The sequence below is a fragment of the Cyclobacteriaceae bacterium genome, from assembly GCA_030584025.1.
In the GTDB taxonomy this organism is placed as follows: domain Bacteria; phylum Bacteroidota; class Bacteroidia; order Cytophagales; family Cyclobacteriaceae; genus UBA2336.
The window spans coordinates 519,044-634,386 of sequence record CP129487.1 but is presented as its reverse complement, the minus strand read 5'-3'; the positions used below and the strand labels follow the sequence as shown (position 1 = coordinate 634,386).

General features: G+C 44.2%; 100 protein-coding genes, 3 tRNA genes and 4 pseudogenes (2 of these 107 running past the window's edge). 37 read left to right on the top strand and 70 right to left on the bottom strand.

What is annotated here, in order from left to right; genetic code table 11:
* Both QY309_03035 and QY309_03030 read left to right on the top strand, forming a co-directional pair.
* Nucleotides 1–347: the 3' portion of a response regulator transcription factor gene (locus QY309_03035; GenBank protein WKZ60452.1), read on the top strand. The gene continues 271 nt to the left of window position 1, outside the view; the window shows 347 of its 618 coding nt (coding positions 272–618); its start codon lies off the left edge, out of view; the stop codon is at nt 345–347.
* A gap of 111 nt (nt 348–458) precedes the next feature.
* Entirely contained in the window at nt 459–2,348 is a 1,890-nt protein-coding gene (locus tag QY309_03030; GenBank protein ID WKZ60451.1) for a PQQ-binding-like beta-propeller repeat protein, read from the top strand.
* Nucleotides 2,349–2,456: 108 nt separating this feature from the next.
* Here QY309_03030 and QY309_03025 read toward each other — a convergent pair whose 3' ends face one another.
* The 3 genes from QY309_03025 to QY309_03015 form a co-directional block, all read right to left on the bottom strand.
* Nucleotides 2,457–3,272, bottom strand: coding sequence for a hypothetical protein (locus QY309_03025; GenBank protein ID WKZ60450.1), 816 nt, complete (start codon nt 3,270–3,272; stop codon nt 2,457–2,459).
* A gap of 142 nt (nt 3,273–3,414) precedes the next feature.
* Nucleotides 3,415–4,182, bottom strand: coding sequence for a hypothetical protein (locus QY309_03020; GenBank protein WKZ60449.1), 768 nt, complete (start codon nt 4,180–4,182; stop codon nt 3,415–3,417).
* Nucleotides 4,183–4,286: 104 nt separating this feature from the next.
* Complete coding sequence (locus QY309_03015; protein ID WKZ60448.1) at nt 4,287–4,652, bottom strand: hypothetical protein; 366 nt, start codon at nt 4,650–4,652, stop codon at nt 4,287–4,289.
* Nucleotides 4,653–4,810: 158 nt separating this feature from the next.
* Here QY309_03015 and QY309_03010 point away from each other — a divergent pair, with 158 nt between their 5' ends.
* The 3 genes from QY309_03010 (at nt 4,811) to QY309_03000 (ending at nt 7,852) form a co-directional block, all read left to right on the top strand.
* The gene (locus tag QY309_03010; GenBank protein ID WKZ60447.1) at nt 4,811–5,233 is read left to right on the top strand and encodes a CHY zinc finger protein; all 423 of its coding nucleotides are present in this window, start codon (nt 4,811–4,813) and stop codon (nt 5,231–5,233) included.
* A 64-nt stretch (nt 5,234–5,297) separates the two neighbouring features.
* A complete protein-coding gene (locus tag QY309_03005; protein WKZ60446.1) occupies nt 5,298–7,217 on the top strand; it encodes an AAA domain-containing protein in 1,920 nt (639 codons plus the stop codon).
* Between the two features lie 38 nt (nt 7,218–7,255).
* Complete coding sequence (locus tag QY309_03000; GenBank protein WKZ60445.1) at nt 7,256–7,852, top strand: Uma2 family endonuclease; 597 nt, start codon at nt 7,256–7,258, stop codon at nt 7,850–7,852.
* A gap of 50 nt (nt 7,853–7,902) precedes the next feature.
* Here QY309_03000 and QY309_02995 read toward each other — a convergent pair whose 3' ends face one another.
* A complete protein-coding gene (locus QY309_02995) occupies nt 7,903–8,169 on the bottom strand; it encodes a hypothetical protein (protein WKZ60444.1) in 267 nt (88 codons plus the stop codon).
* Between the two features lie 44 nt (nt 8,170–8,213).
* A complete protein-coding gene (locus tag QY309_02990; GenBank protein ID WKZ60443.1) occupies nt 8,214–9,413 on the bottom strand; it encodes a Gfo/Idh/MocA family oxidoreductase in 1,200 nt (399 codons plus the stop codon).
* Nucleotides 9,414–9,653: 240 nt separating this feature from the next.
* On the opposite strand from QY309_02990, the gene QY309_02985 reads away from it, so the two are divergent.
* Entirely contained in the window at nt 9,654–11,312 is a 1,659-nt protein-coding gene (locus QY309_02985; GenBank protein ID WKZ60442.1) for a M28 family metallopeptidase, read from the top strand.
* 264 nt (nt 11,313–11,576) lie between these two features.
* On the opposite strand, the gene QY309_02980 is transcribed toward QY309_02985, so the two are convergent.
* Nucleotides 11,577–14,042, bottom strand: a complete 2,466-nt coding sequence (locus tag QY309_02980; protein WKZ60441.1) for an ABC transporter permease — start codon at nt 14,040–14,042, stop codon at nt 11,577–11,579.
* Nucleotides 14,043–14,248: 206 nt separating this feature from the next.
* Between QY309_02980 and QY309_02975 the strand changes: the two genes are divergently transcribed.
* The 4 genes from QY309_02975 (at nt 14,249) to QY309_02960 (ending at nt 20,302) form a co-directional block, all read left to right on the top strand.
* Nucleotides 14,249–17,659 (top strand): methylmalonyl-CoA mutase family protein, encoded by a 3,411-nt coding sequence (locus QY309_02975; GenBank protein ID WKZ61676.1) that lies wholly within the window; start codon nt 14,249–14,251, stop codon nt 17,657–17,659.
* 135 nt (nt 17,660–17,794) lie between these two features.
* Nucleotides 17,795–18,565 (top strand): ABC transporter permease, encoded by a 771-nt coding sequence (locus QY309_02970; GenBank protein ID WKZ60440.1) that lies wholly within the window; start codon nt 17,795–17,797, stop codon nt 18,563–18,565.
* Nucleotides 18,565–19,320: an ATP-binding cassette domain-containing protein gene (locus tag QY309_02965; GenBank protein WKZ60439.1), complete on the top strand. Its 756-nt coding sequence runs from the start codon at nt 18,565–18,567 to the stop codon at nt 19,318–19,320. Before QY309_02970 ends, QY309_02965 begins: the two co-directional genes overlap by 1 nt.
* Before the next feature lie 16 nt (nt 19,321–19,336).
* The gene (locus tag QY309_02960; GenBank protein WKZ60438.1) at nt 19,337–20,302 is read left to right on the top strand and encodes an MlaD family protein; all 966 of its coding nucleotides are present in this window, start codon (nt 19,337–19,339) and stop codon (nt 20,300–20,302) included.
* 48 nt (nt 20,303–20,350) lie between these two features.
* On the opposite strand, the gene QY309_02955 is transcribed toward QY309_02960, so the two are convergent.
* Nucleotides 20,351–20,923 (bottom strand): hypothetical protein, encoded by a 573-nt coding sequence (locus QY309_02955; protein WKZ60437.1) that lies wholly within the window; start codon nt 20,921–20,923, stop codon nt 20,351–20,353.
* A 196-nt stretch (nt 20,924–21,119) separates the two neighbouring features.
* Nucleotides 21,120–21,464, bottom strand: coding sequence for a T9SS type A sorting domain-containing protein (locus QY309_02950; protein WKZ60436.1), 345 nt, complete (start codon nt 21,462–21,464; stop codon nt 21,120–21,122).
* A 319-nt stretch (nt 21,465–21,783) separates the two neighbouring features.
* Between QY309_02950 and QY309_02945 the strand changes: the two genes are divergently transcribed.
* The gene (locus tag QY309_02945) at nt 21,784–24,594 is read left to right on the top strand and encodes a pitrilysin family protein (GenBank protein ID WKZ60435.1); all 2,811 of its coding nucleotides are present in this window, start codon (nt 21,784–21,786) and stop codon (nt 24,592–24,594) included.
* A gap of 47 nt (nt 24,595–24,641) precedes the next feature.
* Here QY309_02945 and QY309_02940 read toward each other — a convergent pair whose 3' ends face one another.
* Both QY309_02940 and QY309_02935 read right to left on the bottom strand, forming a co-directional pair.
* Nucleotides 24,642–25,229, bottom strand: coding sequence for an LON peptidase substrate-binding domain-containing protein (locus QY309_02940; protein WKZ60434.1), 588 nt, complete (start codon nt 25,227–25,229; stop codon nt 24,642–24,644).
* Nucleotides 25,230–25,258: 29 nt separating this feature from the next.
* Nucleotides 25,259–25,792, bottom strand: coding sequence for an adenine phosphoribosyltransferase (locus QY309_02935; GenBank protein ID WKZ60433.1), 534 nt, complete (start codon nt 25,790–25,792; stop codon nt 25,259–25,261).
* Nucleotides 25,793–25,861: 69 nt separating this feature from the next.
* On the opposite strand from QY309_02935, the gene QY309_02930 reads away from it, so the two are divergent.
* Nucleotides 25,862–26,266 carry an OsmC family protein gene (locus QY309_02930; protein ID WKZ60432.1) on the top strand — a complete coding sequence of 135 codons (405 nt, stop codon included), beginning with the start codon at nt 25,862–25,864 and terminating at the stop codon, nt 26,264–26,266.
* A 37-nt stretch (nt 26,267–26,303) separates the two neighbouring features.
* Here the strand turns inward: QY309_02930 and hutI are convergent, their stop codons facing one another.
* From hutI to QY309_02880, 10 genes are all read right to left on the bottom strand, one after another.
* Entirely contained in the window at nt 26,304–27,539 is a 1,236-nt protein-coding gene (gene hutI, locus QY309_02925) for an imidazolonepropionase (protein ID WKZ60431.1), read from the bottom strand.
* Between the two features lie 8 nt (nt 27,540–27,547).
* Nucleotides 27,548–28,561, bottom strand: a complete 1,014-nt coding sequence (locus QY309_02920; protein WKZ60430.1) for a hypothetical protein — start codon at nt 28,559–28,561, stop codon at nt 27,548–27,550.
* A 119-nt stretch (nt 28,562–28,680) separates the two neighbouring features.
* Nucleotides 28,681–29,508 (bottom strand): HAEPLYID family protein, encoded by an 828-nt coding sequence (locus QY309_02915; protein WKZ60429.1) that lies wholly within the window; start codon nt 29,506–29,508, stop codon nt 28,681–28,683.
* A gap of 77 nt (nt 29,509–29,585) precedes the next feature.
* On the bottom strand, nt 29,586–29,954 hold the full coding sequence (locus tag QY309_02910) for a hypothetical protein (GenBank protein ID WKZ60428.1): 369 nt from the start codon (nt 29,952–29,954) through the stop codon (nt 29,586–29,588).
* Entirely contained in the window at nt 29,954–31,708 is a 1,755-nt protein-coding gene (locus tag QY309_02905; GenBank protein WKZ60427.1) for a hypothetical protein, read from the bottom strand. Before QY309_02905 ends, QY309_02910 begins: the two co-directional genes overlap by 1 nt.
* Nucleotides 31,709–31,712: 4 nt before the next feature.
* Nucleotides 31,713–33,239, bottom strand: coding sequence for a glutamine-hydrolyzing GMP synthase (gene guaA, locus QY309_02900; protein ID WKZ60426.1), 1,527 nt, complete (start codon nt 33,237–33,239; stop codon nt 31,713–31,715).
* 58 nt (nt 33,240–33,297) lie between these two features.
* A complete protein-coding gene (locus QY309_02895; protein ID WKZ60425.1) occupies nt 33,298–34,137 on the bottom strand; it encodes a tetratricopeptide repeat protein in 840 nt (279 codons plus the stop codon).
* Nucleotides 34,134–35,954, bottom strand: coding sequence for a translational GTPase TypA (gene typA / locus QY309_02890; protein ID WKZ60424.1), 1,821 nt, complete (start codon nt 35,952–35,954; stop codon nt 34,134–34,136). The genes QY309_02895 and typA overlap by 4 nt, the downstream gene beginning before the upstream one ends.
* A gap of 221 nt (nt 35,955–36,175) precedes the next feature.
* The gene (locus QY309_02885; GenBank protein ID WKZ60423.1) at nt 36,176–36,853 is read right to left on the bottom strand and encodes a carboxypeptidase-like regulatory domain-containing protein; all 678 of its coding nucleotides are present in this window, start codon (nt 36,851–36,853) and stop codon (nt 36,176–36,178) included.
* 48 nt (nt 36,854–36,901) lie between these two features.
* Nucleotides 36,902–37,804, bottom strand: coding sequence for a class I SAM-dependent methyltransferase (locus tag QY309_02880; GenBank protein ID WKZ61675.1), 903 nt, complete (start codon nt 37,802–37,804; stop codon nt 36,902–36,904).
* A 116-nt stretch (nt 37,805–37,920) separates the two neighbouring features.
* Here QY309_02880 and QY309_02875 point away from each other — a divergent pair, with 116 nt between their 5' ends.
* Nucleotides 37,921–38,715, top strand: a complete 795-nt coding sequence (locus tag QY309_02875) for an RNA methyltransferase (protein ID WKZ60422.1) — start codon at nt 37,921–37,923, stop codon at nt 38,713–38,715.
* Nucleotides 38,716–39,003: 288 nt separating this feature from the next.
* On the opposite strand, the gene QY309_02870 is transcribed toward QY309_02875, so the two are convergent.
* The 12 genes from QY309_02870 to QY309_02815 all read right to left on the bottom strand — a co-directional run bounded on the left by QY309_02870 (nt 39,004) and on the right by QY309_02815 (nt 50,748).
* Complete coding sequence (locus tag QY309_02870; protein ID WKZ60421.1) at nt 39,004–39,936, bottom strand: bestrophin family ion channel; 933 nt, start codon at nt 39,934–39,936, stop codon at nt 39,004–39,006.
* A gap of 25 nt (nt 39,937–39,961) precedes the next feature.
* A complete protein-coding gene (locus QY309_02865) occupies nt 39,962–40,567 on the bottom strand; it encodes a hypothetical protein (GenBank protein WKZ60420.1) in 606 nt (201 codons plus the stop codon).
* Between the two features lie 195 nt (nt 40,568–40,762).
* Nucleotides 40,763–42,136, bottom strand: coding sequence for a HAMP domain-containing sensor histidine kinase (locus tag QY309_02860; protein ID WKZ60419.1), 1,374 nt, complete (start codon nt 42,134–42,136; stop codon nt 40,763–40,765).
* Nucleotides 42,120–42,818 carry a response regulator transcription factor gene (locus QY309_02855; protein ID WKZ60418.1) on the bottom strand — a complete coding sequence of 233 codons (699 nt, stop codon included), beginning with the start codon at nt 42,816–42,818 and terminating at the stop codon, nt 42,120–42,122. Before QY309_02855 ends, QY309_02860 begins: the two co-directional genes overlap by 17 nt.
* A 127-nt stretch (nt 42,819–42,945) precedes the next feature.
* The gene (locus QY309_02850) at nt 42,946–43,515 is read right to left on the bottom strand and encodes a dihydrofolate reductase family protein (GenBank protein WKZ60417.1); all 570 of its coding nucleotides are present in this window, start codon (nt 43,513–43,515) and stop codon (nt 42,946–42,948) included.
* A gap of 63 nt (nt 43,516–43,578) precedes the next feature.
* On the bottom strand, nt 43,579–44,109 hold the full coding sequence (locus QY309_02845) for a DUF4199 domain-containing protein (protein ID WKZ60416.1): 531 nt from the start codon (nt 44,107–44,109) through the stop codon (nt 43,579–43,581).
* Nucleotides 44,110–44,218: 109 nt separating this feature from the next.
* Nucleotides 44,219–44,650, bottom strand: a complete 432-nt coding sequence (locus QY309_02840; GenBank protein WKZ60415.1) for a LuxR C-terminal-related transcriptional regulator — start codon at nt 44,648–44,650, stop codon at nt 44,219–44,221.
* Between the two features lie 11 nt (nt 44,651–44,661).
* Entirely contained in the window at nt 44,662–46,200 is a 1,539-nt protein-coding gene (locus QY309_02835) for a YifB family Mg chelatase-like AAA ATPase (GenBank protein WKZ60414.1), read from the bottom strand.
* A 3-nt stretch (nt 46,201–46,203) separates the two neighbouring features.
* Nucleotides 46,204–46,779: a D-sedoheptulose 7-phosphate isomerase gene (lpcA, locus tag QY309_02830; GenBank protein WKZ60413.1), complete on the bottom strand. Its 576-nt coding sequence runs from the start codon at nt 46,777–46,779 to the stop codon at nt 46,204–46,206.
* Between the two features lie 2 nt (nt 46,780–46,781).
* Nucleotides 46,782–47,105, bottom strand: coding sequence for a hypothetical protein (locus QY309_02825; protein ID WKZ60412.1), 324 nt, complete (start codon nt 47,103–47,105; stop codon nt 46,782–46,784).
* A 90-nt stretch (nt 47,106–47,195) separates the two neighbouring features.
* Nucleotides 47,196–49,022 (bottom strand): ABC transporter transmembrane domain-containing protein, encoded by a 1,827-nt coding sequence (locus QY309_02820; GenBank protein ID WKZ60411.1) that lies wholly within the window; start codon nt 49,020–49,022, stop codon nt 47,196–47,198.
* Nucleotides 49,023–49,026: 4 nt separating this feature from the next.
* Complete coding sequence (locus QY309_02815) at nt 49,027–50,748, bottom strand: hypothetical protein (protein ID WKZ60410.1); 1,722 nt, start codon at nt 50,746–50,748, stop codon at nt 49,027–49,029.
* A 132-nt stretch (nt 50,749–50,880) separates the two neighbouring features.
* On the opposite strand from QY309_02815, the gene QY309_02810 reads away from it, so the two are divergent.
* From QY309_02810 to QY309_02785, 6 genes are all read left to right on the top strand, one after another.
* Nucleotides 50,881–51,129, top strand: a complete 249-nt coding sequence (locus tag QY309_02810; protein WKZ60409.1) for a type B 50S ribosomal protein L31 — start codon at nt 50,881–50,883, stop codon at nt 51,127–51,129.
* A 132-nt stretch (nt 51,130–51,261) separates the two neighbouring features.
* Entirely contained in the window at nt 51,262–52,440 is a 1,179-nt protein-coding gene (locus tag QY309_02805; protein WKZ60408.1) for a GlmU family protein, read from the top strand.
* A gap of 212 nt (nt 52,441–52,652) precedes the next feature.
* Nucleotides 52,653–53,774 carry a DNA polymerase III subunit delta gene (locus QY309_02800; GenBank protein ID WKZ60407.1) on the top strand — a complete coding sequence of 374 codons (1,122 nt, stop codon included), beginning with the start codon at nt 52,653–52,655 and terminating at the stop codon, nt 53,772–53,774.
* Nucleotides 53,775–53,832: 58 nt separating this feature from the next.
* Nucleotides 53,833–54,714: a peptidylprolyl isomerase gene (locus QY309_02795; GenBank protein ID WKZ60406.1), complete on the top strand. Its 882-nt coding sequence runs from the start codon at nt 53,833–53,835 to the stop codon at nt 54,712–54,714.
* Between the two features lies 1 nt (nt 54,715).
* Complete coding sequence (rfbD, locus tag QY309_02790; GenBank protein WKZ60405.1) at nt 54,716–55,612, top strand: dTDP-4-dehydrorhamnose reductase; 897 nt, start codon at nt 54,716–54,718, stop codon at nt 55,610–55,612.
* Nucleotides 55,613–55,797: 185 nt separating this feature from the next.
* Nucleotides 55,798–57,198 carry a sodium-dependent transporter gene (locus tag QY309_02785; GenBank protein WKZ60404.1) on the top strand — a complete coding sequence of 467 codons (1,401 nt, stop codon included), beginning with the start codon at nt 55,798–55,800 and terminating at the stop codon, nt 57,196–57,198.
* 8 nt (nt 57,199–57,206) lie between these two features.
* On the opposite strand, the gene QY309_02780 is transcribed toward QY309_02785, so the two are convergent.
* A complete protein-coding gene (locus QY309_02780; protein ID WKZ60403.1) occupies nt 57,207–58,850 on the bottom strand; it encodes an alkaline phosphatase family protein in 1,644 nt (547 codons plus the stop codon).
* 71 nt (nt 58,851–58,921) lie between these two features.
* Nucleotides 58,922–61,504, bottom strand: coding sequence for a WG repeat-containing protein (locus QY309_02775; protein WKZ60402.1), 2,583 nt, complete (start codon nt 61,502–61,504; stop codon nt 58,922–58,924).
* A gap of 161 nt (nt 61,505–61,665) precedes the next feature.
* On the opposite strand from QY309_02775, the gene QY309_02770 reads away from it, so the two are divergent.
* Nucleotides 61,666–63,111, top strand: coding sequence for a hypothetical protein (locus QY309_02770; GenBank protein ID WKZ60401.1), 1,446 nt, complete (start codon nt 61,666–61,668; stop codon nt 63,109–63,111).
* A gap of 2 nt (nt 63,112–63,113) precedes the next feature.
* Here the strand turns inward: QY309_02770 and QY309_02765 are convergent, their stop codons facing one another.
* Both QY309_02765 and QY309_02760 read right to left on the bottom strand, forming a co-directional pair.
* Entirely contained in the window at nt 63,114–63,521 is a 408-nt protein-coding gene (locus QY309_02765; protein ID WKZ60400.1) for a response regulator, read from the bottom strand.
* 59 nt (nt 63,522–63,580) lie between these two features.
* Nucleotides 63,581–65,122 carry an aldehyde dehydrogenase family protein gene (locus QY309_02760; GenBank protein ID WKZ60399.1) on the bottom strand — a complete coding sequence of 514 codons (1,542 nt, stop codon included), beginning with the start codon at nt 65,120–65,122 and terminating at the stop codon, nt 63,581–63,583.
* A gap of 124 nt (nt 65,123–65,246) precedes the next feature.
* On the opposite strand from QY309_02760, the gene QY309_02755 reads away from it, so the two are divergent.
* Nucleotides 65,247–67,535, top strand: a complete 2,289-nt coding sequence (locus QY309_02755) for a helix-turn-helix domain-containing protein (protein WKZ60398.1) — start codon at nt 65,247–65,249, stop codon at nt 67,533–67,535.
* Nucleotides 67,536–67,538: 3 nt separating this feature from the next.
* Here QY309_02755 and QY309_02750 read toward each other — a convergent pair whose 3' ends face one another.
* Nucleotides 67,539–68,975 (bottom strand): trypsin-like peptidase domain-containing protein, encoded by a 1,437-nt coding sequence (locus QY309_02750; GenBank protein ID WKZ60397.1) that lies wholly within the window; start codon nt 68,973–68,975, stop codon nt 67,539–67,541.
* Between the two features lie 176 nt (nt 68,976–69,151).
* The gene (locus tag QY309_02745; protein WKZ60396.1) at nt 69,152–69,592 is read right to left on the bottom strand and encodes an Hsp20/alpha crystallin family protein; all 441 of its coding nucleotides are present in this window, start codon (nt 69,590–69,592) and stop codon (nt 69,152–69,154) included.
* Nucleotides 69,593–69,880: 288 nt separating this feature from the next.
* On the opposite strand from QY309_02745, the gene QY309_02740 reads away from it, so the two are divergent.
* Nucleotides 69,881–71,563 carry a sodium/sugar symporter gene (locus tag QY309_02740; GenBank protein ID WKZ60395.1) on the top strand — a complete coding sequence of 561 codons (1,683 nt, stop codon included), beginning with the start codon at nt 69,881–69,883 and terminating at the stop codon, nt 71,561–71,563.
* A 67-nt stretch (nt 71,564–71,630) separates the two neighbouring features.
* Here QY309_02740 and QY309_02735 read toward each other — a convergent pair whose 3' ends face one another.
* The 9 genes and pseudogenes from QY309_02735 to QY309_02695 form a co-directional block, all read right to left on the bottom strand.
* The gene (locus QY309_02735; GenBank protein ID WKZ60394.1) at nt 71,631–72,302 is read right to left on the bottom strand and encodes a GDSL-type esterase/lipase family protein; all 672 of its coding nucleotides are present in this window, start codon (nt 72,300–72,302) and stop codon (nt 71,631–71,633) included.
* A 32-nt stretch (nt 72,303–72,334) separates the two neighbouring features.
* Nucleotides 72,335–74,617 (bottom strand): beta-glucosidase BglX, encoded by a 2,283-nt coding sequence (bglX, locus tag QY309_02730; protein ID WKZ60393.1) that lies wholly within the window; start codon nt 74,615–74,617, stop codon nt 72,335–72,337.
* 11 nt (nt 74,618–74,628) lie between these two features.
* Nucleotides 74,629–75,924, bottom strand: coding sequence for a glucoamylase family protein (locus QY309_02725; protein WKZ61674.1), 1,296 nt, complete (start codon nt 75,922–75,924; stop codon nt 74,629–74,631).
* A gap of 62 nt (nt 75,925–75,986) precedes the next feature.
* Nucleotides 75,987–77,762, bottom strand: coding sequence for a family 43 glycosylhydrolase (locus tag QY309_02720; GenBank protein ID WKZ60392.1), 1,776 nt, complete (start codon nt 77,760–77,762; stop codon nt 75,987–75,989).
* Nucleotides 77,763–77,771: 9 nt separating this feature from the next.
* Nucleotides 77,772–78,023, bottom strand: a pseudogene (locus QY309_02715) (glucoamylase family protein).
* A gap of 60 nt (nt 78,024–78,083) precedes the next feature.
* Nucleotides 78,084–80,000 (bottom strand): 7TM diverse intracellular signaling domain-containing protein, encoded by a 1,917-nt coding sequence (locus QY309_02710; protein ID WKZ60391.1) that lies wholly within the window; start codon nt 79,998–80,000, stop codon nt 78,084–78,086.
* A gap of 189 nt (nt 80,001–80,189) precedes the next feature.
* Nucleotides 80,190–80,263 (bottom strand) — tRNA-Asn (locus tag QY309_02705).
* Nucleotides 80,264–80,367: 104 nt separating this feature from the next.
* Nucleotides 80,368–81,441 carry a hemolysin family protein gene (locus QY309_02700; protein ID WKZ60390.1) on the bottom strand — a complete coding sequence of 358 codons (1,074 nt, stop codon included), beginning with the start codon at nt 81,439–81,441 and terminating at the stop codon, nt 80,368–80,370.
* Nucleotides 81,442–83,703 (bottom strand): inorganic phosphate transporter, encoded by a 2,262-nt coding sequence (locus QY309_02695; protein WKZ60389.1) that lies wholly within the window; start codon nt 83,701–83,703, stop codon nt 81,442–81,444.
* Between the two features lie 103 nt (nt 83,704–83,806).
* Between QY309_02695 and QY309_02690 the strand changes: the two genes are divergently transcribed.
* Genes QY309_02690 through creD form a run of 3 tightly spaced genes read left to right on the top strand, consistent with a single transcriptional unit; the run spans nt 83,807 to nt 86,285 of the window.
* Complete coding sequence (locus QY309_02690; GenBank protein ID WKZ60388.1) at nt 83,807–84,514, top strand: hypothetical protein; 708 nt, start codon at nt 83,807–83,809, stop codon at nt 84,512–84,514.
* Nucleotides 84,511–84,810, top strand: coding sequence for a transcriptional regulator (locus tag QY309_02685; GenBank protein WKZ60387.1), 300 nt, complete (start codon nt 84,511–84,513; stop codon nt 84,808–84,810). Before QY309_02690 ends, QY309_02685 begins: the two co-directional genes overlap by 4 nt.
* 53 nt (nt 84,811–84,863) lie before the next feature.
* Entirely contained in the window at nt 84,864–86,285 is a 1,422-nt protein-coding gene (gene creD / locus QY309_02680) for a cell envelope integrity protein CreD (protein WKZ60386.1), read from the top strand.
* 135 nt (nt 86,286–86,420) lie between these two features.
* On the opposite strand, the pseudogene pruA reads toward creD, so the two are convergent.
* The 3 genes and pseudogenes from pruA to QY309_02665 form a co-directional block, all read right to left on the bottom strand.
* Nucleotides 86,421–88,051, bottom strand: a pseudogene (gene pruA, locus QY309_02675) (L-glutamate gamma-semialdehyde dehydrogenase).
* Nucleotides 88,052–88,104: 53 nt separating this feature from the next.
* Complete coding sequence (locus tag QY309_02670; GenBank protein ID WKZ60385.1) at nt 88,105–88,800, bottom strand: YjjG family noncanonical pyrimidine nucleotidase; 696 nt, start codon at nt 88,798–88,800, stop codon at nt 88,105–88,107.
* A gap of 24 nt (nt 88,801–88,824) precedes the next feature.
* Nucleotides 88,825–89,213: pseudogene (locus QY309_02665) on the bottom strand (metalloregulator ArsR/SmtB family transcription factor).
* Nucleotides 89,214–89,321: 108 nt separating this feature from the next.
* On the opposite strand from QY309_02665, the gene QY309_02660 reads away from it, so the two are divergent.
* Nucleotides 89,322–89,948: a carboxypeptidase-like regulatory domain-containing protein gene (locus QY309_02660; GenBank protein WKZ60384.1), complete on the top strand. Its 627-nt coding sequence runs from the start codon at nt 89,322–89,324 to the stop codon at nt 89,946–89,948.
* Nucleotides 89,949–89,957: 9 nt separating this feature from the next.
* Here QY309_02660 and QY309_02655 read toward each other — a convergent pair whose 3' ends face one another.
* The 8 genes from QY309_02655 to QY309_02620 all read right to left on the bottom strand — a co-directional run bounded on the left by QY309_02655 (nt 89,958) and on the right by QY309_02620 (nt 96,765).
* Entirely contained in the window at nt 89,958–90,872 is a 915-nt protein-coding gene (locus QY309_02655) for a pirin family protein (protein ID WKZ60383.1), read from the bottom strand.
* A gap of 9 nt (nt 90,873–90,881) precedes the next feature.
* On the bottom strand, nt 90,882–91,547 hold the full coding sequence (locus QY309_02650) for an alpha/beta hydrolase (GenBank protein ID WKZ60382.1): 666 nt from the start codon (nt 91,545–91,547) through the stop codon (nt 90,882–90,884).
* Nucleotides 91,544–92,038 (bottom strand): VOC family protein, encoded by a 495-nt coding sequence (locus tag QY309_02645; protein ID WKZ60381.1) that lies wholly within the window; start codon nt 92,036–92,038, stop codon nt 91,544–91,546. The genes QY309_02650 and QY309_02645 overlap by 4 nt, the downstream gene beginning before the upstream one ends.
* Nucleotides 92,039–92,139: 101 nt before the next feature.
* Nucleotides 92,140–92,214, bottom strand: a tRNA-Pro gene (locus QY309_02640).
* An 84-nt stretch (nt 92,215–92,298) separates the two neighbouring features.
* Entirely contained in the window at nt 92,299–92,505 is a 207-nt protein-coding gene (locus tag QY309_02635; protein ID WKZ60380.1) for a hypothetical protein, read from the bottom strand.
* A 159-nt stretch (nt 92,506–92,664) separates the two neighbouring features.
* Nucleotides 92,665–94,488, bottom strand: coding sequence for a TonB-dependent receptor (locus QY309_02630; GenBank protein ID WKZ60379.1), 1,824 nt, complete (start codon nt 94,486–94,488; stop codon nt 92,665–92,667).
* 59 nt (nt 94,489–94,547) lie between these two features.
* Nucleotides 94,548–95,717, bottom strand: coding sequence for a hypothetical protein (locus tag QY309_02625; GenBank protein WKZ60378.1), 1,170 nt, complete (start codon nt 95,715–95,717; stop codon nt 94,548–94,550).
* On the bottom strand, nt 95,701–96,765 hold the full coding sequence (locus QY309_02620) for a hypothetical protein (protein ID WKZ60377.1): 1,065 nt from the start codon (nt 96,763–96,765) through the stop codon (nt 95,701–95,703). The genes QY309_02625 and QY309_02620 overlap by 17 nt, the downstream gene beginning before the upstream one ends.
* A 92-nt stretch (nt 96,766–96,857) precedes the next feature.
* Here QY309_02620 and QY309_02615 point away from each other — a divergent pair, with 92 nt between their 5' ends.
* On the top strand, nt 96,858–97,628 hold the full coding sequence (locus QY309_02615) for a maleylpyruvate isomerase N-terminal domain-containing protein (protein ID WKZ60376.1): 771 nt from the start codon (nt 96,858–96,860) through the stop codon (nt 97,626–97,628).
* Between the two features lie 126 nt (nt 97,629–97,754).
* On the opposite strand, the gene QY309_02610 is transcribed toward QY309_02615, so the two are convergent.
* The 5 genes from QY309_02610 to QY309_02590 all read right to left on the bottom strand — a co-directional run bounded on the left by QY309_02610 (nt 97,755) and on the right by QY309_02590 (nt 101,380).
* Nucleotides 97,755–98,654, bottom strand: a complete 900-nt coding sequence (locus tag QY309_02610) for a vanadium-dependent haloperoxidase (GenBank protein WKZ60375.1) — start codon at nt 98,652–98,654, stop codon at nt 97,755–97,757.
* 64 nt (nt 98,655–98,718) lie between these two features.
* Nucleotides 98,719–99,240: a hypothetical protein gene (locus tag QY309_02605; protein ID WKZ60374.1), complete on the bottom strand. Its 522-nt coding sequence runs from the start codon at nt 99,238–99,240 to the stop codon at nt 98,719–98,721.
* Between the two features lie 60 nt (nt 99,241–99,300).
* Nucleotides 99,301–100,221 carry a transporter gene (locus tag QY309_02600; GenBank protein WKZ60373.1) on the bottom strand — a complete coding sequence of 307 codons (921 nt, stop codon included), beginning with the start codon at nt 100,219–100,221 and terminating at the stop codon, nt 99,301–99,303.
* 278 nt (nt 100,222–100,499) lie between these two features.
* Complete coding sequence (locus tag QY309_02595; protein ID WKZ60372.1) at nt 100,500–100,889, bottom strand: hypothetical protein; 390 nt, start codon at nt 100,887–100,889, stop codon at nt 100,500–100,502.
* A gap of 74 nt (nt 100,890–100,963) precedes the next feature.
* Complete coding sequence (locus QY309_02590; GenBank protein WKZ60371.1) at nt 100,964–101,380, bottom strand: SRPBCC domain-containing protein; 417 nt, start codon at nt 101,378–101,380, stop codon at nt 100,964–100,966.
* Between the two features lie 103 nt (nt 101,381–101,483).
* Here QY309_02590 and QY309_02585 point away from each other — a divergent pair.
* Nucleotides 101,484–101,557: transfer RNA gene (locus QY309_02585), tRNA-Ala, on the top strand.
* 79 nt (nt 101,558–101,636) lie between these two features.
* Nucleotides 101,637–103,183 (top strand): annotated as a pseudogene (locus QY309_02580) (IS1182 family transposase).
* Nucleotides 103,184–103,380: 197 nt separating this feature from the next.
* Here QY309_02580 and QY309_02575 read toward each other — a convergent pair.
* From QY309_02575 to QY309_02565, 3 genes are read right to left on the bottom strand one after another with little or no spacing between them, the layout of a single operon-like run.
* Complete coding sequence (locus tag QY309_02575) at nt 103,381–104,100, bottom strand: LytTR family DNA-binding domain-containing protein (GenBank protein ID WKZ60370.1); 720 nt, start codon at nt 104,098–104,100, stop codon at nt 103,381–103,383.
* Nucleotides 104,097–104,564 (bottom strand): histidine kinase, encoded by a 468-nt coding sequence (locus QY309_02570; GenBank protein ID WKZ61673.1) that lies wholly within the window; start codon nt 104,562–104,564, stop codon nt 104,097–104,099. Before QY309_02570 ends, QY309_02575 begins: the two co-directional genes overlap by 4 nt.
* Nucleotides 104,524–105,138, bottom strand: a complete 615-nt coding sequence (locus QY309_02565; protein ID WKZ60369.1) for a histidine kinase — start codon at nt 105,136–105,138, stop codon at nt 104,524–104,526. Before QY309_02565 ends, QY309_02570 begins: the two co-directional genes overlap by 41 nt.
* 298 nt (nt 105,139–105,436) lie before the next feature.
* Between QY309_02565 and QY309_02560 the strand changes: the two genes are divergently transcribed.
* Genes QY309_02560 through QY309_02550 form a run of 3 tightly spaced genes read left to right on the top strand, consistent with a single transcriptional unit; the run spans nt 105,437 to nt 108,315 of the window.
* Nucleotides 105,437–105,595: a hypothetical protein gene (locus tag QY309_02560; protein WKZ60368.1), complete on the top strand. Its 159-nt coding sequence runs from the start codon at nt 105,437–105,439 to the stop codon at nt 105,593–105,595.
* Nucleotides 105,579–106,388 carry a carboxypeptidase-like regulatory domain-containing protein gene (locus QY309_02555; GenBank protein WKZ60367.1) on the top strand — a complete coding sequence of 270 codons (810 nt, stop codon included), beginning with the start codon at nt 105,579–105,581 and terminating at the stop codon, nt 106,386–106,388. Before QY309_02560 ends, QY309_02555 begins: the two co-directional genes overlap by 17 nt.
* Nucleotides 106,357–108,315 carry an outer membrane beta-barrel family protein gene (locus tag QY309_02550; GenBank protein WKZ60366.1) on the top strand — a complete coding sequence of 653 codons (1,959 nt, stop codon included), beginning with the start codon at nt 106,357–106,359 and terminating at the stop codon, nt 108,313–108,315. Before QY309_02555 ends, QY309_02550 begins: the two co-directional genes overlap by 32 nt.
* A gap of 182 nt (nt 108,316–108,497) precedes the next feature.
* On the opposite strand, the gene QY309_02545 is transcribed toward QY309_02550, so the two are convergent.
* From QY309_02545 to QY309_02535, 3 genes are all read right to left on the bottom strand, one after another.
* On the bottom strand, nt 108,498–109,229 hold the full coding sequence (locus QY309_02545; protein WKZ60365.1) for a copper homeostasis protein CutC: 732 nt from the start codon (nt 109,227–109,229) through the stop codon (nt 108,498–108,500).
* 66 nt (nt 109,230–109,295) lie between these two features.
* On the bottom strand, nt 109,296–110,276 hold the full coding sequence (locus tag QY309_02540) for a N(4)-(beta-N-acetylglucosaminyl)-L-asparaginase (protein ID WKZ60364.1): 981 nt from the start codon (nt 110,274–110,276) through the stop codon (nt 109,296–109,298).
* 54 nt (nt 110,277–110,330) lie between these two features.
* On the bottom strand, nt 110,331–110,828 hold the full coding sequence (locus QY309_02535) for a C40 family peptidase (protein WKZ60363.1): 498 nt from the start codon (nt 110,826–110,828) through the stop codon (nt 110,331–110,333).
* A gap of 43 nt (nt 110,829–110,871) precedes the next feature.
* Between QY309_02535 and QY309_02530 the strand changes: the two genes are divergently transcribed.
* The gene (locus QY309_02530) at nt 110,872–111,387 is read left to right on the top strand and encodes an FAD-binding oxidoreductase (GenBank protein ID WKZ60362.1); all 516 of its coding nucleotides are present in this window, start codon (nt 110,872–110,874) and stop codon (nt 111,385–111,387) included.
* Nucleotides 111,305–112,288, top strand: a complete 984-nt coding sequence (locus QY309_02525; protein WKZ60361.1) for an FAD-linked oxidase C-terminal domain-containing protein — start codon at nt 111,305–111,307, stop codon at nt 112,286–112,288. Before QY309_02530 ends, QY309_02525 begins: the two co-directional genes overlap by 83 nt.
* Nucleotides 112,289–112,459: 171 nt before the next feature.
* Here the strand turns inward: QY309_02525 and QY309_02520 are convergent, their stop codons facing one another.
* A complete protein-coding gene (locus tag QY309_02520; GenBank protein ID WKZ60360.1) occupies nt 112,460–113,266 on the bottom strand; it encodes an outer membrane beta-barrel protein in 807 nt (268 codons plus the stop codon).
* Nucleotides 113,267–113,385: 119 nt separating this feature from the next.
* Here QY309_02520 and QY309_02515 point away from each other — a divergent pair, with 119 nt between their 5' ends.
* The 3 genes in view from QY309_02515 to QY309_02505 are tightly spaced (at most 30 nt apart) and all read left to right on the top strand, a layout consistent with a single transcriptional unit that may run on beyond the window.
* The gene (locus tag QY309_02515) at nt 113,386–114,093 is read left to right on the top strand and encodes a DUF1080 domain-containing protein (GenBank protein WKZ60359.1); all 708 of its coding nucleotides are present in this window, start codon (nt 113,386–113,388) and stop codon (nt 114,091–114,093) included.
* Between the two features lie 30 nt (nt 114,094–114,123).
* Nucleotides 114,124–114,867: a DUF1080 domain-containing protein gene (locus QY309_02510; protein WKZ60358.1), complete on the top strand. Its 744-nt coding sequence runs from the start codon at nt 114,124–114,126 to the stop codon at nt 114,865–114,867.
* A 14-nt stretch (nt 114,868–114,881) separates the two neighbouring features.
* Nucleotides 114,882–115,343, top strand: partial view of a hypothetical protein gene (locus QY309_02505; GenBank protein ID WKZ60357.1) — the 5' portion only. The gene runs 117 nt beyond the window's last position; only the first 462 of its 579 coding nucleotides appear in the window; the start codon lies at nt 114,882–114,884; its stop codon lies off the right edge, out of view.

Sequence of the window (115,343 nt, the reverse complement as noted above, 5' to 3'; positions counted from 1 at the left end):
AAATTCTGAAAGAAGGCGTAAATGCCTATCTACTTAAAAAAGATTCGCATAAGGAATTGTTGGAAGCATTGCGACAAGTGCATAACGGCAAAGTGTTCCTGAGTGATGAAATCAACAAAATGCTGATCAGGAGTCTGAATAACCCTGATGAAAACAGGCTGCTCACCGATCGGGAACGCGAAATTCTGAAACTCATCGCCAAAGAATATTCCAACAAGCAGATTGCCGAAGAGCTTTTCATTTCTGAACGAACGGTAGAAACGCATCGCAAAAACATTTTTCGGAAAACCGGAACCAACTCGCTGGTGGGCCTCATCAAATTCGCCTACGCCAATAACCTGATCTGACGCATATCCGTGCTGGTGGGTATATGAAAATACCCCCTTGCGGGAATACTCCGGGGCCAATAGCCTGGGCATGTTTGTGTAGAGAAAATTATCTACCTAAAACACACAAACATGATGAAAAACACAATCACCTTATTGCTGCTGTTGGTTTCCCTTACCCTCGCGGCTCAAAAAACCGACAAGCCCGACTTCACGTATCAACTGAACGGCAAGTTTGAAATTATGAAGCTCACCGATGCAGGCGTACTGCTGGTAGCCGGCAGCGGTGGCCTGGCAGGCATCAAGCCCGAAGCCGACAAACCACATTTTGAATTCACCGAATACGGTGGCGTGAAAGAAGAAGAAATTGAACTGGTGCCCATGTCGCCTTACGTGATCATTTCACAAGGCGGAAAATCACAAATGCCGGGAACCATCTTTGCCAATAGTAAGCGCTCCGTTATCGACATTGTTACCGGAAAAAAACTTTTTGCTACGGAAGACAAAGGCTGGAAGCAAATCGCACAACTGAAAGTATTCCTTCCGGAAAATAAATTGGTGGTGGTTGGAAACCGCGCCAAATCAGAAAAGGAAGTATTGGCCGTAGGCATTTACGATTTGGCCACGGGGAACCAGGATGGTTTTGCTTCGCTTGATCCAAACGCAGGTAAAACCCGCAGTGCGGCAGCCATTCCCATGAGCTCTGGTGCACCTTTTATGGTGGGCTCCATTGTGCTGGTGCCAACAACAAAATCGTTGGTGTGCGCTGATTTTAAAAACGGAAACATTTTGTGGGAAGCCGATGTAAACAAAATTACGTGGATGGTAGCCGATGAAACCGGCAAAGAAATTTACGGATTTGAAGAAAGACCCAACGGTGACACACGCATTCATAAGGTAAGCGACAAAGGTCAGCTGTTGTGGAAAGACGAGCGCAAGATTAAAGGCACCGTTACGCGCTTTGAAATTCTGGCAAACGGATTGGCTGTAGTGGCCGATGTAAACAAAAATGCCTCCAGCGCCACACTCAACCGGTTGATGGCCGGTGCATCTGAATCGAAAATTTCCTTTTTGAGCGCAACTACCGGTGAAGACCTGTGGGAAAAAGCACCCAAGACAAAAGATTTTGTTCAGCACTTCTACATCATGGAAGATGGCATTCTTTTCGGATTGGTTTCCGGTGGCATTAATAAAATTTCCTTTGATGGACAGCCGCTCTTCAAGAAGCCGCTCACCACAGGTGAAAACATCCACACCATGGCCAGAACACCGAAGGGACTTATCTACATTACCGATACCGATGCAAACATTGTAAACCTGCAAACCGGTGAATCGGTGTGGTCGAAACCCATTAAGTATGCTAAAGCCAAATCGGTTACCAGCACCTACGATGCGCAAAACAAGCGTTACCTCATCAGTACAGGTACAGAAATTTTAGCCATTGACGAAAACAGTGGTGACCTGAGCACATTGGCGAAATACGAATTCAACGAAAAAGAATATCCAACCGGTTTTTCCACACGCACAGGTGGGTTGTTGTTAACTGCCGATCAAAATGTAATGCTGCTGGATTTTAAAGGCTCGGAAATTTTTCACGCCTATCATAAATCACCCGGCCAAAGCGGCATTATGAAAGTGGCGATGGGAACACTGGGTGCGGCAGCCGTTGTGGTGGCCGCCTCTTCTGCTGTGAAAGCGGGTGCCAACAAAAACTCGTTGGGCGACTACAACAGTGCGGGCTATCAAGCCAAGCTTGCGCAAGATGCCTTTTCTGACATTGCCTCCGTATCGTTTAACGAAATGAACAAGCGCTTCAAGGCAACTGCCGCAACCGAAAATGCACAGTTCATTCTAACCAATTTAGATGGTGGCGTTGGACTGGTTAAAGTAAACAAGGATACCGGGAAGGTTGAAAAAGAGATTGTACTGAAAGACAAAAAACCGGAATACCAGGTTGACGAGTGGGGCGGCATGCTGTACTACAAATCGAAGCCTAACGAAATATTGGCTTTTAAACTTTAAACTTTTAATTAGGTGGGGCACAGATAGGTGCCACTTTTCTCCGGGGCTTGAGGTTTCTCAAGCCCTTTTTTTAAAACTCTTAACAGTAATGATTACAGATTAAATTATCTACGTATTTCGTATTCTATTTTCTAACCAATTTGCCATTCGGGTCACAAATTCCCATTCTTTGTCTTGATCTTCGGTCAATACGTAATTTATCATTTCACCAATTTGTCCTTCAGAGGTGAAATATTCAATTCTGAAACCATAATCTCTATAGTCATTCAGGATACGATAATTTTCATTTGTGTCAGGATTGGAATAAATAATTTCACAAGTACAGGATTGCTTATATAGGGGAAGTAAGTTTGTGTCTTCAATCAATTTATAACCATAGTTTTCGAGGAACTTGAATTCAGTCTTGATTTTCTCAAGTAGCTCATCTCTATGAAACCCAGATTTTACTCCCCACTTGTTGAATGAAACCTTGTCAATCTGTGCTCTATCTATCCATTGGGACCCCTCTAGAACTCCCAACCAATGTCTTTTGATCAGTTCAATCATTTTCAAAACATACTGTCGCTTTTTCTCCTCTGAGAATACAGCATGTTGCATAGAATCATACGTGGTGGGATGAGTCAGTAAGTCCAAACCAGGAATATCTATTATATTTACATTGTCATAATAGTCAGGAATTGCGGAACCCTTCATCCTCTTAATTAGCCAAAGTCGGTAATCACTGTTTCTATGAAGGATGATCTCCATTTGTCTTTGTCGATGGTAGTTAGTGTACCTCAAAAAATAGAATTTCGCTCCTACATACTCATCAAACTCCATTTCCAAACTTCGTGTATAGCCAAGATCGTCAAGAAGAAATTTCAAGTTACTCTCAAAGAATTCAATCAACGCTAATCTTGCTGTTTCTAGTCGGGATTTCTTCATTCGATACCAGTTCTTTTCTTCTAAGCAGTGTCTCTCATATAGCTCGCCTATTGCAAGCAGGGACTGCGATGTGTTACTTTTTAAAAAATATACTACTTAACGCAGAGTGCCTTGCAGGACGCTCTGCGGAGAATAAAGTGTTTTACTTCAACTCATAAAGCCTGTTACGAAAGTCTTCATATAAAAATACTTTGTCAAATTTTGTATCTATTTCGAGGTCAGAATTACTATCAATTTCGTACGAACTCTCCCCAAGTCCTCCGATTACAAGAACCAGCCATTGAATTGGACAAGAGTTGCTTATATAAGTATCAATTTTATCATCCTTCTTTTTAAGGAATTCAAGAATTATATTCTTATCAATAAACCTTTGTATATAGGCCCCATAATTTGCACTTATACTTTTTCTAGAGTGCTTCATGGAGCGCGCACTAACTATATAATCGTTTTCCTTCAGTTCTCCGGTAAAAAGAAAATCCCTAAGTATGTCAACAAGTTGATTAATGATTAAGTCCTTATTATTAACTGTCAAGTCTGCATCTCCTTTAATAATTACATTCAGTAAAAAATTTGGAATTGCATCATCTTGGATTAGTTTACGCTCAACTTTGTCAAAGATATTACTGTAGAAACCTTCCTTTGACTTTGTTTCTGGGTCGAGAATGAGTTGATGTTCTAGCCCTACTGTCAATTGTCCATTAGAAATCACAAAGTCAGGCTTCTCAGATACTTTCATAATCTCGAAGTCATCAAAGTATGATGAAATAAGTTTACCAACTTGACATAACTCAAGTATTTTTTGTTTGTCCTCATTCTTAGCATCATCAAGCCCTATCAGGTGACTATTGATTTTTTGTCCCAGACTATGCCAGATGTCTTCAAAGGTTTTGCTAGTAGATAATTGTCTCATTAATATTTCGCTAATATTTCAGCGGGTAACGTTATAGCGAATATAATACCTTACACACAACACATCACCACGCCATTGACCAAGCCTGGTGATGGGCACCGTTTTTATTTACTCTGCTTCAATTTCCATTCCTTCATCCAGAACTGATATCCAAGCGCTAAGACATCGTCACCTGATGCTACTTTTTCAATTATGCTTAATGCTTTCTTCTCCGTCTCATTGTCCAATGGAACTTTTTCGAGTAAGTGAGTCGCAATCCACAAATTCGTCTGGAAGTCGGTAATATCAAGTAGAGGTTTTAATTTTCCAATTCCTTCAGCCCCAAATTTATTTTTGATAATCTCAACTATCTGGTACATTCTTGTCACCGAGTAATTGTTTTTCTTCAGAGCTTTCTTATCACTGTAATCAACATTATAGCAGCTTCTCGGTAGAGTCTTGTATTCTTCAATTAATTCATCAGCCGTCATTGTCCTATAAAAATGGTGCCCAACTCTTGAATATACTTATTAACCTTATTTCAATAATGAATATGAACATCCTCCTAAAGTTAAAAATTAACAGCTAAAAATATTACCTCAGGAAACCATACCTTTGAACCCGTGTTTTATTGAATAAAAAAATAACTATGCAAACCTGTACCCTATTGGCCTTTCTGCTGCTTTCGTCAGGTGTTTGGTACCTCCAGGCACAACCCAGCGCCATTCCGCTAAGCCAGGCTGCGGTAAAGGGTATTCCCGTTTTCGGCAAACCCGTGGATAACCAAACGCGGTGTGTTCACTGGCACTCCCCGCTGGATATCATTGCCATCAAATTCAACTGCTGCAACCAGTACTATCCATGCTTCTCCTGCCATGAAGAAACTGCAGACCATGCGGCCACCGTATGGCCCAAAAAAGAATTTGATACAAAAGGCATCCTCTGTGGCGTATGCGGTCACGAACTCACCATCAATGAGTACATGCAATGCAACAACACCTGCCCGAAATGCACCGCGCCCTTCAACCCCGGTTGTAAAAATCATTATCACCTGTATTTCGAAACGGAATAGTAGGTCAGGTCTAAAGCTTAAAGCCATAAAATCCGAATTCTAAAATCCCACTTCCAAAATCCCCTTGACCTCCACCGAAGCCCTATACAAAACCCTTGAACTATTGCGCGAAGAGCGTAATGCCGACCTGGAGCAATACAAGCATAAGGTGATGCTGCTTCCGCTCAGTCGCAAAACAAAAGAAGGCAAGAGCTGGTACCCGGTAAAACTCAGGCGGCACTACATCGGCACAGGCGAACGGTTAATCATTGAAATTGAACGCACGCAACACCTCAACCAGGCGCATGTGTTTCAATCGGGCAAAGTGGTAAACGTATTTTGCAATGCACGCAACACACCCGAGAAGGAACACGTGGGCGGGGTAATCAACTACGTACGCGACAACACGATGGTGATCACCCTCAACAGCGATGACCTGCCCGACTGGATGGACGATCCGTTACTTGGCGTAGACGTGATGTTCGATGAAATGACCTACCGCGAAATGGAGTTCGCGCTGAAGGAAGTGATTAAGGCGGATACGAGTCGGGTAGCAGAACTGAGAGAGATATTGCTAGGTTACCGGTTGCCGGCAACCAGTCGCCTGTTACCGGTGACCGGTGACCGACAACTGGTAACCGCTTTAAACATAAGTCAGCAGGAAGCTCTGCAAAAAATAGTAAGCAGCGAAGACGTAGCCATCATTCACGGTCCGCCCGGTACGGGAAAAACCACTACGCTGGTGGAAGCCATAAAAGTTACTGTGCAGGAAGAAAAGCAAGTGTTGGTTACAGCACCCAGCAATGCAGCGGTTGATTTATTGGTGGATAAACTCAGCGAAGCCGGACTGAATGTGCTGCGCATCGGGCACCCGGCACGCGTTACCGAACAAACCTTAAGTAAAACCCTGGATGTGCGCATTGCCATGCACGAACACTTTCGGGAGTTGCGCAACATGCGCAGGCGCATGGAACAATTGAAAGACATGGCGTTTAAGTACAAACGCGAGTTCGGTTACTCCGAACGCCAGCAACGAAAACTGCTGATGCAGGAAGCGAAAGCCTTGAAAGCTGATGCAGATGTGCTGGAATTTTACATTGTGAATGATCTGTTGCAAACCAGCGAAATCATTGCGTGTACGTTGGTGGGTGCTTCGCATCCTACCCTTCGCGGCAAGCGTTACAAAACTGTTTTTATTGACGAAGCCGCACAGGCGCTTGAGCCCGCGTGTTGGATACCCATTCTGCGGGCAGAACGTGTGGTACTCGCGGGTGATCACCATCAACTGCCACCAACGGTGAAATCGTTTGAGGCGGGCAAAGCGGGCTTATCTAAAACACTTTTTGAGAAATGCATTCAGCACCATCCGCAAACTGCGGTGATGTTGCAAACCCAGTACCGTATGCACAAAGACATCATGCGGTTTTCTGCCACGTATTTTTATGAAAATAAATTACTTGCCGATGCTTCTGTTGCCTCTGCCCTGCTGGAACCAGGCATGTCTCCCTTCGATTTTATTGACACAGCCGGTTGCGGGTTTACCGAAGCGCAAGATCCGGAAACGCTAAGTCGCTACAACGAAGAAGAAGCGCAGTTTTTAATCCGGCAAGTAGAGAAACTGATTTTGCATGTTGGTGTTGACCAGTGGAATTTCTCCATCGGCATCATTACACCCTATAGTGCACAAGTTGAGCGGTTAATCAAGCTGGCTGAACAATCCGAAGAACTCTCCACATTGGCTTCGCGCATCACCATCAACACAGTTGATGCCTTTCAAGGGCAAGAGCGCGATGTAATCGCCATTAGTTTGGTGCGCTCCAACGAAAAAAGTGAAGTAGGATTTTTAGGCGACATCAGGCGCGTGAACGTAGCCATGACCCGGGCTAAGAAAAAACTAATCATGCTGGGCGACAGCGCCACACTGGGTTCGCATCCATTCTATCTTGAATTGCTGACTTACGTTCAGGAAAAAGGATTTTATAAGAGTGCGTACGAGCTGATGTAAACCTTTTACCAGAAGGTACCTTTTCGTATTTTTAACGTATGATCGAAGTTCGTGATCCGATAGCGCTTTACAACAAGACCAGGTTTACAGTTGAAGAATACCTGACGTTTGAAAAAGAAAATCCGGAGAAACACGAGTTTTTCAAGGGAGAAATATTTGCCATGTCGGGGGCCAGTCCGCGGCACAACGTAATTTTTTCCAATCTCTTCGGAGAATTGGTTACTAAACTAAAGGGCAGTCTGTGTAAACCATACGGAAGCGATCTGCGCATTCATATACCTGAAAACACATTGTTTACGTATCCGGATATTTCCGTCATCTGTGGCGATATTGTTACCAGTGAAGCCGATCAGGATACAGCGATTCTTCCAACGGTGTTGATTGAGATTCTTCCCCCTTCAACACGCAACTACGATCGGGGCGATAAATTCAAATTGTATCGCGATATTCCTTCGCTGAAAGAATATGTACTCGTTGATTCAGAAAGCATGCTCGTTGAGGTATACAGCATCAATGAAAGAGGACATTGGGAGTTGACGGAGTACAAATCGTCAGCCGATACGTATGTTCTTCATTCGCTAAAGTTGAGCATTTCGTTAATGGATATTTACGAAGGCACAAAACTACAGAACTGATATTGTACATAACTTGTACCCTGAACCTGTCGAAGGGTATAGTGAAATATTTAATCTTCAACTAGTTTCCACATCGCCCCAACCAGTGTTTTCTTCTCTCCTGAAAAACCCGCACGCCATTCACCTGCATCACTAATCAAATCCTGTTCGTCAACTTTTTCCATTTCAACTGATCCGGTTACTTCTACCTGTTGGTTGAGCAAACCTTCATTCCACGCTGACAAGCCATCAATATAAAAGACACCATCAGTTGTTTGGAGTAACGCGCCTCCTTTTCCGTTTCGGGCTATGCCAGTTAGAGTAATTTTTTCAGTCATGTTTAAAAACTTTCACGCTAAGTCGCAAAGCCGCAAAGAATGCGCTAAGATTCATTAACTACCTGCTCTGATATTTTTCCTGTCTTCTTATTCTTCAAAATCAACTTCTTCGCTCCGTAGTGCGTTACTTCTTCCTTTACCAAGTAATGTTCGGCATCATACTCCTGCAGGTGACTATCTTTGCTAACGCCTGTTTTACCGCGCCATACATCGAGCTTTACCGGTTCCCACAATTTACTTTTGGCTGATCGGTACGCAGCATCCAGAATGGCATTCACCACATAGCCATCGTAAAAGGTTTCTTTCGGCTGTGTGCCTTGCTCAAAAGCATTCAGCATATCGGTAAACATGTGGTTGTAGCCTAACTCGTTCAGCTCATCGCCTACCGGGAAAAGCCAACCCGTATTGCTCTCAGCTTTCTCGGCCACATAATCTGCCCCCTTTCCTGTAGTGAACATTTCAAAACCGGTGCGCAAAAATCCATTTGTCCAGATGGTACCTTCCGAGCCCATCACTTCATCGCGCAAATCCAACCCACCGCGAAACGTCCAGCTTACTTCAAACTGTCCGATGGCTCCGTTTTCATATTTCACCAACCCGATGGCATGATCTTCCGCATCAATCGGTTTCACCTGCGTATCGGCCCAGCACATCACTTCAATCGGCTTGATGTCTTTACCGATGTAGGTACGCGCAATCTCCACACAATGGCAACCGAGGTCGAGAATACATCCGCCTCCGGCTTGCTCCATATCCCAAAACCATTCGCTATGCGGACCGGGATGTGTCTCGCGTGATTTGGCCCACAGAATTCTTCCTAATGCTCCGCTCAAAATACTTTCATGCGCTTTTAAAAACTTGGGCGTGTACACCAGGTCTTCGAGGTAGCCATTGAAAATACCAGCTTTCTCCACCGCTTCCAGCATACGCTTTCCTTCTTCGGCATTTCGGCCGAGCGGCTTGGTAACCATCACCGCCTTTTTATGTTTGCAACACAACATCACCGCCTCTTCATGCAGGTTGTTGGGCAACGAAACGCAAACCACCTCCACATCGGGTCGGTTAATAGCTTCTTCCATATTGGTGGTTCCGAACGGCACATCGTAATCGGCCATAAACTTTTTCACACTTTCATCTCTGCGTGAATACACCGATACAATTTTATCCTTGCTTCTGTATCCGTGAAGCGAATCGGTGTAAAACCGGCCGATAAAACCGGTACCCAACATGGCAATGCGTGTCATAGCTTAGTTCAATGTTTAGTATCTAATATTAAAAGTCATCATCAGGATGTCGAAACGTAAACACTTAAATCATACCAAATAGGCTTCGACAAGCTCAGCCTGACAAGGTCTGTCTTAATTGATGTCTTCAATGTTCGGTTTCAAGTTATGGGTTATCCGCAATTCATCCAACCCTTTGTAAAAATGTTCGGGCACAAAACGCAATAAATGCGTAACATTGATACGCTTAAAAACTCAACTATGAAAAAACTGCCTTTCACACTTGTCATTCTTGCGTTGGTTATTTCCTGTGCCGAAAAAGAAGCCACCTTTAACCGGGAAGATGGCCTAAGCTCTTTTTCTGTTACGGGTATTGAAAATCACATCAAAATCTTGTCTGCCGATGAATTTACAGGCCGTAAGCCGTTCACGGAAGGCGAACGAAAAACACTGGCTTACCTGGAAGATCAATACAGAGCGTTGGGCTTGGAGCCGGGGAATGGCGAAAGCTTCCTGCAGGAAGTACCCATGGTGGAGATCACTTCTACAGCAGCGCCATCGATGGAAGTTAAATCAACGAAAGGATCATTCACCCTTGAAGGATTGAAAGATTATGTAATCTGGACGGAGCGCACACAGGAAACCATAGAATTAAAAGAGGAAGATCTGATTTTTGCAGGCTTTGGTATTGTAGCCCCCGAATACAACTGGAATGATTATGCAGGCCTGGATGTAAAAGATAAAATTGTGTTGGTGATGGTGAACGATCCGGGATTCGGTTCGGAAGATGCTTCGCTGTTTAAAGGCAACACCATGACGTACTACGGTCGCTGGACGTACAAATTTGAAGAAGCCGCGCGACAGGGTGCAAAAGGTTTATTGATTGTTCATGATGATGTACCGGCCGGTTACGGATTCTGGGTGGTGCAGAACAGCTGGAACGCATCGAAATTATACTTAGATACACGCGATAAAAATCCATACTTCTGTGCTACGGTAGGTTGGGTTTCCAATCCTACCGCAAAAAAATTATTTGAAGCAGCTGGTATCGATTGGGCTACTACCGTTTCGGCTGCACGTCAACCGGGCTTTAAAGGCATGCCGATGAACCTCAAACTCTCCACTACACTTTCAGTGAAATCGAAATACGACAAAACGTATAATGTAATTGGCAAGATTACAGGCGCAAAGCAACCAGACGAATACATCATTTACTCTACGCATTGGGATCACCTCGGCATTGGCAAAGCCGATGAAAAAGGTGACACCATATATAATGGAGCACTCGACAACGCCAGCGGAACAGCCGGCATGCTTGAGATTGCCAAGGCGTTTAAATCCATGAAAGCAAAACCGAATCGTACACTCATTTTTCTAGCTGTAACCGCTGAAGAGCAAGGGTTGTGGGGATCGGAGTATTATGCACAGAACCCGATCTATCCAAGAGAAAAAACCGTAGCCAACATTAATATAGACGGCATCAATCCGTATGGAAAAATGAAAGACATTGTGGTGGTGGGCATCGGACAATCTGATTTGGAAGATTACCTGAATGAAGAAGCGAAAGCCGTTGGTCGGTATACTTCACCAGAGCCCAATCCGGTTGCCGGATATTATTTTCGCTCCGATCATTTTTGTTTTGCCAAAGTGGGCATTCCTGCATTGTATACCGGAACGGGCATCGATCATTTCGAAAAAGGTGCTGAATACGGCAAGCAACTTCAGGATGAATACGTAGCCAAATACTACCACAAACCATCCGATGAATACGACACCTCACGCTGGAACCTGGAAGGCGCGGTAGACGATGCGAAGTTGTTATTCAACGTAGGCAAAAAATTATCCTTTGAAACTACATGGCCACAATGGAAGGAAGGATCGGAGTTTAAGGCTGTGCGCGATGCGTATATGAACAAGTAATTCGATTGATTAACAAAAAGTAGCATCCGTCCTACAATAAAAATTGAATGTCATTGCGAGCGGAAGGGTTGGCTGTAAGGAGGAGCGAAGCAATCCCCCACTACATAGAGAGAACTAAACGTACCCTTGGGATTGCTTCACGCCAACACACATAACTACGCCTCCGTTCGCAATGACGAAAGCGTTTAGGAATGAACCTGTCTCACATTAATAAAAACTTAAAGAGGTCTGTTTTATACCAGACCTCTTTTTTTTTATTTATCCTCATTCATACCTCAGAGAGTCAACCGGGTTTGTTTTTGCTGCACGCAACGTTTGAAAACTGATGGTTAATAATGAAATCAGCAGCACGGCTATTCCGGCACTTACAAAAACAAAAAAGGAAATGGTGATCCGGTAAGGAAAACTTTGAATCCAATCGCGCATAACCAGGTACACCAAAGGAACCGCGATCAAAACAGAAAAGCCAACCAGCTTCAGGTATTCTCTTGATAGCAATAGAAAAATCCCGTTTACCGATGAGCCCAATGCCTTTCGTATTCCAATTTCCTTGGTTCGTTGCGTGGCCGTAAAAGCCGACAACCCGAATAACCCGATACAACCTACCATAATGGCCAGAAGAGAGAACGTAGTAAACAGCTTGCCAAACTTCTTTTCATTCTCATATTGCATGTTGAAATAATCGTCCAGAAAGAAATGCTCGAAAGGATTTCCGGGGAAAGCTTTAGTCCAGGCACTTCGAATGCTGGCCAGTGTTGCGGGCAAATCGGTGGTGTTGATCTTTAAAGAATAGAATTCACCTCCGTAGGCCGTGCAATAAAATACAGTAGGATCAAGTGCCTTTTTGAGTGATACCTGATGATAATCGTTTACTACACCCACAACAATTCCATTCCACTGAAATTGTGGAACAGCAAGCGTTTGACCGATGGCGTCTTCAGGCTTTCCAAAACCTAAAAGTTTAACCGCTGATTCCGTAATAATCATGGATGTATCCGGATCGTTGGTAAAATCCTTTGAAAAACCTCTACCTGCCAACAGCTTCATATCGAACACATCAATAAAATCATAATCCATACTGTTGAATCGAACCGTAATGGCCGTATCATCATTGGCGCCATATTTTTTGATTACCGCCTTGTACTCCCGCTGTTTTCCCGGAATAGTAGCCGAGGTGCTGACCCCTTGAATGGTGGCATCCTTTTCCAGTTCATTACGAAACACATCTACATTGGAATAGAAAGCCTGACGATCACGCGGTGCAATTCCCGGTCGCTCAATCACCAGCACTTGTTTAATATTCATACCAATGTCTCGGTTCATCATAAAGTTAAGCTGATCATGCACGATCAATGTACCCGAGATAAGTGCTACAGAGGCAACAAATTGAAAAACCACCAACGACTTGCGTAACAGTAATCCCCTGCGGCTGGTGAGCATTTTTCCTTTCAACACCAAAACAGGTTTAAATGAAGACAAAACAAATGCAGGGTAAAATCCGGAAAGCAAAGAGCCCGCTAGCCATACCAAACCTAGTAACCCCAAAAACCAGGGTTGAACCAGGTAACTGAATGTAAGGGTCAATCCGGATAACTGGTTAAAATATGGAAGTGCAAGCGCGACCAATCCAAAAGCCAACACGAGGCTAAAGAAATTCACCGCCATCGCCTCCACAAGAAATTGCAAAATCAACTGGCCTTTAAACGCCCCCATTACTTTTCTCACGCCAACCTCATTGGCGCGTTCCATCGCTTTTGCCGTAGAAAGGTTGATGTAGTTGATCCACGCAATCACTAACACAAAAATTCCGATAATGGCCATGAAGAATACAATGCGCGAATCCCCATTCGGCTCTGGTTCTTCCGCCAGACTTGAGGTAAGGTGAATGCTCTTAAGCGGTTGCAAACTCAGTATGTCGTGTTGATTTCGTTCTTTCAGCGCAGGATTATATTTCTCTACAATTGCCCCGAATTTCTTCTCCAATGATTTTGCATCTGTTCCCGGCTGTACCGAAATAAACGTATACATATCTTTTCGTTGCCAGCTTTGATGGTATCGGTTAGGTGCCCACTCACCCCTGCCTAGCAAAGTTTTATAGGAAAACAAAATATCAAACTTCAGATGCGTATTCGGTGGGAGATCCTTAAACACACCGGTAACTTTTACCAGCTCGTTGTTGAAATCATCATCCTGCATGCGCAGCATTTTTCCGATTGGATCTGCATCTCCAAAATATCGCCTGGCGTATGATTCAGAGATTACGGCACAGTTGGGTTGAGCCAGTGCAGTTAATTTATCGCCCGCAATCATGGCGTAATCCATCATCGGCAGGAAAGAAGAATCGGCATACAGAAAACGTCTGTGTTTAAAAGCTATCGGGTCAGGTTTTGCATCTTCATACGTAATGATGACGTTGTTTTTATATCCCAGGTTATAAAGACGCGCGTAGCCTGTCACCTCCGGTAACTCCTCCACCAACGCAGGACCAACACCCGGATAATTTTCTGCGCTGGTCATAACCAGCTCGTTGTTGACATACGTAGTTAGCGATACCCGATATATGTGATCTGCATTCGGGATAAATGCTTCATAACTTTTTTCAAAATAAACATATTGGGCAATGAGCAAAAACACACACATGCCAATAGACAGACCGGCTATATTGAGGGATGAGAAAAAGGCATTTTTGCGTAGGGCCCGCAACGCGGAAAGGATGAGGTTTCGGATCATAAGGGGTAGTTTGGAAGGTACAACTCCAAAGACGAGCGGAGGTTACATAAAGTTTTGATGTTGTCCGGTTTTGGATGTTAACGTACGGGTGGCAGGTTAAGATCGTACACTTCAATGCAGTAGTGACTCACTTTTAGAATCCTAACCCCCGTTAGTAAAACCGTGTGTTAGTCCGTATTTTTGGCCTTGTTGAAGACTTTGAAGCTATGAGTACGGAAACCATTACCCCTAAGAAAACTGACAAACCCAACCTGGCTGGCCATCAGGCCCCGGAACCCTATAAACCCAAAAACAAAGTTCGTATTGTAACGGCTGCCAGCCTGTTTGATGGGCACGATGCCGCTATCAACATCATGCGCAGGATCATTCAGGCGACAGGTGTGGAGGTTATTCATTTAGGCCACGACCGTAGCGTGGAAGAAGTGGTGAACACCGCCATTCAGGAGGATGCACAGGCCATTGCCATGACCAGCTATCAGGGTGGGCACAACGAATACTTTAAATACATGTACGACCTCTTACAAGAGAAGGGCGCAGGACATATTAAAATATTTGGCGGAGGTGGTGGAGTTATTCTGCCCGATGAAATCAAAGAACTGATGGAATACGGCATTACCCGAATTTATTCTCCGGATGATGGCCGTGCACTGGGCCTTCAGGGAATGATCAATGATTTGGTGGAGAAGAGTGATTTTCCAACGGGGAAAACAATTAGCAATAAGCAGTTATCAATTAACAATTACGTACCGATAGCGCAGGCAATTTCAGCTGCGGAAAATTATTATGATGAGCATAAGGATTTCTTCAGCGAGATCAATAAAAAGGCAGCAACTTCAAAAGCTCCGGTGTTGGGCATAACCGGTACGGGTGGCGCGGGGAAATCTTCCATGGTCGATGAAATTGTGCGAAGGTTTTTAGTTGATTTTAAAGATAAAACCATCGGATTGATTTCCGTTGACCCATCCAAACGCAAAACCGGTGGTGCGCTGCTGGGTGATCGTATCCGCATGAATGCGATCAATAATCCTCGCGTGTATATGCGTTCGCTGGCTACGCGTCAATCCAACCTGGCGTTGTCGGCTTATGTAAAGGAAGCGATACAAATATTAAAGGCGGCTGGGTTTGATCTGATCATTTTGGAAACATCGGGTATCGGGCAAAGCGATACGGAAATACTGGATCACAGTGATGTTTCACTATATGTCATGACTCCAGAGTATGGTGCTGCCACTCAGCTTGAAAAAATCGACATGCTTGATTTTGCCGATGTGATTGCGTTGAACAAGTTTGATAAACGCGGTGCTCTGGATGCCTTACGTGACGTAAAGAAACAATACCAGCGCAACCACCAACTTTGGGATAAAAAACCGGAAGACATGCCCGTGTTCGGAACGATTGCTTCACAGTTCAATGACCCGGGTACGAATCAGTTGTATAAACACATTATTGATAAGGTTGTAGAAAAGACTGGCGCTGATCTCAAATCATCGTTTGAGATTACCCGCGAGATGTCGGAGAAGATTTTTGTTATCCCTCCGCACCGTACGCGCTACCTCAGTGAAATTTCAGAAAACAACCGCAAATACGATGAATGGGTAAATGAACAGGTGGTTGTAGCTGAAAAATTATTTGCATTCAACAAAACGATTGAGTCTGTTGCCGATGCCGACATCAAAAAAGTACTTCAGGCAGAATTTGATAAGATCAAACTCAACCTTGATCCGAAAAACTGGAAGTTAATTGAAGAGTGGAAAGAAAAAGTAACTAAATACAAAGAACCGGTTTTTAAATTCAAGGTTCGCGATAAAGAGATCGGTATTCAAACACACACCGAATCGTTATCGCACACACAGATTCCAAAAGTTGTTCTTCCCAAATATTCAAGCTGGGGAGATTTGTTGCGTTGGAGTTTGCAAGAAAATGTGCCCGGTGAATTTCCATACACGGCAGGTATCTATCCATTCAAGCGTGAAGGCGAAGACCCTACCCGCATGTTTGCTGGTGAAGGAGGACCAGAACGCACCAACAGACGCTTTCATTATGTAAGTCTGGCCATGCCGGCCAAACGTTTATCAACCGCATTCGATTCAGTAACCCTTTACGGTAACGATCCGGATTACCGACCTGATATTTACGGTAAGATCGGCAACTCGGGTGTAAGCATTTGCTGCCTGGATGATGCCAAGAAACTTTACAGCGGTTTCAACCTGGCCGATCCGAAAACTTCCGTATCGATGACCATTAACGGTCCGGCACCGATGCTGTTGGCCTATTTCATGAATGCCGCTGTCGACCAGCAATGCGAAATCTACATCAAGCAAAACGGACTGGAAGAAGAAGTAAAAAAGAAAATTGCTGACCTCTATAAAGGCAAAGAAAATGAACGACCTGCTTATCAGGGTGCGTTACCAAAAGGCAATGACGGACTTGGGTTAATGCTGCTTGGTATTACCGGAGATCAGGTACTACCAAAAGAGGTGTACGAAAAAATAAAAGCCGAGACATTATCACAGGTGCGTGGAACCGTACAAGCCGACATTTTAAAAGAAGATCAGGCTCAGAACACCTGTATCTTCTCTACAGAGTTTGCCCTTCGGTTAATGGGTGATGTACAACAGTACTTTATTGATAAAAAAGTAAGAAACTTTTATTCGGTTTCCATTTCAGGTTACCACATTGCCGAAGCTGGTGCCAACCCGATTACACAGTTGGCCTTTACGCTGGCAAATGGTTTCACTTACGTAGAATATTATTTAAGCAGAGGCATGGACATCAACGCCTTTGCTCCTAACCTGTCTTTTTTCTTCAGCAACGGGGTTGATCCGGAGTATGCCGTAATCGGTCGCGTTGCCAGACGAATCTGGGCGAAAGCCTTGAAGAACAAATATGGAGCGGATGCCCGTTCGCAGATGTTGAAGTATCACATTCAAACTTCTGGTCGCTCATTACACGCACAGGAAATCGACTTCAACGACATCCGCACAACCCTGCAGGCACTTTACGCGATTTACGATAACTGCAACTCGCTTCATACCAATGCATATGATGAGGCCATCACCACTCCTACAGAAGAAAGCGTGCGGAGAGCCATGGCTATTCAACTCATTATTAATAAAGAGTTAGGATTGGCCAAAAATGAAAATCCGTTACAGGGATCATTCATTATTGAAGAGCTTACTGATCTTGTTGAAGAAGCTGTGCTATCGGAGTTCGATCGCATCACTGAACGAGGTGGTGTATTGGGGGCAATGGAAACCATGTACCAACGTGGAAAAATTCAGGAAGAAAGTTTGTATTACGAAACATTAAAACACACAGGCGAATATCCGATTATCGGGGTGAATACATTCTTGAGTTCAAAAGGATCGCCAACAGTATTGCCACAGGAAGTAATACGTGCCACAACGGAAGAAAAAGAATACCAGATTTCGATGCTCCGAAACCTGCATCACTTCCATGCCGATAAAACAGTTGCCATGCTGGAGCGTGTACAACAAGCTGCCATCCAAAACAAAAACATCTTTGAGGAATTAATGGAGGCTGCCAAGGTTTGCTCGCTCGGGCAAATTACCAAAGCCTTGTTTGAAGTAGGCGGACAGTACAGGCGAAACATGTAGTCTTTAGTCCATAGTCCATGGCATTTAGTCAATGGTCTATGGACTATCGAAAATTGACTTTTGATCTATCTATAAATCAGTTTAATCGCTGACAAACATCAGTCTGCTTTTTAACCATACCTGATACTTTTAAGTATGGGTGTAGTTAAATCTTTACGCACATTTTTCCTGGAAACCGGCCAAATGACGTTGTTCAGTTGGCGGTATGTGAAGGAATTTCTCTTTCCTCCTTATGAATTCAAGGAACTGCTACGCCAATGCTACCTCATTGGAAATAAATCACTCGGCCTGGTTGGCGCTACGGGCTTCATTATGGGTGTTGTGCTCACATTGCAAACCCGACCTACCTTGGTAGAGTTTGGTGCGGAATCGTGGATGCCCTCAATGGTGGGCATTGCTATTGTTCGGGAAATCGGGCCGGTATTAACCGCGTTGATTTGTGCTGGTAAAATCGGATCCGGAATTGGTGCTGAGTTGGCATCCATGAAAGTAACCGAACAAATAGATGCCATGGAGGTTTCAGGAACCAATCCCTATAAATATCTCGTGATTACACGCGTCACCGCTTGCATACTCATGCTTCCGTTATTGGTAATCTTCTCCGATGTGGTTTCACTCATCGGCTCTTCACTGGTTGAACTTATCAAAGGAAAAGTGACCTTTCAATTATACTTCAGCAATGTTTTTACATACCTGAAGTTTAGTGATTTGATACCATCCATTACAAAATCCTTCTTCTTTGGGTTTGCCATTGGTATCGTTGGGTGTTACAAAGGCTTCACCTCTAAAAAGGGAACAGAAGGTGTAGGCCGGACAGCAAATTCGGCTGTTGTTATCAGCTCCATGCTGGTGTTCATTCTTGATTTTATTGCCGTTCTGATCACCGATATCTTTTACGAATTGTGATGAAAGCACCAGTCAACATCGATTCTCGCGAGCCTGTCATAACCATAGAAGACTTATGGAAATCTTTTGGATCAAACCATGTGCTCAAAGGTTTTAACCTGAATGTATGCCAAGGTGAAAACGTGGCTGTAATGGGAAAGTCCGGATCAGGAAAATCTGTATTGATTAAATGCATCATCGGACTTATTGCTATCGATAAAGGCACACTTAATGTGTTGGGCCGGTCCGTACCCGATCTAAACCAGAAAGAAATTGACGCATTGCGTACTGAAGTTGGGTTTCAGTTTCAGGGCAGTGCGTTGTACGACTCGATGACGGTGCGTGAAAACCTGGAGTTTCCACTGCGCAGGCATCCGGAAAAGGTAAAGAATATTTCCATCCATGAATTGGTGATGGAATCGCTGGAAAGTGTAGGACTGGCGCATGCCGTTGATATGATGCCCGAAGAACTCTCGGGTGGGATGAAAAAAAGAATTGCGCTTGCGCGCACATTGATCATGCGTCCAAAAATTATTTTGTATGACGAACCAACCAGTGGATTAGATCCGGTGACGGGAAGAGAAATAAGTTTGCTGATAAACGAAATACAAAAACGCTTCAACACGGCTGCCATTATTATTACCCACGATTTAGGCTGCGCTAAAATTACCAGTAACCGGATGGTTATTTTACATGAGGGTCGAAATCATGCGGAAGCAACCTACGATGAATTATATCAATCAAAAGATGAAGCCGTGAAGGCTTTCTTTACTTAACTATAAACGTAAAACCATGGAAAAGTCAACCGGAACCACCATTCGCCTTGGAATATTCGTCATCCTGGGTGTGCTTATTTTCACGGTTGCCGTGTACCTGATCGGGCAAAAGCAACACATGTTCAGTGAGACATTTGAAATTGCTGCTCACTTTAATAACGTGAACGGATTGCAACCCGGTAACAACGTTAGATTTTCAGGCATAGATGCCGGCTCAGTAACAGAAGTAAATTTTATGAACGACTCCGTTATTGAAGTAAGGATGCGCATTAAGGAAAGTCTGCGCCAGCACATTAAACAAAATGCCTTGGCGACAATTGGAACCGATGGCCTGATGGGAAACATGATTGTTAACATCTCCCCAGGAAAAGGTCAGGCATTACCCGTTGAAAACAACAGTCTTATTCAATCCTACAGTCGTATTAAGACAGATGACATTCTCAACACCCTGAACGTGACCAACGATAATGCAGCCATGCTAACACATGATCTGCTGGAGATTACCCAACAAATCAAAACCGGGAAGGGAACGGTTTCCTCCGTTCTATACGATACCACCTTGCGCAATGAGGTATTGTTGACTGTAAAAAATCTTCGGTTAACCGCGCAGAAAACCAACGAACTTATTCAGGAGCTAAACACACTTACTAATGAAATCAATCAAGGTCGAGGTACAATTGGCTGGCTATTAAACGACACCTTAACCGCGCACCAGGTAAATAACACACTTACTAAACTTCAACAAACCGGCACAAAACTTCAGGCTGTTTCAGATAGCGTCAGTATAGTACTTCAAACTATACAACAAGGTCAGGGAGCATTACCGCTCTTACTTTACGACACTGCGGTTGCTAAAGATGTCCAGCAATCACTGCAAAACATAAAAGAAGGAACTGCTTCATTCACTGAAAATATGGAAGCATTAAAGCGGAGCGCATTTTTACGCAAGTATTTTAAAGAACAGGAGAAAAAGAAAAAATAAAAAAAGCCAGAGTGATCACTCTGGCTTTTCATCATTAACTAATATGGATTAGAATGTCAGGGTTTCAATCAAACCAGCGCTATTGTAAACTTCGAACGTGAATTTCTTAGACTTTACTTCACTGAGGTTAAAAATTCTACCGAAGCTACCTGAAACAGTTTCCTGGTACGTATTGATCAGGTTCAGATTTTCGTCAAAAATCCTGACCTCAATTGTCTCTGTACCCTCATTGGCAACCATCACGGCAAACTTACGGGCATCCACTTCACGGGAAGCTACTTTGTTCGACTTTTGCTCAGGAGCATAGTCTACTGAAGCAGAAAGAACCTTATCACCTTGCTTCAACTGAATGGTGTATGTATCGGCTGCCATTCCTTTAAAGTTTACTGGACGAATAAATCCTTTTAGGCTTCTTACGGATTCACTGTAAACTACCTTGCCTTTACTATTTGAAATAGTAAGCAGCATTGCAGAAGGCTTCTCTCCTTCATAAATTAATTTGTAAACACCCGATTTTCCGGAGATAACAAACAAACCTGTATTGCTCGGATCATCGTTTGCAACAGCCAGGAAAGACGACACGGCCATCAGGGCTGTAAGTAATAATGATTTTGTTTTCATAGTTGTTAAATTTAATTACACTGCAAATGTACGGGCTTCACCAACCAAGGTTGCCCTATTGTAAGACAATCGTATTTTTTGAGTAAGAAAACGTTTGCGGAAATTTTTTATCCTGATTTGATCAATCAAATCAAAAACAAAGCTATTCCACCAACTTTTAGGAGGTTTGGTTTATGCACACGTTTACGGAGGTGAACTATCCTGCCGCTGTAACTACTGTGCTGGTCTGTCGGTGCTTCTTTCTGACTATTACCTTCTCTGAACCCGACTCACGGTCATTTGAAACACTCACCTTGTAAACACCAGGCGGTAAACCTGATAGATTATACGGCCTGGAGAATCCATTGCGCGCGCGGACAATTTCAGAAAACACAACCTGGCCGGATGAATTTCTGATTTCAATTTTTGTGCTACACCATTCACTGGATGAATACAACACCTCAACCGTAGCATCTTTGGTGATGAAGGTTACCCCTGGAATTTTCTCCGGCATATCCATCAAAGTACCATTGGCCCATGTTGCTATTGACAGTATCTGCAAACAAAAAATTAACAACATCTTTCGCATACCCACTTACGCTGCTTTCTATACTACACTATAGACGCTAAAATTCATTTTCGGTTTCAGCATTTGCGTTAAAATATCGTTAAGTCAAAAAAAATCGGATTTTAGCAAGCGCATACGCATAAGTTTGGGATGTTGATCTTTAAAATAACCATGGCTAAAAAGGGCAATGGTTTTTCTGATCGTTCAATCGTGAACAGAACTATCCCAAAAGCGAACAAAATTGGGTTAATGTGCTTTGGATATAAGGGCTTATCCTACTACTTTGGGTACCTCAAACTAAAAAACCCAAACTATGATGAAACGACAGATTTTTGTTTGGATTCTTCTGTTATTGCTGGCCGGAAATGGCTTTGCACAAAAGAAGAAATCCAAGTCCCCCGACAAGAAACCGGCAGAAACAACTGCTCCTTCACCCGAAGTTAAACCACAAACTCCCCCTCCAGCAAAAGTCACTTCTGTTGAAGGTATCACAGAATACAAGCTGCATAACGGCCTCCGCGTTCTACTATTTCCGGATGCCTCAAAGCAAACCTTTACCATAAACGTGACGTACCTGGTTGGCTCCAAGCACGAGAACTATGGAGAAACGGGTATGGCACACTTGCTGGAACACCTTGTTTTTAAAGGAACCCCTAAGTATCCGATCAATATTATGAAGGAACTGGAGGATCGGGGTGCAAGTTTCAATGGCACAACGTCATTGGACCGTACCAATTATTTTGAAACCCTTTCAGCGTCAGAAGAAAATCTGAAGTGGGCAATCGAAATGGAGGCCGATCGGATGGTGAATTCCTTCATCGCCAAAAAAGATCTCGACAGCGAAATGACCGTTGTACGCAATGAGTATGAAAGCGGAGAAAACAGCCCGATTGGTGTATTATTCAAAAAACTTTCCGGTACGGCTTACCAATGGCATAGCTATGGAAAATCCACTATTGGCGAACGCTCCGATATTGAAAATGTTTCTATCGATCGCTTGCAAGCCTTTTACAGAAAGTACTATCAGCCAGATAATGCTGTGGTTGTACTTGCAGGAAAGTTTGATGAGGGAAAAGCACTGAATTACATCAACGAGTTTTTTGGTGCAATTCCAAAACCTAATCGGGAACTTGCTCCCTTTTATACACGCGAACCTGTTCAGGACGGTGAAAGAACAGTGACTGTAAAACGTGTTGGTGATGTTCAGTACGTTGCACTCGCCTACCACATTTCGCCAGGTTCACATGAAGATTTTGCCCCGCTTTCGATACTTTCAAACATCATGACCACCCAGCCTTCTGGTCGGTTATACAAGTCGTTGGTCGATACTAAAAAAGCCAGTGCAGTATTCTCACTGACCCGTTCATCAAAAGAGCCGGGTTTGATGATGGCCTTTGCTGAAGTATTAAAAGAGAAGTCTGTTGAAGATGCCCGAAACACGATGGTGAAAACGTTTAACGATGTAGTTACAACTCCCCCCACCAAAGAAGAGGTTGATCGAGCAAAAACAGAAATACTGAAACAGTTTGAACTAAACTTTAATAATGCTGATCGCATAGGTGTATTTTTAAGTGAATACATTGCTATGGGTGACTGGAGATTATTCTTTCTGTACCGCGATCGGTTAGAAAAAGTTACACCCGATGATGTTCTGCGTGTAGCCAAGAACTACCTGAAAGATGATAACCGCACCGTTGGCTACTTTATTCCAACTGAAAAACCTGATCGCGCTGAAATTCCAGGCGAACCGGATGTAGCTGCTTTGGTAAAAGATTATAAAGGTAAGCAGGCCGTTGCCAGTGGCGAGGAATTTGACCCTTCACCCACTAACATTGAAGCACGCACTCAGCGTAGCACGCTGGCCAATGGCATGAAGGTGGCCTACCTGCCAAAGAAAACGCGCGGAGAGTCTGTGCAATTCCGCATGACTTTACGTTTCGGTGATGAGAAAAACCTGATGAACAAAGGTACAACCGGACAGTATGCAGCGCGTATGCTTGACAAAGGCACTTCGAAAATGACGCGTCAACAAATTAAAGATGAATTTGACAGGCTGAAAGCACGTGTGAATTTCTTTGGTGGTGCAACATCTGTAAGTGTTAACATCGAAACCACCCGCCCTAACCTGGCTGAAACCATTAAACTGGTAAGCCAGATTTTAAAAGAAGCTTCATTTCCAGCCGAAGAATTTGAAAAGTTAAAAGCTGAAGAGATTGCCGCAATTGAATCGCAACGAAGCGAACCACAGGCCGCAGCCTCCATCCGTTTACAGAAGCATACCTCACCATATCCCAAGGGTGATCCGCGTTATGCCGAAGATTTCGATGAATCGCTGGCTGCAATCAACGCCCTGAAGCTTGACGATGTAAAAAAATTCCATAAAGAATTCTATGGAACTAACCATGCCACACTGGCCATCTCAGGCGATTTTGATGCTAGCGAAATCAGCGCCCTTATCAGCGAGCAATTTGGTAACTGGAAAAGTCCTGCCAACTACAAACGCTTGGAGGCCAGGATTAAAAATGTACAACCCATCGATGAAAAAATTGAAACTCCCGATAAGGCTAATGCATTTTTCCTTGCCAGTTATTCCTGGGAGTACAGTGATGCCGAACCCGACTATGCAGCCTTAACGCTTGGTCACTACATGTTAGGTGGTGGTACTGCTTCACGATTGTTCTCACGGATTCGTGGAAAAGAGGGGATCAGCTATGGTGTTGGATCATTCTTCAGTGCAGGAAACCTGGATAAAGTAGGAAGCTTTACAGCCTATGCCATTTATGCTCCTGAAAATGTTGGACGACTGGAAGAGACCTTTAAAGAGGAGATTTTGAAGGCAGTTAATGAAGGCTTTACAGCTGAAGAAGTTGAAGCCGCTAAATCAGGCTGGCTACAATCCAGAACGGTTGGTCGGGCACAAGATGCCTCCATTGCAGGCACACTAAACAACTACTTGTTTACCGGTCGTACCATGGAGTGGGATGCCGAGCTGGAAAAGAAGGTTCAGGCACTAACCGTAGAAGAAATAAACGCTGCCATGAAAAAGCATTTGAGTTACGACAAGCTAAACATGGTAAAAGCAGGAGATTTTGCAAAAGCAAAGGCGAAAGCCGAAGGAAAGTAATCTCCTGAACGTTGGGTTAAAAGGCTACCCCGAACGGGTAGCCTTTTTTAGTTTAAATGATACGAGTCCTTGCTGATTTCTTCGCGCTGAAGTACGTGAAGCTGAAACTTTATTTTTGACAATAAAAACTTTTCTCTACCATGCTCTTCCTCGGTGAGTAATTTATATCGCTCCTGAATATCCAGGTGCAGTTCTTGCGCTATTGAGAACACATTAAAAAAGGCTTCATGCCTGGTGATTTTTCGTTTCTGTAAGTAATCCCTGAACTGCTCGCTTAGTCTGGCGCCCGGTAACGCGTGATGATCAGTCTCCCAGCAGGTAATTTCTCCACCCGGGTACAACTTCGACTTAAATGTGCGATACAGTTTATGCAAATAGAAATTATCCAGGCACTTCACAATAATATCCGACTCGCCACCGGGATAACGCTTGATTACACTCTCCAACTTCATCAATGAACCGATCTTCTCTTCGTTAATGGTATTGTTGAAATAAATACCAAAATGAATATCTGCGTTTTCGGCATCTTCCAAAAGTTGCTTATACCGGGGCTCGAAAATATGCAACGGCACCAATTCACCCGGTAGCGGCAAAAGCGAAAGCGGAAACATGGGAATGGTGGTTATGCGAGCCATAATGCTTTAACACTTAACTCCCTGAATGGTTAATATGTAACCAAACAATCAGGCTGAATACCAAATTCTTGTTCAAGAAGGGTGTACCCGGGTAAAAAAGACAAATTAATCAGGAAAGAAAATCCGGCTACCACCCCACCCGATTGCTTTACCAAACGGCCAGCAGCACCGGCTGTTCCACCCGTGGCCAACAGATCATCGTGAATCAGCACATTCCATCCTCGTTTTACGGCATCCACATGCATTTCAATGGCCGCAGTGCCATACTCCAGGGTGTACTTCTCTGAAAGTGTTGTGTACGGAAGCTTCCCCACTTTCCGCACCGGTAAAAAGCTACAACCCAACTCATGCGCTAAAATGCCTCCCAAAATGAAGCCACGGGCCTCCACAGCAGCAATGGCGTCAATCTTTCTGCTGCGAAAATGATCAGCCATTTCTTTCACAACTTCCCGAAATAGTTCGGGGTTTGACAGCACAGGGGTGATATCCTTAAACACAATACCCGGCTTGGGATAATCCTGAACATCGCGAATGCTTGCTTTTATTCTTTGCTCGAGCGTCATCGGTGGATTTTTATAACTTGCCAAAAATAAAGGAGTACCTACATAATTAAAACAATAACGTTCCTGTCTATGAAAATAGTTACCCGAATGCTTGAAGATGAGGTGTATGAAGCCACCAATGCGGCAGGACATGCCGTACGGATGGATATGCGCTCAGCCGATAAAAAGCAAGCACAATCACCCACTGAACTTTTGCTTTCATCGGTAGCCGGATGTGGCGCGGTGGATATCGTACTTATTCTTAAAAAAAGAAAAAAGACCATAACCGACTTTGTGATCGAAACCACGGGCACCCGCAGGGATGAAACCCCTCGCAGGTTCACCGACATTCATTGCAAATACATCATCACCTCTCCCGATGTTGAGGAAGAGGAGCTGAACAAAGTGGCAGCGCTATCGCTGGAAAAATATTGCTCGGTAGCTGCCTCTATAAGCAGTACCATCACATTCTCCGTTGAGGTAAGAAAACCGTAGTAGAATTAGGTGTTTGGATTTGAGTCATTTGGGTAGACTATACGACTTTGCCATTTAGGATTACCGTATCCACTACGTTACTACCAAATGCATATGGAAGGTAAGCAACAGAAGGAATAGGTTTGGTAATAAACACATTGGCTATTTTTCCTTTCGTGATACTTCCGTACTGATCGGATAATTCCAATGTGCATGCTGTATTAAGGGTTGCTGCATTTATGGCTTCTTCAGGTGTCAGTTTCATTTTAATACAAGCCAGTGCAACCATTTGTGCCATGTTGCCGGAGGGCGAGCTTCCTGGGTTATAGTCTGACGCAATAGCCAATGGTAAGCCAGCTTCAATCATCTTGCGGGCAGGCGGAAAAGGTAAGCTCAGAAAAAAAGCCGCACCCGGTAACGCGGTTGGCATCACATCACTTGCCTTGAGCAATTCAATCTCCTCCTCACCAATATTTTCCAGGTGGTCTACACTTAATGCGCCCGTCTTTACCCCTACTTGTACCCCGCCTGAGCGATGAAGTTGATTGGCGTGAATGCGGGGTTTCATACCAAACGCTTTTCCGCGTTCAACAATTTGTTCCGTTTCTTCAGGTGAGAAAAATCCTTGTTCACAGAAAACATCGATGTAATCGGCCAGATTCTCTTCGGCAACAGCTGGAATCATCTCTTCGAGTATTTGTTTAATGTACTCCTGCTTTGTCAATTCTTTTGGAACAGCATGGGCACCCAGAAACGTAGTTCTTACTTTAAGTGGTGTCTCTGCTCCAATGCGCCTGGCCACGCGAAGCATCTTCAATTCATCACGCAGTGTCAATCCATATCCGCTTTTAATTTCTACTACGCCTGTACCCAGCCGAATAATTTCATGCGCACGCACCAGTGAACGTTCAAACAATTCCTCCTCTGAAATTTGCTGAAGTTTTTTGGCTGAGTTTAAAATTCCACCACCAGCGGCAGCAATCTGTTCATAGCTTGCCCCCTTTATTTTCATCACAAACTCTTCTTCGCGACTTGCCGCAAAAACCAGGTGGGTGTGTGAATCAACAAAGGAGGGAAAAACAAAACGACCGGTTGCGTCAATAATTTGTTTCGCAGATTCATTAGGCAAATCGTGCATCGCACCATAGGCTGATATGCGATCGCCTTCGATAGCGAGGTAAGCATCTTCCAACACAGGCAACTCACCCATGGCCATACCCCTAAGCGGCAAGGAAATGTTTTCTCTGACCTGAACGAGTCCCTTAATATTCTGAATGAGAATATCCCAGGCCACCAGTTAGCTTATTTACCGAATGCCTCTACTTTGTAATCGAGGTTGGTGCTATACACCGGGAAGCTGATTTTTAACAAGGCAAAAAAGCCGCGGCCATCAATGCTGGGGCGGTAACCAATCTCACCTCCATACGACCAGCTTAATACGCGGTTAAATCTTCCTTCAATACCGGCACGAAAACCAATCTTGTTGGTTTTAATCGCATCAATGCTGTACACTTCACCCTGATAGACCACATCATCCAATGAAATCCAGGGTGAAACGAGAACATCGAAATAGGTGGTTAGAATAAGGTCATCTACACCGGTTTCAAATTTATCGAAACTTACCGCCACGTTGCGGATCCATGTCATGGAACCTCCAACATATAATCCCTTTGAGGCGATGTTAGAGAATACATCAATGTTATCCGGAAGTCCATCACCTTCCGCATCCTGAAGATCGGCATGTGTTAGGTCCTGTGCATCCAATGCGCGGTTAATATCGGTTGAGCTATCCCAAATAATACCACCCAGGCGCACGCCATAAATTTTTCTCACTTTACAAGGTATTTCGGCATTCAACGGAACACGTGCAGCCCACTTATTTCCCTTGTAGCTGTTTTTATATAAAAACATTTTTGTTTTCGAGCTGGACTCAAAATCCTTAACGTGATAGGTTCCACCAAATTCATAGTAGTTGTACACTTCGGTGCGGTTGTCCACATCGCTGATTTTCTGTGCCAGGTCGCGGGAGAAATCGTAAAATGTTTTACTGTAGGTTTTTCTGAACTGCGCCTTGAAGTTCATCTTATCCTGAAGAAAATACTGTGCCTCAAAGCCAAAACCGGCATTAATATTCGTAGCGAATATTTCCCCGTAGAGTGGTTGAAACCCGACAAAGAGCTTATTAATGGAGTAAGGCTCATCGTACAGTTCTTCATAGGTTACCGCAGTTTTATCTTTCCGGTCATCCTGACCTAAGGCCGCAAAACCAAAAAATAGCAGGCCCATAACTGCAAAAAAGTGCTTCCCTTTTCTCATAAGAAAGTTTCTATAACAGGTAAAAGTAAGAAAATTATGGGGATAAATGGGGGTTTAATAGCCCCCGTAACCCCGCGGATGTAAGATTCTCCTTAAAAATAAACAGATTCCACGGCCCGTTACCGCCTATGACGAGGCTCATAGATGAGCCGCAAGAAGGAACTTAGCCGCTCACGATCTTTTGAAACAGGTATGCCCTGCACAATCCCGATCATCAGCGCATCGTGAATAACCAGTCGCATTTGAGGACGGATGGTCATTTCGTAGGCGGATTCAAAAAACTCCTTATTCAACTCTACTCCAATAAAATTACGTGATCCGGGTATCATATAATGGAAACTTGTATTCCACTCAAACCGGGTGTTCCACTTTCGCGTTTTGAAATCCAGGTGGGTTTTGGGGCCTGTGTACACAAGGCTGTGGAAATCGCCCCATCGTTTGGCAGCCACCAGAAACGGATTGAACAAATTACCATTAAAAGCTTCCGACCGGCTAATGGTATTCAGGTCAGTAAATTCCAATTCATTTAAATAACCTAAGGCAAACGAGGCTTGGTGTTTTTGCGACACAAGAAAAGTCCACTGAGCTGCAGTTTTCACTGACTCTAACCGATTGGAAGGCTTCTCAGCATTTGCACCATTGGTAGTGGCTGTGTAGATGGTTAACGGAAGCTCAACCTCCAATCCGAGTCGGTTGACGGGTGCCCACTCATATTCAACAAGCGCAATGTATTTATCGTAACGGAGGTTATCCACCATACCAAAACCCACGTTCCACTCACGTTCACCCTTGTGTGCGCCAAGGTCACGGATTAAATCAATATAAAGCGGTTCAGCATGCCGAACTTTAACATGTTTTGATTGCTGTTTATGAAGCGAATCAGCAACCTGACCAAAAGAATAAAAAGATATTGCCAACAACAGTGACACACTGTGAAATTGTTTCATAGTAAAAAGTGATTAAAAACTTAAAATGATTAGATCAGAATGCTGACAAGAGCATTCGGATTGAATACATGTGTATACTATGAAAAATCTGGTGGTGGGCTAAACACGGCAAAGAAACCTTTACAGATAAAAAGTATTTCTTGTTTTGGCATTTGCTTTTGGGAACGGAAAGATGTCACGTGTGGAAGTCGATAAATAAATCCGCCATTGAAAACTGTGATGAGTTTTGTAAAACCATTGAACTGCTCAGACTCAGATTCCCGTTCATCTCCAGGCTGCATGTCTTCAATATCAAGGCAGACCTCTACCACAAATTCGGTCATGGAGTTGATTGGATCCTCCTCGTGTTCTTTAAATCCATATTGAAAAGTTTCCAATGGGTGAAAGAAGACCACATTGAGTATGATGACAAGAAAAAAGTAGGCTAAGAGTTGTCTCAAATCCATCACTTGTCTGCAGGTGTAATCCGTACTAATTGACCATTATTAAAACGAATAAAGGGCACATGTTGGTTGTCGCGGCTATGTTGAAAATCATAACCCTCCGTCAGGTATCCGGGAATTTCACCGTTGTTCAATCCTCCTTGAAAATACACCCCGTACTTTTTAAGCATATGGCCCGCAAAGTACATAAAGTCGAACCCAATCTTTGCGTAATCAGTATACGGCAAAGTGCTGGTTGTACGGCCATGTGTTCGCGTAAATTTTTGAAGGAAATAATTATACAGATTATGTTCCGGTGACGTGAAGTTAGAGGCAAACATAACTACGCCCAGGGCATTTAGTTTTTCATAATCAGTGGTTTGATCCAGCCAGCTTTCCGAGCCAAAAATCAACACACTGTCGCCTCGCGTGGTCACACTGCTTATTACTTTCGTGTAGATAAGCGGATCATCAGAGGCAACGAAAATACCGCCCAGGCTATCTTTCGGTAACGTAAATTGAGTTGGATATTTAAACTCATCAAACTCAGTTGGCGTAGCCAGAATTTTAAGAATTTCACCTGATGATTCCTTGGTAAAGCCCTTTATCTGGGTAATCTTGAGGTCTGTGTCTAGTGCCGCGTTCAAAAAGCTCATGGCGAGCACGGAATCGCGACTGGTATTACCCATAAACACCATGCATGTTTTATTGGTCAGAAATTCGCCCATGAATTTTGCCGATTGCTCACCCAGGGTCTCCAATGAAGGTTGAAAAAGAAAACCAAAGGGATTATCACTTACCAAATCAAAATTATTGGTAACCGGATTAAACAGGTTGATTTTATTCTTTCTGGAAAACTCCTGCACCGCATCATTCTCTTCCTGAAAAAGTGGACCAACGATCAGGTCGGTGTGTTTTAATTCATCCAATTCAAGAATCGATTTTATTTTCTCAGGATTGCGATCTGTGTCGTATGCGCGCAAGCTGATGTTGATTCCCATCTTCTTCAGGGTATCTACCGCCAGTTTCATACCCTCGTACAAATCCAGAATACTTTGGTTACGCTTGCGTGAAAGGGTTGGCTCCAGGGTATTCACTTGAAACGGAAACAAAACCGAAACACTGTATATGTCTTTGAATATGGTTGGAGGCGGACCTGTTACGTATTCAGACTTTTTTAGCTTAAATGTTGAAACCAGTTTTTCCAACAACTCTTGCTCCTCCCTTCCCAGTCCACTTTTAGAAAGTTCTGCAGCCAATCGTTCACCGACTATGGCATCTTTTGGATACTCTTCATGTAAACGCATCAACGTTTGTACATCCGTTAGCGAAGCCAGGCCCGTCTTCTTGATCAGCTGAATGTCCTTTTGAAGCTTCTGGTTTTTCAGAGCCCCTAACTGGTTCATGGCCTGGAAGTACTCTTTATTATCAAATTGAATTTTACCCAACCATAAACTCACCTCATCCAGTTGATCCCAGGCAGGATACAACTGACGGATTTGAAGCAGCATGTCTTTTGCTACGGATTTATATCCCTGTTGATACGCACTCAACGCATAGTAAAAGGAAGCATACTCAGAAAACGGATTTTCTTTGTCGTACGCAATCAATGATTTAAAACTTTCCATTGCCAGGCTGTACTTGCCTTCCTTAAAAAGTGATTTGGCATTGGAGTATTGTTGCTGGTAATTAACCTGTGCGTTAACCAAATTGACAACTGCCAACTGACAATTGAGAATTGTTGCTGCAATTACAATTAGTATAAATCGTGTAGCCATTAGCTTATTCCCATTCAATGGTGGCCGGTGGCTTCGAACTGATGTCGTACACTACACGGTTCACCCCTTTTACTTTATTGATAATGTCACTTGATACCTCTGCTAAAAATGAATATGGTAAATGCACCCAATCGGCTGTCATGCCATCGGTGCTGGTTACTGCACGTAGCGCTACCACTTGCTCATACGTACGCTCATCGCCCATCACACCTACCGACTGCACCGGTAATAACACTGCACCTGCCTGCCACACCGATTCGTACAAACTATGTTGACGAAGCGCACCGATAAATATAGCATCAACTTCCTGCAAAATCCGAACCTTTTCGGCCGTGATTTCTCCTAAAATACGAATACCCAGACCAGGGCCCGGAAATGGATGACGACCTAATATTGATGGATCTATGCCTAACGTTTTACCAACGATGCGTACTTCATCTTTAAACAAGGTGTTCAATGGCTCCACTACTTTCATCTTCATCTTTTCCGGCAAGCCACCAACATTATGGTGTGATTTGATTGTAGCCGATGGACCTTTCACAGAAACAGATTCAATCACATCTGGATAAATGGTGCCTTGCCCCAACCATTTTACATCGGTAATGTGATGTGCCTCCTCGTCAAACACTTCAATAAACGTTTTACCAATCGCTTTACGTTTGGCTTCAGGTTCACTTAATCCATTCAAGGCGGAATAAAACTTTTCTTTTGCATCTACACCTTTGATGTTCAAGCCCATGCCTTTGTAAGATTCCAACACTTGCTCAAATTCATTTTTGCGCAGTAATCCATTATCTACAAAAATACAATGCAGATTTTTTCCAATGGCTTTATGTATAAGCGTTGCCGCCACCGTTGAGTCCACACCACCTGATAACGCCATAACCACCTTATCATTGCCTAATTTCTCTTTAAGATCAGCAACAGTAGTTTCCACAAACTGATCGGGTGTCCAGTCTTGTGAACACATGCAAATATGTACCACAAAATTGCGTAGCAGGTTTTTACCTTCTACCGTATGGGTTACTTCCGGGTGAAACTGAATGCCATAAGTCTGCGTACCGGTTACGTGATACGCTGCCACTTTTACAGAAGGTGTGCTGGAGATAATTTCAAACGAATCGGGCACGGAGGCAATGGTATCACTGTGCGACATCCACACTTGAGTATCGAGTGAAATTTCTTTTAATAATTCGTTGTGATGATCAACGGTAGTAAGTTTAGCCCGACCATACTCCCGGATTTGAGAAGGTAAAACCGAGCCGCCACTCTTATGAGCAATTAACTGTGCGCCATAGCAAACCCCCAAAACCGGTAGGTTCTTAAAAATCTTTAAATCTACATCAGGTGATCCTGCATCCCGAACGGAACATGGGCTCCCGGAAAGGATAATGCCCTTGATCTGACTGGTTATTTCAGGAATTTTATTGAAGGGATGAATTTCGCAGTACACATTCAGTTCACGAACCCTGCGGGCAATCAATTGGGTATACTGTGAACCAAAATCAAGGATTAATATCTGTTCAGGCATGTGCAAAAATAGCAGGGCAAAGTCAGTCAGCAAGCAGAACAGGGCGAATTATCCCCCCTTATTCTGCATCAAAGCAAAACTCTTCCAGGTAGCCCCCGGCATCATCAACGCCCTTGTAAAAAGCGCGGTTCAGGCAGCTGCAACCCTCATCCTTCTTTCCCATCTCCACCAAGGCAATTCCTTTATAAAAGAGCAATTGCGGATTGTCGGCCTCCAACCGTAAGGCCAGGTTGATATACGTTAGGGCTAACTCATAAGCTCCTTCTTCGAGGCAAAGCGCCCCGGCATAGGTATAAGCCGGAACAAAGCCACCATTTATGGCAATGGCCTCATCAAAATGAAAAATAGCACTATCGGCATTGTTTACCCCGTAATAAGCCAGACCCAGGTAAAACTCGACCTCCGCATCTGTACCCCACTGTTTGATATTCTTTAACGCCACTACAGCTTCTTCATTCATACCCATCTCTACCAATAAGCCGGCTTCCCATTTCAGTAAGTCCGGGTTCATGGGATCCTGCTCAATAACGTATTGAATATCGGCCAATTGATTTTCCAGATCATCCAACTCGCGATACACAAAGGCACGAAACAGTCGGGCACGTGGAGCATCTTCGTTTTCCGGAATGAAAACATTCAGGTCGCTCAACGCCTTCTCATACTCACCCAGATAAAACAAGCACAGTGCACGCTTGTAAAGAATCTTGCGATCTTCTTTGGTTTTGAGTTTGGTTGCCTTGATGACTTTTGCGTATTGCTTGAGTGCCTCTGAAAAATTTTCCTGCTGGGCAAGGGTATCTCCCAAGGCTTCAGCCAATTGAGCTTTCGTTGGCTTCGATTGCCCGAAAGTCAATGAAATGGTAAATAAGAAAATTCCGATGCAGGCAATTAGCCTCATACTGCTACTGCTTTGTTGCGTTCGCGTTTGCGGTCGTTTTCTTTCAGGTAAATTTTACGCAGTCGAATCGATTTGGGTGTAACCTCCACGTATTCATCCGACTGAATATATTCCAATGCTTCTTCCAGTGAAAATTTAATAGCCGGAGCAATCCGCATTTTTTCATCTGAACCAGAAGCACGGATGTTGGTTAGCTTTTTGGTTTTGGTAACGTTGATTACCAGATCGCCACCGCGGCTGTGTTCGCCAATTACCTGACCTTCGTAAACGGGTTCTCCCGGATCGATAAAAAACTTACCACGATCTTGCAAGTTGTGCAAGCTGTATGGGATTGCTTCCCCTTCTTCCATAACAATCAGTGAGCCGTTGATACGGCCAGGAATTTCACCTTTGTACGGTTGATATTCCTTGAAACGGTGTGTAACAATCGCTTCACCGGCTGTTACGTTCAGCAAATAATTTCTTAGTCCGATAATGCCACGTGAAGGAATGATGAATTTTAAAATCATCCGGTCTCCTTTCGGTTCCATGTTGGTCATTTCACCCTTGCGGACAGAAACCGTTTCAATGGCTTTACCGGCATCGGTTTCAGGTAAATCGATGGTCAGTTCTTCAACTGGCTCGCATTTAACACCATCAATCTCTCGGTAAATTACCTGCGGCTGACCGATCTGTAACTCATAACCTTCCCTGCGCATAGTTTCAATCAACACCGACAAGTGCAATACACCACGGCCGTACACCATGAAGCTATCAGCAGAACCCGTATCCAACACGCGCAACGCCAGATTTTTCTCTAACTCTTTATCCAATCTTTCTTTGATGTGGCGTGAAGTAACAAACTTACCTTCCTTACCATAAAACGGTGAGTTGTTGATGGTAAACAACATACTCATGGTAGGCTCATCAATCGCAATTGATTTTAATGCTTCAGGCTTTTCCGGATCGGTAACGGTATCACCAATTTCAAAACCTTCCAGGCCAACAATCGCACAGATTTCACCAGACGAAACTGATTCTACTTTTTGCTTCTCAAAACCTTCAAATACATAAAGGTCTTTAATTTTCGCTTTCACTATCGTTTTACCATCGCGCTTTACCAAGGCTACTGACTGACCGGCTTTCAATTCGCCACGGTGCATACGGCCGATGGCTACACGACCGATGTATGATGAGTATTCAAGCGATGTAATGAGCATTTGCGGTGTACCTACCTCCTTCTTTGGTGAAGGAATGTACTGGATAATTCCATCCAGCAAAGGTGTAATATCCGGAGAGGGTTGTTTCCAATCGGTGCTCATCCAACCTTGCTTGGCCGAACCATAGTAGGTCGGGAAATCAAGCTGCTCTTCTGTAGCATCCAAGGAAAACATCAGGTCGAAAACCTGCTCGTGTACTTCATCCGGTGTACAATTTTTCTTATCCACTTTATTGATAACCACGATTGGCTTTAAGCCCAGTTGTAATGCCTTTTGCAACACAAAACGTGTTTGCGGCATCGGACCTTCAAACGCATCCACCAATAACAAGCAACCATCGGCCATGTTAAGCACGCGTTCCACTTCTCCACCAAAATCGCTGTGGCCCGGAGTGTCAATAATGTTGATTTTATAGTCTTTATAGCGCACCGAAACGTTCTTGGCAAGAATCGTAATTCCGCGTTCGCGTTCCAGTTCGTTGCTGTCCATAATGAGTTCGCCCGGATTTTCGTGGGCCTGGAACAAATGCCCGGCATGCAATAATTTATCTACCAGGGTAGTCTTACCGTGGTCAACGTGAGCAATAATGGCGATGTTCCTGATTTTGTTAACGTCCATAAACCTTTGAATTCTGCTTGTTTTCTGCTTTTTACCCGCTTAGGGCTTCATTTAAGGGCGCAAAGATACGCATGAAAACGCTAGGAATAAGGTGGCGGTTCAAAGATTCTGGCTAATCTGGTTTCTGGTACTGTTTGTGGTAAGTCAACCACCCCTGGCCCCTCCTTTACAAGGAGGGGTGGCCGAAGGCCGGGGTGGTCAAAATTCCAATGAGATCATACTCACTTCTCTTTTTCAAGCGCAGTTTCAATAAAAGTATGCAGTTCTTCCATGATGGCATCCGGATCAGTAAAATAGTGAACATGAACATTTCTTTCATTGAACTGAGATAATAAGGCATAGTATTTATCCTCACTGATCTTATACGTTTCCATCATGATCTTGGTAACGTCAGGATCGAGCACTACCTGCCGGTAGGTTTGTGTACGATTATTTTCCCGTATGTACTTCGCTAATTTTCTGCGGTCGCGCTCTTCACGCCAGAAGAAATAATCAATGGGCGACATTACCGCATCAAAAGCATCCATCTTTTTTGGCTCGGCCTTGGTTTGATCCATTACTTTGTTTGGATAGAGTCGTGTTGAACGCACTACAATATTGGCTAACATCTGAACATTTTCTTTCATCAACACCATCATCACATCTTCCTGGAAAAGCAAGGGAAGCAACACCGGTGTATACCCAAGGCTGGTAAAGATTAAGGTATCGGTGGCACGCGCCACGATTTGAAAGCTGCCATCCGGATCAGCAAAAATTCCGCGTGATGTATTCTTGATTGAAACATGAACGTCAGGAATGTTTTTCATACTCACCGAATCAACCACAATACCCCGATAGAGCCGCTGTGAATAGCCGGCAAACGAAATCAATAAACCACTGAAGATCAGGATTCGGAGCACAATCGGAATTTTAATAAGGATGACTACCGAAAGAAATTAGTTTCATCGTTAAGAACGAAAACGCAAAAATGTACCCATGGGTAAATCCCTGTTTTGGGTCGACTTCAAAAAGAACTCTCCGGATTCATAGACCTGATTTCCAAAATGTGTCTTGGCTACGTTTAATCCCACCAAAGAAGAAAGTCCGACCGCGTACATACTCAGAATAAAAAATCTGTTTTTCTCTTCCAGCAATTCACTGCTCATGCGTACTAATTCGTTCAGTTGCTCCTGCAAGGTCCACTTCTCTCCTTCCGGGCCGCGGCCGTATGGTGGTGGATCCATGATGATACCATTGTATTTATTTCCGCGCTTCACCTCGCGTCTTACAAACTTAAAGGCATCTTCATACACCCACCGAATATCCGTTAACTGATTCATCTGCATATTTTGATTGGCCCAGTTTAAACCTGGTCGCGAGGCATCAACATGCGTTACTTCTGCTCCGACTGAACGCGCTACTACTGAAGCTGCTCCTGTGTAGGCAAATAAATTCAACACACGGGCTCGTTCACTTTTCCAACTCGTAATCGTGTCATAAATAAAATTCCAATTTTCACCTTGCTCAGGAAAAACACCTACGTGACCAAAACTGGTGAGCGCCAGCCGCAGTGTTAAATTCAATTCACCGTAATTATAATTCACCTGCCAACTCTCGGGCATTCCTTTACTGCGTGTCCAGCCGCCTTTCACCTCATCACTAAACCGAAACTTATCCTTTTGCTCCCGATCAAACCGGGCGTTAGCCGTATTGTTCCACTCCTTTTCAGACAAAACCCGCGACCAGATGGCTTGCGGTTCAGGCCGGATAAGTACATACTTTCCAAAACGCTCAAGTTTCTGACCCTCACCAGAGTCGATGAGTTCATAGTCTTTCCAGGAGGCGGGGTGAAGTAGTTTCAAGTTCAAGATATGATATTCAAGATTTCAGGTTCAAAGTTTAAAGTTTTGACCCAATAAAATAGCAAGATTCTTTAATTATTATTTTAGGATAACTTTAGACGTTAAACTTCAGAACCTTAAACACAATGCATTTCCGGATAACCAGCACGCAAAATCCAAAAATTAAAAGTCTGCTTGCGCTTGAGAAACCCCGGGAGCGCAGAAAACAGCAGCTTTTTATCATTGAGGGAAAAAAAGAAATCCAATTTGCGCTGGAGGCTGGGTACAAAATCGGCAACTTGTTTTTTTGCGATGAGTTGATCGGGCCTGACGAACTGACATCGCTTGGTATACAGGATAAACTGCTCATTCCTGTATCGAAAGAAGTGTTCGATAAAATTGCCGTTCGCGAAAATTCAGGTGGTGCGATTGCCGTTGCAGAAATGAAAGTACATGGGCTTGAACAAATCAAACTTAGCGCAACACCTCTCGTACTTATACTAGAAGCCGTTGAAAAACCGGGGAACCTCGGGGCCATTCTTCGCACAGCCGATGCAGCCGGTGTGGATGCAGTAATCTGCTGCGATCCACAAACGGATTTTTACAACCCGAATGTTATCCGGTCGAGTTTGGGATGCGTGTTTACCAGTCAGATTGCATCTGCCAGCAGTGAAGAAACCATTACCTGGTTGAAGAAAAATTCCATCAACATTTACTGTACCTACCTGAAAGCATCCAAGCCCTATGATCAAACTGATTTTACAAAACCTTGTGCGATTGTGATGGGCACCGAGGCTACGGGACTTTCTGATGTATGGGTAAAAAATTCTACGGCCAACATCATTATTCCCATGCAGGGTAAAATTGATTCGATGAATGTTTCTACTTCGTGTGCCGTAGTGGTATTTGAGGCCAGGAGGCAGCGTGGAGTTAAAAAGTAGCCGGTATTTTTACATGTAACACCTTGTTACTCTTCTCTAAACTCCCGAAAAATCCACTTATAAAGCAGATAAAAGATTCCTGCAGAAATTATTGTAGTACAAAACATCATCAACGCAAAAACTCCCATATTACCCTACTTATTAAACCTAGAAAAAGTGAAGGGCTGCCTTAAAAAAGTAGCCAAATTATATTATTCAATTTCAAGACAAACCCTTCAATTAGCATAATTTCAATAATCAGACCTGACCGGTTCATAAACATATTAACTGACAAAAGTTACGTTGCATTTATAAAACATAATACGAGCCCTGCATTTTTGGCAACTCGATGTCAATTTTTTTCATGTCAACCTCCTGATTGAACTCGCTAACCATATGCCGTAGGTTTATTTCAATGTTACGGGCTATGGTTGTTAGCGGAGTATCAGTAGGCTTATTTTCAAACGGGTCCTGCAAATGAATTGCCATCTTCTCTATGAGAAAAAAAGCACATGAAATGGTGATTACCAGCGGAACCTGAATAAAGCCGAAGTATTCGGTTAGGCCAAACGGTAACAACAACACAAACAGGTATAGCACAAAATGTATATACAAACTATACGTTGTTGGAAATATGGTGTTCTTTATCCGCTCACATTTCCCCATATCATCACACAATCGTGTAATGGTGTTATCAATTTCTACCTGCTGATAGCGGTTTAACTTAGCCTCATTCATCGCTGTTCGTATCTCCCTGCCATGAAGCATCAGTATCGCGTTTGGAACGTGGCTGTGTTTTGAAACAAATCGGAATTCCTCATCCGTAAGAAATCGTTTGGCTGGCACGTGTGCATCCTGCCCGCGAAGAAAACTGCCAAGCGAATAGCACCACGCCATCTGACGGGCGGCAAACCGGTTCACAAAATCCCTGTGCGCTTCTCCACCGCCTCCTTCATAAAAGGTAAGCACCTGCCTGACCAAGGTACGCGAGTCATTAACAATTCCGCCCCAGATGATGCGCGCCTCCCACCACCTGTCGTACGCCTGATTGGAACGGAACGCCAACAACAGCGATATGATGGTACCCACAATAGCCGGTACAGCTATAGGCACCGTAATACTGTTAATGTTCAGGTAATTGTGAATCAACCCAATGATAACCGCATACACCGACACAAATGCAAACTCGAATTTTATCTTCCCCAGAATATACCGGAGCGGGATATCTTTTCTAAGTAACATAGTTTTAACTTTTACCTACGACTGGCTAATTATCAATAATGCTTAGTACAGGCACTCCCAGTTTTCCAGCCAAAGAAATTTGCGCTTTGTTGGCTACCCGCCATCCTGGCTTTTGAGGCTTACGCGTTTCAACCAACAGTCCAACGTTACTCTTGTCGATTGTTTCAGATAAAACAGGCTTTAGTTCCTCTTCGCTGTATCCGTTAAGTTTAGCCTGACGCACCACCCGAATATCAAACTCCTGTCGCAGCATGCGCTGAACTTCCTCCATGGAAATCCGGGTTGGTTCCTTTTCCAGGTAAATGGCCTGATCCAAAACAAGTGATTCAAGTGTTTCAGGTAAGTACAACAACGGACATGAACAATTTCCTAAGATTGAAACTGCCTGCTTATGCACTGATTCCTTTTCCACCCTATAAGAAGGTAAAAGCACAGTGAGGTTAATGTTGTAATGATTCATAATGTTTCGCAACAATGGGCCCGACACACCATATTGATGATGTACATGGAAGGAAACATTCTTAAAGGTTTCGGTGTACTTGCGGCATTCATCCAATACCTGCCGCTTATCGAATGAAATTTCACCTGCTGAACGGGAAGAGAAGAGTAAATCTGTGATACCATCAGGCATTCAGACAACAAAAGCAAAACAATTTTTGTATTGCCGTTGTGCATGTTCGCAGTAATTGCTTTCACCGCTTTCAGTGTATCTGAATTAAGCGTTGTAGGGATAAGAACGTTTTTCATAAGACCAGGTGTTTAAGTGAAACATATCACAATAAACTGCGCCAGTCTTAGAGCGTCCTTAATCAAACATTAGAAAATCCTAAGAATTAAGATTAACGTTTTTTAATGCAGCCCGATTGAATGAAATGGTAGCCAGTGTTCCTTTACCTTGCTCTGACTGAATGTTTAACACCCCACCATGAATACGTATTATTTTCTGCGCGATCGGTAAACCAAGTCCGTACCCGGTATACCGCCCAGCGTTTTTGCCACGAAAGAAAGGCTCAAATAAATGCGGAACATCTTCCAAAGCAATACCAATACCTACATCGGTGATGGTAATACGAATGGCTTCATCATTAACACATAGAACCACAAAAACCTCCTTATTATCTGAATACTTCACGGCATTACCGATAATATTGAGCAACGCAAGACTAAGTAGCGGGCGGTTGCAAGGCCAGGTAAGCAACAGTTCATCCTCCGGAGAATCATCCATGCGCAGGTTTACTTTGTTATCCGGAAAAAGAATATTTAAATCACCCAAAACTTCCAGCAAAATCTCATCAACCCGAACGATATCCAACACTTGCTTTTGTCCATCATACCCGGTTTGAGTAAGCTTGAGCAAGCTTTCAGTAAGGGTACCCAACTTCTGGGCATACTTGTTTATGTTTCGCAAGGCATCTTCATACTCGGGTATTTCACGTTTCTTTGAAAGCAAAATCTCCGTTTCTGCCATAATGGTTGCGATGGGTGTTTTCAATTCATGCGAAGCGTTATTGATGAAATTGCTTTGAATTTCAAACGATGTTTCAAGCCGATCAAGCATATCGTTAAAGGTATGCTTGAGTTGCTCAAGTTCATCAAATGAAGTTGAGATGGGTAAACGCATGTGCAGGTTTGAAGCGCTGATGCGGTTAACCTCCTTTGTAATAGCCGAAACCGGTTGAATAACCCGCCTGGCAAAAAAACGCCCTACCACAACCGTGATGAGAATAGAACCAATTGAGCCGAAGATGAGCACATTTCGCAAAAATGAAAGCCGCACTTTTCCCAGTTCATCGCGTGCGGAAACTACAATCACAAATTTTTTCCCTTCATGCGAAACTAACTGCCCGTAATGAAATACATACTGGTTCACAACCCATGTTTCACCCTGACTGAGTACGCGATCATTAAATGAATCAGGCAATTGAGGTCTTGCTTGAGTTTCCGAGTTCTTTACACTCCCATTAACCGGAATGATAAAATATTGCTCCTCCGATAATGGATCAAGGTCTTCCCGAAACACCCGCAGCTCTTCACCAGCCACCAAATCGGGCGCAACAATACTAGCCCTGTCTTTAAGCCGGCTTACAAAATACTGTTGCTTGTTTTTCTTCACAAGAAAGAAAACCACCGTACACAACAGGATAACTGTTACTCCGGTAAGTATGGCAAAGGTTAGTGTTATCTTAACTTTGGTTGTCATGTTCCGACTCTTGCCTGAGCACATATCCCAGGCCCTTTACAGTATGTATCAATTTTTCTTCAAAAGGTTTATCAATTTTTCTTCTCAGGTAGTTGATGTAAACATCTACCACGTTGGTACTCATATCAAAATGAATATCCCAAACACTTTGTAGAAGCTGATTGCGCGACAACACAATACCTTTATGCCGAATGAGATGCTCCAATAATTTGAATTCCATGGCAGTAAGCTTGATCGGTTGGCCGTTTCGGGTTACTGATTTTGAAATGCGGTCAACAACCAAATCGCCAAGTTCAAGGGCATGCGTATTTCGTTCTTTATAATTTGACCGTCTGACTAAAGCGCGCACACGTGCTTCCAATTCGGAAAACCGGAAAGGTTTTACCAGATAGTCATCAGCACCTGCATCTAGCCCGGTAACTATATTCTCACTGGTACCTAAAGCTGTGAGCAACAACACCGGTACAAAATTTCCGGTGGCACGAATTCTCCTGCAAATCTCCAGCCCATTTACATCCGGCAGCATAATATCCAGCACCACAACATCAAACTCATGTTTTTCTAGCATCTGTAACGCAGTGTTGCCGTCCATCGCTACACTTACACTCAGGTTGTGCTCTGAAAATCCCTTTCGGATCAGCGACAGTAAGCTTGGCTCATCTTCAACTACCAATAGTTTCATTGCATCAGTTTACAGGCAAAACAACCGAATGAAAAAATAGTTATGGCATCGCAACTGCAACACCTGTTCATTTGATGCAGGAAAATATAAAATTCTTAAACAGAAGCCAACTGGAAAAAATCAGCTATTACCTGTCAACTATGTAATTCAGCTCAGTTACCCCGCTACTGAATTGCCGGGTTGATACCAGGTTAAGCTTTATTTTATTGTTGATGTTTGTAAACAATGGAATGCCTTGTCCCAAAATAATTGGATTAACAAACAGCCAATATCCGTCAATTAAGTTAAGCTGAATAAGTGAATGCGTTGCTGTTGGGCTACCAAAAAGTAAAATATCCTTTCCCGGTTGTTGTTTTATCTCATTTATTCTATCAGAAAGGTTATCGCTGATAATTTTTGTATTCGTCAACCCAGCTCCTCTCATTGTTTTTGATAACACAACTTTATGAACTTTGCTATACCACTTTGAATGCTCAATATCATGTTTGGTCGCTGTTGGTTTATCTCCGGCAGTAGGCCAGTAATTTTCCATCATCTGGTAGGTTACGCGTCCGTATAACGCAGTATCGCCTTCGCTTATCCGCTTACCTACATAATCAAAAAGCTCTTCATCAACTTTAGCCCAGTTAAGTTCTCCGTTCGGTCCTGCCACAAAACCGTCAAGCGATATGTGCATAAATGAAATTATTTTTCGCATATCCTTCTACATTTTAGCGTTACTAATCTATTACCATGATAGATCATTTTTTATGTTAGATTACTATGCCGGCAGAAATTCCTTCTTTCTCAATAATCCTGCGCTTACCAGGGTAATGATTAATCCAACCGGAAAAATTTCAATGAGTGTAAATCCAAACCTGAAGACGGGATTCTTATAATGGACGGCCATCTCTTCCATTTCAATGCGGGCATCCGCTAATTCCTGCTCACTTGCGCCATCTTTTGTCATCTTATCAAGCTGGCACTGTTGATACCACTCCATAAAATCCTGACCAACTGTATTATAATAAACTTCCCAAGTAATGGCATACATAAGCGAAGCCACAAGTGCAATGAGAATACCCACCTTAAAGGCCTTACCGAAGCTAATAACACCTTGAAGGTGCTGATCGCGAAAACTTTTAATGGCAAAAAAGATCAACGACATGGCGATGATCATGCTACCAAAGCCAACATAAACACCGTTGTCAATATTCAGGGTACCGTTTCTGAATAAAGGTTGTGTGACCACCAACATTACTGATACAATAGCGCCTGCAATAAGGCCATAGGTAAGAATTATTTTTTTCATAGGATTATTGTTTTTACCTCAAAACAACCGGGCCACGCTGTAAAATCACTCACCCGAAAGGATGAATTGGAGTTAAGTTAGGAGAAATAGTTCGAATGAAGGATAGGTCTCAAGGAATAAGCTGTAGTTCCTTGGCTCGCTGGATAGCCTGGGTGCGTCTTTTGGCCTCCAGTTTCACAAAAAGATTGGCCGTGTGCGTTTTCACCGTGTTTAAGGACACAAATAACTTATCGGCTATTTCCTGGTTGGTAAGCCCTTTGGCCATCAGTTCCAGCACTTCGTGTTCCCGCTTGCTGATACCGGTTTCTAACAAAATCCTTTCATTCACTTTAAATTCACCCGACTGAGGGGTTACAAATACCTTCTTCTTCCGGGTAATTTTCTGCCCCATCCAAATGCCCAGCAAAGTAAACAGCACCACAATAATGCCGATATAAATTTCTACAGAAAGCTGGCGGAAGAGATAGCGATACTCTAATGTTTTCAGAAGAAAAATAGCCAATGCCAGCACAAGACTATAGATTAAAATGATGCGTTTCATTGCTAGCTAAATTAGCCTGCCCAACCTTCTCTATCCAAACTGCGATACTGAATGGCCTCTGCTAAATGCTCTACCCGAATTTCATCCGAGCCAGCCAGATCGGCAATGGTACGCGATACTTTTAAAATACGATCATACGCACGAGCGGATAATCCGAGCTTCTCCATAGCCGTTTTCAACAATCCTTTTCCTGCTTCGTTAATCTGGCAGATTTCCTTCACCATATTGGAGGGCATCATGGCATTGCAGTAAATATCCTTTTGCTCTTTAAATCGCTCCGATTGAATTTCACGCGCTTTCTCCACCCGTTCACGAATCTGTGCACTGGTTTCTACGCTGCGCTTGGCAGTCATCTCGTCAAAACTTACAGGCACAACCTCCACGTGAAGATCAATGCGATCCAACAATGGACCGCTTACCCGGCTCAGGTAACGCTGCACCACGCCCGGTGCGCATACACATTCTTTTTCCGGATGATTGTAATACCCGCACGGGCACGGATTCATGCTGGCTACCAACATAAAGTTGGCGGGATAGTCGATGGAAACTTTTGCACGCGAAATGGTAACACGTCTTTCTTCCATGGGCTGGCGCATCACTTCCAGCACCGTGCGTTTAAATTCCGGTAGCTCATCTAAAAACAATACGCCATTATTAGCCAACGATATTTCACCGGGTTGGGGATTACCTCCGCCACCCACGAGCGCCACATCCGATATCGTATGGTGTGGTGCGCGAAAGGGTCGTGTAGCCACCAATGAAGTATCGCGATTCAACTTTCCGGCAACGGAATGAATCTTGGTTGTCTCCAATGCTTCATTAAGCGATAGTGGCGGAAGAATAGTGGGCAACCGTTTGGCCAACATGGTCTTGCCGGCACCAGGCGGTCCGATCATAATCACGTTATGTCCACCGGCTGCAGCAATCTCCATCGCGCGCTTGATGTTTTCCTGTCCCTGCACATCGCTGAAGTCGGCATCGTAGTGAAACATCTGCTGGGTAAAAACTTCTTTGGCATTTACCTGCATAGGAGTCAGTTCAAGCTTGCCCTCCAAAAAATCAATGGCTTCTTTTAATGTACTAACACCATAAATATTCAAGCCATCTACAATAGCTGCTTCGCGTTCATTGTCTTTCGGAAGTATAAATCCATGAAAGCCTTCTTTACGCGCCTGTATGGCAATGGGCAATACACCTTTAATCGGTCGTAACGTACCATCAAGCGAAAGCTCGCCCATGATCACAAACTCTTCCAGGCGATTGGTTTCAATCTGACCTGAAGCTTTTAATACACAAAGGGCAATGGGAAGATCATACGCGGAACCTTCTTTACGAATATCCGCAGGCGCAAGATTGACCACCGTCTTCTCGCGAGGCATGAAATACCGGAATTGTTTTACGGATGATTCAATGCGATGCTCGCTCTCTTTAATGGCGCTGTCGGGTAAACCACTCATCCAGAAACGCGTGCCCTGCCCCACGTTCACTTCTACGGTTATCTTTCGGGCATCTACACCAAATACCGCGCAGCCGTAGGTTTTTGCGAGCATGTGTTACACGTGTTTTTCGATGAGCACAATTAATACGTGCACAATTTTATAGTGCACTTCATGTATGCGGTCGGCAAAACCAAAATGCGGAACACGAATTTCAACATCGGCCAGCGGACCCAACTTGCCCCCATTTTTTCCCGTTAAGGCAATTACTTTCATGCCCTTGCGCTTGGCTGATTCTGCAGCGCGAATTACGTTGGCAGAATTACCACTGGTACTTACAGCCAGCAACACATCGTTTGGCTGACCGATGGCATCTATATAACGGGAAAAGATATATTCGTACCCATACTCATTACCCACACACGACATATGACCAGGATCGGAAATAGAAACAGCCGGAATCGGATTGCGATTTTCGCGATAGCGACCGGTAAGTTCTTCAGCAAAATGCATGGCCACACAGTGCGAGCCTCCGTTACCGCATGCAATAATTTTCCCGCCAGCATTTACCGCATCAATCATGACACGCGCAGCATCATCGATTTTCTGCGTGTTGCTGGTTTCGTTTAAAAAATTTTCCAGTATGGTTACAGACTGCTGTAACTCAGTAGTAATAATGTGCCGATTGTCCATGTTTATTTTGAGGGGTTTTCAGGAGCAGGAGTTTTCTTTGCACCCTCCTGCAGGTCATACAACTTCGCTTTCAGGGTATTCAGTTCCTGATTCAACTGATCTTTTTCACGCTCATTTCGTCTGTTATCACGATAATGAAGAATCACATTGGCCGCCATCAACAATAGCAATAATAAAGAGCCGTACTTCAACATCCAGATTTTACCCTGTAACTGAAACAGGAATTGAATGTTTTCTTTCTGACCATCCATGTAGAGGCTAAAGAAAAAAATAAACAGGTGAAGCGCCCCGAAAACGGAGTAGAAAATGAGACGGTTCTTTTTCATTGGTTTCTGGATTGAGAAAACAAACTTAATGGTTTTCAGCTTAACCAAAAAAGGCAAAAGCACCCCAAAACATGCGCAAAAAGCACGGCATCAGGCTTTCTGAATTTCGCTGAGTTTCTTGTAAAGCCCATTTTGTTGCACTAGTACGGCATGTGTACCACGCTCAACAATGTGTCCGTCTTGTATAACCACAATTTCATCGGCATGCTGAATGGTGCTGAGACGGTGCGCAATCACAATGGAAGTCCGGTTTTTCATCAGGTTGGTGAGGGCATCTTGAACCAGCTTTTCAGATTCTGAATCCAAAGCAGAAGTTGCCTCATCAAGAATCAAAATGGGCGGGTTCTTCAACACCGCACGGGCAATAGCCAAACGTTGCCGCTGACCTCCGGAAAGTTTGGAGCCACGATCGCCAATAAAGGTTTGGTAGCCATTCTCGGTTTGCACAATAAATTCATGTGCATTGGCTACGTGGGCAGCATGGATCACATCCTCTTCCTTCACGTTTTCCATCCCAAAAGCGATGTTGTTGAAAATGGTATCGTTAAACAAAATAGATTCTTGCGTTACCACGCCCATCACCCTGCGTAATGACTCCAACTCATATTCGGGCAAAGCAATTCCATCCAGTAATACTTCACCCTGTGTTGGATCATAGAATCTCGGAACAAGATCGGCCAGAGTAGATTTGCCTCCACCCGAAGGCCCAACCAACGCAACCGTTTTGCCTCGTTCAATTTTCAGGTTGATGTTTTTCAACACCGGATCTGTACCGTACGAAAAACTCACCTGTCTAAATTCAATACAATCCTTAAACTGATCCAGCACAATGGCTCCTTCTTTGTTTTTGATGGCAGGCTCCGTATCAATGATTCTGAATATCCGGTCGGCCGCTACCGTACCCTTTTGCAGGGAAGTAATTCCATTCGAAAAGTTTTTTGCCGGTTGAATCATGGAAGCATAAAAAACAAGAAATCCCATGAACTCCTGCGGCTCCAGTTCACCTGAGCCACCCAACACCAGGTTGCCACCATAATAGAGAATAATGGCCACGATGATTACACCAAGCACTTCTGACAACGGAGAAGACAATTCATTCTTTCTGGCAATGGATAAGTTTACCCTACGATGATAACTGGTTTCATCATCTATTTTTTTCAAGATGAAATTGCGGGCGTTGAAAGCCTTTATCACACGCATGCCGCCAAAGGTCTCATCCAATATGTTCACAATTCTTCCCATCGATTCCTGGCTTTGCCTCGCTTTACGTTTCAGTCGCTTGATAATTTCAGCAACCAACCCGCCAGTAATGGGTAGCAGAATAAGAGTAAACAAGGTGAGCTTATAGGAAATAGTAAATAAAACCGTTAGATACACAATCAAAGTTATCGGTTCCTTCAACACAGATTTTAAGCTATTCGCCACCGAGCCCTCTACTTCCGACATGTCGTTTGTAAACCGCGACATCAAATCGCCTTTACGCTGATTGTTAAAATACCCGATATCTAAACTCGATACTTTACTAAAGATGTCCATGCGCATATTCTTCACCACATCCACTTTAATTCGGGAAGCAGTGAGTCGTTCAAGGTAGCGCAGCGTATTTCCCATGATGATCAGCACAACAATACCAATACAGATAATGAGCAGGGTGTTGTGCGGACCATATTGTTGAACAAAGCCAATGAAATAATGATTGAACGTTTGCTCAGCAACGGTCTTCGATAATTCGAACGTTTCGGGTAGCGGTGGAACAGTTGCACTTACAACCGGATCGAACAAAACTTTTAGCATGGGCATGGTGAGTGCCAGGTAACCCGCACTGAAAACCACACCCAGAATGGCGTAGAGAAAAAACTTAACTATCCTGGATGCGTACCCGGGAGCATATCGTAAAATCCTGAGGTATATTTTCATTGATCTAAAATTCGTACAACCGCTGTGCGATATTCCAACGCAAAGCTAAGGAAGTTATAACGGAATTGTTATTGAAGGCATCTGCCGTACTTTCGCTGTTGCGAATAACGGCTGTAGCATCGATAAACAAATTATGTTTCAGTTGCCAGGTAGCCGTGAAGTTGGCCATCATAATGGTGTTGCTTACCCCCTGCCCGATAGTGTTGCCAAAATTAGCATCGGCCAGGTAGGTATTTCGGAAAGAATTTCTCTTGTTGATGTCTCCTCCAAAATTAAATCCAACCGTATCACGACCCACCTGCGCATAAATCAGTTTTCCTGTGAGACTCAGGCGAGGTAAAGGTTGATAGTGGGCGATGCCTACCACCTCATTAAAATTAGCACCTAATGGATGCGCAATGGATTGCCGGTAATGGGTATAGCTTCCATACTTTGTATTGTGTGAATAGGTGTACGGTCGCACCACATTGGTTTCAACCTGTAGATCAAGATTATCAAGACCAAAAGCATCTACATATTTAGCCCCCAGTTGAATGCCATATTTATTGGCCCACCATCCGTTACGAGCACGAATATTGTCTAGTAAAAATTCATCCAGTACAAACTGCCCGTAGAGTTGAACATTTTTGAAAGCGTTCCATTTAAAGTCAGCGCCCAGTATCACATTGTCACTGCTGCCATTTTGTTGCTCAATGGCGCGAAAGAAAATGATAGGGTTCAGGTAATCAATCCGGAAACGCCCAGCACCATCTTCATCATCGGGACTAAACACTACTGATTCGAAAACTCCCAAGTTAAATTTCTTACCAATGTTGATACTCAGGTGATGCAACGCCACAAACTTTTGCGGGTATCCACCCTTTAAACCCTGACTTCCTCCGGACGTTCCGCGCACATCGGCCGTGAACTGATTAAGCAAATACATGTAATTAAGTTTCCACACCTTCACATTCCCTTTCAGGAACCAGGCAGGCGGTGCGAAGTCGGAAAAAATTAAAGAGCGATATCCATTACCAATAAAAAAACGGTCGTGGCCAAACTGGATGTTAATGTGCTTGGTCGCTTCAAACGAAACATACCCCCTCGCATGAAAAAAATCGTAGCCTTGATTGTCTTTAAATGTTTTCCAGAAACCTTCATGCGGAATTACCGGATAGTAGCTACGCGTAGTATCCTGGGTTATGGTTTGCGTAATGTACTGCGGCATTCGCACCTGGTTTTCAGAAATAAACGTGTAGAAGCCTACCCGCTTGTCGACCATACCCCGCACTTCAATACCGCGGGTATTCACAAACAACAAATCATCCTGCTGTGAATCCCTTCCGGCACCCACATATAAAACCGGGTTAATGTGCAGATCGAAATCCGGAACATCCACAAACAACAAATCCGATTTCTTTTTGTAGAAATGTTTCAGGATTGGCTTACGGCTGTCGTTGGTTTCGGGTCGTGACCATTCCCAGCTATCGTTCCGGAGATACTCCAGGTTGAACAGATCTGATTTTGAGGAGAAAACACCCAATGCATTCGCTGAATCGGCAAAAAGAACAAGGTCGGAACGCTTGTAGGGTTTTACTGAAGTAAAAACCTGAGGCAATACCCGGCCGGTTTTAACCTCATACCGGTCTACCGTGTGGTAATAAGCCTCATTTAACGGTACAAACGTACTTTGGGCCGCCAGGGCAAAAGGCCAAAAACCGATCAAAAACAGAATCTTTCTCATCATCGATCAGGAAACGGGCAAAATACGCACGTTAAACCTATAGCCAAAATTCGCCACTGCCTGCTTGAAAATAGATTGCCACTTGCTATCTTTGCAGTCCCTTAACGAAAAAAGAGGCAAAACAGGCTAAAAACGATGAAAAAGGACATTCACCCGGATTATAAGGAAGTAGTATTTCACGATACTTCCAGCGATTATAAATTTATGACCCGCTCTACCATCAAGTCGAAAGAAACGATTAAGTGGGAAGACGGCAAAGAATACCCTTTGGTAAAGGTGGAAGTTAGTTCTGCATCGCACCCGTTCTTCACCGGCAAGAAATTGTTTGTGGATACTGCAGGTCGTGTGGAAAAATTCCAGAAGAAATACGGAAAGAAATCTTAATTACTTCTTCTTATATGCATGAAAGCCCCGTTATTCACCGGGGCTTTTCTTTTTTATAGCCTGCTCGGTTTTACACGGTCTTTTTTGAATTGATCCCGGTCCAGAAAAGCTTTATCGCATATCTTTATGCCCATGAACATTGTATTGTTTGACGAGCCTGCTATCCGAACCCAATTATTACCGTTTACCTTTACGCGGCCTGTTGCAAACATCCGCATCGGCATCGTTACCATAGCCGAAAAGTGGCAACACTACCTTGGGGAAGTTTCCTATCTGACAGAGGTCTATCTCGCAGAAAAGTTTCCAGCAAAAAAAGGATCAGATAACCTATTGATAAATGGTGCACTTTGTCCGGATGAAACCCTGGTTACGGCCCTTCAAAAATTACCCCTGAACACTACAATCGTTAAGGAAGGTAACGTTTTAGCTACTCGCTCAACTACATTGGATTGGAATAACGCATCCGCTACGCAAGAATATGCAGGTGAAGTGGTGATGATCGACCAAGTGTGGAAAATTTTTCAACACAACGCACAACAGATACGATCAGATTTCCAGCGCCTCACAGCCGGAAGAAAATCTGCTCCGATAACCGACAAACACACACGCACCTATAACGAAAATCAGATCTTTCTGGAAGAAGGCGTTACAATTCGCGCAGCTGTATTGAATGCCGAAGACGGCCCGATTTACCTGGGAAAAAATTCGGTTGTACAAGAAGGTGCATTGATCAAAGGTCCTTTTGCATTATGTGAAGGTTCGCATGTGAACATGGGCGGGAAAATGCGTGGTGACACCACCATCGGACCGTTCTCCAAAGTGGGTGGCGAAATTGGCAACTCTGTAATTTTTGGATACAGCAACAAAGCACACGATGGTTTTCTCGGCAACAGTGTGCTGGGCGAGTGGTGCAACCTCGGTGCCGATACCAACACCTCAAACCTGAAAAATAATTACGAGAACGTTAAAATCTGGAATTACGCCAAGGGTGGTTTCCATGATACCGGATTGCAGTTCTGCGGCTTGATGATGGGCGACCACAGCAAGTGCGGCATCAACACCATGTTCAACACCGGAACTGTAGTGGGCGTCTCGGCCAATATTTTTGGAGATGGATTTCCCCGGACCTTTATCCCCTCCTTTGCATGGGGAGGCGCCAGCGGCTTTACTACTTTTCAACTAAACAAAGCTTTTGAAACCGCAAGCAAAGTGATGGCCAGGCGGAACGTACAGTTGAATGAGATTAAAAAAAATATTTTGAAACACGTGTTTGAGCAATCGGCACAAAACCGGATTTGGGAGAAAAAATAAGTTATGAAGAAACAGGTCGTAGCCAAACTACTAATGCTCCCTATGGTCTTCTGGTCATTTAACGTACTTATCAATAGTATTGGTAAAGAGCCATGGCGGATTACGCTCGCTTCGGTAGCGTTCGTTGGTTTCGTTACAATGTCAATTGTATTTTTTCGGAAACTCAATCAACAAAACAAAAGCAACAAAACTCAAAACGAGAATTTATAATCATGAACTTCTCCTTCATTCCTGGCTTAGTTGAAGTCAAATCTCTTTTGGTTGAATCCGTAAAAAACGGACATGCGGCTCATGCCCAACTTTTTGCTGGAGCTGAGGGCGCGTTGAATTTACCCCTGGCGCTTGCCTATGCCACGTATTTGCATTGCGAACAAAAAGGTGATGACGCTTGTGGTGAATGCGCAGCCTGCCGCAAGAGTTTGAAATTTATTCATCCGGATACGCATTTTGTATTTCCGCTCAGCAATGTTAAAGGCGATAAAGATGAAGAACGCTTTAAGTCTGATATTCTGAAACAATGGCGCGAGTTTTTATTAACACAACCCTATGCTAATCTTGATGCCTGGACTGAATTTTACGGAGGAGAAAACAAACAAGCACTGATCTCACGGGAAGAAAGTCGGGAGATAATAAAAACGCTTTCACTCAAACCGTTTGAAAGCCAGGTCAAGGTAATGATCATCTGGCAGCCGGAAAAAATGCATCCGTCAGCAGCAAACGGAATTCTGAAAATTCTGGAAGAGCCTGCACCGCATACCTACTTCCTGTTGGTAAGCAATGCTGCTGATCAATTATTACCTACCATAATTTCCCGTACGCAAATTATTTCTGTGTCACTACTGACTGATGAAGAGATCGAATCACAACTGATGGCCCAGAATATTGAAGCAAAAAAAGCATCCGTTATCGCTCGTCAGGCTGAAGGCAATTTAAACCTGGCTTTGGCACTATGCGAAGACGATGAAGAAGATGACCAGGCCCAACGTTTTGCCGAATGGATGCGCGCATGTTTTAAAATGAATTTTGCTCAGTTGGTTTCTTTTGCTGATGATTTTCACGGACTGGATAAACTGCATCAACGTAACATGTTGCAATACAGCCTGAACATGATGCGCGAAGTACTGCTTCAACTGGGAGGTGCCACGACCATTCAGCGCTCACGCGGAGAAGAACTGAAATTTGTACAAGACTTTTCCAAAGTCATGAACCTGGCCCGAGTAGATTATAGCGCCAAACTGATCAGCGAAGCCAGTTACCACCTGGAACGGAATGGCAGCCCGAAAATGATTTTTATGGATTTATCGCTTAAAATTTCTAAAGCGTTTAATTCATAGCTACTTTTTGCATTACTCAAATTCTTATTTTTACGCCCTTATTAAACCATCGCTTGGTATGAATCGATTATTAACCTTCCTGATTTTATTTTCGTTCTTCTTAAACAGTTGCGCACAGAAAAAAGGTCGCGATTACGTAATCACCATTAAAACCAGCTATGGCGATATGGTGGCCATTCTGTACGATGAAACACCCAAGCACAAGGAAAACTTTGTAAAGCTCGCTCAGGAAAAATTCTACGATAGTTTGCTGTTCCACCGGGTGATTGAAGAATTTATGATTCAGGGCGGTGATCCGAATTCAAAAAATGCAGAGCCGGGGCAGGCATTGGGTTCGGGCGGACCGGGCTATACGATTGATGCTGAATTTGTTCCGCAATATTTTCACGAGAAGGGTGCCTTCTCGGCAGCACGATTAGGCGATACGGCCAACCCGAAAAAAGCCAGCAGTGGCAGTCAGTTTTATATTGTTCAAGGAAAAAAATACACCGATGAAGAGTTGACACAACTGGAACAAAGTATCCAGTATAACAAGAAGAATACATGCCTGCGTGAAGTATTGTTTATGCCCGAATGTGAATCAATTCGTGAAGAAGTAATTGCCAAACAACGTGCCGGTGATGGCGCGTGGCTTGGCTCATTCTTTGAACACGCGGATACACTAATCATAAAATTTCAACCCGAATACAAACCATTTTCCTTTACCGAAGCTCAGCGCACCCGATACAAAGAAGTGGGCGGGGCTCCGCATCTGGATGGCGACTATACGGTTTTCGGTAAAGTGATTCAAGGGCTTGATGTGATCGATAAAATTGCTGCGGTGCAAAAAGGCCCGGGCGACAGGCCAGTTGTGGATGTGCCCATGGTAGTTACCGTGGAAGAGATGAGCAAGAACAAAATTGAAAAAACCTACGGATACAAATACCCCGAAAGCAAGTAGGATGAAGATACTGATTACCGGTGCCAACGGTTTACTCGGCCAAAAGCTGATTACCCTGTTGCAACAACAACCTGATGTACAACTTGTAGCAACGGCTCATCGGCCATTGGTGCTTCCATTGGTGAAAGGTGAATTTCAGTTGTTGGATATTTCCAATCAGGAACAGGTAAATGAAGTCCTTGCTCATACAAAACCCGATGTAATCATCAACACCGCAGCCATGACCAATGTTGATCGCTGCGAAACAGAACAGGAAGCTTGTTGGCAAGCGAATGTAACAGCTGTTCAGTACTTAGTTGAGGCTTGCAAACAACACCACGCTCATCTCATCCACGTTTCCACCGATTTTATTTTCGATGGCAAGGAAGGTCCACTAGATGAAACAGCAATCCCCGCTCCGGTAAACTTTTACGGAGAAAGTAAGCTTGCGGCAGAAAAAATCATTCAGGAAAGCAACATATCGTGGTGCATTCTGCGAACGGTTTTGGTGTATGGAGTTTCTACCGATATGAGCCGATCGAACATTGTGTTGTGGGTAAAGAAAAGTCTGGAAGAAGGAAAAACCATTAATGTGGTAAATGATCAATGGCGCACACCCACATTGGCCGAAGACTTGGCGATGGGTTGCTGGCTGGCAGCAAAGAAAAAAGCTACAGGCATTTACCATATCTCCGGAAAGGATTTTTTAAGTCCTTTTGATATTGCCATAAAAACGGCTCGGTTTTTTAAGTTGAATGAATCCCTGGTCAACCCAACCGACTCAACGCAATTCAAGCAACCTGCACGCAGGCCATTGAAGACTGGATTTATCCTGGATAAAGCTATTCGTGATTTGGGATACGCACCCAAAAGTTTTGAAGAAGGACTAGCTGTGCTGAAACAGCAACTCCACACTTAAATTCAGACACACTTCTGTACTGCTACAGCAAGGTTGCTCTTTCTCGTTCAGAATGCAGAAGTAAGCGAATGATTTACCTGGTATCGAGATACTTATCCAAAAATGTACTATGATATAAAACAACCTTAACCTTTGCGTAATCAATTAAATTTTACAATTTGTCGCCCTTTAAATCCTAACTGTATATGTCGTTACAATCTTCTGATAATCGCGGACAATGGGGCTCCAAATTCGGCTTTATCATGGCCGCAGCTGGTTCTGCTGTTGGCTTGGGTAATATCTGGCGTTTCCCATACATCACTGGTCAAAATGGTGGTGGTGCTTTTGTGTTTGTGTACATTTTATGTGTTTTGCTAATCGGCTTGCCACTTATTTATAATGAAGTTGCCTTCGGTCGGTTAACCGGAAAAAACACTATCGGTGCTTTTAAAAATACGGGAGCCAATAAATTCTGGATGGCCAGTGGTGCAGTATTGGCGCTGCTTGTGAGCTTCTTTGTATTAAGTTACTATAGCGTTATTGCCGGATGGACGATCGGTTATATTATCAGCGAGTTCACTGATTTTATTAAAGACTTCCAAACGTTTCAGGCAAACCCTACTTACGTAATTCCTTTCTTTGCGGTATTCATGCTGGTTACCATCCTGATTGTATTGGGTGGTGTTTCCGGTGGAATTGAAAAGGCATCAAAGGTTTTGATGCCTGTTTTGTTTTTATTGGTATTTCTGGTGATGCTGCGCAGCTTAACACTCCCTGGCGCTATGGAAGGTGTACGCTATTACCTCACTCCCGACTTCAGTAAAATTGATGGACAGGTAGTCTTGGCCGCACTCGGTCAGGCTTTCTTTTCGCTTTCGGTTGGTTGGGGAATTCTCATCACCTATGGTTCTTACTTGCCCAAGAGCAATAACATTGTAACCAGTGGCGTGTGGATTGGGTTGATGGATACTGGCGTAGCTTTGCTTGCCGGTTTGATGATTTTCCCTGCTGTATTTGCTTTTGGTAAAGATCCCGCGCAAGGCACTGCTCTTGTGTTCCAAGTGTTGCCTGAAGTATTTAATTCGATTCCTGCCGGTGGAAATATTGTTGGTGCTTCCTTCTTCCTGTTGCTGTGTGTAGCTGCGTTAACTTCATCCATTTCCATGATTGAAGTACCAGCCTCTTATTTGATTGACGAGAAGAAATGGAGTAGGAAAAAGGCTGCGTGGACGGTAGGTATACTCGCTTTTCTTGTAGGTATACCTTCTGCCCTATCAGGTGGCGCATCTAAATTATTTACCGAAATGTCGATAGATATTTTCGGCTCAACCAAAACCGGTTTCCTTGACATTATGGATGCACTATGGGGAGGTCTATTTATTGTGGTAGTTGCTTTGATGACCTGTATCTATACCGGTTGGGTAATGGATGTCAAGAAACTGGCAGCCGAAATTGGTATCGGTGCCCCGGTATTCGAAAAGAAAATAATCGGTGGTTTAACCGCCATGCAGTTGTGGATATTCTTCATCCGCTACGTATGCCCGCTTGTTATTTTAGTGGTGTTACTGAATATGATAGGCGTATTTGGCGTGTTTGCCGGAACATAATCCTACACCTACTTCTCAAACAATTCCCCAATGGGTTGCCCCGAGCAGCCGTTGGGGAATTTTATTTTCAGTAACATGGATAGCGTTGGCGCGATATCGGTAATGGTATGATATTGAACGGATGACCCTTGCTTGATCCCCTTACCAAAGAAAATAATGGGTGCGTGCGTATCATAGCTATAGGGCGAGCCGTGCGTAGTGCCCTGAATGCGACTGCTTTCAAACCAACCGGGTTCCAACACCACTACCAGATCACCGCTGCGCTTCGGGTGATATCCTCGAATGGACATTCCCTTGATTCCACCCTCATTAAAATCGCCCATGCGCAACTGCTGGCGGGTAAATACATTGGCAATACCTTTTTGCTGCATTAGAAAGTTAGAAACGATTTCAGTGGCCAACATCAACTCAACACCACCAGAACGCGGATCGGTACTAAACGCTTCATGATTAAAAAAAATCTGATCTCCTGAAAAAGACCGGATAATTTCACGATCAGGAAAATATTGATTGAGTAACTCTTTTAATTCTGCACCCAACTGACTCGAACGGATGTAGCCGGCAGGCACTTTGTTATCTGCTAAATACTGTGGAACTTCTGCTACGCCATGATCGGTAGTTAAAAACACCAGGTAATTTCCTGCCCCAACTGTTTGATCGAGTTTTTTCAACAGGTCTTCAATGTTCTTATCCAAACGCATGTACACATCTTGCACTTCAACCGACTGAGGACTAACACGATGCCCGATAATATCAGGCGCTGAATACGAAATAGCCAAAAAATCTGTGTCCTTGCCGCTGCCCATTTTCTCGCCATCAATAACGGCTTTAAAAAATTCGGTGAGGTAATCGTTGGCGAACGGTGTTTGTGAGAGGAGATTAAAGTTTCCGTTGGTTTTTCTAAGTGCGCTGAGATCATAGGGGAACGTAGATTTATTTTCACCCAACTTACCTTCATACGGACTTACGTCTGGTCCGCTTTCGGTGTACTGATCAATCGGGAGTAATGTATTCCAGGTTCCTGACAAATATTTGTCGGCCAAATTCAGGCTATTAAATTTTTCTGTCCATGCCGGCAATTTGCTCATGTAGTAGGTGCTGGTCACAAACCGACCGGTACTGCCATCATACCAATACGCTGCATCCGCCAAATGACCGGCAGGTAAAACAGAACCCCGATCCTTAAATGAAATACCGATAACTTTTGAACGCTTCTGTGTGGCCAGCTTCAACTCATCCGTAATGGTGGTAGTAAGCATGCGATGAGGCGACATTTTACCAACAGAAGTTGTTTCGCTTCCAACCGTTTGCTGAGTGTCGTCACCAGCACAATAGGCACTTTTGCCGGTTACTTTATCAAACCACGCATTGTCTATAATGCCATGAACAGCCGGTGTAGTGCCGGTATAAACCGAGGCGTGACCGGGACCGGTTACCGTTGGGGCATAATTGAAATGCGCGTTATGTAAAGTAAATCCCTGGTTGACTAATCGCTTAAATCCGTGATCACCGTATTTATCCCAATACCGATACAGGTATTCCTGACGCATCTGATCCACCATAATACCAACAACGAGTTTAGGTCGCTCAGATGGTTGAGAAAAAACCGGAACGATCAGGACAACAAAGAATAACAAAACTAAGGCTCTCATAATATCAATTCTAAGAATGCAATATACTACTTCCGGAAAGGATGCGCTGTAAATAGAGGATGAACGCTCAATTAATTTTGTGAGCAGTAAATGCGCTCGTAATCATCGTTTTCAAAAACCTGCCTGCGCAGCAATTGCCCGTCTTCATCGTAATAAATCACCACATAAATGGAGGCTTCCTCCACATGCTTTTCGGTAAAATAAAGTGGATGCGCAGATGAACCCAGGTTAACAATATCGCTGAAGGTGGGTTGCAAAATAAATCCCCGTGTACTACTCAACACACCGTAACGGTGCTCTTGCTGCACAATGGCAAGCTTATCTCCGTTGGTTTCCCGCAACCAGATAAACTTCCCTATCTTATCTGCAATAACCTTCTTCTCAACAAAATTATACACCAACCATTGGTAATTTTTCCGCACCAATGCACTTGAATCACTCCAATAACGAATCTCTTCATACTCAAAAGGAGTTATCGATTTATTATTCCAATCGATTAGCCCGCAATAGCCACCCTTAAATGCAATCAGCAACTGGCTATTAAATCGAACAATGTTCTTTTCGTATTGTGGCTTGATCTCTTTTCGGTTCACTACATCCAGCATTCCGAATTTTTTATCCTTCAGAAGCGGTACAGTTCCCTGATCAATATTGCCCATAGCATCATAATCGGGTGCAACCACCTGCTTGCCCTGAATGTTTATCAAGCCACGTTTGTCTTTCTTGATTACGGTAAAATAGTTTTCACCGGCAAAATCAATTCGGTCGTATTGAACTGAAAACAACCGTTCACCTGTAGAACTGAATACTTGCTTTTTATCGCCTTCTTCAAGCAACATGAAATAAACAGAATCTTTACCGGGCAAAAATTGCACACGCGCATTACCGGTTAACGCAACGGAATGTACATCGGTTAGGTATGCATGCGTGGTGTCACCTCGAACAGCCATACAAAACGGACCAATAAAGTAAATACTATCGAACGTAGATTTACTAAACGTATTTACATACCGGTTGGCTATGCGCCAATAACCATCGTGTTTAACCGCTACCCATGGCTTTTGTACTTTAACCTGACTAAACGCTGCAGATTCTCCTCCGCTTTTTGTCCACGTCTTGTATCCATCTGCTGTTTTTGAAACCGCACCAAAAAACTCAGGTTGTATTTCGCGGGTTGTCAGTGCAATTCGCTCCTTCAGGTTCATATCCAGTAATCCTTGTTTGTTACCCATTCGAACCCAGATCATATCCGAACCCCAACGCTTTGCTTCATCATATTTATTTCCAAATGTAACAGGCAACTGATCAGCTGCTGGCGCAAGCTGCTCCTTGCGCTTCAATATAACCTTGCCTACCTGCTTCAGCACCAATACGTCATCAATCGCATCTGCATCATCGAAAGAACCAATGGCTAACTCGCGACCTGTAAATGTTTTTATACTCCATTGCTTATGCTTTCGTATTGCCAGGTAAGCACCACTGAGCACACGGGCATCGTCAACACATGGCTCTATAACAAAACCCGATTTATGCACAACCGCTCCGCAATCATTTCCATAAATAAACAAGAAGCCATAACCCAGGTCATCTAATTCTTCCACCTCACCTTTAAAAACAACTGCTCCGTTTCGTGCCACTACCAACTGATCAAGCACCAGCAGTTCTTCCAGAATATTTCCACAGCGATACTCCCGTCCAATTTCGGTTGCCAAAGGTTTTATGATCTCATTCCCATGTGCATCCATAAAACCAAATTTCCCATCGCGGTAAACAGGAACCAGGTATTCCTGCTCCAGTTTGATCAGCATCTTTAAGGAATCATTTAAAACAGCTTGCGGAAGGGCTATATTGTTTTCCTGCGCGATGTGGTAAAAAATATTTCGGGCCTTGTTGAAGAGTGGGCTGTTCGGATACTCCCTCATGAACGCCATGAAATCATCCGGCTCTCCAGAAGCAGTGGAAATTTCAAAAACCTGCAGCTCGGCCTGGTGGCGATAAGGTGATGCCGGATACTCTTTTATAAATGTCTTGTAACTGGTCAGCTTTCGGTCTTTCGTTTTCGCTTCAAATAATAATTTCTCATATCGCTCACGGGCTTCGGGCGCGCGTGATGCATTCGGGTATCGGTTAAGGTATTTTAAAAAACTGGAATACGTATTCTCTTTGAGGGCGTCAATATAGGCCACCTCATCACGGAGCTCTCGTGCCCGGTCAAGTTGGCGGGCAAATGGAAAGTGATCGATAAAATCGAGATAAGCCTGCTCGGTGTTAATGGTTTTGGCCCGTTCAAATGCGGCACTATCAATCAACTGGCGGGTGTGGATAAGGTCGGCACTATCCAACGGGAAACGCCTCATTCGGTCGCGTTGCCGGGCACCAGCCAGCGGTAGCTGGTTGAGAGCAGTCATGGTGTATTTATAGGCCGAGTCAACCTGATAGGCCGGGTTAGCCGGATCGAAAAAGTAAGTGGCACATACGTACCAGGCCGCCACATTTGTACTGTCTTTCTGTATAACTTTTGTTGCCTGCGTCCACGCCTTATCCCACTTTCCCTTTTGAAGATTCGTATAGGCCTGACGTTCCGTTACCATCTGCGCAACCGAAGCTTGCGAACCCAGCAATACGATAAACCCTATGACGAAACGATAGCTCAACACAACAGAATCAATACGTTCAAAGCTACAAAGTTTGCATTGAACGACATGGCCACACTCGCCAAAGTCCCGCTCGGGCGGATAAAATTGTAAAGTCGGGTTAATATATTGTTGTTGGCGTTAATAAAATTTGTAAATTTTCACTTTGTTAAATTGCAGCAATGGCCAAACTCAAGAACATCATCAAGCAACTTTCTGAGAAGGATTTTAAAGCCATCCACGACTCGTTGATTGAAAGCAATGCTGAAAAATCCGCATACCTCTTAAAAGCCCTTCGCGAACGCTCCCTCTCCGATACCAAAATTATGACGGAACTGGAAGTGAACGCCAATGCATACTATACCCTGCGATCTCGGCTAAACCTAAAGATTGAAGAGTACCTGATGCAGCAGTTGGAAAGCCCACGTACGGACGTGCTGCGCAAGGTGGCCAACATCAACGAAATTGTATTTACCAAGAAGCGCACTATCGCCATTGCCACCCTAAAAAAACTTGAAAAAGAACTGATCGATTACGATCTGGCTAACGAGCTTACCATCATTTATAAATCGCTTAAAAAGCTCCAAGTAAACTCGCCCGATTATTTCCAGTACTCGCAGTTGTACAACCGCCATGTGGCTTATATGTTGGCGCTCGATAAAGCGGAAGACCTGCTGGCGGATTACTTTAAGAAATTCGGAAGCTATCTATTTACAGGTGATGAGGTAGAGAAACTCGGACTCTCACTTTTATTAAAGGAGATGTCGAATGTTTCAAACCTGTACGAATCACACCGCTTGTATGTTTACCGCAGCGCTATGCATGTTTTCCACAGGCTGTTTGTTGAGCCGGATGAAAACCTGCAGCAGGATACCGAATCGATTGAAGATACCTTTGCCAAGGTTCAGAAGATTTTTGAAAGCTACAGCCTGGATTCCATTTACTACCACTTGAACCTGGTGTTTGAGTTTTTGAAACTGGAGTATTACAATCACTACAAAGTTTACCGGCAGGCTGAAAAGTATTTTGAAGAAGTGAACGATGCCGCAGGCAACCTGTTAACAAACTACGCAACCTATACGTTCCCTGCGCAGTTCCTCATCTCCAAACTCGAACGCCACCTGCGCCTGAATACGGAAGGCGACCTCTATGCCGAAAACGATAACTTGTTTGTGGATTATGAACCCGATGTGCTGGATATACCCCGGCACGTTATTTTCGTAACGTATAAAGCCTTGTCGGCTTACTATGCTGATAAATTTGATGAAGCCGCCAAACTGATCAACAATTTATTGAACGAAGTAAGCCTGAAAAAGTACCCTATCACCCAACTGGAAATTAAATCGCTGCTGGCCCTTCAATATGTATTGCTTCGCGATTATGAATTGTTCAACCAACTCGCAAACAGCATTCAGCGTCAGATACGGTTAATTGGAAAAGACGCCTGCGATAACATTCAACTGTTTATTAAAATATTAAAAATAGCTGTGAGTGAAGCCAAACGGGAGAAAGCGAAAAAGATTAATGCGGTTATACCCAAGTTGCAGGCCGCACAGGCCAGCTATTTTGCGCCTACCTTATTGGTACGATTGGATGAAAAGTTGGTCAAAAATCTAACGGAGTATTGATATCAGACTTCAAGCTTCAGAATGTTCTCGTGAGAGAGCGGCTTATTCAGGTAAAGCTTCACATTCTCATATTTTTTAGATCGGCTGAAATCCTGCGGGTTGATACTGGAGGTAAGCATGACTATCTTACATTTCTTCTTCGCTACGTTGCTGAGTTTCTCAAATTCTTCCAAAAACTGAAAGCCATCCATCAGCGGCATATCGATGTCGAGAAAAATTACATCGGGTAACACTTTATCGGCTACATCCAGGCGTTCCATGTTTCGCAAAAATTCGATGGCGCTTTTCGCTCCGGTGTGGGTGTAGATGTTTTCCGTAACTGCGGCAGACTCAATCATCTTTTGATTGATGAGGTTATCAATCTCATTGTCATCAATCAACATAACGGTGCGAAACTTCTTCTCAGCCATAAAAATTTAGGGTATACGTGTTTATAAAAATAGATGTTTGCAACTGAATTCCAAGCAGTTTAAATGTCAAATTTAATGCCCTGAGCCAGGGGCAGGGAGTCGCCATAATTAATGGTATTGGTTTGCCTGCGCATGTAAATTTTCCAGGCATCCGAACCCGATTCACGGCCTCCTCCTGTTTCCTTTTCGCCACCAAATGCCCCTCCTATTTCGGCCCCGGAAGTACCGATATTCACATTGGCAATGCCACAATCCGACCCTGCATGCGACAGGAACTGCTCCATCTGGCGCAGGTCAGTAGTCATGATGGCCGATGACAATCCCTGTTTCACATTGTTTTGCATCTCAATGGCTTCATCCAGGTTCTTATATTTAATCAGGTATAAAATCGGGGCGAAGGTTTCCTGCTGAACAATCGGGTAGTTGTTTTTTACTTCGGCAATAGCCGGCTTAACATAACATCCTGAGTTATACCCCTTCCCTTTCAACACACCGCCTTCCACCACAAACTTTCCGCCTTGCTTTACTATTTCACTAAGCGCATTTAAATAAAGCGAAACCGCATTCTGGTCGATAAGCGGACCCACATGATTCTTTGAATCAAGTGGATTACCAATCGACAACTGGCTGTATGCCTTCTTCAGGCGATTCTTAACATCGTTATAAACTTTTTCATGAATGATTAACCTGCGCGTTGTGGTACACCGTTGACCGGCCGTGCCAACCGCCCCAAACAATGCACCGCGAATGGCCATATCCAGGTTTGCATTTTCCGTGATGATGATGGCGTTGTTTCCACCCAACTCCAATAAAGGGCGACCAAAACGCTCAACCACCATTTTTCCAACAGCCCGGCCCATTCGGGTTGAACCCGTTGCTGATACCAATGGAATATCTTCACATTGTGCCAGCATTTTTCCGATTGACGCATCGCCATTCACCAAACAGGAAACACCTTCCGGTACATCGTTGGCCTCAAACACTTTTGCAATGATGTTCTGGCAGGCAACACTGCACAGCGGAGTTTTTTCAGATGGCTTCCACACACACGTGTCGCCACACACCCAGGCCAACATGGTATTCCATGACCAAACCGCTACCGGAAAATTGAAGGAAGATATAATACCAACAATACCGAGCGGATGATACTGCTCATACATGCGGTGGTTGGGGCGCTCAGAATGCATGGTTAATCCGTGAAGCTGCCGTGAAAGACCTACCGCGAAATCACAGATGTCGATCATCTCCTGCACTTCACCCAGTCCCTCCTGCAGCGATTTCCCCATCTCATAAGAAACCAGCTTACCAAGCGCATCTTTATTGGCACGCAATGCTTCACCAATTTGCCGCACCACTTCTCCGCGTCTTGGTGCAGGCCATTTCCGCCATTCCTTAAACGCTTCTTTTGAAACGGCTACTACTTCGTGAAAGGATTTCTCATCGGCAGCCTGAACGGAGCCGATCAAGGCACCATCTACCGGTGAATACGATTCAATAACCGGTCCTTTTGTTTTGATCCATTTTTTTCCGGTTGATACACCCGAATTGGATGATTTGACACCAAGTGATACGAGCGTTTTTTGAATGGCTGAGTTCTTCATGATCTGTTAGTAAAGCTGCAAATCTAACGGATTTGCAGTTTGGAAGGCATATTTATGGTGTTTATCCTGGCAAGAATTCGTGCAGAAAACTGCTTACTTCTGATGGATGCCTTTACTTTGCAGGATGACCGATTCGCGCAGCCCATCACTTGAACAAACCGTAACAGACCGGATTGATGCCGCGGTTAAATTTATCAATACAACAAGCAGTCATATTTTCCTTACCGGAAAGGCAGGAACGGGTAAAACCACATTCTTAAAAAACCTCGCTCGCAAAACACATAAATCGTTTGTGGTGATTGCCCCTACCGGGATTGCCGCACTTAATGCCGGTGGCGTTACCATCCACTCACAATTTTTACTGCCGCGAGGCACCTTTTTGCCCGAACGGTTTCTTCCACACGACTTTCAGGATAATGGCAGTTACTTTTCAACCGATGTGCTGGGAAGAAAACATCCGTTAAACAGTGATCGAAAACAGGTACTCCGATCCATCGATTTACTGGTGATTGATGAGGTGAGCATGTTACGTGCCGATGTACTGGATGCAATCGACTACCGCCTGAAAGCTGCGCGCGGAAATTTTTATCAAAGTTTTGGTGGGGTTCAAGTGCTGTTTATTGGTGACTTGTATCAGCTGCCCCCGGTAGTTAAGGGCGAAGAAGCACAGGTGCTTGGGCGGTATTACACAACGCCCTGGTTTTATGAAGCAAAGGCACTTCAACACGAGCCCTTTGTGTACATTGAACTGGATAAAATTTTTCGGCAGCAGGATAATACCTTTATTAACATCCTGAACAACCTGCGCAATAACATTATCCAAGAGTCGGACATTGAAAAGCTTAACCAATACTATCAACCGGCTGAGTCGATTAAGCAACTAAAGGAAGTCATTACCCTAACCACGCATAACTATAAAGCCGATGAATTGAACCGGAATATGTTGCGCGAGTTGAAGTCACCCGCCCACTACTTTGACGCCATCATTCAAGGAGATTTTCCGGAAAGCATGTATCCAGTGCTCCAACAAATTGAACTGAAAGAAGGCGCACAGATTATGTTCATCAAAAATGATTCGGAAGGAAACGCATATGTGAACGGCAACCTAGCTACTGTAAAAACACTTTCTTCAGACAGCATTATTGTGGTTATGGCCGATTCGCACGACACGTATACGCTCAAAAAAGAAACATGGGAAAATAAAAAGTATACCGTTAATGCTGATACCCGCGAACTTGATGAAGAAGTGGTGGGCACGTTTGTCCAGTATCCGGTTAAACTTGCATGGGCCATTACCGTGCACAAAAGCCAAGGACTTACTTTTGATAAAGCTGTCATTGATGTGGATCAGGCTTTTGCCGATGGTCAGGTTTACGTAGCGCTTTCCCGGTTACGCTCACTGGACGGACTGATCCTGCGCACCCCAATCAACCCCAGGGTAATTGGCACCAATAAGAATATTGTCGCGTTTTCTGAGCAATACAACAAACCTTCAAAACTACTTGCCGAGCTAAAGGCAAGTCAGCAACATTTTGCTTTTGAGATGCTGAGCAAAACATTCGATTTTGAAAGTCTGGTGAAGGAGATTCGCTTTTTACAAAAAGGCCATTCCGACAATCCGGTAAACGACATCGCTACAAAACCGGTATTGATGCAAATACAGGAATCGTTGGCTGCTGAAAGTGGAACGACCATCAAATTCAAGCAGCAGCTGGATAACCTGCTTCATCGTAAGGATTATCAAACCTTAATGGATCGAATTGAAAAAGGGAGCGCCTATTACAAAAATCTGTTGTATAAAAATCTCGAAATACTTTTACGCCACATCGCAGAAACCAAACATCGCAAACGGGTAAAAGCTTACCTGACCAGCTTGCAGGATATCGATCAATTGCTTTCAAAAAAACTGGAGGAAGTTGACAAAGCACCTATCCTTACGCAGGCCATTTTAAGTGGGGAAGATCCGGAAGGATTAACCGCGTTGGCCGAACAACGATCGGTAACGCGCCACGCCATGCAAAAGGAAATTGATAAAACCATTGAACCGGTAGTATCAAAACCCAGGCAAAAGAAAGGTACACGTTCCAAAAAGAATGAGCGAAGCACGTATGATGTGACCCTGGATTACTTTAATGCCGGCATGACGATTGAGCAAATTGCGAAAGAGCGAGGTCTTGTGGCCGGAACCATTCAATCGCACTTAGCCAAAGCCGTTGAAATGGGCCGCGTCAATATTTTCAAAGTTGTGCCTGAGGAACGGGTTGAAGAAATTTTACAGGGTATGAATGAGATGCCTGATGCCTTTAGCTCAAAAGAATTATTCGATAAACTGGGTGGCAAATTCAGTTATGGAGAATTACGGGCAACTATGGCGTTTGCGGGCAAAAAATCAATCCGAAAAACACCTGAGTAATGCTTACCAATCTAACCCGTAGGTTGCTTTCTCACCATTCGCATAATAGCCTTCAATCAGCACACCGCCCTTTTTATACTCCAGCATGCGGTTCAAATCAGCGAGGTTATCTACCGGTACCCGATCCACATACGCGATGATAAAGCCTTCGCGCAACCCGGCTGTTTGCCATTTTCCTTCTTCCACTTTTTTAACCTGTACTCCTCCTTCAAGTTTTAAATTGAGCAGGTCGGAATACAGCACATCTTCAAAGTAAGCACCATTGAGTTCATTTTTGATTTCGGGCTCAATAAGTGCTTCGTTACCATCGCTGTTTTTTAGGCGGGCACGTACGGTAACATTTTCAGTCCCTCGTACATACGTTACCGAAATTTCTTTACCAGGTCGGTTGCGGGCAACCCACTCTTGTAATTCGGAAACTGTATTTACCGGCCGTGAGTCGATAGCCGTAATGACATCACCCTGTTGAATGCCCGATTCTTCTGCCGCGCCACCGCGACTAACCCGGTTCACCAACACACCCCGGTTCACGTTAAGCGAAAGCCTATCCGAAACATTTGCATCCACATCAGAAATCTGAATGCCTAGCAAACCGCGTTGCACCTGACCAAACTCCAACAGATCGTCCATTACTTTTTTCACCAGGCTTACTGGTATGGCAAAGGAGTAACCTGAATATTGCCCAGTAGCTGTGGCAATTGCTGTATTGATACCGATTAGTTCGCCTTTCAGGTTTACCAATGCACCCCCACTGTTACCCGGGTTCACAGCAGCATCGGTTTGAATAAAGGATTCAACCTGCAGGTTATTCCGATCGCGAAGGATGCCGATGTTTCTTGCCTTTGCGCTTACAATGCCAGCCGTTACGGTTGAGTTTAGATCAAACGGATTACCGATGGCCAACACCCATTCTCCCGGGCCAATGCCATCCGAATTTCCATAACGAATAAAGGGAAGCTCTTTTGCTTTAATCTTCAGCAAAGCAAGATCGGTACTTGGATCGGTGCCTACAATTTTGGCATAGTAACGTTGGTTGTCGTTCATGACAACTTCAACATTGGTTGCATCTTCAATTACATGATTATTCGTAACGATGTATCCATCATCGGAAATGATAACTCCCGAACCAGAAGAACGGGCTGGCGCTTTATAGTACAACTCCAACGGATTGAGACTGAACATTCCTGAACCATAGGTGGTACGAATGTGCACCACACCGCTCACTACTTTTTTGGAAGCAGTGAGAAAATCCATTCCTGCGGGAACGCGATAGGTACTATCCGAATCAAAGCTGGTCAGTTTCATGCGTTGCCGATCTTCAATGGAAGAATAAGGAGCAGAAATAGAATCCAGGTAATGTACCGTATACCAGGATCCGATTACGCCTCCGGCAATCGCAACCAATAAAATGAGCAGGGTAAAAATAATCGTACGCTTCATATCAACAGGTGTTTAGCAGCAATAAGAAAGTTAACGGATTTTTTATTTCGAAGGATAAAACTCAGCCGCATTTTAGATAAGCGGGCAAATTAATCTGTGATAAACAAAAAGAAAGCCCCGCCCCCGTTGCCGGAGACGAGGCTACTCACCTAACCTAACCCTACTTGCTAGTGCCTTTAATTAACTTTTATTGAGGTTTTCAGTGCTTTTTTCTCATCCTTTGGTACCGTTACCTCCAGAATTCCATTCACATAGGTTGCAGAAATTTTTGAAGCATCTACATTTTCGGGCAGCGAGAATGAACGACTGAATGTTCCATACTGCGTTTCAATCGAGTAGAAGTTCTTCTCCTTCTTTTCATTCTGGAACTTACGCTCACCGCTGATGGTCAGGTAATTGTCCTTCAGGTCGATGTTGAAATCTTCCTTGTTCATACCCGGAACGGCCACGTGAATTTCATAGGCTTTTTCGGTTTCAACCACATCAACGCGTGGCACAAACGAATACGCAGAACCACCTGTGCGGGCTACGGATTCATTGAAAAAACGATCGATCAAATTGCTGAAGGATGTCGGTACGAAATCGTTCAGTGCGGAATTGTATCTGATAAGGCTCATAGTTTTATTTTGTTTGGTTAAACATTCAAAATCACTTACGTCATGCCTATCCTGAAAAAATATGCCGATCCAATAATTAAGCCATAATGACACCTTTTTGTATTCAATTACGGGGTATTTTAAGACATTTTGTCTCTATTTAATCTCTGTCCCTGCAATTTTAATCCTTTGCTGCCTTGATGATCAGCTCTCAAAAAAGTGTGTTTAAGCCTTCAATTTCCTTGTTTTTAGGCCTTACAGAATCGATTAAAGCGCTATATTTCACCTCATTCAACCTGATTTTAACCTATGAGCTTAACGTTTCTCGACACTGTGATTTTTGTCGCCTATTGCGGACTCATTTTAGGTATCGGCCTGTATGTTTCCCGCGATAAAAAAGGGCATGAAAAAAATGCAGAAGACTATTTTTTAGCGGGCAAATCGCTGCCCTGGTGGGCGATTGGTGCTTCACTGATTGCCGCGAATATTTCAGCTGAACAATTTATCGGTATGTCGGGCTCAGGTTTTGCCATTGGGTTGGCAATCGCCTCATATGAGTGGATGGCCGCCATCACGTTATTGATTGTTGGAAAATTCTTTTTACCCATCTTCATCAATAAAGGCATTTACACGATTCCCGAATTTGTAGAAAAGCGTTTCAGTACCAACCTGAAAACCATTCTCGCAGTATTCTGGATCGGATTATTTGTTTTCGTTAACCTCACTTCGGTGCTCTACCTCGGTGCACGCGCGTTGGATACCATTGTTGGAACCGGAGATGGAAGTTTAATGATGTACAGCATTATTGGATTAGGATTGTTTGCGGCTGCTTACTCGTTGTATGGCGGACTCTCAGCCGTAGCCTGGACGGATGTTGTTCAGGTAGTGTTGCTGATTTTTGGCGGACTGATGACAACCTATCTGGCCTTGGAACATGTTTCACCTACTGGCGGTGTTATTGACGGATTCGTTCACATCCTCAATGTGGTTCCAGAAAAATTCTCTATGATTTTAAGTAAGGGTGAAATCATTGACCCGAATGGAAAAGATGCCTGGTGGGATTTGCCCGGCCTTGCTGTATTGCTTGGCGGCATGTGGGTAGCGAACGTATACTACTGGGGATTCAATCAGTATATCATTCAACGCACACTCGCTGCCAAAAGCTTGGGTGAAGCACAAAAAGGAATTGTGTTTGCCGCATTTTTAAAAATGTTGTTGCCATTGATCGTGGTTATACCGGGTATCATCGCGTTTGTTTTGAATGCGGATGCTAATGGTGAACTCACAAAAGAAACGCTTGATCCAAGTTTTGTTACCGCCACCGGAACCATTGCCAATGACAACGCCTGGCCGTGGTTAATCCGTAGCTTTATTCCTGCTGGATTAAAGGGACTTGTGCTGGCCGCATTGGCCGCAGCCATCGTTTCTTCGCTTGCTTCCATGCTTAACTCTACGGCAACCATTTTTACGATGGACATTTACCGGCCTTACATCAACAAAACCGCTACCGACAAACAAACTGTATCAACCGGAAGAATTACCGGAGCTGTAGCATTAATTGTTGCAATGCTCATTGCGCCTTTGCTCGGCAATCTCGGTCAGGCGTTTCAGTTTATTCAGGAATATACCGGTGTGGTTAGTCCGGGTATTTTGGCAGTATTCCTTGCAGGCCTATTCTTCAAGCGCGCCACCAACAACGGGGCGATTTGGGGAATCATCAGCTCAATACCCATTGCACTTTATTTTAAGGTTGGACCTAAAGGCTGGTCGGATGCGGCCATGTTTGTGAACATACCGTTCCTCGATCAGATGTTCATTACCGCTGTTCTTTCACTGGCCATCATTTTAGCCATCAGCTTCTACGAATCAAAGACAGCCGATGCCAAAGGAATTCCGATCAATAGAGAATTATTCAAGACCGGTCCAGCATTTAATATCGGTGCTACGATTGTACTGATACTATGCGCTGTATTGTATGCAGTGTTCTGGTAGCCGGTAAGTTCGATGCTTTTTATGATCAGGGTTTGTTCACAGAGGTTTGTGTCTCACAAACCTCTGTTCATTTTAAATGAGGTCTGATAAGTTCTTTCCAAATCGCATAACCCGCTTCATTCATGTGCAACATATCGCCTAGAAATAATTCCCTTCTGGGGTTGCCCGCTGAATCCAACATCGCATCATAGACATTGATGTAGGAAGATCGCCTTATACTTTTTAGATATTCTTTAATCAGCTCATTTCCTTCCCGATAAACAGGCAAAAGTTTTTCACGACTCGGACTAGGTTTCATGGAAACATATGAAAGATGCACATCGGGAAAGCGTTCATGAATAAGCGTAATCAACTGTACAAACCGATTAAGCACATCACGCCCGGTAACAGTTGAATCGTATGCGATATCATTTTCACCACAATAAATAACAACTTGACGTGGCTTGTAAGGCGTAATCACGTAATCGATGTAGCGGATCTGATCCTGTAATGTTGATCCTCCAAAACCAACGTTCACAATCGTTTTTTCAGAAAAGGCTTCATTGGCAGTTTTCCACATGGTGAATGACGAACTTCCTACAAACAAAATCTGATGCCTCGGTTTTGGCTCTGTAAGGTCAGCCAGTATTACCTGCTGTACATCATTCCAATATGGAAACGGTTGTTGCTGTGCCCAACCAGAAATTGACCAGAGTATCAAGCATACACTTAAAACTGCAGACCAACAGGTTCTTCTCATCTCACCAATTTAATACTATTCTTAACAGATCACTACTTCAGCTCGAACTGAGCTTGAAGAACATCACGTGAATTTCCACCAACAAAAACCTGGAACTTGCCCGGCTCTGCACCAAAAGTTAAATCGGCCCGGTAGAACGATAGATCTTTCTCAGTAAGCGTGAAAGTAATGGTTTTTGATTCACCCGGTTTCAACATTACCTTTTGAAACCCTTTCAATTCCTTAACGGGTCGTGTAAGTGAGCCCACCAAATCACGAACGTACAACTGAACTACTTCAGCACCTTCACGCGAACCGGTGTTGGTTACATTTACTGTAACTGTCACTGATCCTCCAGCCGAAATTTCCTTTTTATCCACTGAAAGCTTATCGTACGTAAACGTGGTGTAGCTTAATCCATAACCAAACGGGTAAACCGGATCGTTGGAAACATCGAGGTAATTTGAACGGAATTTTTGAAACCATTGTCCTTCTGCCAACGGTCTGCCTGTATTTTTATGCGAGTAATACATCGGTAGCTGACCTACATGTTGTGGAAATGTTGTTGTTAATTTTCCGGAAGGATTCACATCACCAAATAACACATCGGCTATAGCATCACCAGCTTCACTTCCGCCAAACCACACATTTAGTATAGCCGGAATATTTTCATCCTCCCACGTTAACGTAAGCGGGCGGCCTGTAAACAATACCACTACCACCGGTTTTCCGGTTTCCAGCAAAGCTTTCAACATATCACGCTGTGTTTGCGGAATATCAATATTCACCCGGCTAGAAGCTTCGCCACTCATCTCTGCCGATTCGCCTACAGCCGCTACAATTACGTCCGCTGATTTTGCAATGCGAACGGCCTCATCGCGAATGGCTTGCTCAGATCGCGGATCACGGTTTAACGATTTTCCAAACATGGTAGCACGTTCTTCAATGGCTGCATCTTCATGTAAATTCGATCCCTTCGCATAAACAACTTTAGCCTGATCACCTAATGCCTTTTTCAGGCCTTCCAAAACCGTAATCGATTCAGAAAAACGAGCCGCCACACTCCAGGTACCCGTCATGTTGGTAGCTGCATCAGCAAGCGGACCAACCAATGCAATGGTGCCCTTCTTTTGAAGTGGCAGAATGTTCTTGTCATTTTTTAGCAACACAAAACTTTGTGTGGCTACACTGCGTGCAAAGGCGCGATTTTCAGCTGTGAAAATTTCTGTCCTTGCACGCGATTCATCGCAATAGCGATAGGGATCATCAAATAGACCCAGTTGAAATTTTGCTTTTAAAATTCTTCGGCATGCAGCATCAATCTGAGCTTCTGTAACTTTTCCTTCTTTCAGTGATTGCGCCAGTGTGCTGACCAAGCCTTCACTCACCATATCCATGTCCAGTCCGGCAGCCAATGCTTTTGCTGAAACCGTTTGAAGATCACCATAACCGTGATCAATCATTTCGCTTACACCCGTGTAGTCAGAAACTAAGAATCCATCAAACCCCCATTCTTTTCTCAACACATCAGTCAACAACCATTTGTTTGCAGTAGCCGGAATTCCATCAATCTCATTAAACGATGCCATTACACTGCCCACGCCCGCATCAACAGCCGCTTTATACGGGGGAAAATATTCGTTGTACATACGGTGTTTGCTCATATCGGTTGTGTTGTAATCGCGGCCAGCTTCGGCCGCACCATACAACGCATAATGTTTTACACACGACATGATGGTGTTGTTTGCCGTTAAATCATCGCCCTGGTAACCCCGTACCATTGCTTTCGCGATTTCAGAACCGAGGTACGTATCTTCTCCGCTTCCTTCTGATATTCTTCCCCATCGTGCATCACGTGAAATGTCTACCATCGGTGAAAACGTCCAGTTGATGCCATCCGCACTCGCTTCTTGTGCCGCAACACGAGCCGTCTTTTCAATCAGTTCCAAATCCCAACTGCAACTCAACCCAAGTGGAATTGGAAAAACCGATTCATAACCATGAATCACATCCATCCCAAACAACAATGGAATTTTCAACCGGCTTTTCTCCACAGCAATCTGCTGCATCTCGCGAATGGCATTAACTGATTTAATATTGAATAGTCCGCCTACCAAACCGCTTTCAATTTTCTTCGCGATGTCAGAATTCTGGGCTTGCCCGGTCGTGAACTGTCCGGCTGAGGGAAGATTCAGTTGACCCAGTTTTTCTTCCAGGGTCATCTCATTGAGCAACGAATCAATTTTTCTATCCACCGATGATGTTTCATCTCCTGGAGAGGAACAGGAAATGATCAGCAAACCAAAAGATGCAAACAGATAATTTTTCAATCTCATATGGCAAACATTTAATACGTAAATCCAAGTTTTTTCAAGCCCTCCTGAACTTCGGGTGCACCCATAAATAATTTCCACAGCAAACCTGTGCGGTGGTTTTCAATCATCACCGGAATCGGTCCCTGATCAATCGCCAGGTAACGCGGCAAATACCAGTTCGAAGAGAAACTAAAAGCATCGTACGGACCGTATGCGCCTATCAGGCTGTCGCGTTCAGGTGCATACATGAATTTTAAAAATTTCATACTCTCTTCCGGAGTGTAAGGGAAAGATGACAAAGCGGCTGTTGGTGAAATAACTCCGAGATCACCATCGGGCTGGTGCCCCGCATAGCCTTTCATAGAATAGCTGGAGGTAAGCCCCCAACAATTCTCACCATACCCTTCGTACCCTTTCGGATTATCGACACAATAGCGGTAATGAATAAGCGCATGATTTTTATTCAGGAGCCAGTAATCACCATACTGATCTTTCAGGTTACGCGGGTCAAGGCCGAGGTAGGAATAATGTGCCCAGAACAATGGCCCAACGGCATCATCGCTGTGCTCGTAATGATCCAGCACAGTTTCCAACTCATAAAACTTTCGATCCGTTTTTATGGCACCATTGCGCGCCCACCCTTTGTGATACGCTTCGGGCTTGATCGGATAGGTGGGCGAGGCAGCAGCAAGCACATACATGATGAGGCACTCGTTATATCCGCCAACCGGAAAATTCATTTCCCAATTATGCTTAGGCGACCAATGCCAGTACAACACATCTTTGCCATTGGTGTACCAACTCCACTCCACTTCGCGCCAGAGCTCATCAATCTTTGCGGCTAATGCCTTTTCTTCTTCACTTCCATCTTTAAAATATTCACGCACGGTTAACAGGCCCTGAATCAAAAAAGCGGTTTCAACCAAATCACCTCCATCATCTTTCGGACTGAAGGGTTTTGTTTTACCCGTTTGTCCATCCAGCCAATGTGGCCATGCGCCATGAAAACGTTCAGCCGTGTCGAGGTAGTGAACAATGTGGTTGAATCGTTCAAAACCCTGTTGACGGGTGATGAACCCTCGCTCAATGCCAACCAGGATGGCCATTAATCCAAAGCCTGAACCTCCTGTGGTAACCACATGTTTATCGTTTTGCGGATAGATGTTATCCATGTGCGTGCGTTCGGGCGCGAGGCCGGAAGTAGGCTCTGCATTATCCCAGAAGTATTGAAAGGTTTCGTATTGAACGCGTGTGAGCAGCGAATCATCACTTATCGATACTTGTTGCTGTTCTTCCTTTGCGGGTGGTGTGCACGCTGTCATCACCATAAAGGCTGCTATAAAAATGAAAATTGCCTGTAATCCTCTCATGTTGGTCTGGTTTAAATCAATTAAAATTCAATCACATTACTTCTATTAGAAACCCCGGTTTCACCAATCGCTTCTATTTGCGCAAAGTACTTCACATCTTTATTCAACCCCCTGAAATACCGTTCTGCTGATTCGTGTATCATTATGCAGTTGTACAATTTATCGGGTGCAATTCCATAATAAATATTGTACGCATAGGCCCCTTCAACCGGTTGCCATGTAAAAGTAGCATCGCGGGTATCGGCATGTCGTCTCACCGCAAAGCTTTCAACAGCTTTTGGCAATGCACCATCGCGTTTTCCAAAAACACGAAAACCGGCTATGGCAAATTTTCCATCAGCCATGTGCACGTTTTCAAGTTTGAGGTATCGCGTTGTGAAGGGCTTTTTCAGTTCGATGTAATCGTGTGGAACATCTTTTCGGTTTTTGCTTTTATCAATCAGGATGTTCCAGCTATCACCATCATGACTGTTCCAAATGATGTATTGATGGTAAATAGAATCTTGTTTATCCCGAAGTGTTGCTCCCTCATCAGCATAATTAATTTGGATGGCATAGATATCCACTTCAGCGCCCAAATCAACCGCCAGGAACTCACCTTTCTGATTGGTCTCTGCACTCCAATAATTCCGGATGTTTTCATTCACGGCCAATTCCGGAGTTCTTCCCGGTAAGGAAGAAGAAGCCCAGACTTTCTTTTTATAGGATTGAAGCATCCATCCCGTAAAGGTTGATTCACGATGATCACGTAAACCCGATGCATGATAATTTGGGTAATCGCCAAATGCGGTAATGCAATACAACTGTCCATCATCATCAAAACCGGTCGGAAAAATTCCTAGTCTCCGTTCAAACTTGTACTTAATCCAATTGAGCATAGTACCGGCATGCCAATAGTTGCCGTGCTTGTCTTTAAACGTGCTGCCATGGCCGGCACCGGTAATAAAACCACCCGGCTTATATGAAAATGGATTATAAGATTGATACTCAAAAGGCCCTAACGGATTATCGCCCACGAGCACACCGTCAGCATAAATGTTCCATTCTGTACCCGGTGCGGCATACTGATAATAGTATTTTCCGTTATGCTTGGTCATCCAAGGGCCTTCGGTGTATGGAGCAATGGTGGTGTCCATGTGATCCTCACCAAAACGTTCCCATCCGTGTTCATCCGGATATAAACGCGATAGTTCTTTTCGTTCGCCAATTGGTTTGTAACCATTTTTTGCATCCAGCTCCACGCCATACAACGGATAAAAATTTGAACTGCCCCAGTACACATACGCTTTTCCATCATCATCTTTGAAGAAAGATGGATCCCAGGTTCCCACTTCAAATGAATCACGGAGAATGGTCCATCTGGCATTTTTAGGATCCGTGCTTAGATAAAGCGGCATAGGATCTGGCGCAACAAAGGATGGAATAAACAACAAGCTATCGCCCCATGCCCAGGCACCAGGAGCACAAACATTGTCGCCTGCCCTTCCATTTTTTTGAAAATCCTGCCGTACAAAATTCCATGTACGCATGTCAGCACTCCACCAATACCCGTTTTGATTGGTTGAAAATAAATACAATGTATCGCGCAGGTTTACAACGGCAGGATCGGCTGTGCTTCGGTGTGATTCATCTTGCGCATAGTAGGTGTGTGTGGAGGGTACGTATGCATAATCAAGATTGATCGGATTGCAATATGTGTTAGGCACTTCAAAATATTCAGCAGGCTTATCAGCACATGAACATATAAGTGCCGCAGAAGTGATTAAAAGTATACTATGGTATATTCGAACGTTCACGCAGAGCAATCAATTTGTAAATCCAAGTTTTGTCATGGCACTTTGTACTTCCGGTGCCGACATAAATAAATCCCACAATAAACCTGTTCTGTAATTTTCAATCATGATGATGATGGGCCCTTGGTCAATCGCCAGGTATGAATTGGCCACCCAGCCCTCCGTCAGGTTAAAGGCATCGTAAAAACCATAATTACCCCACAACTTATCACCATATATATAGTAGAAAAATTTCAAAGCCTCCATCGATTCATCAGGTGTATAGGATAAAGCAGTGCAACCGATAAACCAAATCACAGAAAAAAAACAAACCGGAAACGTTTGCTAATTCAGGTGCCTGAAAACGGGTGCTGAATCCTGTCTTGGCTGGATAATTGGGTTTTGAATCTCCACGATAACCTCTTCCCAACGCGAAATGGTTGGCTTTTTACCCCGTTTTTCAAGCTCCGACAGGCGCTGCTGCACCTTATTTCGAAAAGCCCAAACCGTGTTCAGGCCAACGGATAGCCTTTCGGCAAGTTCCTCAAGGGTATATTCCTTTTTACCCGTTACCGTCAGGTAGGCCATGTAAAAGGCTTTTTCTATAGGGAATTTAATGCTGTGGAATATGGTATATGCCGTAATGGACTCATTATACCCGCACCGGGTACACCTGCGGGCAAATTTCTGAGCTCCCTTAAAGTACTTTTCGTTGCCACACTTTCTGCATTGAAATCCATTCTCCCATTTCAGCTGTTCCAGAAACCGGTGGCATGACAGGTTATCCGGGTACAACGTTCGAAACTGGTTGTAGTCCATGGTTTTTTCCTGCAACCGTTCATTCAACACCTCTTTAATGCTGCTTTTCAATTTCCAATTGTCCAGGTCGAGCATGGAGTTGATTTTATTGATTTTGTCGGCTTGCTCTACAAGCTTGCTGTTGCTTTCCTCCAACTCGCGATTCTTTTTATCCAGCTCCAGCGTTCGTTCACTCACCTTCTGCTCCAGTTCGCGATTCACTTTGTCTTTCAGCTGCATGTTTAATTCATGCTGGTGAATGATTCTGCGCAGTGCCCGATCGCGCATATCTTTTAAAATGCGAATGCGATCGCCCAACGCGAACGTGAGGAAAAGCATCTCTAACACAAAAGCAAAATGGAGGCTGTAATGCGATATGGTTGTAAACGGCAATACGTTGAAGTACACCATCATACGTAAAAAGAAACCCGTAAACAGAACGCCATAGGCAATCACGAAAAAGCGTGCGGGTTTGTAGCCACCACGCCAAACGAATATGGCTGTATAAAAAATAAGGGATAAGGGAATGATTTCAAGATTGCGATAGGTTAAGAATTGAGGGAAGAAAAACAGCTCTACCCCAAACACAACCGTTCGAATGATGATCATCCACTTCAGCGCTTTATCCAGAAAAGGCGCATTGGCTTTGGTACTCAGGAATTTTCGCGTAAAGATGAGCGCCCACAATATCAGGAGATAGAGGAAAACACCAACCGCATAATTATTCCATTCCGGATGCTGTGGCCACAGGTATTGAAAGCCAATGCCATCCATGCTCATGGCATAGCCGGCCACGCTAAGAATATAACAGATGTAAAAAATGTTTTTGATTTCACGGATAGCGATGTACACCAAAAAATTGTAGAGGCTGATGATGATGATCATCCCATAAAACGTTCCGAACAGAAAGTATTCATTTAATGCATAGTACACAAAGCGGTTAACGGAACGCAGTGCAACACGCAAATCGGCAAACTCATGTGAGCGCACACGGAAGTAATACACCATTACGGTATCACGATCCATGTCCAATTGAATCTCGAAGTTTTTATGTCGGAAAAGGCGGTCGGAAAAGGCGTGTTGGTCGCCCATGTTTACGATTTGGTATCCTCCATCGTTTTCAGGAATGAAGGCTTCAATGTGGTCGATGGTTTGATCATAAAATTCCAATAGCCAAACCTTTCGGGTGCCGCTGGTATGCTGAATGGGCATGCGTATCCAGTAAGACGCGTTGGTTTGAAAATCGACATTTTGATAGTTGGGATGCGTTTGAAATCGGTTTGAAAATTCAACCGATGTAATGTCGACAAAATTCAGGCGATTGGTAGGGTCAACATAGAAGCTAAGTTCGTAGGGCATGAAATTGCGCTCATCCACGGCATCATCAACCCCAAAGGGCTCCTGGGAAAAACCCATCAGCCACATCCCAAAAATCCCAAAAATCACTGCTGCGCTTGCTTTCATAGTCCCACCTGCCGGTTTTGAAACTACAGAAGAATTTTAAAGTCTGCAAAAAAGCCTGAGAATGACGGAACGGGTACAAAAACGAAAAAAGGCAGCTCATGGCTGCCTTTTTTGCTCCTCCTCTTGGATCCCGAAGCCTCGGGAGACCCTTATAAAACAAAAGCGCTTTTCAGCGCTTTTTAATTTTTGCTCCTCCTCTTGGACTTGAACCAAGGACCCTCTGATTAACAGTCAGATGCTCTAACCAGCTGAGCTAAGGAGGAATTTACCCGTTTTTTGGGAGTGCAATATTAAGGTACTGGTGCCTTAAAATCAAAAATGTAGGTCGAATTTTATTGCCAAAACAAGCAGGAAACCCTAAGGCTCCCTATTCGTTGCTTTCGGGCTTGTCTTTATCTCCTTTTAGCAGGTGATACTTTTTTTGCCGGGCCTTCCACCGATCCATGGCAAACTGCTGCATGTCGGCTACTCTGTCCTTCTCATCTACAATTTCGAAACCCAGCAGCGCCTCAATAATGTCCTCCAGGGTAACAATGCCGTCCATGCCGCCATACTCATCAATAATCAGTGCAATGTGCTCCTTTTCATTCAGCAGTTTCTCCCACGCGTTAAAAAGCGTAACGGTTTTCGGAAAGGTTACAATTTCACGTTTTATGTCGTTCAGGCTTAAATCAAATTTATCTTCGGCCAGTTTTTCAAAAACCTCTTCGCGAAAAACGTAGCCGGTAATGTTTTCACGATGATCGTGATAAACCGGTATCCGTGAAAAATGTAAAAACTCCTTATTGACCAGAAACTCTTTTAAGGTCATGTCTTCACTGGCCACCACCACCACAATACGGGGTGTCATAATTTCATTTACCCGAATGCCCTTCAGCTTGATCAGGTTTTGAATAATCTTATTCTCCTTGTCTCCGAAAATTCCTTCTTCCTTGCCAATGTTTGCCAACGCTGAAATTTCTTCGCGACTGGTAGTAAACCCCGTTTCCTTTCTTGATAACAGCCGTGTTAAAAATGCCGACACAATGACTAACGGATAGGTTATGAAGATCATTGCCCGAATTGTTTTTGCAGCAACCCCCATAAGCTCGCGACTGTAATTGGCTCCAATGGTTTTGGGGATGATTTCTGTTAACACTAAAATAAGTATCGTTAAAACAGCCGAAACCAAACCAAAGTAGGCTTCGCCAAACACAAGGGTTGCCTGGGCACCAACACCAGCGGCACCAACGGTATGTGCAATGGTGTTTAAGGTAAGAATAGCCGACAACGGTTTGTCAATATCTTCTTTCAGTTTGAGAAAAATGGCAGCTGAAGAAACGCCTTGCTCCAGTTTTGCTTTCAGATAGGACACAGGTGTAGAAAGTAAAACCGCCTCCATGATGGAGCACAGAAATGAAGTAAAAAGGGCTATGAATAAATATGTTAATAGAAGTGCCATTTATGGTTTTTTGTTCTCACTTGCACCTTGATTGTGGTAATCGAGATACAAGTTATACATTCCATAAATGGTATTCAGCAGATCTTTTGATTCAAGTAATAAACGCATCTGCAATAAACCAATGCGGTTGCCAACATTGTCTTTCTGTATGGCCGTAATCTGATCATCAATAAACTGATCTAGCTGACTGAGCCACTTTTGTTGCTGCTCTTTTATCTCGTGCGCATGTTCGAAGTGAGATGATCCAATATCCTTACACACTAAGGCCGTAAAACCCTGAAGTCCTTTGTCCACTTCCTGCAATTGTTGCAGGTATCGCTTGGAGGGTGACGTGTGATAATTTTGTAAATGTACCGTACAGCTTTCGCTGATGAGTAAGATGCTTTGATACAAATCTTGCATGTAATCAAACATGAGTATATACAGGCGGCTGGCCGCGAGGTTCTGACGCGGCATCTTTTTTACATACTTGATTATCTTATGCTGAATTTTTTCATTCTGTTCACGCAGTTCTTTAATCCGCAACATCGATTTTTCAACTGCCTTACGTTTTTCTTTGGCCAATGATTCCACGCTGGTGCCATACACCTTCATGATCACCTTCAGATTTTTTACCGTAACCTCATTGCTCTCATCGATGGCTTGTTTTAAATCTTTTAGGTTGCTGGCAAACAATTGCCTTTCTGATGATTCCTTCTTTTCCTTTTTGGCAAATCGCACATGACTGCGGATGATAAGGAATGCGGCCAAAACCGTTACCACAATCACGCCCACATGGCCGGTTTTAAACAGGATGAATGCAATGAACCCGCTGAAAGCAAACGCTACAACAGCGGTGATTAACCATCCGGCTATCACATTCATTACGCCTGCTACACGGTAAACCGCGCTTTCTCTTCCCCACGCCTGATCAGCAAACGAAGTACCCATAGCCACCATGAAGGTTACAAACGTAGTAGAGAGCGGGAGTTTCTGAGAAGTTCCGTATGCGATCAGCACACTTGAAACCAACAGGTTCACGGATGCACGAACGAGATCAAAGGAAGGCTGGTCTTTATCACTAATCACATCCGTAGCGCCCTTTTCAAATCTTTTTTCAATGGCTTTCGACCAGGAACGTGGAAGTAATGAATCAGTGGTTCTGCCAGCCAGAAGCGCTACTCCCACCATTATTCGCGATAATACATTAGGGCGAAACTTTTCATCACCCTCATCTTGCCGGCTAAGCGAAAGTTCTGTTTCCGTTACTTTTCTACTCTTTGCATTCGTCCATAACGTAATTACCATCACCAATCCCGATACCAGTAATATCCACGTGGGCGTTACCAATTTCTCTGACAAAATTCCCATTTGGTATTGATCGGCCGGGATACCGGAAGCTGCCCAGTTTTGAAAAGCAACCAAACCGCCCACAGCCACGCCAATAAAGTTTACCAGGTCGTTGCCGGCAAAAGCCATGGCCAATGAGAAGGTACCCAACAACACCACCACTTTAAGCGGATTGATTTTGGTGTACCACATAATCAATTGGATCACCACGCTGAAAAACACGAAGCTTGCCAACACAATGCTCCATGTATTTTCCATTACCCACTTCACCTGCGCATCCGTAACCAGTGAGCTGCCCTTCACCCCTTTTATCAGCAGAAAGTAGATAATGGTGGTGATGGAGAGACCACAAAAAATTGCCCCATAGTTTTTTATTGATTTCTTGATGGAGAAAGTAAAGATTACCCGCGATACACGTTGGATCAAAGAACCCACGATAAACGCCAGAAAAATGGAAAGGAAAATTCCGGTGATGATGGTGAAGGCAGAAGAGAAGTTTAAAATATTATCCAACTGAATTTCACCCCATGACAGACCCGTTGAGAACGAGTGCAACACACCGATGGCAAAAGCAGCGCCCAAAATTTCGAACACCAACGAAACCGTGGTTGAGGTTGGCAGTCCCAGGCTGTTGTAAAAATCAAGGAGGATAACATCCGTGAGCATAACAGCAAGAAACAGAAACATCACTTGCTCAAACGTAAAGAAAGACGGATTGAACAGTCCGTTTCGGGCAATCTCCATCATACCGCTAGAGAACATGGAGCCCAATACAACCCCGGCACTGGCCACCAATAATATAGTACGCAGGGGAGCTACTTTTGAGCCGATAGCTGTGTTAAGAAAATTAACGGCATCGTTGCTTACGCCTACAATAAGGTCGATAATGGCAACAACAAAGAGGATGACGAGTAATACTGTGAAAAAGTCCATAAACCGGTGAAGGCGGTTAGTTCAGGTAATTTCAACCCGCAAGATACCGTGTGGATATCGATGTAAAAACTTGTTTCTAAAGATTAATTCTTCAGCCCAGATCATGCTAAAACCCAGCAAAATAAAGCACAACCCCTGGCTTGGAATTCACGTTTCATCCATTAACTTTGAAATCAAAAGTACTTTAATGAAAGAAATACACGATTACCAAAGCGATATCGCCTCCATCCGGTCGGCCATGGAACGATCGGCCAAATTCCTTTCGCTTAGCGGCCTTTCGGGTGTACTGGCCGGAATCTACGCACTAATTGGTGCCACTATCGTTTATTATCTGATTTACTATCCGCACTCCCCTTTTGGGTTCAGGTTTTACTTTATTAATGAAAAAGCTATCGTCTTTAAGCTTATGCTCATTGCAGCGATTGTGCTGGGGCTATCGATTGTTACCGCATTTGTGATGAGTCAACGCAAGGCAAAACGTATGGGCCTCAGCATCTGGAACAAAACCAGTAAAGAACTTACTTCCAATCTTTTTATACCGTTGATAACCGGTGGGCTGTTGATTCTGATTTTCGTGTCGCGCGGATACTATGGCATTGTTGCCCCCGCCTGCCTGATTTTTTACGGACTGGCACTCATCAGCGCGAGTTCACTAACGGTAAATGAAATTCGGTATTTGGGTTTTTGTGAAATCGTATTAGGATTGGTCGCAGCACTATTACCGGGCTATGGACTCGTATTCTGGGCTCTTGGTTTTGGTGTACTGCATGTGGTTTATGGCGCAGTTATGCATTATCGTTACGATTCGTGAAAAATCCGTTTGACCAACTTGATCGAATACTGGAGCACCGTATCCGGCTGCAGATTATGTCTGTGCTCGTGGCCAATGACGCCTATGATTTTAATTCGCTGAAAGAAGTGCTGAACGTTACCGATGGCAACCTGGCTTCAAACCTGAAAGCACTGGAAAAAGAAAAATACCTTTCTGTTTCCAAATCATTTGTCAACCGAAAGCCCAACACCAAATACAAGGCCACCGAGAAAGGAAGAAACGCCTTCAAGAAACACCTGGATGCATTGGAAGAATTGATAAAATCACAGCGCTAAAATTTTTTAACTACATACTTTGAATTTAAAAGTACTTTTAATAAATAATAAATATGGAACCAAACAAATCAACCAACCTTCTTGATCGTTTCAATCAGTGGCTAAAAGAATCGATCACCGTAAAACTTGTTTCAATCGGATTTTTAATCCTGATCCTGCTGATACCTGCAGCCTGGATTGAAAACATGATCGTGGAACGGCAACATCGCGCTGAATCGGTTATTGCCGAAGTGTCCAATAAATGGTCGGGTAATCAAACCCTATCCGGTCCCATTTTAGTGGTGCCCTATAAACATCGCGAAACCATTAAAATCGATAAAGACCAGTTTGAAACAAAAGAGAGCACCCGCAAAGCATTTTTTCTTCCCGAGGAATTAGCTATTAACGGTACTGTTAATCCAGAAAAACTGCATCGTGGAATTTTTGATGCTGTGGTGTACGAATCATCGCTCCACATGAAAGCTTCATTCAGCAAACCCGACTTCAAACGACTTGAAATTGCTGACGATATGATTCTCTGGCAGGAAGCTCATTTGATCATTGCCATTAGTGATCTTCGCGGCATTAGCAAAAATCCTCCAGTGATTACAGCCGGTAGCCAAAACCTAACTTCCGAGCCGGCACAAAACATTGGTGTCTCCACAAATAAGTTCGATCGCGTGACTCAACCCAATAACTATGATGATGTGGCCTATTCAACTAAAACAGCAACCGGTATTGTTGCGCCTCTGAATTGGAAGAGTGAAGCTGACTTTGCCGCACTAAGCGAAATCAGCTTTAACTTAAAAGGAAGCAGTCAGTTGAATTTTGTTCCGTCTGGAAAAACAACTTCGGTAAAACTTACAGGCCCCTGGCCCGACCCAAGTTTTGATGGAGAATTTCTGCCTACCACACGCGAAGTAACCGAGAAAGATTTCACTGCGACCTGGAATATTCTACATTTCAATCGGCCGTTCTCGCAGCAATGGAAAGACAGTCACCAGGAATTAGTGGGTTCTGAATTTGGTTTGAAACTGTTGATTCCCGTGGATCAATATCAAAAAAGCATCCGTACAGCCAAGTATGGTATCCTCATCATCATGCTAACCTTTGTTGCCTTGTTTTTAGTGGAGATCACCCAGAAAATCCGGATACATCCGTTTCAGTATATTCTTATCGGATCGGCACTCATTATATACTACACGCTTTTGTTAAGTTTCTCAGAACAAGTTGGCTATAACTTCGCGTACTGGATTTCAACCGGGGCCACAATGATATTGGTTGCTGCTTACTCCACCTCATTTCTGAAAGATAGAAAATTGAGCGCTTTGTTCACCACCTTATTGGTGATCTTCTACACATTCATTTTCATCATCATTCTGCAACAGGATTTCTCCTTACTGATCGGTAGTGTTGGATTATTCCTGATTGTCGCCACGTTGATGTACTTCAGCAGAAAGGTGGATTGGTATAAGGATTCCCAAACTGCTGAATAGGAGCTTTAAGTTAACCACAAAGTGACACTAAGAAAGCACAAACCGCACAAAGTAACGATTCAAACCAGCGCTTGGTGAACTTTGTGAAAGCTTAGTGGCCTTTGTGGTTTTGCATTTTAAGATAGATATGCGATATCAATCTTTATCCAAAAACGGATAACGATAATCCACTGGCGGAACAAAGGTTTCCTTGATGGTGCGCATGGAGGCCCAACGGAGTAGGTTTACTTTGGCCCCGGCCTTATCATTTGTACCCGACCCCCTGGCGCCACCAAACGGCTGCTGACCAACCACGGCACCGGTTGGCTTGTCGTTGATGTAAAAGTTACCGGCTGCGTTGCTCAACTTCTTCGTGGCCAACTCAACAGCATACCGATCTTTAGCAAAGATGGATCCCGTTAAGGCATAAGGCGAAGTGCTGTCGACTAACTCAAGTGTTTGTTCGAAGTTTTCTTCGTGATATACATATACGGTTAACACCGGTCCGAAAATTTCTTCACACATGGTGATGGATGAAGGATCTTTCGTTTCAATAATCGTGGGCTCAATAAAATAGCCTTTCGATTTATCGTACTTGCCCCCGGCAATAATTTCGTTCATCGGATTTTTGCGTGCAGTTTCAATGTAACCGGTAATCGAATCAAAAGCCTTTTCGTCAATTACCGCATTGATGAAGTTTCCGAAATCTTCCGTGCCCCCCATCTTAAAGGTTTTCAAATCTTCGAGCACGTATTTCTTCACATCGCTCCATAAGTTTGAAGGTATGTAGCAACGCGAAGCAGCCGAACATTTTTGACCTTGATACTCAAACGCACCACGCGAAATGGCTGTAGCCACTTCTTTCGCATTCGCGCTTTTGTGCACCATAATAAAATCCTTTCCGCCCGTTTCCCCAACAATGCGTGGATAGGATTTATACTTCTGAATATTGCTGCCAATGGTTTTCCACATGCCCTGAAACACCCCGGTACTACCGGTAAAATGTATACCCGCAAAATCTTTATGATTAAAAATTACATCACCGGCATCGGGACCGCTGACATACACCAAATTGATAACACCATCAGGTAATCCGGCTTCTTTCAATACCTGCATGATTACGTTTGCTGCATAGATCTGCGTATTGGCTGGTTTCCATACCACGGTGTTGCCCATCATGGCAGCACTGGTTGGGAGGTTACCGGCAATGGCTGTAAAATTGAATGGCGTTAGCGCAAACACAAATCCTTCCAGCGGACGATACTCCATACGATTCCAATGCCTGGTGATGACTCAGGCTGCTCGTGATAAATCTGGCTCATGAAGCACACGTTGTAACGCAAAAAGTCGATCAGCTCACACGCTGAATCAATCTCTGCCTGAAAGGCATTTTTCGATTGGCCAAGCATGGTGGCCGCATTGATTTTATACCGGTATGGTCCGGCCAGTAATTCAGCTGCTTTTAAAAAGATGCTGGCGCGATGTTCCCATCCCAGGTTTGCCCAAAGTTCCTTCGCACCCAAAGCCGCGTTTATCGCTTGTTCCACATGTTGTTTATCACCAAAATGAAAATGCCCCAAAATATGTTTGTGATCATGTGGAGGGCTTAACGGCTTTTTATTATCCGTACGAACTTCTTCTCCTCCGATGTACATGGGAATATCCAACACCTGGCTGCGTGCTTCCTGAAGCGCCTTCTTCAGTAACTCACGTTCTTTGCTACCGGGTGCATACGATAAAACAGGCTCATTTTTGGGTACAGGAACATTGAAAAATCCTTTAGGCATAACAGATTGAATTTGAATTGGACTAATGCGTTTTTAACAGGCGGCAAAGTTAATCAAAGCAGCGTACAAAGCTCTTTTAAACTTTGTATTTCATGGTTTACGTCTGCCTCATGCTCAACCCCATCCGGGTTAAATAAAACCGCATCAATCGAAGCATTTTTCGCTCCGGCTATGTCGGTCAGCACGTTATCACCAATCATTACGGTATTATCCGCTGTCGCTTCATGTAACGCTAATGCGAAGTGAAAAATTTCCGGAGCAGGCTTTTTGTGGCCTGCCCGTTGTGAGGTTATGATGTGATCAAAATAAGAACCAATACCCGATGAGGAAATCTTTACACGCTGCACATCTTCAAACCCATTGGTGATAACGGTTAAGGCATACCTTCCGGCCAGGTATTCAAGCGTTTCGATGGCGTGGGGTATCAGGTTTCCTTTTTTGGGGCATTCGGCCAGGTAATCTTCTGAGAGTTTGCGGTTCAGGTCATCATCGGTAATTCCAAACGGCTGAAGAATTTTTTTAAAACGCTCCTCGCGAATGACCTCGCTGGTAATTTTTCCATGATCGTACAAATGCCAGAGTTGTGCGTTCACTTCCCGAAACGTTTCGTGAAATTGCGCAAAGGCATCAATGCCTCTTTGCTGCAAGTGGTAATGCTGGTATAACTCATACAACGTTTCGCGAGCGTTGGTTTCGTAATCCCAAAGGGTGTGATCTAAATCAAAAAAAATAGTGGAATACTTAGGCATGAATAGAGAAGTTCAAAAACGGATTTATTTAAACCAGCCTTCCGGCTGAAGCTGCACTTTGTTGATGGCCAGTTCGCGATTGGAGAACATCGTGTTGTACACTTGTTGATCGGCCTGAAGCTGTTGGTCTTTTCTCAAAATTGAAAAAGCTGATTCAGCATATCCATCACTTCATCTTTAACCTGGTAAAACACCCAATGGTTATACCTGCGGTACGACAGAATACCGGAATTTTTCAGGTAGATGAGGTGTCGTGAAGTTTTTGCCTGGGTAAAACCCAGTATTTGCTCCAGGTCGGAAATGCACATTTCGCCATTCTGAAAAACCAGGTGTAAAATGCGCAGGCGCGATTCATCGGCACAGGCCTTGAAAATTTGCGTTCCTAACGCCAGATTAAAATTTTTTAATCGCATGTCAGAACTTTAGCATACCGTTCATCATCTCCAAAGGTATTGAAATTAGGCTGTTATACCTTGAATCCGTATTTTTGAAGCCGAGGGAAGATCAAAAAAACTGCATTTGTGAAGCGTATCATTATTCTTTCAGCCTTTTTTCTGTTTTGCGCGGCTTTTGTATCGCAGGCGCAAAGTCAGCGCAGAATTATTCAGCTTTCAGGTATTGTATTGGCTGAAGAAGCGAATGGCGACATCCTGCAAATTCCCGGAGCCCACATCTATGTACCCAAAGCGGGTCGGGGAAACATTACGAACAGTGTAGGTTTCTTTTCCATGCCCGTATTGGCTGGGGATAGTGTGGTGATCAGTGCCGTTGGATATGAGCGTCAGTATTACATTGTTCCGGAACACACCAGCGAATACCTCACGGTAGTTATTGAGTTGGTTGAAGATGTTACCTACCTGAAAGAAGTGCAGGTGATGGCTTTTCCAACAGAAGAAGTTTTTAAAGAAGCAATTTTGGCGCTTAACATTCCTACGGATAACAGCAACATCGATCAGCGCCAAATGAATCAGGAATTGCTTGCGCTGATGTTAAAAACAACGCCTATGGATGGCCCGGCCAATCAACGCTACTACCTCGATCAGTGGGCTGCCTCCCAAACCAACCGCTATGCTCCGGTAATGAACCCGTTCCTCAACGTGTTTAACTGGGCTAAATTCTTCAAGTCGCTCAAGCAGGGTAAAAAATAAATTACGCGTTTACGAAAGTGCATTTGGTGGAGGACTACCTGCTGGCCGTGATTTATCTTCAGGTAACGGCACAAACTCTTTATTATCTGTAGGTGGCAACAAAATTCTGCCGGCTTTCCAATCGGCTTTGGCTTGTTCAATGCGTTCTTTTCGCGATGACACAAAATTCCACCAGATGAACCGCTCTCCCAACGGCTCACCACCCAACAACATTAGTGTGGTTTGTTCCTTCGCCAAAATTACCGGATCAACGCCTGTAGTGAATACCAGCATCTGACCCATCGAATACGCTCTACCCGAAACTTCCACACTTCCCTTCACTACATAAATGGCGCGTTCACTATGACCAGTCGGTAAACCAAAACGTGCGCCCTTATCTAATACCACATGCAGGTAAAATAATGGTGAGTGTGTTTTCACGGTGTTGTCCAATCCAAAAGCATCACCGGCAATCAGGCGCATCCAAACCCCGGTATCGGTAAACACGGGTAGCTGTTCGCGTTTATAATTTTCAAAAGCCGGATTTGCTTCTTCATCTTTTTCCGGCAAGGCCACCCAGGTTTGAATCATTTCCAATTCCCCACCTGCCAATACGTTCGGATCTTCAAACCGTTCGGAGTGTGCAATGCCGCTTCCGGCTGTCATCCAATTGACTTCACCGGGCTCAATGATTTGCTCAACACCCAAACTATCGCGATGCATTACTTTTCCACCAAACAAATAACTCACAGTCGACAAGCCGATGTGCGGGTGCGGCAAAACATCCATGTTTGTAGTTGCTGACGGCTGAACATTTACTGGTCCGGCATGATCCATAAAGATGAACGGCCCCACCATCCTGCGCATTCTGAACGGAAGAATTCTGCGCACTTCCATACCGGGTGCCAACGATGCCTGTCGGGCTTCAATTACAATATCGAGCATATGTATTTTTTAGGTTGTCTCATTAAGAATTTTCTTAATCCATGCTGCCGTTTCTGCTGCGAGTATGGGCAAAGCATTTTTCCTGGGAATGTAGAATGCATGATTCGCTTGTTCCAATGCAACAAGCGTGGCTTGCTGTAAATCGCTGCAGACTTCAGTGATCAACGACCACGTAGCCAACTCATCGCGCGTACCTTGTAAAAACAGCATGGGCACGGATACTTTTTTTAAATGATCGGCACGTTCTGTTCCCGGCTTACCGGCAGGATGCAACGGAAAACCGAAGAAGATTATTCCTTTTATAAACTCGTGCGGCTGAAGTGCCAGCCATTGCGAAGACATTCTTCCACCAAATGATTTCCCGGAAGCAAAGATGGGAACATTGGGAAACAACTGGTGTGCATGTTGCAGAGCAGCTTCAACTGCGGCATGTGCCACAGCCGGAACATCAGGTCGTTTCTTCTTTTGCTCCATGTATGGAAAATTAAAACGCAACGTACCGATACCCTCCGCGGCAAGCGTTGCCGACAGTTCAATCATAAATTTATGATTCATTCCCGCACCCGCACCGTGTGCCAACGTAAGTATGCTGTGCATGTTATCCGGTTGTATCAACTCAGCGGAAACCGAACCGAGTGACTCAGAAATATGAATAGTAAGCGAACAACTTTTCATCGGTTTAGCTCTTCCAGCAGATCATTTAAGTTCAGCGCCCTGGTATACATTTCAATGGAGCCATCTGATTTCTGAGGCCATTGATCGCGGGGTTTATCCCAATACAATTCCACTCCATTTCCATCTGGGTCATCCAAATACAACGCCTCCGAAACTCCGTGATCAGAAGCTCCGGTAAGTGGGTAACGATGTTGGCGCAAGCGATCCAATATTGCGGCCAAATCTTTTCGCGTAGGATATACAATAGCCGTATGAAAAAGCCCCACACCATGTGGTGATGCCGGTGGCGCACCTTTGCTTTGCCAGGTATTGAGCCCGATGTGGTGATGATAACCCCCTGCAGAGATAAACGCAGCCTGATCGCCATACATGGTGATTAATTCAAACCCCAATAAATCGCGATAGAATTTCAGCGCACGATCAAGGTCAGATACTTTCAGGTGCACATGACCGATGCGGGTTTGTGGGGGTATGGTGTATGCATCATTCATTTTCAGCTTTGTTTAAGTAAGAATGAAATAAACCAGGATTTGGTTCAAGTAACGAAGTAATGCCCAAAAATGAAAAAGGCTCAGTTGAAAACCGAGCCTTGTCGGGGTGAGAAGATTCGAACTTCCGACCCCCACGTCCCTAACGTGGTGCGCTAACCGGGCTGCGCTACACCCCGAACTCCCCTAAATGGGCTGCAATATTACTAACTCTGAAACGAACTCACAAAGCAAACTTGGGCACGACTTAAGAAACTCTGGCGTTAGTCCAACTTCGTTTCATCATACCCACCTTTACAATCGAGGCATTGGTTGGCGTAGGCATCGTATTCATCAAAGGCGGCACCGGGCTTACCAAATAAGGTGATAATGCGGTCGATGCGAACAGCTGCGTGCGAATCGAGGTGAATGAACAATCCCTTTCCCGCAATTTCTTCCAGCTGCACAACCTGCCCCTCTGCTTCTTCCACTACACCGGGTTTTTCAAAAAAGAAAACCTTTCCCGTTTTCCGGAAGCAATAGCTTCTTCTATGATTTCGCGATACACATAATCAACAGGTGTAAAAGAAGTTTCCATTTGTGTTATGATGGGTTCTCTTGCTAAACGCTGAAACCGGTTAAATCATTCACTAACTTTTCCGAATGGTATAACTCACCCCCAACTTTGCCCAACGGCCGGGCATGACCACAAGGTTGGTTTCCTGGTACGATTGGTCGAACATGTTGGTAACATCAGCAAAAACCGACCATGTTTTATTACTCCAGTTCAAGCGTAAATCTGAAATCATGTAATCATCCATGCTTGCACGATCAACGTAACGGAAATAATAACTGGCAAAAATCTGCTTGCCAAATTTCAACGTTAATGAACCAACCACCTGATGATTCAGATTCTCCAATGCGTAGCGGGAGAATGCTGCATCTTGTTGCTTTTCAGCATCGATGTAGGTGTACCCCACATCAAGTCGGTGCAAGAAATAAATTCTCGGAAAGGTATAACTGATGTTCATGTCTACTCCGCTCATGTCTACGCCAATCAGGTTATCCGGTCGCCAGGGGTCAGCTTCGTCTTCTTTTGTCCAGTCGATAATGCGATTGCCATTACGAACAAAGTAACTTGCCTGTGCAGTAAGGCCGGCAACATTCAACAACTTCAAGCCCGCTTCGTACGATAATGCATATTCCGGTTGAAGATCGGGGTTTCCCAAGTTGGCAGGATCGCTGTAATATAAATCTGTATAAGAAGGCACGCGATAGGTATAGCCCCAGTTTCCATATGCTTTTAATTTGTTGGTGAGCACATATCCAACGTCTACTCCGGGAAATAGGTTAGTACCAAAGTCAGAATAGTAGTTTAGTTGAACACCCGGTGTGACATCCATCTTCTTGCTCAATAATTCAAACCGATGTTCCAAAAATAACGAAGCCACCGTGCGGTTGTGATTACCGAGGTTGTTGCTGGTTAATTTCAAATGATTAATATCCACACCCATTCCGGTAATACCTGCTTTGCTGTCAATTGATGCATTCACTTCGTAGCCGATGGTATTATTTGTATGCAGATTCCGGTATGCGGTAGGATTATTTTTATTGAAAATGTAATCATCCTGGTTGCGTCTCCAATACAACCGGTGATCAATACGCATGTGTTCGCGGGGGTTGGTTTGTAACGACAAAGCCGTTAGGCTTGTTTGCACCGATTCAAATTGGTTCTGATCAGCAGGGCTGGCATAGAAACCGTGCGCACCAAAACTTCTGTCGGTTAATCCCATGAGCAGACTGAATTTTCCTATTGTACTTTGCCAACCGGCTTGATAAAAATAATTGGAGATCACATAATCCGTATTGTATTTATAGCCATCTGAAAAATCGCGACTGGCTGAAAGGTAGTGTCCTACTCCGTTTTCGAACAATGATGCGGAAAGCCTTCCGCCACCCAATCCGTTTTCACCGGCCACAGCCTGCAGTTTCACAAAGGTTTCCTCCGGATTTTTAGTGATGATGTTGATCGCTCCTGCAAACGCATTCTGACCGAATACCCGCGCAGCAGGTCCTTTTAAAATTTCAATACGCGCCACGTTATCCATATCAATGGGCAGGTTCATGGAGTGATGCCCCGTTTGCATGTCGCTGATTTTTATACCGTTGATTAAAATCAACACCTGATCAAACGTGCTGCCGCGAATACCAGCATCTGCCTGCACGCCATTGGCACCGCGCTGGCGCATATCCACACCGGCATAATAGTGAAGTGCATCGGCCACGCTTATGGCTGGCGTGTGTTGAAGCTGTGCCGCATTCACAACGTTTACACTAGCCGAAGTTTCATTGAATCCGGTTTGGATGCGGTTGGCATAAACCGGCACTTCATTGAGCAGGCGTGTGGTATCTTGTTGAGCAACAGTAGCTAAACTAATCAATAGAGAAATCGTAACAATCAACAGGGGTTTCATGAGTTGGGTTTTAAAGCGTGCAAAAGTAGAACACGATTGGCATAATGCCAATACGTTGACTACGCTCCTTTTTGCCGGATGGCATACACACCAATCGCTACGCTCATTGCTATGGAAGAAAAAAGAATGATCGCACGAATCATATCCAGATCAATTACACCAACTAATATCATGGCGGTTTCAGATGCAACAAATGCCAGAATCAATAGATAAAGAATTGTCCGTGGTACCTTTTTCAAATATTCTTGCTCATGATACCATCCCAATAAAAAGAATGAAACTACGCCAATCAAAACCAAGTGCAGGTATGCGATCACATAAAAACGCACTTCAAATGCCAATTGTGCCACAACCGGAACAACAGAAACAAGCTGAAGCAAAAGTTTTACAATCAGCGCGAAGACAGCCAACAAAAAAAATATCCTGGCTGGTTTCGAGAACCTTTGCAATACATTTGCTTTACCTGGATCAACCGACCGATAAATAAAAACAAATGCAACCATCTGAAGCAAAGCCCCCACCAACCCAAGTGCATACACGACAACCGAAGGCTGCAACCATAATGCAGATAATGCGTAGGTGAGCAGACAGGAAATAATGAGTAGAATTTTTCCACGCTGTGCCAGCATCTCCTGAATAACAACTTCCTTTTGTCGTAATAACCGGTAAAACAATGCGAGTGCTCCAAACATGAACACACCGTTGTACTGAAAATGCAGGTAGTAATACACCGCCAAATGATACGCGGGTGTTTGTCCCAATCCGTTGGCCATGAGCGCGCCTAACGCAAATGGTCCCGCAGCTGACAGCATAAAGAAAGTGAAAGCAACTTTCATGTATTGCACTTCGGGCAAAACTGCGTGACGCGTAGCCCGAAAGAAATGAACAATAAAAACAACCGCAACAACCGTATGCAAGGTTGAGATAATAATGGAATAAACACCATACCCCTGAAGCGGAAACGAAATGAGCATGCCCAACACCAATGCATTTAACAACCAGATTATGTTGGTGTAACGCTTAACAGGCACATCAGGTAAAAATTGAACGACTGCGTTAACGGCCAACGTATTGAAAACCCATCCCAAAAACATCAGGTGTGAATGTGCGTGTAACCAGTACGGATAAACAAAGCCCTCCACCGGATAAACTTGATGCCATCGCAACAACACCCCAACTACTGAAGCTATGAAAAAGAAAATAAGTGGAAGTTTAAGCAGCTGTTGCATGACGTACAGCTTTTATGGTTGTCACAACCATCATCAAAAAATATAACAAAATACTTCCGGCACCAATCCACCCGCTTATGGCACGCCACGAAAAATCGATCAGCGTTACGTTTGCGGCAATGCGCATGGCGAGTGAAAAAAATAATCCAGCCAACGGTACATAAAACAACGGATGATAAGGCTTTACCATAAGGCCAAGTACACCCGGCAAAATAATAGGGCCGTGGGCGAAGATCATGGAAAATACAAATCCGATGAAAAACGTATGCACCGTAATGTCGTAGCCAAGCGAAGCATTGTTCAATGTCATCAAAAAGATCCCTTGCAGCAACAAACAAAAATACCCGATCAGCAAAGCAGTAGCTGTAAACCTGACAAGTCCTTGTTTCCGCAGGGTTAGCCTGATTACATCATACCGCAGCAACCACAGACTGATACACACCATCGCTATACCGCTCACATACGTACCTGCTGAATGGAACGGCATGAGGATACCTACTATGAAAAATGCAAAAAAGGCAAGAAGCAAGCGTTTGGCCTGTTGTGTAACCGGCAAAAACTTAGTTAACTCCAATCGCTCAGAAACAATCGTGAACAACAAAAACGCCATCCACCACGGAAATGCCATGGGATAAAACTTTTTCCAAAGCAGCAACACGTTACCCACCGTCCAGCAAGCTGCACCAAAAAATGCAACTACGAAGTACGTTGTGTATTGCTGTTTAATATACAGAACATAGACCAGCATAAAGACAATCCCTGCACCAATCAACATGATCACTGCCTCATGAAAATTGCCTGCTATAAATACCATTATACTGGCCGCACTAAGAAAAGGTCCGATAAAAAACAGCGGCTTCTTTAATGGAATCACTTTTTCAAGGGCAATCAGGCTGCCTAAAAAACCGCCCACCATAATGGCGCCATGATGTGCGTACGCATCAGGCACAGGCACTGACCAGCCTAGCCTTCCCAACCCTGCCAACAACCCAACCATAAGGTTGACAAAAGCAAAGAGCAAAAAGAAAAATCGGTACTGGCGTTTCACAAAAACTGAAATTGATACAGGTAAACTTAAGCATATCAGTAAAGTGATTCAAACGTCACTACTATTCATTAATTTACCATCTGAATTTTTGTATGACGATTCCCATTCCAACACTTCATCTTTTTCCTGAACTCGATAAGAAACTGATCGAGTTGTTACGGTCATTAAACGCAACGGAATGGAACAAACCTACGCTTGCACGACTTTGGACTGTAAAAGACATTGCTGCGCACCTGCTGGATGGAAACCTGCGTGTGATTTCGCAAATGCGCGACCAATATTTTGGTGATCCTCCGGGCACTATCAACTCGTACCAGGATCTGGTTGATTACCTGAACCGACTCAATGCCGACTTTGTACAGGCATGCAAACGACTAAGTCCAACCCTGCTTACCGATTTGCTTGAAAGTACAGGGCCGCTTTACATTGAACAACTTCGTAAACTTGATCCGTTTAAACCCGCTATGTTTGCTGTGAGTTGGGCCGGACAAACCGAATCACCCAACTGGTTTCACATTGCCCGCGAATACACCGAGAAGTGGCATCACCAACAACAAATCCGAGACGCAGTGGGTAAGCCCGGCATCATGACGGATGAATTTTTTACTCCGCTTATTGAAACGTTTATGCAGGCCCTGCCACATGCGTACCGAAACACACTGGCGGCAGACGGCACCTGTATCCGTGTTGAGGTAACTTCAGAACTTGGCCACTCATGGCAGGTTGTGCGCACCAATAATACATGGTCATTCGAAAAAGATCATGTGACACCGCACACTACAATTTCCCTCGACCCCGATACTGCGTGGAAATTATTCACCAAAGGATTATCTGCTGAGGATGCGAAAAGAAAATTCAGGTGAAGGGTGATGTTGTGCTCAGCCAACCCATTTTTTCAATGTTGGCGGTGATGGCCTAGATTTTGAAAGTGTTAAAAATAATGAGGGGCCACCCCTGGCCCCTCACCTGTTTAACACTATATGAACTGTTTAATCAGCTCCATCATCCATAGCCCTGGCAACGGTATAGCTGGCAACATCAATACCTTGTTGCGTGCCTACTGTTGCGTCAAAGGACCAGTGTATTCCGCCATACACCCGCGACATGGCTGCTTCAAGCGCCCATTCGCGTACACGTTGTGCTTCCTGCGGAAAAATATAAGCCAACACCTCTGCTCCCGCAGCAGAGAAAACACTGTGGCCAGACGTATAACTCGGGAAATTAGGCGTGCCTGCAATTGTGGTAAACCCTGAAATGGTTTGTATCGGTCGTGGATAGTGATAATAATATTTGGCATCCCAGCAGCTAATGCCCCCATCCATCATCGCCATGTTTAAATAGGCAAATGTCCGTGCCGACCGCAACGGACTTACGTTGTATTTGATAAGGAACTCTTTGGCAAATCTGTTCCAATGACCAGGCGGAGTATACGTGCCTAATCCATCTTGCCAAAAATTCGCAATACGCCTTCTTTCTTCTGTTCTGTTTTTTGCCATATCCTTTAGAAGCTTGACATCTTCTTCATACTCAGGTGAGCCTATTGCCGGTGGCGGTCCTGGTCGAACGTCTTCTACATTATCAATGCTCCACATTTGTACCTGGCCATACAATGGGGTTAAGCCCACCGGTCGCTTGGGTATCTCCAGGTTTTCCCATTTCCATCCATAGCGGTCAAACGCAGATGCAGCAATAGAGTCCGATACCGGCTTGGGGCATTGTGCATTCTTCATGCCGTCATTCCCTGCCCGAGCCAAGCCCACCTTCGCCACTTCCTCACCCAGGTACTCACCTGCTGTAATGTCACTCTCCACATGCAAACCGGCCCACATCAAACTTTGCATATGTTCTTCTGCGCGTTCAGCGAGATAATCCTTTTCAAGCGGAAACATGGCTGATAAAATATCACGCGAAGCTGCCGCTATTACGGCACCATCTGCAGGATACGATGGAATATTATTTTTTATGTAAGCAACAGGAATGGAACTGTCGACTCGTAAGGTGACTCACGATTATATACGTATTTGTAATGCCATGCCGAAATAAGTCGTCATACTGAGCCACACTCAAATAAGCAAGTGCACGAGCGGCATACGGTGGATGGGCAAATGGAAAAAGGGGGAGGACCATCAGGATTTGCCGGATTGGAAGGGTGTAGGTTCCATCCGGGTTTGGGCCGGGTATCAGGTTGTATTTGGCGATGAGTTCCAGTGCAATTTCGTTCCAACGCAATACAGGATTGTTCGTCCAATAGGTTACAGCTTTTCGTTGCTGGCTGTTCAGGTTTGAGGTTATCGATTTCAATTCAGTCAATTCTTGCTGATAGGCAGGGGATGATACATCATCGGGTTCATCAATCAACACTTGATCTGGCGAAGCCAACAAGACCGGTGTCCATGTTCCCCCGTCTTCATCAACTGTTGAAAACAGGTACGACTCATAGTTCGCAAACCGAGGCAACTCTTCTTCGCACGACAAAACCGTGCAGCATAAAAGGATGATAAATTTTATCGTAAAATCTTTTTCATGTTGCTACGGTTATAGTTTGAATTGGTATGTTAGTCCGCCTCCAAGATTTTCAATCTTAGCACAATTGCGGCCATTGATTACATTGTTATAGTAGGCCAATACGCCCAATCCTTTAACCTGAGGAAAATAGTATTGAACCATAAATCCAATTTGATCGGATACAACCTTATTGGTTGGTTGGGGAGCATTGTAACTTCTTATATCGTCCCCGCTTGTACACCGGAAACTTGAAAAACTTGCTTCTAACCGAAGTGAATTCTTCAACAAAGATGCGCCCAACACGGTTTGATAATTCCACGCATTTGGAACGTCCATCCATGGCGTATAGTAACTACCGTTGTTGTAGTAATAATCACGTTCAGCCTTTGTCTGTCCTCGCCATTGGTGAGCCAAAGAAACGCGGGCATATAAACCCATGGTTAATTTATACTGTGCTATTGCACGCGCACTAAATTCATTCGCGCCAAACCCCAGGCTATACGGCATGTAGTCAGAAAGATAATTGGTCATAGGAGTTGAGTACCCCAAGGCGGTTAATACATGCAGCTTCCCGCTGCCAAGCTCACGGTTAAATACTTCAGCTTTCAACGTCACTCCAAAATCCTGCAAACCCTTTGCACCTTCCAGGCGGCCTCCGTTCGGATTACTGGAGCGGGTTTGAATGTAGGGAGCACCTACAATCAGATTAATCCGGTCATGCAAGCCAATTGCAAGCATGGGTAAAAAAGTTTTTCGATATACAGTTGCTATGGTTGCATTGGTTCTTAGAAAATCACCTTCATAATAGTGATTGAATGACCCGTAGTCATACATCGCTGCAAAGCAAAATTCTCGCTGTTTCATCATAACAGCATCGGTAGGTGTTTGTGCCTGGCTTACTTGTAAAGCCCAACACATCATACCGATTAATGGTATAGTAAATATTTTCATATGTGGCGTTTTAAATACAATGAATACGGGCACCTAAAACACAGATAAACACTGAATAATTGTATTCAGCAATACCTGCATACAGGAGGTAACTCCCATAAAGGTGCTAAACAGAAAAAAGAAAAAATTCTAGAGAAGAAAATCGGGAGGATGAAAATGCGGCCGTGTGTAGCCAGCCAGCTGTGTGTTAGATGGTTTTATAAACGTAAAGGTACGTTGCCATCCGGGTTGATGGATATGCGTAAGTTCTTCGGTTCCTTTAAAATCTTTAATGATTTTTACCAGCAGTATTCGGTTATCATCTTGCCCGGAAGCGGAGGCTGCTTGCGCAAATTCTTAAACGTTTCGGTCAATTGCTTCCGTTTGTCGTTGCGCACACTCTTTATATACAGGGTGTCATTAACCAGCTTTTGCCCGGCCAGTATGTAGTATTCACCATCGTATTCGAATTCACCGTGATTTCTTACGTAGTCGTCATGGTAAATCGGATAAGGGAGTGTGAGTGGAATTTTAAACTCCAATGTTTCCCCCGGATCAAAATCATGAACATCAATCCGTTGAGAGAGGTCAGTATAAATTGAGTAGCGCAACCCCATAAATACAAGGTAGTATCCTCCAACACTAAAGAGGAAAACCAAAAGCAGCGCGACTGAAACTAACTTTTTCACCAATTTCAAATGGGGTACGATTGATAAAGAAATGAAATATTATCAAATCCTACAAGTACATGAGTTAATTCCGCTCAGGAAAAGGAATCACAGTTCCTTTTTCCAGATAATTTTTCATGCCATTTAACAACTGTCCCCAACAAAAATTTTGAGATGGCATAGTGGTCTGACAATTCTTTCCAGCCGGTATGAAAAAACCAAATGGCCGTACCCGAACCTTCCGGGGTAAGTCTGAATCCAACTTCTGTCTCCATCCAATCATCCATGGCCCGCGTCATGCGCCAGGTCAATTCCTGATCGGGAATCACATGGATTACTGCTGCAAGCCAATCGTAGGCAGGGCCAAAATAGAAGTTGTAGACATTACCTTTTAGCGGTTCTCCACTAGACTGGAGTGTCCACCACGAATTAAGACCTTCCGATCTGGTAAAAGTTTCAAAAACCTGATGAGGCGAAGCGTTTACATGAAATTTATGGTGGATGTCGGGCATAAACTCCTGGCAAGGTTTCCCGAAATTACGAAAAAGAATATATTTGCAGCCCGCAATGGGCATTAGCTCTCCCGATAACTATCGGGAGGCTAGAGCACTAAAGGGGGCATTAGCTCAGCTGGCTAGAGCGCTACAATGGCATTGTAGAGGTCATCGGTTCGACTCCGATATGCTCCACCTAAGAGGCTGTCTCAAAAGGGCAGCCTCTTTGATTTAAAGGGGATAAAAAAAGAGAAGCCGAAGCATTCCTCTTTTAATGCAAGTCGCTATCTTGCTTGTGTGCGCTAAATCAAAAGTAGTATTTAAAGACTACACACCCAACCAGGTGATGATGTTGCCTCCCAGCTTGGAGGAACTCATAACGGCAAATCATCCGGTACGCGTTGTTAACCAAGTTATCGACCGGATTAATATTGATCCCTTAATTAAGAAGTTTAAAGGCGGAGGCACTTCCAGCTATCATCCGCGGCTACTGCTGAAAGTACTGGTGTATGGCTATTTGAACAACACCTATTCCTCCAGAAAGATGAAGCTGCCGCGAAAGAGAATATCCACTTCATGTGGCTTGCCGGTATGAATAAGCCAGACCATAATACAATTAACCGCTTCCGCAGCGAGCGCCTTAAAGATGTATTGAAGACCGTATTTGGTCAAGTGGTTGAATTGTTGGTGGAGGCCGGGCATTTAAGTTTGAAAGAAGTGTTTACCGATGGCACCAAGATAGAAGCTCAGGCAAACCGCTACACCTTTGTGTGGGGCAATGCCATTAAGACCAGTAAGGCAAAAATGGAAGAACAATTAAAAGAACTGTGGGCCTATGCTGAGCGTATTGCTGCCGAAGAATTAAAGGATGAAGCACCCCAGAGTTTTGCACCGGTAAATGCCACGCAGGTAAAAAATGTGATTGATAAGATCGACCGTGCATTGGAGGGCAAACCAGTAACCAAGAAAGTAGTAAAACAGAAGCTACAGTATGCAAAGAAGAACTGGCCGGCAAGCATGAAGCGGTATAAGCAGCATGAAAAATTATTAGGCAAACGCAACAGCTACTCCAAGACGGACACCGATGCTACGTTCATGCGCATGAAAGAAGACCATATGCGCAACGGTCAACTCAAGCCTGCCTACAATGTTCAACTATCCAGTCACAATCAATATATCGTTCACTACAGCCTGCATCAGAATCCAACCGACACCACCACACTGAAAAGACACATCGATTCCTTTTATACGCTCTATAAACACTATCCGCAAGTTGTTGTAGCCGATGCCGGCTATGGCTCGGAAGAAAATTATCAACTGCTGGCTAATCGTAACATTGAGGGCTACATCAAACACAATCAGTTCGACCGTTCGCAGCGAAGTAAGAATTTCGATGCCTTTAAGAGCGATAACTTCCAGTACGATAAGCAGCGTGATATGATCATCTGTCCGTCAGGCAAACCCATGAAGCCGATTGGGGAATCCTATCGCACTACTGCCAATGGATTTAAACAGAAGATGATAAAATATCAGGCTGTCAAATGCCATGGGTGTCCCTTACGGGAACAATGTCATCAGCAAAAAGGCAATCGCATCGTCAGCATCAATCATCGCTTGCGTAAACTCAAACAACAAGCCGATGAACGATTAAAAAGTGAGCAAGGTGTTGCTTACCGTAAACGAAGACCCGCTGATGTGGAACCTATTTTTGGTAACATCAAATACAATAAAAACTTCAAAAGGTTTATGCTCAAGGGGTTAGATAAAGTAGAAATTGAAACCGGATTGCTTGCATTAGCTCATAATCTGGCTAAGCTTGCCCCCTATGGTCAACTCAATATTTTTTCTTTTGAAAAATCACCTCAGCAACTAAGGAAAAATAGCAGCCTCCAAAAAAAAAGAGGCCATCTCTACTTTTGAGACAGCCTCTTTTCTTTTTAAAAATAATCGGTTCGACCCTGCCTGCAGCAGGCAAGTCCGATATGCTCCAATTTAAGCCTGATTCTGTCAGGCTTTTTTTATTGCATCTGATTTTTCTCAATAAACTCCCGGAAGGCCTTTTTGTAACTGTCGCTTACTGGCAAGAGGGCCTGGCCAATCTGTACTTCATTTTTGTGCACCACATCAATGGCCTTGAGCGCTATTATATATGAGTGATGTATGCGGATGAATTTATCGGAAGGCAGTTGTTCCTCCAGGGCTTTCATGCGCTGAAGGGATGTAATCTTTTTTTCGCGTGTGTGGATGGTCACGTAATCTTTCATGCCCTCCACATACAGAATATCATCCAACAGGATCTTTACCATGCGTGTTCCGTCTTTCACAAAAACAAAATCGGGCTTTTGTTCAGAGGTGGTGACTGCCACAGTAGCCGGTGGGGTTTGTAAACGCAACAACGCTTTATCAACCGCTTTTAAAAAACGGTCGAGTGTAATGGGCTTTAACAGGTAATCCACTACATCCAGTTCGTAACCTTCCAATGCATACTCGGAGTATGCCGTTGTAAAAATGACCAGTGGTCTTTTCTGCAAAACTTTTAAAAACGTAATGCCGGTGATCTCCGGCATCTGGATATCCAGAAATAAAATATCAACCGGCTGTTTACGTAACACCTCCATGGCATCCATGGCGTTGGCACAAGCCGCCACCAGGTGAAGGGAAGGGACCTTCCTCACGTAGTCCGTCATCAGGTTGCGAGCCAGTGGCTCGTCATCAACAATCACACAAGAAGCAATCACGAAAGTGTAATATCCAGTTGTACGCTATACCGATCCGGTTTGTCTTCGGTTTTCAGTCGGTATTGATCCGGGTAGCTCAACTCAAGCCTGCGCTGTACGTTGCGCAACCCAATCCCCGACTTCCCTTCCTTCGAATCGGTTGATGCAGGCAATTTACTGTTTTCTACGGTATAGGTGCATTGTTTTCCGTTCATCTTAATGGCCAGGTTTACCCACGCACCCGATTGCTTGTTGGTAACTCCGTGCTTGAATGCATTCTCCAGAAAGGTGATGAAGATGAGCGGGGCTATCCAGACGTTTTCCGTCTGACCTTCAATGGTGAAATTAATGGGCACTTCATTGTTCAGGCGCAGTTTTTCCAGGCTGATGTAGTTCTGCATGTATTCGATTTCTTTATTCAACTGCACACGCTCATGATTCGATTCATAGATCATGTAGCGCATCATCTGCGAAAGCTTGGAGATTACCTCGGTAGTATTGTCGGATTTTGAATACGCGAGGTAATACAGGGTTATTCAAGGTATTGAACAAAAAGTGCGGGTTGATTTGTGCCTTCAAAAAATTAAGTTCAGCGGTCAGCTTTTCATTTTCAACCTCTTTCTTCTTTGCTTCCAGTTCAAACCATTCGGCAGCAAAGCGTAGCATGCTCACAAATATGGTGATGAACAACGCAATGGCCGCCACCTGGATGATGTACATATGAGAGGTGAAGAAATCTGCCCGGGGAGAATCATCCATCAATACGCGTTGCACATAAACACGAAGGGCAACGAGCAGGGCAAACGGAACCACGAATTCGAGCAGGTAACGCCATACTTTTTTGTGATCCAGAAACCGGGGCAAAAAGAGAAAGTAGTTTAGATAAGCGATGACAAACGTGAACGCGAACTGAATGCCGGTAAACATCAACCCCCGGCTCCAGTCGTAACCCCTTACTTGTGAGTAAAAGCTTGCAGAATAAATATTAAACGACAGGTACACACACCAGAAAAGCAGGTGCAGCAGAAATATGCGGTTACGCTGAAAATACGATTGCATCGATGAAGTCTTTTTAACGGCTATAGCCCCTTTGAAACGTTAAGGTCGGGTAAAAGTGCTGGCAATTTTTATCAAGTTATACCCTTCATCCCAATTATTCTACCGTTGGGCCCAACGAGTCGATAAGTTCGGCTTTCGCAGTCCATTCCTACTCTGTCGGATATTCCACGGAAATGTCGAATGAATATGGGGTTGTGTCTAATAGCCACCGTTACCCCGGAAACATTCTTCTTGTTTTGCAGTTTAATCCGTGGGCAGTCGAGCGGCTACCCACCAAACTTCGAACTTTTAACACTACATGAAAAAGCTAATTGTATTATTTCTCCTTCTCTCCACGTATGCAGTTGCCCAGGATGGGAAAGGCAAAATTACTGGTACCATTATCGATGCGGCCTCCAAAGAAGTGGTGGAATTTGCCACCATCGCCCTGGTAACAGCCGATGGCAAGACCAATTGATGGTGCTGTAGCCGACATGAAGGGAAAGTTTACCCTGAACAAAATTGCGACTGGCAATTATAAGTTGGTTATCTCATTTGTGGGTTTCGAAACCAAAACCGTTGAGGTAGAAATCAGCGACAAGAAAGATCAGCTCGATCTTGACATTGCGATCAATTCAGAAGCTAAAGTGCTGAGCGAAGTGGTGGTAGAAGGACAGCGTTCTACTATTGAAGAACGCGTTGATCGTACCATTTATAACGCAGAGAACGATGCTACCACCCGTGGCGGTGATGCCACCGATGTATTGAAGCGTGTTCCGATGCTTTCGGTAGATTTTGACGGAAACGTTTCACTGCGTGGTAGCCAGAATATTTTGGTACTCATCAACAACAAACCCTCTACCATTATGGCCAGCAGTGTGGCCGATGCCTTGAAGCAAATTCCTGCTGAACAAATTAAAACCGTAGAAGTGATCACCTCCCCTTCAGCGAAATATGATGCCGAAGGTACCGGGGGTATCATCAACATCATTACTAAAAAGAATACACTCGAAGGTGCTACGCTGAACATCAACAGCAGTGCGGGTATTCGTGGATCAAATCTGGGACTGAATGGCAATTACCGCAGAGGTAAACTTGGCATTTCATTGGGTGGATGGGGCCGTGCTAACTATAATATAAAGGGATCGTTTTTAAATGAACAATTAACCAAAGATCCTGAAGGCGTTAATCCTGACAGGTTGAATACGCAACAAGCTGACACCCGTAGTCAAAACCTGTTTGGAAATTACACCGCTAGGTCTGGATTATGACATTAATAAATACAATTCGTTAACCGGATCATTCCGTGTAGGTGCACGTAACGGAAAAAATTATCAGGACGGATTATTTACCCAAGCTTTTGAAAATGCAGTATTTGATGGCAGCAGCTTACGGGATGTAAAAACACTCGACAATTCTCAGAGCTTCGATTTCAACCTCAGTTATATCAAGACATTTGAAAAACCGCAACAGGAATTCAGTGTGTTGGGTATGTATAGCCGTAATAACCGGAACAATGATTTTGAAAACCTGATTCGCGAAATTGATGGTGCTGCTTCACCCAGCGGCATCAAAAACCTGAACGACAGTTACAACGAAGAAATCACGGTACAGATGGATTACATTGCCCCAATCAATAACAACCAAATGATTGAATTCGGTGGTAAGTCGATTATGCGTGAGGTGTTCAGCAACTTCACTTCGTTTCGTGATCCTGAAGGAGATGGCTCATATGAGTTACAACAGAGCGCTTCGTTAACCAATAACCTGAATTACAATCAAAATGTAAGTGCAGGATATTTATCCTACACGTTAAACACATCCAACGCGATTGGTTTCAAGGCAGGTGCGCGTTACGAATACACCACCATTGAGGCTTTCACACAAACGGAATCCAATATTGAAATTCCTTCTTATGGAACATTGGTTCCCAGCCTTAACGTATCGAAGAGATTAAAGAACAACAATACCATCAAAGCTGCATACAACCGCAGAATTCAAAGACCTTCTATTCAGTTTTTAAATCCGAATATTCAGGCTGCAAACCCGTTGAATATTTCAGTAGGTAATCCGCAACTTGATCCGGAATTGACGAATAATTATGAACTTTCCTACAGCACCGCAATTAAAGGAACGTCTATAAACCTCTCCGGTTTTATGCGCAACACCAACAATGGTATCCAGCGCATACGTGAAGTAAGTGGTGACACGATCCGCACAACCTTTAAAAACATCGGTCAGGAAAATGCCTATGGATTGAATTTCTTCGTGAACATTATTGCCGGTAAACTGACGGTTAATGGTGGTGGTGACCTCTATTACCTGACCTTAACAAATAATGACGCTAATCCTGAATTCACAGCTTCCAATGAAGGTTGGGTTATCAGTGGTCGTCTGTTCGGTAACTACCAACTTAAAAACGATTGGGCGCTTCAGTTCTTCAGCTTCTATCGAGGTCGTCAGGTTCAGTTGCAGGGTACACAAGGCGGGTTTGGCATTTACAGCTTAGCCATCAACAAGAACTTTAAAAACAAAAAGGGCAGCATTGGTTTTGGTGCAGAGAATTTCTTTGCTCCATCCATGAAAATCAGAAACGAACTTGTTTCGCCCACGATTAATCAAAGCGGGTACAACGAAATGTACAACATGAACTTCAAGATCAACTTCAGTTACCGCATCGGTAAAATGAGTTTTGATCAGCAACGCCCAAGGCGCGGCAGACGCTCCATCAACAATGACGACCTGAAAGATGGTGGTGGTATGGATATGGGTGGTGGCATGAACGAAGGCCCTCAAATGGGTGGCGGAGCACAACGTGGTGCGATGCCACAAGCTCGTCCGCAGACTGCCCCGGTACAACCAACCGTTACCGCTCCAACAGACACGGTGTATGAAGCAGCCGGCACATGGATGTATGCGATTGAAGGTGGCCAGCCCGGTTCATCGGGAGGAAAACTTACCATCGTAAAAGATGGTGAAACCTATGGTGGTTCCATCAAGAGCGATCGCATGCCACAGGAAGTACAACTTTCAAAAGTTAGCGTTGAAGGCAATACCATTAAATTTGCCTACACCGTGAACTTTGGTGGCAATGAAGTAGTGATCGACTGCACAGCTGTAATCATCGAAAACGAAATGACGGGTTCCATGAACATCGGTACGTTCCGCACCATGCCGATCAAAGCGACAAGACAGTAAACCTTAACCGTCATTGCGAGGAACAGTGATGGAATGAGGGAGGAGTGACGAAGCAATCTCATACTATGTTGTGAGAACTAAACACAAATTATGAGATTGCCTGCCTGTTCGACAGACAGGCTTCACTACACCTCACATCTCCCCTCTGTTCCTGCCTGCAGCAGGCAAGCGCAATGACGAACTTATCTTTTAAGCGTCTCCACCACCTCCCTCACCTTCTCAGGGTCGGTGACAAATTTCCCCATTTGTTCAGGCAGCGAATCCGTAAAGCGGATTGAGCTATTGTAGTCTGACGGATGAAACTCCTTTGCAGAAAAATGAATTTCCTTCGCTCCTGTACTGTCGATTATCTGTTTGGCATTTCCTTCATGAATACCTGAGCCAGGCATGATGGAAATACGATTGCCTGCTTTTTCAACCAACGCTTTTATCAAGTTTAAACCTTCCGGTGCAGTTTGCGCCTGACCAGAGGTTAGAATCCGATCAAACCCTACTTCAATGCAAGCTTCAAGCGCTTCGAACGGATCTCGTGTTACATCAAACGCCCGATGACAGGTAACTTTCATCGGTCGGGCGGCATCAATTAATTTTTTGCACCGGTCTTTGTCCAGTGTTCCATCTGGTTTCAATATACCCAACACTACCCCATCCAGACTGGCGCGCTTGCACATTTCAATGTCGCGTTTCATGGCATGGTACTCATAAGCCGTGTACACAAAATCACCGCCCCGCGGACGGATCATGGCATACACATCCATACTTACTGCCTGGCGCACAATTTCCATTACACCAAACGAAGGCGTTGTTCCGCCTTCAGCCGGGTTATCGCACAACTCGATGCGGTCGGCTCCTCCCCTTTGCGCATTCATAGCCGACTCAATATTAAATACTACTATCTCTGTTGTTATTGGCATTGGTAATCAAGACTGTAGATTCTTCTTTTCAAAATAACTGATATGCTATCGACCATAGACTATCGTCTATTTGAAATAGCTTCCTGATTTTATTACCACCTGTTCCTGCTGCGTGGTTTGTGTGTACTCAAACACATTGTTGGTAGAATACGCACCCACTTCACCGGTAACACTTAGCGCCAAAAAGGCCACACTCAATTCCTTTGCCTTTTCTTCTCCGCGTTTACTGATTAATCGCTTTATGGCTTCTTCGCAAGCTTCCTGTGGCGAGCGACCTTGTCGCATTAACTCAACAATGGTATGACTGCCCGCAATGCGAATCATCTCCTCGCCTACTCCGGTGGCTGTTGCTGCACCTACTTCACCATCCACATACAAGCCAGCTCCAATAATCGGTGAGTCGCCCACACGACCGTGCATTTTAAATGCCATGCCACTAGTAGTACACGCGCCACAGAGTTTTCCGTTTGCATCAAGTGCCAAGATACCAATCGTATCATGTTGACCGGGATTGTGGTACGGTTTGTATTCCGATTTTTTCAACCACTCCTTCCATGCCTTTTCTGACTCTTTGGTCAGTAAATTCTCTTTCTTAAATCCTTGTGCCGCTGCGAACTGCTCCGCTCCTTTTCCAGCCAACATGACATGTGGCGTTTTTTCCATCACCGCACGCGCAATGGAAATGGGATGTTTATACCCTTGCACAAAGGCTACTGAACCACAGTTGCTTTTCTCATCCATGATGCTCGCATCCAGTGTTACCAACCCTTCCCGATCGGGCAAACCACCATACCCCACAGAAGTATCCTTCGGATTGGCTTCGGGAACATGCGCGCCTTGTTCCACCGCATCCAATGCATAACCCTTTGCCTGCAATACCTTCCACGCAGCCGCATTGGCATCGGGGTTTCGCCAGGTAGAAACCACAATGGGTTTTTCCATTTTAGGTGAAGCAAAAGCTGAAAATTTTCCGATAGAAAAAACTCCGGTGGTGAGTGCGGAGAGTTTGATGAAATTTCTGCGGGTATGTTGTGTTGATCGCTTCATGATAGAGGTATATCCGATGTGTAAGTTAGCAAAACTTTACACCTGTGTGTACCTTCAATCAATTACCCGCTTCGCAAAGCGGAAACGTTTGTAGTAATAATCGGAGTAAATATTATCCTCCACTACCCCAAGACTAACCGAGGCGTGAATAAATTTTACGAGGTCCTTGCCCTTACGCTCGGTAACGAGTCCGACATGGGTAATTTTTCGCCTCTTCTTTCCAGTTGCAAAAAATACCAGGTCACCAGGTTGAAGTTCCTTCAATTTCACCTCTTTACCCACCTTACTTTGATCCTCTGCACTACGGGGTAAGCTCATATTTAATGTACGGAACGAATGAATGGTAAGGGCTGAACAATCCATACCGGCACGTGTTGTACCACCATAGCGGTAGGGCGTTCCCGTAAAGGTACGGGCGGTTTGTATAACCTTGTCGACTTTCTCTTCGCGAACACGCGCCTTTTTATGAGAGGCGCACGAGACAAAAAACAGAACGGCCAGAAGAAAAAGTAACTGAAAAGGTTGCTTACCTTTGCGGTAAAAAAATAGCATCCTCCTAACGTTTAAAAAATCAGTGATCAAATATACGAAAGCCATGGCATTTCCTGAAGTGAGTGTTGATATCCTAAGCGAATTTGAGGCCATAATCGGCAAGGAAAACGTTATTCTGGACGAAGAAAAGCGCAGCGACTATGCCCACGACAAGACAGAAGACTATCATTTTCTGCCTGCTGTTGTACTGAAGCCGGGAACACCGGAGGAAATCAGTCGTATTATGCAGCTTTGCCATGAACACCGTGTGCCTGTAACACCGCGCGGTGCAGGAACCGGCTTGGCCGGTGCGGCACTGCCTACTCACCATGGTGTGGTGCTGTCGATGGAGCGCTTCAACAAAATTCTTCAGATCGATGAACTCAATCTTCAGGCTACAGTCGAGCCTGGCGTGATAACCGAAGTTTTTCAAAACGCAGTAAAAGAAAAAGGATTGTTCTACCCGCCCGATCCAGCCAGCAGCGGCTCATGCTTTTTTGGGTGGAAATCTTTCTCAAAATTCTGGTGGGCCAAAAGCAGTAAAGTATGGCGTTACCCGCGATTATGTTTTGAATCTTGAAGTAGTGTTGCCAACCGGTGAAATCATCTGGACGGGAGCGAACGTATTGAAGAACTCTACAGGCTACAACCTCACGCAATTGATGTGCGGCAGCGAAGGCACATTGGGCATCATCACCAAAATAGTTTTCAAGCTTCGCGGTTATCCACAAAAGAATGTGCTCATGCTCATTCCATTCGTAACCAACGAGGAAGCATGTCGCGCCATAGCCGCCATTTTCACAGCAGGTATTCAGCCTTCGGGTATGGAATTTTTTGAACGTGAAGCCGGCATCAAAACATTTGCATATTGCGATAAAGTTTTGGGCAGCCCGGTGACCACACAACTACCCGAGAACATGGACGCTTATTTGTTATGCGAACTGGATGGCAACGATGAAGAAGTACTGATGCGCGATGCAGAGCGTGTGATGAACGTGGTAGAGAAATTTCAATCGGGTGAAGTGCTGTTTGCAGAAAGCGCTGCACAGAAAGCAGAGTTATGGAAAGTGCGCAAGAATATTTCTCCTGCTGTGAACTGGTATACGCTCACCAAATCGGATGATGTGGTGGTACCACGCAGTAATTTGCCGAAACTTATTTCCGGAATAAAAGCGATCGGCAAACAATACGGATTCAATACCGTGTGCTTTGGGCATTTGGGTGATGGCAACCTGCACGTAAACATTCTGAAAGAAAACATCAGCGATCACGATTGGGAAACGAAAATACCGGAAGGCATCGGTGAAATTTTTAAACTGACGGTAAGCCTGGGTGGAACACTCTCTGGTGAGCACGGCATCGGCATTGCCAAGCGACCGTACATGCCCATTGCAATGAAGGAAACCAACCTGGAACTGATGCGCGGCATTAAAAAGGTGTTCGATCCGCATAACATTCTGAATCCGGGAAAGATTTTTTAAGGTAAATACTCATTTGCAAACCCTTAGCGTCTTGGCGCCTCTGCGGTACAAATAAAAAATATTACCGCTAAGACGCGGAGACGCAAAGTTTCGCGAAGCTTCCACAAGTCAATAACAAAAAAGCCCCGCACAATGCGAGGCTTTTCTTTACCTGTAAACGAAAAGGATCTTTTATTTTCCTTTGAAAGAGCGCGTTACGCCTAAACTGTAATGCAAACCAAACTGAATACCCACTAACAGGTTGGCACGCGATCCAAAAATACTTTCGCCATTTCCGGCTTTAATGGCATCAATCACATCGCCATTGCGCATATCGGTTAAGCTGTAGTTGGCACGAACCTGTGTGGACAAATACAAGTGTTTTGATAAATCAATATCCACCCCAAACGCCATCGCGATTTGAAATTCCATGTCACGGAAATCGTTTTTCGCTTTAGTGAATTCCTGTGAATACGATTGTGCAATAGTATACGTTCCATCCTGGTTATCCTCTGCACCGTCTGGCAATACAAAATTCTCATCATCAGGAAAGGAATACGTACCCGCTTCAAAATTGATGGTCTCCTTTGCTTTTGTCAGTAAACCCAACTGGGGACCGAAATTAAAATTGGTTCTCGCCTTGCCATCCCCACCATTCATAAACTTTAATAACATAGGGATATTCAAATATTGCAGATCAATGTTGCGCTTACCCGAAACTTCCTTGGCTGCGTTAACCACTTCATAAATCTGACCTTGATTAGACAGAATAGACTCTAACTGAAGTCCGAACTTACGACCGATATCTACACCAAAATTAAAACCCACCGGTGACCACTGGTAGGTGTAGGTTGAGTTGTAGCGTGGATCTTCCTTTAATCCCTTGTCAAGCACAAAGGTGGCATTCAGACCGGTTGTTGCACCGAAGTGAACTTGTCCCATTGCCAGTACCGGCAACAAAAATGTGATAGCTAAAAATACGTGCGTGTAGCGTTTCATATGGTTTCCGTTAAAAATAGAATTTCGCCCTATATAACAGTTAGCCTAAAAAAGGTAGCCATCATGTAAGAAAATACCCCAGATTGCCTTATTTTGAGCATTAAAGGCCGGAATTGCGCATGAAAAAAGGACTCCTTCTCGTTGGTTACTCCATTTTAATTACACTGCTATTTGCCTGTCAGGCAGATAAAAAAGAAGTATCAACAAACGATGAAAACCAAATCAGTTTATTCGATGGCCAATCGTTAACAGGCTGGCGATCGTTCCGCAACCTGCCAAACAATTCGTGGGAAGTAGTTGACGGAACACTGCATTGCAAACCGTTTTCTGATACAGCAGAAAACTTTCGCTCCGACCTGATTACAGAAGCGCAGTACCGGAATTTCGAACTCACGTTTGAATTCAAACTTGCTTCGCAAAGCAACAGCGGGGTGATGTTCCGCGTAAGCGAAGACTATGAACTATCCTATGCTACAGGGCCGGAATATCAATTAATTGATGATGTTGGCTATCCGGGAACATTGGCTGAAGAAAATAAAACAGCTGGCAACTACGCCATGCACGTACCAGAAAACAAAATCCTGAAACCGGTTGGTGAATGGAATGAAGGGAAAATTATTGTACAAGAAAATAACGTGGAGCACTGGCTCAACGGCACACGTGTAGTGGCCTACGAATTAAATTCACCCGATTGGATTGCCCGAAGAGATGCCAGCAAGTGGAAAGACTTCCCGGCTTATGGCACCATTGAAAAAGGACACATTGCGTTGCAGGATCACGGCAATGAAGTGTGGTTCCGAAACATTACCATCGTAGCTCCCGAATAATAATCCTGTTACTTTTAACAAGTCTATATTATGAAACAATTGCTCACTATTATTTGTATCGCTTTGCTCGCTGCCTGTCAGCCCAAGCAACAAACCACAGAGGAAACACAACCCGAAGAAACACCCATGACACACAACACCCTCACGGAACAACAACAAGCCGAAGGCTGGAAACTGTTGTTTGATGGACAAACCACAACGGGTTGGCGAAACTTCAAGAGCGACCAGATCGGTACCGCCTGGAAGGTTGACGACAACGCCTTACATTTTGATAACACGGTTGCCGATGGTGGTGGTGATATTATCACAAACGAAGCATACGAAAATTTTGAATTGATGCTGGAGTGGAAAATTGATTCGTGTGGTAATAGTGGCATCATGTTCAATGTAGTGGAAGACGAACAATATCAATACGTGTGGCAGACTGGTCCGGAGATGCAGGTATTGGATAATGACTGCCATCCGGATGCGAAAATTATTAAGCACCGCGCGGGTGATCTCTATGATTTAATTTCATGCTCCACTGAAACGGTAAAGCCTGCCGGTGAATGGAATCAGGTGCGAATCGTTTCCAACCAAGGCAATTATGAATTCTGGCTGAACGGTACCAACGTGGTAAACTTCACCATGCACACACCTGAGTGGGATGCCATGGTAGCCGGAAGCAAATTCAAAGACATGCCCGCTTTCGGAAAAGCAACCAAGGGACATATCTCTTTACAAGATCATGGCGACAAAGTGTGGTTTCGTAACATTATGATACGCATCTTGTAATACTAAAACGACAAATGACATTTAGAAATGCAGTCATCAGTGTTATTCTTCTCGAATGCCTGGTGGCTGCATTTGCTTTTTATCTGTACGGTCAATCGCTGGAAGCACTTCAGGCTGTCACGCGCTATTCGGGTCGTGTGTCGTTGTTGATTTTTAGCATCATGTTTCTGTTGCTGCCCCAACATGAAATCACGCTTGAGCGGTTACTCTCTCCCCGACCATTTTTAATTTTTGCTTTGGCCCATGGCATTCACCTGGTTGAATTGATCACGTATGTCTATCTGTCGGGCAATGAACTTATTCCCATCCGACTGGCTGGTGGCTTTCTGGCTTATGCCCTGATCTTCGCCATGCCATTCATTAAAGGGTACGCGCAAATGGGAAAGATAACAGTCGGGCGCTATAAGATTGCCCAAACCATTTACCTCTACTATGTGTGGTTCATATTTTTTATGAGCTACCTGCCACGCGTTCAA

Bases quoted from the DNA above. Each gene is read 5' to 3' on its own strand.
- QY309_03030 (WKZ60451.1), top strand. From the start codon at position 459: ATGATGAAAAACACAATCACCTTATTGCTGCTGTTGGTTTCCCTTACC.
- QY309_03025 (WKZ60450.1), bottom strand. From the start codon at position 3,272: ATGAAGAAATCCCGACTAGAAACAGCAAGATTAGCGTTGATTGAATTC.
- QY309_03020 (WKZ60449.1), bottom strand. From the start codon at position 4,182: ATGAGACAATTATCTACTAGCAAAACCTTTGAAGACATCTGGCATAGT.
- QY309_03015 (WKZ60448.1), bottom strand. From the start codon at position 4,652: ATGACGGCTGATGAATTAATTGAAGAATACAAGACTCTACCGAGAAGC.
- QY309_03010 (WKZ60447.1), top strand. From the start codon at position 4,811: ATGCAAACCTGTACCCTATTGGCCTTTCTGCTGCTTTCGTCAGGTGTT.
- QY309_03000 (WKZ60445.1), top strand. From the start codon at position 7,256: ATGATCGAAGTTCGTGATCCGATAGCGCTTTACAACAAGACCAGGTTT.
- QY309_02995 (WKZ60444.1), bottom strand. From the start codon at position 8,169: ATGACTGAAAAAATTACTCTAACTGGCATAGCCCGAAACGGAAAAGGA.
- QY309_02990 (WKZ60443.1), bottom strand. From the start codon at position 9,413: ATGACACGCATTGCCATGTTGGGTACCGGTTTTATCGGCCGGTTTTAC.
- QY309_02985 (WKZ60442.1), top strand. From the start codon at position 9,654: ATGAAAAAACTGCCTTTCACACTTGTCATTCTTGCGTTGGTTATTTCC.
- QY309_02980 (WKZ60441.1), bottom strand. From the start codon at position 14,042: ATGATCCGAAACCTCATCCTTTCCGCGTTGCGGGCCCTACGCAAAAAT.
- QY309_02975 (WKZ61676.1), top strand. From the start codon at position 14,249: ATGAGTACGGAAACCATTACCCCTAAGAAAACTGACAAACCCAACCTG.
- QY309_02970 (WKZ60440.1), top strand. From the start codon at position 17,795: ATGGGTGTAGTTAAATCTTTACGCACATTTTTCCTGGAAACCGGCCAA.
- QY309_02965 (WKZ60439.1), top strand. From the start codon at position 18,565: ATGAAAGCACCAGTCAACATCGATTCTCGCGAGCCTGTCATAACCATA.
- QY309_02960 (WKZ60438.1), top strand. From the start codon at position 19,337: ATGGAAAAGTCAACCGGAACCACCATTCGCCTTGGAATATTCGTCATC.
- QY309_02955 (WKZ60437.1), bottom strand. From the start codon at position 20,923: ATGAAAACAAAATCATTATTACTTACAGCCCTGATGGCCGTGTCGTCT.
- QY309_02945 (WKZ60435.1), top strand. From the start codon at position 21,784: ATGATGAAACGACAGATTTTTGTTTGGATTCTTCTGTTATTGCTGGCC.
- QY309_02940 (WKZ60434.1), bottom strand. From the start codon at position 25,229: ATGGCTCGCATAACCACCATTCCCATGTTTCCGCTTTCGCTTTTGCCG.
- QY309_02935 (WKZ60433.1), bottom strand. From the start codon at position 25,792: ATGACGCTCGAGCAAAGAATAAAAGCAAGCATTCGCGATGTTCAGGAT.
- QY309_02930 (WKZ60432.1), top strand. From the start codon at position 25,862: ATGAAAATAGTTACCCGAATGCTTGAAGATGAGGTGTATGAAGCCACC.
- QY309_02920 (WKZ60430.1), bottom strand. From the start codon at position 28,561: ATGAGAAAAGGGAAGCACTTTTTTGCAGTTATGGGCCTGCTATTTTTT.
- QY309_02915 (WKZ60429.1), bottom strand. From the start codon at position 29,508: ATGAAACAATTTCACAGTGTGTCACTGTTGTTGGCAATATCTTTTTAT.
- QY309_02910 (WKZ60428.1), bottom strand. From the start codon at position 29,954: ATGGATTTGAGACAACTCTTAGCCTACTTTTTTCTTGTCATCATACTC.
- QY309_02905 (WKZ60427.1), bottom strand. From the start codon at position 31,708: ATGGCTACACGATTTATACTAATTGTAATTGCAGCAACAATTCTCAAT.
- guaA (WKZ60426.1), bottom strand. From the start codon at position 33,239: ATGCCTGAACAGATATTAATCCTTGATTTTGGTTCACAGTATACCCAA.
- QY309_02895 (WKZ60425.1), bottom strand. From the start codon at position 34,137: ATGAGGCTAATTGCCTGCATCGGAATTTTCTTATTTACCATTTCATTG.
- typA (WKZ60424.1), bottom strand. From the start codon at position 35,954: ATGGACGTTAACAAAATCAGGAACATCGCCATTATTGCTCACGTTGAC.
- QY309_02875 (WKZ60422.1), top strand. From the start codon at position 37,921: ATGCATTTCCGGATAACCAGCACGCAAAATCCAAAAATTAAAAGTCTG.
- QY309_02870 (WKZ60421.1), bottom strand. From the start codon at position 39,936: ATGTTACTTAGAAAAGATATCCCGCTCCGGTATATTCTGGGGAAGATA.
- QY309_02865 (WKZ60420.1), bottom strand. From the start codon at position 40,567: ATGCCTGATGGTATCACAGATTTACTCTTCTCTTCCCGTTCAGCAGGT.
- QY309_02860 (WKZ60419.1), bottom strand. From the start codon at position 42,136: ATGACAACCAAAGTTAAGATAACACTAACCTTTGCCATACTTACCGGA.
- QY309_02855 (WKZ60418.1), bottom strand. From the start codon at position 42,818: ATGAAACTATTGGTAGTTGAAGATGAGCCAAGCTTACTGTCGCTGATC.
- QY309_02850 (WKZ60417.1), bottom strand. From the start codon at position 43,515: ATGCGAAAAATAATTTCATTTATGCACATATCGCTTGACGGTTTTGTG.
- QY309_02845 (WKZ60416.1), bottom strand. From the start codon at position 44,109: ATGAAAAAAATAATTCTTACCTATGGCCTTATTGCAGGCGCTATTGTA.
- QY309_02840 (WKZ60415.1), bottom strand. From the start codon at position 44,650: ATGAAACGCATCATTTTAATCTATAGTCTTGTGCTGGCATTGGCTATT.
- QY309_02835 (WKZ60414.1), bottom strand. From the start codon at position 46,200: ATGCTCGCAAAAACCTACGGCTGCGCGGTATTTGGTGTAGATGCCCGA.
- lpcA (WKZ60413.1), bottom strand. From the start codon at position 46,779: ATGGACAATCGGCACATTATTACTACTGAGTTACAGCAGTCTGTAACC.
- QY309_02825 (WKZ60412.1), bottom strand. From the start codon at position 47,105: ATGAAAAAGAACCGTCTCATTTTCTACTCCGTTTTCGGGGCGCTTCAC.
- QY309_02820 (WKZ60411.1), bottom strand. From the start codon at position 49,022: ATGAAAATATACCTCAGGATTTTACGATATGCTCCCGGGTACGCATCC.
- QY309_02815 (WKZ60410.1), bottom strand. From the start codon at position 50,748: ATGATGAGAAAGATTCTGTTTTTGATCGGTTTTTGGCCTTTTGCCCTG.
- QY309_02810 (WKZ60409.1), top strand. From the start codon at position 50,881: ATGAAAAAGGACATTCACCCGGATTATAAGGAAGTAGTATTTCACGAT.
- QY309_02805 (WKZ60408.1), top strand. From the start codon at position 51,262: ATGAACATTGTATTGTTTGACGAGCCTGCTATCCGAACCCAATTATTA.
- QY309_02800 (WKZ60407.1), top strand. From the start codon at position 52,653: ATGAACTTCTCCTTCATTCCTGGCTTAGTTGAAGTCAAATCTCTTTTG.
- QY309_02795 (WKZ60406.1), top strand. From the start codon at position 53,833: ATGAATCGATTATTAACCTTCCTGATTTTATTTTCGTTCTTCTTAAAC.
- rfbD (WKZ60405.1), top strand. From the start codon at position 54,716: ATGAAGATACTGATTACCGGTGCCAACGGTTTACTCGGCCAAAAGCTG.
- QY309_02785 (WKZ60404.1), top strand. From the start codon at position 55,798: ATGTCGTTACAATCTTCTGATAATCGCGGACAATGGGGCTCCAAATTC.
- QY309_02780 (WKZ60403.1), bottom strand. From the start codon at position 58,850: ATGAGAGCCTTAGTTTTGTTATTCTTTGTTGTCCTGATCGTTCCGGTT.
- QY309_02770 (WKZ60401.1), top strand. From the start codon at position 61,666: ATGGCCAAACTCAAGAACATCATCAAGCAACTTTCTGAGAAGGATTTT.
- QY309_02765 (WKZ60400.1), bottom strand. From the start codon at position 63,521: ATGGCTGAGAAGAAGTTTCGCACCGTTATGTTGATTGATGACAATGAG.
- QY309_02760 (WKZ60399.1), bottom strand. From the start codon at position 65,122: ATGAAGAACTCAGCCATTCAAAAAACGCTCGTATCACTTGGTGTCAAA.
- QY309_02755 (WKZ60398.1), top strand. From the start codon at position 65,247: ATGACCGATTCGCGCAGCCCATCACTTGAACAAACCGTAACAGACCGG.
- QY309_02750 (WKZ60397.1), bottom strand. From the start codon at position 68,975: ATGAAGCGTACGATTATTTTTACCCTGCTCATTTTATTGGTTGCGATT.
- QY309_02745 (WKZ60396.1), bottom strand. From the start codon at position 69,592: ATGAGCCTTATCAGATACAATTCCGCACTGAACGATTTCGTACCGACA.
- QY309_02740 (WKZ60395.1), top strand. From the start codon at position 69,881: ATGAGCTTAACGTTTCTCGACACTGTGATTTTTGTCGCCTATTGCGGA.
- QY309_02735 (WKZ60394.1), bottom strand. From the start codon at position 72,302: ATGAGAAGAACCTGTTGGTCTGCAGTTTTAAGTGTATGCTTGATACTC.
- bglX (WKZ60393.1), bottom strand. From the start codon at position 74,617: ATGAGATTGAAAAATTATCTGTTTGCATCTTTTGGTTTGCTGATCATT.
- QY309_02725 (WKZ61674.1), bottom strand. From the start codon at position 75,924: ATGGTGATGACAGCGTGCACACCACCCGCAAAGGAAGAACAGCAACAA.
- QY309_02710 (WKZ60391.1), bottom strand. From the start codon at position 80,000: ATGAAAGCAAGCGCAGCAGTGATTTTTGGGATTTTTGGGATGTGGCTG.
- QY309_02700 (WKZ60390.1), bottom strand. From the start codon at position 81,441: ATGGCACTTCTATTAACATATTTATTCATAGCCCTTTTTACTTCATTT.
- QY309_02695 (WKZ60389.1), bottom strand. From the start codon at position 83,703: ATGGACTTTTTCACAGTATTACTCGTCATCCTCTTTGTTGTTGCCATT.
- QY309_02690 (WKZ60388.1), top strand. From the start codon at position 83,807: ATGCTAAAACCCAGCAAAATAAAGCACAACCCCTGGCTTGGAATTCAC.
- creD (WKZ60386.1), top strand. From the start codon at position 84,864: ATGGAACCAAACAAATCAACCAACCTTCTTGATCGTTTCAATCAGTGG.
- QY309_02670 (WKZ60385.1), bottom strand. From the start codon at position 88,800: ATGCCTAAGTATTCCACTATTTTTTTTGATTTAGATCACACCCTTTGG.
- QY309_02655 (WKZ60383.1), bottom strand. From the start codon at position 90,872: ATGCTCGATATTGTAATTGAAGCCCGACAGGCATCGTTGGCACCCGGT.
- QY309_02650 (WKZ60382.1), bottom strand. From the start codon at position 91,547: ATGAAAAGTTGTTCGCTTACTATTCATATTTCTGAGTCACTCGGTTCG.
- QY309_02645 (WKZ60381.1), bottom strand. From the start codon at position 92,038: ATGAATGATGCATACACCATACCCCCACAAACCCGCATCGGTCATGTG.
- QY309_02630 (WKZ60379.1), bottom strand. From the start codon at position 94,488: ATGAAACCCCTGTTGATTGTTACGATTTCTCTATTGATTAGTTTAGCT.
- QY309_02625 (WKZ60378.1), bottom strand. From the start codon at position 95,717: ATGCAACAGCTGCTTAAACTTCCACTTATTTTCTTTTTCATAGCTTCA.
- QY309_02615 (WKZ60376.1), top strand. From the start codon at position 96,858: ATGACGATTCCCATTCCAACACTTCATCTTTTTCCTGAACTCGATAAG.
- QY309_02610 (WKZ60375.1), bottom strand. From the start codon at position 98,654: ATGTTTCCGCTTGAAAAGGATTATCTCGCTGAACGCGCAGAAGAACAT.
- QY309_02600 (WKZ60373.1), bottom strand. From the start codon at position 100,221: ATGAAAATATTTACTATACCATTAATCGGTATGATGTGTTGGGCTTTA.
- QY309_02590 (WKZ60371.1), bottom strand. From the start codon at position 101,380: ATGCCCGACATCCACCATAAATTTCATGTAAACGCTTCGCCTCATCAG.
- QY309_02565 (WKZ60369.1), bottom strand. From the start codon at position 105,138: ATGCAATCGTATTTTCAGCGTAACCGCATATTTCTGCTGCACCTGCTT.
- QY309_02560 (WKZ60368.1), top strand. From the start codon at position 105,437: ATGAAAAAGCTAATTGTATTATTTCTCCTTCTCTCCACGTATGCAGTT.
- QY309_02555 (WKZ60367.1), top strand. From the start codon at position 105,579: ATGGCAAGACCAATTGATGGTGCTGTAGCCGACATGAAGGGAAAGTTT.
- QY309_02545 (WKZ60365.1), bottom strand. From the start codon at position 109,229: ATGCCAATAACAACAGAGATAGTAGTATTTAATATTGAGTCGGCTATG.
- QY309_02540 (WKZ60364.1), bottom strand. From the start codon at position 110,276: ATGAAGCGATCAACACAACATACCCGCAGAAATTTCATCAAACTCTCC.
- QY309_02535 (WKZ60363.1), bottom strand. From the start codon at position 110,828: ATGCTATTTTTTTACCGCAAAGGTAAGCAACCTTTTCAGTTACTTTTT.
- QY309_02530 (WKZ60362.1), top strand. From the start codon at position 110,872: ATGGCATTTCCTGAAGTGAGTGTTGATATCCTAAGCGAATTTGAGGCC.
- QY309_02520 (WKZ60360.1), bottom strand. From the start codon at position 113,266: ATGAAACGCTACACGCACGTATTTTTAGCTATCACATTTTTGTTGCCG.
- QY309_02515 (WKZ60359.1), top strand. From the start codon at position 113,386: ATGAAAAAAGGACTCCTTCTCGTTGGTTACTCCATTTTAATTACACTG.
- QY309_02510 (WKZ60358.1), top strand. From the start codon at position 114,124: ATGAAACAATTGCTCACTATTATTTGTATCGCTTTGCTCGCTGCCTGT.